Consider the following 110,756-nt stretch of genomic DNA (forward strand, 5'->3'; position numbering starts at 1 on the left):
GCCCCTCCTTCCGAGGTCACCGTGCCCCTGCCTCCCCGGCCCGCCGACGCCGCGGTGCTGCTGCGCGAGCAGCGGGAGGTCGGCGTGCTCTGCGCTCGGCGGGCCGGCGGGGTGCTCACCGCCGCCTCAGCCCTGCACCTGCTCGCCCTGACTCCGGCCCAGCTGCTGACGGTGGTGCCGAGCGCCGCGCTGCTCGTCGTCTCGGCGCTCGTGCAGCTCGCGCCCAGCCGGTCCGTCGCGACGGGGGCGAGGGCGGTCGCCCTCGGGCTCGCGCTGGACGTCGCGGCGCTCGTCGCGTTCCTCTCGCCGGACGTCGACGCCTCCCTCCGAGCCGTCCTGAGCGGGATCACGATGCTCACCTCGATGGCGCTGCCGTGCGCGATGCTCGCCGTCGGCGCCTGGCGGGGCCTGCCCTGGGCCGCGGTCCTGGCGCTGCTCCCGGTCCTGGTCCTCGGGGCGGCGACGACGGGGGCGTCCGGGCGCGCGCCGTTCGTCCTCCTCTCGATCGTCGTCTGCTGGGCCCTGCTGCTGACGGCCGCCCGCTGGCTCGCGGGCAGCGTCGCGCGGGCCCACGTCGGCACGGCCCGTCTCCGGAGGGCCCACGACGCCGAGCGCCGCTCCAGCGAGACCGAGTCGCGGCACCGCGCCGACGCGCGGCTCATGCACGACACCATCCTGGCGACCCTGACGCTCGTGGCCCATCGGGGCGAGGGAGTGCCGGCTCCGGTGCTGCGCGACCGTGCGGCGGCCGACCTCGCGCTCCTGCGCGGTGTGGAGGCGGTGGACGAGCCGGAGCCGGCCTCCGGCGTCCGGCTGCCCGAGCCGCTCGCCGCGCTCGGTCGGCGGTCGGCGGAGGTCGGCGTCGAGGTGCGCTGGCACGGCGGTGCCCAGCCGCGGATCCGTGCGGAGGTGCTCGACGCCCTGGTGCGCGCGACCGGGGAGTGCCTCGAGAACGTGCGCCGTCACTCCGGGGCAGCGCTGGCGCACGTGAGCGTCGCGGAGGAGGCGGGCTCGCTCCGCGTCGTCGTCACGGACGAGGGGCGCGGCTTCGATCCGGCCGCGGTGCCGCCGGGGCGCCTGGGCCTCGCAGAGTCCGTCGTCGGCCGCGTCGAGGCGGTGGGCGGCACGGTCCGGGTCTTCTCGGCGCCGGGATCCGGCGCGACCGTGCTGCTGAGCGTGCCGCTGCTGAGCGTGCCGCTGTGAGCGGGACGCGGCAGGAGGAGGGGCCGGAGGACGGGACGCTCCTCGAGCTGGTCCGCGCGGCGGATCGGAGCCCCGGAGCGCTGTGGAGCATCCGCGAGCGCCTCACCCGGCCGAACCGCCTGAGCGGGAGCTACCTCGGGCTGGGCTTCCTCACCATGGCGGTGATGCTCGACATCCGCGGACTGATCTCGTACCTCTGGTCCCTCGACGCCCGGTCCGCGACCTGGGTGAGCGGTCTCTCCTGGCTGCTCGTGATCGCCGCGAGCGCGGCGGGGGCCGCGATCGCCCTGCGCCGCCACGGCGAGCTGCCGCGCTGGGCCTTCGCGGGCGTCCTCGGCGTCGACGTGATCGCGCTGCTGCTCGAGTTCGCCGACCACGCGCTGCCCACTCCGGCACCGATGTACTACCCGTCGGTCTGCGTGGGAGTGGGCGCGGGCGTGATCGCGCTGATCACCTTCCAGCCGCTCTCGCGCTCGTTCCTCGCCCTCGTGGTCCTGGTCGCGCTCGCGGCGCTCGGACTCGTCGGCCAGGCGCTGCTCGGCGACGGAGGCGCCGCCCTCGCGGTGGGCAACGTCCTCCTCGCCACCGCGCCGGCGGCCGTGTGCGTCGTCGTGCTGACCGCGCTCGACCAGTACGTGCGGCGCACGCTCGACCGGAGCCTGGCCGACAGCACCGTCCACGCGGCCGACGGCGACGAGTTCACCCAGGTGGACGCGCGCATCGAGGAGCTCCTCGAACGGGTCCGGACGCCCGGGCTCCTGGACGAGGAGCTGGGCGAGCGGGCGCGCGTGCTGGGAGACGAGCTCCGGGTGGCGCTCGCCCGCAGCCACGACCGCACCTGGCTGCGCATCGCCGTGGAGGAGTCGGCGCTGCTGTCCTCCGCGGTCGCGGTGGACGATCCCGGAGGTGCCGCCGCGCTGCTGCCCCCGCTCGACCGCTCGCGCCTGCTCTCGGTGCTCTGGCTGCTCACCGTCCCGGCGGCCCGGCCCTCGCTGGCCGTCCGCCTGGAGGCCGGCGCCGGCGGCGAGGTCGAGCTCACTCTCGTCGCCGCGGGGATCCGCGCCCGCGACCTGGACCGCTCGGTCTGGGGCATCCTGAGCGAGATCGGCGAGCACCGCACGACGACCGATCACGGCGCGACGAGGATCCGCGTCGCGCACCGCCCCCGGAGGAGGACGACGACATGACCATCGAGCCCGCGATCACGCTGGCCATCCTCGACGACCACCCGATCCTGCTGGCGGCGCTGGCGGAGTGGATCCGCCGCTCGGGCACGGACATCCGCGTGGCGGCGACGGCCGGCACCTGGACGGACCTGCTCGCGCATCCGGCCTTCCCGACCGACGTGGTGCTGCTCGACATCGACCTCGGGGACGAGCTCGACGTGGCGATGCGGATCCGGACCATCGCGGCCGCCGGCGCCGCCACGATCATCATCAGCACCCACTCCGAGCCGGCCACGATCAGCCGGGCGCTCCAGGCCGGAGCCCACGGCTACGTGGTCAAGAGCGAGAGGACCGAGACGATCCTCGAGGCGGTCCGCGCGGCGGCGCGCGACGAGCGCTTCCTGACGGCGCAGACCAGGGAGCTGCTCGGGGCCGATCGCCCGGGCACCCTGACGCAGCGCGAGCGGGAGATCGTGCGCCTCTTCGTCGACGGGATGCCGCTGAAGCAGGTCGCGACGCTCCTCGGCATCACCCAGGACGCCGCGCGGAGCTCGCTGCGCAGCGCCCGAGGCAAGTACCGGGCGGAGGGGCTGGCCGTCGGCACGAAGATCTCGCTCCGCCGGCAGGCTCTGCGCGACGGGATCGTCGAGCGCTAGGCGCGCGCTCGACGATCCCGGGGGCCTAGACCGTCTCGGCGCGCTTCTGCCGCGCGGGCTCGGCGGGGTCGGAGGGTCCGTTCCAGATCGAGACGATGCCCCAGACGACGGCCGCGATCGGCACGGCCAGCACGGCGCCGACGATGCCGGCGAGGACGGTGCCCACGGTCAGGGCGATGAGGACGATCAGCGGGTGCAGCTTCAGCGAGCGCGCCATCACGACCGGCTGGAGGAAGTTGCCCTCGAGCTGGTTGACCCCGATGACGACCAGGATCACGATCAGCGCGGCGACCGGGCCGTTGGCGACCAGGGCGACGAGAGCGGCGAGGATGCCGGCGGCCGTGGCTCCGACGATCGGGATGAACGCGGTGAGGAAGACGATGACGGCCAGCGGGATCGCCAGCGGCACCTGGATGATCGCCAGCGCGACGCCGATGCCGATCGCGTCGACCGCCGCGACGGTCGCCGTTCCGCGGACGTAGCCGCCCAGCACGTCGACCGTCTTGTGCCCGACGCGCTTGGCACGCTCGTAGCCCGAGCCGGTGAAGGGGCGCAGGAGGAACTCCCAGATCTTCGGGCCGTCCTTCATGAAGAAGAAGAGCACCACGATCATCAGCACGAGGCCGGTGATGAAGTTCGCCGCTGCGGAGACGCCCGCGAGCGCGCCGTTGCCGAACGAGCTGGAGGTGAGGAAGTCGACGACCGACTGGCGGGCGGACTCGATCTGCTCGTCGGTGATCTGGAACGGCAGGTGCTGCACGTAGTCCTGCAGCGAGGTGATGCCGTCGGAGGCGCTGCTGACCAGCTCGTCCCACTGGTTGCGGACCGCGACCGTGATCAGCCAGCCGACCGCGCCGAGGACCGCGAGCAGCCCGATCAGCGCCAGCCAGGTCGCGAGGATCGACGGCACGCCCTTGCGCCGCATCCACGCCAGCACCGGGTGGATCGCCGCGGCGAGGATGAGCGCGATCATCACGGGGATGAGCACCAGCGTGAGCTGCGTCATAGCGAAGACGAGCACCGAGGCCAGCAGGAGGACGATGACCACCTGGAGGCAGCGGGTGGCGAACCGGCCGAGGCCGTCGCTCCAGACCCGCCGCTGCGGATCGGGTGCGCTCGGCTGCGGCGCGGCGGCGCTGGTCGAGGAGTCGTTGCGGTCGAAGAAGCCCATGGAGGGACGGTATCGGCTCGGGCCGACCTGCCGTCCCTCCTTGACACCCCGCCCGCGCCGCGGCGATCCGGCCTGCCGACAGCGGTGTGCTTCTTCTACCGCCCTGGTACGGGAATGGGCAGCTGACCTATTCGGCGCGGCCGGTAACGCTCACGTCGCTCCCCGAGGCGACGACGGACGGGAGCTCCACTGTGGCACCGAAGATCGTCGTGTAGGACTGAACCCCCGCGGAGAGAGCCGTGAACGCGATGATGTCGTCTTCGAGCAGACGCTGCGGAGTCGAGCCGGCGATGGTCACGAGGATGGTGTCCTCCCAGAAATCTCGACTGTATCCAGGCTCGCGTGTGATGTTCACGCGGTACGTTCCGCCTGCGTCCTGAATGATCTTCCCTTCGAACTTGTAGTAGGAGCCGGCCGCGGCGTTCCCGGCTCGGAAGAGGTCCTCGTAGCCGATCGCCACAGCTGCCGCCTTCGCGGCAGCTGCCTCAGCGGCCTGCTTCTCTGCAGCCAGCCGCTCTTCCTTCGCTGTCTTATCGCTCTCGACCGCCTCGACGGCAAGGTCGACTCTGTCGCTACCCCGGTCGAGAGCTTTCTCGCGCTCATCGAGTTCTGCGGTCGCAGCTTCCACTTCTTCGCGGCTGACGGCGCTCGTGTCGAGCTGGGCGGCGGCGAGGTCCGCCTCCTCTTTCTCCGCGCGCTCGAGAGACTCCTTCAGCAGAGTGAGCAGGGCGGCATTGTCGAGGTCATCGGCTCCGACCGAGAGAGATTCGGCTCTGGCGTCCGAGGTCGATTCCTGGTGGGCTCGGAATGTCGAATCGTGCCGCTCGAGTGCGGTCTGGTAATCCTCGACTGCTTCGGCCTTGGCCTTCTCGGCCTTGGCTATCGCGTTCGTCACACCGATTCCGGTGACGACTAGGGCAGTGGCGAGAACAAGTCCGCCGGCCGCGAAGAGGACAGAGCGCCGAGGGCGGCGAAAGCGAGTGCGGGGTCGGGGAGCCTCTGTGTCCTCAGAACCCGTTGAGCCCTCCTGCCCGGCGTCTCCGGTTGTCTCGTGAGCCGAATGCGATTCGTCGCCTATTTCCTGATGCCCGCTCATAGCGTGTCCCCTGTTCTCGCTTTCGATGAAGCGAGCCTGACAGTACCGGGACATGGCGTCCCGATCGACATCGATCCGCCTCGTGCGCGCGCGGAGACACCGGCCTTGCTGACTCGTGATGGGCCGCCGACACGAATCCTCGCGCCCGTCCGAGCAAGGCCGTGCGGACAGTCATGTGCGGAATCCGTCGCGGCCGCAGAGCATCGCACGGTGGAATTACCCATTCGAGCCGCCGGAGCCCCGCGGATCGTTGCGGCGGCGACGGATTCCGCACTACAGTCGCGGTGTTCATGCAGGTGCATGGGGTGCGGTACCCGAAGCCGCACTGCACCGCCCTGCTCGGAGCAGACGCCTCCGCCGGGAGGGATGACGATCCTCTCTCCCGGCGGGAGGCGGACCGGGCGGATCCGCCCGGCCGCCGCCGGCGCTACGCCGGGACGCGCACCGTCAGCCCGCCGGGCTCGATCCAGGTGCGGAACGCCGAGGTCGAGCCGAACGGATCGCCGTCGAGCTCGATCTCCTGCGCGTGCTCGAGGCGGACCGTGAGGTCGCGGCCCTTCACGTACCGCAGGGCCGACACCTCCTTGGTCAGGCCCATCAGCTTCTTGCCGACGACGCCGCTGCGGCGGAGCACGCCGTTCTCCCACACCACCTTGAAGATGATCTGCACCCAGCCGAAGAAGCCCTCGGGGCGCAGCAGGACGATGTCGAACTCGCCGTCGTCGACGGCCGCGTCCGGCAGCAGGAGGATGTTCGCCGGCAGGGCGCCGCAGTTGCCCACGATGATCGTGTGCGCGCGCACCTTGCGGGTCCTCGAGCCGTCGAGGCGGTAGCGGAACTCGAGCTGGTTCTTGTCGAGCAGGGCCTTCCGCAGCGCGTCCACGTAGGCGAGCCAGCCGGCGCGCTTCTTGAGGTCGTCGTCGGTGTTGGCGAGCATCTTCGCGTCGATCCCGAGGCCCGCCATCACGACGTAGGCGTGGCGGTCGCGGCCCGTGGAGGTCTCGATGTCGATCATCCCGACGTCGATCGCCCGGTCCTGTCCGGAGAACGCGACGGTCAGGGAGTTGTCGATGTCGTCGAGCGTGAGGTTCAGGTTGCGGGCGAGCAGGTTGCCGGTGCCGGAGGGCAGCAGCGCGAGCGAGGCGTCGGAGCCGCGGAGGGCCTCCGCCACGACGCGGACCGTCCCGTCGCCGCCGGCCGCGATCACGACATCGGCGCCCGCGGCGAGGGCCTCCTTCGTCTGACCGGCCCCGGGGTCCTCGACGGAGGTCTCGTACCAGAGCGTCTCCTCCCAGCCGGCGGCCTCCTCGGCGCGCTTCACGGCGGCCTTCACGGACTCCAGGTCGACTTTGACGGGGTTGTAGACGAGGGCGGCACGGCGGCGCTCAGACATCGTCGCGGCTCTCGTCGAGCTCGTCGCCGTTCTCGTCGACACGGCCCGGACGCACGGCGGCGTCCTCGCGGATGTCGATGCGGGTGTCGCCGGCCTCGGTGGTGGAGACCTCGATGCGCGGGGCCGCGTCGGCCTCCGTCGCCTTCGGGGCGCTGGTCAGCTGGTCGTGGCGGTCGTCCGCGCTCTGGTCGGTCATGCCTGGACGGTAGCAGCGGGCGATCCGCGCCCGCGCGGGCTTGCGTCAGCGGCTGCGTGCCGCCTGAAGACCCCAGAGCACGAGCGGGATCTGGAGCGGGAGGCGCAGCAGCGTGATCACCCGGGTCCGAGGCCGACGGGCGTCCCGCGCCATCTGCACGTTGCCGGGGAGGACGGCGGCCATCAGGGCGGCGGACGCGAGACCGCCGGCCGCGCGGGTCCGCGGGTGCAGCGTCGCGGCCGCGCAGACCAGCTCCGCCGCTCCCGAGACGAGGACCCATCCGCGCGCCGAGCCGGGCATCCCTCGCGGGACCACCGCGTCGAAGGTCCGCGGGTGCACCAGGTGGACGACTCCCGAGACCGCCATCGCCGACACGAGCACGAGCGGTCCCGCGCCCAGCCGGCTCATCGGCCCTCCGCCCCGCGCTCGAGCGGAGCGACGTGGTCGAGGATCCGGCGCCACTCGCGCACGAGCGCCAGCCGGCCGGCTCCGTCGACCGTCACGGTGCGCGCCCGCGCGAGGCGGCCGCGGTACCAGCGGCCGTCCTCGGCGCTCGCCACCGGGTCCGCGTCGCCGTGGACCAGGAGCGTCTCGGCGGTCACCCGGTCGAGGTCGTCGGCCCAGGAGCCGTGGCGGAGCGCCGCGAGGTCGGTCGCGGCGCCGCTCGGGCCCTGCCGCCAGCCCTCGGAGAGCATCCGCTCCAGCCGGTTGCGCAGTCCGCCGTGGGTGGCGAGCACCGGGTCGTCGGAGTCGATCCCGAGCGCGTCCAGGCCCGGCTGCGTCTGCGGGAGGGCGGCGGCGATCGCGTCGGCGTCCTCCCCGCGGAGGGTCTCGCGCCGCTCCCACGCGCTGGTGGGGTGCACGATCACGCCGGCCTGCGGGGGCGCGGGGGTGCCGACCAGCGCGAGGCGGTCCACGAGGTCGGGGTGCCGGGCCGCGAGCGAGAGCGCGAACGCGCCGCCGGAGCCCCAGCCGACCACGCCGACGCTGCCGAAGCGGGCGCCCTCGACCATGCGGGCGGTGCGCTCGGAGCGGCGCAGGTACTCGGCGAGGTCGTCCGCGCGGTCCTCGACGCGGCCGTGAGCGGCGTCGACCGGGTCCGAGGCGCCGTAGCCGGGGCGGTCGAGGATCAGCAGGTGCAGGCCCCAGGGGCCGGTGACAGTGGGGTCGGGGTCGAAGCCGCCGGCTCCGGGAGTGGGGTGGCAGAACACCACCAGCCGGTCGGCGACGGGATCGCCCGCCGCCGAGACGCCCATCCCGCGGCCGGACCGCAGCTCGAAACGGTGGTTCGCCATGTCGCCTCCCGGGTGCGCCGAGGGTCGGCGCGTCGCCCCCAGTCAAGCGGAGACGGCGGCCCGCGCGCTGGGCCTTGTGCCGGAGCGGGAGCAGTCGGACGCGTCCGGAGCGGGCGTGCTCGCGGTCGCCTTCGTCGCGGAGCGCGGCGACCTCCCGCCTCTCGTCGTCGAGTCGATGGACGGGCTCCTCGCGCTCGTCTCGGGACTGCGCCCGTGACCCCTGCCCCCAGCGGAGGTCGACCCCCGTGGCAGGCGGCCGGCCGCCGCCCAGCGTGCTGGGAGCGGGCCGGCACCGGCTCCGCTCCGTGCTGCCGCGGATGATCGAGCAGGGGCGGGGCACCGTGATCACCACCTCCTCCGTCGCCGGTCTCGACGGCGCCCCGGGCCTCAGCCCCTCCGTCGCCTCGAAGCACGGGGTCGCCGGGCTCACCAGGAGCGCGGCCCTCGAGGTCGCGGGCACCGGCGTCCGGGTCGACTCGATCCACCCGTCGCCCGTGAACACGCGGATGATGCGCTCGATCGAGGCGGGAGCCGTCGACGCCGGCGCACCGTTCGTTCGCCCGATGTCCACGTGACGCCGCGGAGGAGGGGAGCGAGGATGGGGGCGTGTCCCGTCGCCTCCTCCTCCCCGTCGCCGGCGTCCTCGCCACGGCCCTCGCCGCCGGCGGGCTGACGCTCCTCGTCTGGACGATCGACGAGACGCCGTTCGCACGGCCCGACGCCGGCTTCGACCGTCTGACCAGCGAGGTCGCCGCGGTGCCCGGAGTCTCCCTCGACGGCGCCGAGCGCTGGGTCGAGGCGCCGGCGTTCGGCCCGCCGACCTCGTGGGTCGGGGTCGCGGTCGAGGAGCCGGCGCTCGCCGAGGCCCTCGCGACGGCCTGCGCGACCGAGTACGCGGATCCGGTGCTGTGGTCGTTCCGGGCGACGTCCGCCGGCGGGAACGCCCTCTCCTTCGCGGGCGCGGAGGAGCCGACCGCCGCGTGCCCCGCTCCCGCTGTCGACGCGTCGGCCCTGCTCGAGCGGATCGACGGGCTCGGCCGCGACCTGGAGCTGCACGCGTCGCTCCGCGAGGGGTCCTTCGCCCTCGACTCCTTCGAGGACGTCTCCGGCGGGCTGCCCGCGCTGCTCCCGATCGTCCGGGCGGCGGAGGACCTGCGGGACGCTGCGGGCGCGGAGCGGGGCGCCCCGGTCGAGATCTCCGGCCCGTGGGCCGCGATCACCGTCGGTCCCGGCGAGCAGGAGCGGATTGCCGCGCTGCTCACGACCCTCGTCGGGGAGCACGGCGTCACCGCCTACTGGGCGACTGAGGACGGCCTGCGGATCGTCGCGCCCGACGGCGGGCACGCCGCGATCGAGGCCGCCGTGCGCGGCTCCGGGCTGCCGGTGGCCGACCGGCCCCTGCGCTTCGAGGCCGACGAGCCCTGACGCCGGGCGGCCGTCATGCGCGCCAGGCCGCCAGCTCCTCCGGGGTCGCCAGAACGCGGTGGGTCGGCGAGAGCTCGTGGACGCTCCCGGCCGAGTAGTCGATCCCGAGCGCGACCGGGTCGTACGGCTCGGAGGGGGCGCGGCGGCGCATCGCGCGCGGGTCCGCCGAGAGCACGGCGCGCAGCAGCGAGCGGGTGTAGGGGTGCACGGGGCCGGAGAAGATCTCGGCGGTCGTGCCCGTCTCGACCAGGTGGCCCTTGTGCATGACGCCGATCCGGTCGGAGATGTACTTCACCATCGCGAGGTCGTGGGCGATGAAGAGGTACGCGGTGCCGAGCTCCTCCTGGAGCGCGCGCATCAGGTTCACGACCTGCGCCTGGATCGAGACGTCGAGCGCCGAGACGCACTCGTCCGCGATCACGAGGTCGGGCTGCATCACGAGCGCGCGGGCGATGCCGATGCGCTGCCGCTGGCCGCCCGAGAACTGATGCGGGTAGCGGTCGGCGTGGGAGCGGTCGAGGCCGACCTTCTCGAGGATCGCGTAGACCTTCTCGTCGCGCTCGGCCGCCGAGGAGTACCGGCGCTGAGTGGTGAGTCCCTGCGCGACGATGTCGAAGACGGTCTTGCGCGGATTGAGGCTCGACATCGGGTTCTGGAAGATCATCTGGATGCTGGAGCGCAGGTGATCGCGCTGGGCGGCGTCGAGCCGGCCGCTGATCGTGCGGCCCGCGAGCACGACCTGGCCGTCGGTCGGGTCGATCAACCGGATGATCGAGCGGCCGATCGTGGACTTGCCGCTGCCGGACTCGCCGACCAGCCCGAAGGTCTCGCCGCGCCGGATCTCGAAGTCGACGCCGCCGATCGCGGTCACGTGGTGCCGCCGGCCCAGCCGGAACACCTGAGTGAGGCCGCGCACCGAGAGCAGGGCGGGCGCGGAGTCGGGTGTCGGAGCGAGTGCGGTCACGGGGTCGGTCCTTCACTGGGGGCGAGCATGGCGTCGATCTTGGCGCGCAGCGGCGCCGGCATCTCGACCGGGGGAGCGGAGGGGTGGCAGAGCCACGAGGCGACCCGGTGCCCGCCGCCGACGTCGAAGAGGGGCGGCTCCTCGACGAAGTCGATCTCGAGCGCGAACGGGTTCCTCGGAGCGAAGGGGTCGCCCGGCGCGCGGTTCACCAGGCTCGCCGGGCTGCCGGGGATGGCGAACAGCTCGGGGGAGTCGGTGGTCAGGTCCGGCATCGCGGAGAGCAGGCCCCAGGTGTAGGGGTGCCGCGGGTCGTAGAAGACCTGCTCGGCGGTGCCCTGCTCGATGATCCGTCCGGCGTACATCACGCTGACGTGGTCGGCGACGGTCGCGACGACGCCGAGGTCGTGGGTGATGAAGATCACCGAGAGCCCGCGGTCCGCCTGCAGGCGCTTCAGCAGCTCGAGGATCCGCAGCTGGATCGTCACGTCGAGCGCGGTCGTCGGCTCGTCGCAGATCAGCACGTCCGGGTTGCACGACAGCGCGATGGCGATGTTGACCCGCTGGCACATGCCTCCGGAGAGCTGGTGGGGGTACTGCTTGAACCGCCGCTCCGGATCGTCGATGCCGACCTCGCCGAGCAGCTCCACGGCACGGGCGCGCGCCTCGCGACGGCCGAGCCCGAAGTGCTCCTGGATGCCCTCCATCACCTGCTTGCCGACCGACATCGTCGGGTCGAGGCAGGTCAGGGCGTCCTGGAACACCATCGCGATCCGGCGCCCGCAGATCTCGCGGCGGATCGCCGACTCGGGCATCGCCGCGATGTCCTTCGTGGTCACCGTGCCGTCGTCGCTCCGGTGCGAGAACTCGATGCTGCCCGCGGTGATCCGCTGGTTGCGGGCCATCAGGCCGAGGATCGCGCGCGCCGTGACCGACTTGCCGCTGCCGGACTCGCCGACGATCGCGACCACCTCGCCCTCGTGCAGGTCGAAGCCCAGTCCGCGGATCGCCTCGACGCTGCCGCCCTCGTTGTCGAACGAGATCGCCAGATCGCGCACCGACAGGAGGACCCTGCCGCGCTCCGGTCCGGCCGTGTCCTGACGGGTCGTGCCCGTGCTGCTCTCGGTCATGTCAGTGGCCTCTCGAGTGGGACAGTCGCGGATCGGTGGCCTCTTTCAACCCGTCGGCGACGAGCGTGAACGCCACCATGAGCAGGCCCAGCACGACCACGGGGACGATCACGAGGAACGGATAGGAGAGGAACGACTTGTAGCCGACGCTGACGAGCGAGCCGAGCGAGGCCATCGGCGCCTGGACGCCCAGGCCCACGAACGACAGGTACGACTCGGTGAAGATCGCCGACGGGATCGAGAACATGCTCATCGTCACGATCGGGCCGATGATGTTCGGGAGGATCTCGACGAACACGATCCGGCTGTCCCGCGCTCCGAGGGTGCGCGAGGCGAGCACGTACTCCTCCGTCTTCTGGCGCAGCGCCTGCGCGCGGCTGACGCGGCTCATCGCGAGCCAGTTGCTCAGCAGGAGGCCGAAGACGATGGCGCCGATGCCCGGCCCGACGGCGACCACGAAGAGCGTCACGATCACCAGCTGCGGGATGCCGGAGAGCACCTCGACCACGCGCTGCATCGCCGAGTCGGTGCGACCGCCGAAGTAGCCCGAGACCAGGCCGTAGGTCATGCCGATGACCACGTCGATCGCGAAGGCGATCACGGCGATCAGGAGCGAGACGCGGGTGCCGCTCCAGACCCGCGACCACACGTCGCGGCCCAGCTCGTCGGTGCCGAAGAGGAAGTAGGTGCCGGGCGGCAGGCCCGCCGCGGCGTACGCGTCCTGGCCGTCGCGGGTGCCGTCGAGGATCCCGAGGCCCTCGAGCAGCGGCACGCGCGGCGGGAGGAAGCGCGAGCCGACGTCCGCTCCTCCTCCGGCTGCGGGGAAGAAGGGGACCACCAGGCTCAGCACGACGATGACCACCAGCAGCACCAGGCCGACCATCGCCGGCCAGTTGCCGCGGAAGCGCCGGGCGATGTCGCGGCCGCCGCCGCGGATGATGCGGGTGGAGGTGGTCGGCGGCCCGGCGGGCCGGTCGCCCGGCGAGACGAGGCGCAGGCCCTCGGGCGGGACGCCGGCGTCGAGGCCGGCCGTGGGGGAGACGCGGTCGCTCATGCTGCCTGTCCTGCCAGTCGGATGCGGGGGTCGATCAGTCCGTAGAGCACGTCGACGAGCAGCATCACGAGGATGTAGATGATGCTGTAGACGAGGCTGATCGCGATGACGATGTTGTAGTCGACGTTCTGGATCGCCGTGAGCAGCAGCTGGCCCAGGCCCGGCGCTCCGAAGATCTGCTCGATGACGACGGAGCCGGTGATCAGGCCGATCAGCAGCGGCGAGAGCACCGTGATGATCGAGACCAGGGTGTTGCGCAGCGCGTGCCGGCCGATCACCTTGGAGGGGCCGATGCCCTTCGCCTTCGCCAGGAGGATGTAGTCGCTCTCGAGGCAGTCGAGCATCTCGGAGCGGGCGTAGCGGGCGGTCACCGCCATCACGTAGGCGGCGAGCGAGATCGTCGGCAGCACGCTCGAGGTGAAGGGGTCCGACTCGGAGTACCGGATCGGCAGCAGCTTCCACTCGAAGCCGACGAAGTAGACCAGCAGCAGCGCGATGACGAACGACGGGACGCTGAAGGCGATCACCGAGACGAACGTCGAGAGGTTGTCGAACCAGCCGCGCGGGCGGATCGCCGAGACGATGCCGATCAGCAGGCCCAGCACCACGCCGAGGACGAGGGCCTGCAGGCCGATGCGGATCGTGACGGGCAGGCGGCTGCCGAGCATCTCCGAGACGGGGAAGTCCGGGATGAGGTTGTACGAGATGCCGAAGTCGCCGCGGGCGAGGTTCACCAGGTAGGTGCCCAGCCGCAGCAGCACCGGCTCGTCGAGCCCGTACTTCTGCGTGAGGAGCGCCTTCTGCACCGCGTCGAGCTTCTCGCTGTTGAAGGGCGAGCCCGGGAGCAGCTGCAGCAGCGCGAACATCACGATCGCGATCGCGATGATCGTGAAGACCGAGGTGAGCAGCCGGGTGGCGACGTACTTCGTCACCGGCTCGACCCCTCGGCGAGCACGGCGCGCTCGCCGTCCTCGGGGATGCCGGCCCAGGAGCGGGCGTGGAACTGGGTCAGCCCCACGCGCACCAGGGCGCGGCGGGCGAGGGAGTCGATGATCTCCTCCACCGAGGCGGGCCGCGTGTAGAAGGCGGGGACCGGCGGCGCGATGATGCCGCCCGAGCGGGCCACCGCGTCCATCGCGGCGAGGTGGCCGCGGTGCAGCGGCGACTCCCGCACCATCAGGAGCGTCGGCACGCCCTCCTTGAGGCAGACGTCGGCCGCCCGCGTGATCAGGTTGTCGGCGAGGCCGTAGGCGATGCCGCTCAGGGTCTTGATCGTGCAGGGCGCGATCACCATCGCCGTGGCGGGCGTGGACCCCGACGCGATGGAGGCGCCGATGTGCGCGGGCCGGTGGGCCGTGTCGGCGAGCGCCTCCACCTGCTTCTGGGTGAGGCCGCACTCCTGGCCGAGCGTCATCGCGCCCGCCTTCGAGACGATGACGTCGCTGCGCAGCCCCGGATCCATCCGCAGCAGCTCGAGGATGCGGACCCCGATCCCGACTCCGGAGGCGCCGGTGATGGCGACGATCACGCGGCCGGGGGGCTCCTGGCGGGTGCGGTTCATGCGAGGCCTTCCTTGTCGAGGGTGAGCACGGACTGCGCGAGCGCGTGCACGCCCACCGCGATGTCCGTGATCCCGGTGTACTCCTCCGGGCAGTGGCTGCGGCCGTCCTGCGAGGGGATGAAGATCATGCCGATGGGTCCCAGTCTCGCCATCTGCACCCCGTCGTGCCCGGCTCCGCTGTAGAGGCGGGCGGCGGGGTGGCCGAGGCGCTCGATGGAGCGGCCGATGCCGTCCGCGAGGCGGGGGTCGATGGCCGTCGGGCGCTCCCAGGGCAGCCACGTCACCTCGTGGCCGAGGCCGCGCGCCGCCGCCTCGAAGGCCGCGGCCTCCGCGATCTGCTCGCGGGCGAGGGTGAACCAGCCGGGGTCGGGGCTGCGGAACTCCGCGGTGACCAGGGCGCTCTCGGTGACGACGCTGGTCGCCTCCGGGGTGAAGGAGACGGAGCCGACGGTGCCGACCGCCTCCGCGGCCCGGGAGGCGATGCGCTCGACCGCGAGGACCACGCCGGCCGCGGCGCAGCCGGCGTCGTGCCGCAGCGCCATCGGCATGGTGCCCGCGTGGTCGCGGCGGCCCGAGAAGAGGGTGCGGAACCGCGAGATGCCCGCGATCGAGGTGACGACTCCGAGCGGCAGCCCCTCGCGCTCGAGGACCGGGCCCTGCTCGATGTGCAGCTCGAGGAAGCCGAGCACTTCGTCGGGGCTCCAGCGGGTGCCCGAGAGCGGGTCGGACCAGCCGGCGGCTTCGAGGGCGGCGCCGAGGGTGCGCCCGGTGTCGTCGGTCGCCGAGAGGTGCTCGCCCGTGAGGGAGCCGGCCAGCGCGCGGCTGCCCAGGCAGGAGAGCTCGAAGCGGTTGGCCTCCTCGTTGTAGAAGTCGACGACGCGCAGGTCGTGGTGGAGCCGGATCCCCGACTCCTGCAGCAGGCGCGCCACCTCGATCGCGCCCAGCACGCCGACGACGCCGTCGTAGCGCCCGCCGCCGTCCACCGTGTCCGTGTGCGAGCCGATCACGATCGCGCGGCGGGCGGCTCCCGTGCCGGCGAGGGTGCCGATCACGTTGCCGATCCCGTCGATCCGGACCTCCAGGCCCGCGGAGCGCATCCGCTCGGCGACCCAGTGCCGGGAGTCGGTGTCGACCTCGGTCATCGCCACGCGGCTCCAGCCGGGGCGCGAGGAGTCGACGAGGCCGGCGATCTCGTCGAGGTCGAGGGCCAGCCGCCCGGTGTCGGGGAAGCGCACGTCGGGGGTCATCGCGGGTCCTCCCCGTCGTCGGCCAGGGAGCCGTGCACGACGACGGCGGGGCGGAGGGCGACTCCGTCGGCGACGAGGGCGTCGCGCACGCGGCGGAGGACGTCCCCGGGCGGGACGGCCAGCTCGGCGCCGAGGGCGCGGTCGCCCTCCTTGCGGGTCGCGTCCATCCCGACCTTCGTCACGGTGCCTCCGACCTGCATCGGCACGTTGCGGTCGGTGGCGACCCCGTCGACCAGCATCAGGTCGCGGTCCCACCGCATCCGGCTCGTCCGGGCCCAGTGCACGTGCTCCATGTCCCAGGCGTCAACGTCGGAGTCGACGACGGTGACCTGCTTGACCATGCTGACGGCCGCGAACGCGCCGAACATCACGCGCTTGGCGGTGCCCGGACGGCCGTTCGCGATCGCGACCACCACGTCGACCCGGCCGCCGCCGGAGTGCGTGACCGCCACGTCGACGATGTCGCAGCCGACGTTCCGCAGCGCGTGCCGGATGCCGGCGGCGATGGGCAGCGCCGCGATGTAGCTGTGCTCCGAGGAGAGGCCGGGCAGGATCACCTGGACCTCGGGGGACTCGCGGCGGGTCACGGCGGTGACCTCGAGGGTGATCCCGTCGCCGTAGTCCTCGTACATGCCGTGGTACTCGTTCACGAGGCCCTCGTGCACCGGCCGGTCGGCGTGCAGGATCCCCTCGATCACGATCTCCGCGTCGGCGGGGACGAGCACGTCGCTCGTCGTTGCCCGCGCGACCCGCACCTCCTCGCCGAGCAGGTGCGCGGCGTGCTCCAGCTCGTCGTCGCCCAGGGCGAGGTAGCAGCAGGCGGCGAGCTGCACGGCCGGGTGCGCGCCGAGGACCACGGCGACGGGGAGCCCGCCGACGGCCGCGGCCGAGCGCGAGAGCGCGGTGAGGTGGTGGTTGGGCGCGATCCCGACGAAGCCGGTGGTCGCGTCGAGCGGCTTGATCCGCGCGTAGGAGGCGTTGCGGTGCCCGGTCACCGGGTCGAACGCCACGATGAGCCCGGCGGTGAGGTAGCCGCCGGAGTCCTTCTCGAACCAGACCGGAGCGACGACCTCCTCCCACACGGACGCGGCGGGCAGGCGCACGGCCTGCACCGGAGCGTCCACGACCACGCGCACCGGGGTGCGGTCGGCGACCGCGGCGGTGAGCCGGTCGAGCAGCTCGTCGACGCGGCAGCCGACGGCGCGGGCGATCCGCTCGCGGCTGGAGAGCACGTTGCCGACGACCGGGTGGGCCGAGCCGGCGACCGAGGTCAGGCGCACGGCCGGGCCGCGGTCCAGCAGCGCGAGCACGCTCGCCAGCTCGAAGCGGGCGTCGACGGTGCGCTCGACGGTGACGAGCTCGTCGGCGGGCAGCGCGTCGACGAAGGCGCGGAGGGACTGCTCGCCCATCAGGCGGCCCTCGCGACGAAGCGTCCGTCGCCCGGCTCCGCGAGCAGGCCCCCGGCCCGGCTGAAGACGGGGGTGCCGCGGACGACGGTGGTCTCGAGGCGGCCGGGGAAGGACATCCCGGCGTAGGGGCTCCAGGTGGCGGTCGAGAGCATCGGGGTGTCGTCGATCACGGTCGTGCCGGAGGGGTCGACGACGGCGAAGTCCGCGTCCAGGCCCATCTCGATCGCGCCCTTGCGGTGCCCGAGGCCGAACGCGCGGGCGGGGTTCGTCGCGAGGACCTCGGCGGCGCGCAGCAGCGAGAGGCGGCCGCCGAGGTAGCCGGCGCCGATCACGATCGGCAGCAGGGTCTGCACGCCGGGCGCTCCGGAGGCGTTGTCGAAGATCACGTCGGCGCTCTTCTTCGCCAGCGGCCACGGCGCGTGGTCGGAGGTCACCAGGCCGATCCGGCCGTCGGCGAGCGCCTCCCACATCCCGCGGGCGTGCTCGGCGGTGCGCAGCGGCGGGTTGATCTTGCCGAGGGCGCCGAGCCGCTCCATGTCGTCCTCGGTGAGGACGAGGTAGTGCGGGCAGGTCTCCAGCGTCGCGTCGAGCCCGCGGGCGGCGCTCGCCGTCACGAGCTCGACGGTGCCGGGGAGGCTCGCGTGGAAGATGTGGAAGGGCACACCGGCCGCCGAGGCGAGCTCGAGCCCGAGCGCCACCGAGGAGGTCTCGGACACGGGCGGGCGGCTGCGGACGTGGTCGAGGGGGGCGGTGCGGCCCGCGGCTTTTGCCGCCGCGACGAGCGCGCCGATGATCTCGCCGTCCTCCGCGTGCACGCCGACGCGGACGCCGCGCTCGGCCATGATCGCGAAGGCCTCGAGCAGCTGGTCGGAGGGGATGCGGGGGAAGCGGATCGGGTCGGTCTCGAACAGCGAGACCTTGAATCCGCAGACGCCCTCGTCGATCATCCCGGCCACGTCCCGCGCGCCGTCCCCGGGGCGGACCGTGCCGTGCAGGGCGACGTCGACGACGGCCTCGCGCTCGAGGCGCTCGCGCTTGGCGACGACGGCGGCGGCCGTGTTCACCGGGCTGCCCGCGTCGTAGGGCATGTCGAGGATCGTGGTCACCCCGCCCGCGGCGGCGGCCGAGGTCGCGCCGGTGAACGTCTCGGCCGGCTCCGAGAAGGCGTGGACGTGCGCGTCGACCGCGCCGGGCAGGACGAGCATCCCCGCGCCGCCGATCACGACCGAGGCCTCCGTGAGGGCGCGCGCCGCTTCGCGTCCGCCGAGCACGGCGGCGATGCGGCCGTCCTCGACGACCACCGCCCCGTCCTCGATCACGGCGCCCGGCGTGACGACGCGGCCGTGGACGACCGTCCCGCCCGCGGTCACCGCACGGCTCCGATGCGCGCCTCGACGGCGGTGAGGACGGTGCCGAGCACGACCATCGCCTGCGCGTTGATCATCTGCTCCGACTGGTAGATGTCCTCGCGGGTCATCGGCACGATCGAGCGGACCGCCTCGTAGGCGGCCGTGCTGCCCTCGCCGAGCGCCCGGTCCTCCAGGTGCGGCGACGCGAGGTCGATGCCCTGGGTGGCGAGGATGAACTCCACTCCGAGGATCACCTGCGTGTTGTGGATGATGCTGCGCGCCTTCCGCGAGGAGAAGGTGCACATCGAGACGTGGTCCTCCTGGTTCGCCTTCGTCGGGATCGAGTCGACGACGGAGGGGAAGCACAGCACCTTGTTCTCGGAGGCGATGGCGGCCGCCGCGCAGTGCACGATCGAGAAGCCCGTGTTGAGGCCGAGCTGGCCGCCGACGAGGTTGAGCGGCAGGCCGTAGCTGAGGTTGGGGTCGGTGAGGCGGAACGAGCGGCGCTCCGAGATGGCGCCGATCTCGGCGACCGCGATCGCGATGAGGTCGGCCGCGACGCCGATCGGCTCGCCGTGGAAGTTGCCGCCGGAGAGGACGTCGTAGCCGCCCTCGCCGTCCGGGAGCACCAGCGGGTTGTCGGTCGCGGCGTTGGCCTCGCGCACCAGCAGCGTCTGCGCGAACAGGAGCGACTCGCGGGTCGTGCCGTGCACCTGCGGCGCGCAGCGCAGCGAGTAGGCGTCCTGCACGCGCGGCTTGTAGACGCCGCCGACGCGCTGCTCGTCCGGGAGGCGGAGGCGGCGCGCCTCCTCGACGGTGCGCTCACTGCCCGCGGTGAGGGCGCGGACGTTCGCGGCCACGTCGACCTGGCCGGGGGCGTTGCGGGCGAGGTGGATGCGCTCGTCGAACGCGTCGAGCTCGCCGCGGATCGCCTCGAGCGAGAGCGAGAGGGCCACGTCCGCCTGGCGGGTGAGGCTCCACGCGTCGTGCAGGGCGAGGCAGGCGGTGGCGAGCGAGATGGTGGAGCCGTTGATCAGGGCGAGGACGTCCTTGGGCTTGAGCTCGAACTCGGTGGCGAGTCCGGCCGCAGTGAGTGCCTCGACGGCGGGCATCCGCACGCCGCGGTGGTAGGCCTCGGCCTTCTCGTGGCCGACCATCACGCTGACCATGTGCGCGAGGGGGGCGAGGTCGCCCGAGGCGCCGACCGAGCCCTGGCCCGGGATGACCGGGAGGACGTCGGCGTTGAGCATCGCGATCAGGCGGTCGATGCACTCGATCCGCACGCCCGACATGCCCTTGGCGATCGCGTTGGTGCGCAGCAGCAGCAGCGCGCGGGTCTCGTCGAGGGGGAGCGGCTCGCCGACTCCGGCGGAGTGGGAGTTGATGACCAGGCGCTGGAAGCGGGCCTGGTCCTCGGCGGGGACGCGGACGTCCATCAGCCGGCCGAGCCCGGTGTTGATGCCGTAGATGGCGGGGGCGTCGGGGGCGAGGAAGTGCTCGTCGACGTAGGCGCGGGCCTCGTTCGTGACCCGGCGGGCCTCGTCGCTGAGGACGACCTCGGGGAACGTGCCGTCCGAGAGCCCGCGGGCGACGAGCGCGATGTCCTCGATCGTGAGCGTGAAGCCGTCGATCTCGACGAAGTCGGGCTGAGAGGAGCCGATCGTGGCGGTTCCGCTCGTCTGTGCCAGTTCAGTCATGGGAGTGAGTCTCTTTCGTTGATCCGGCTTCGGAGCCTCGGTCGTTCGGTGGTAGTGGCTTAAGTCTGCATAGAACGCGGGCGAGCGGCAAGTCAGCCGAACAGAAGCGCCGATGCGACGCTGCTGCCGAAGCGGATTCGGCTGCGTGCGGCAGTGAGGGCTCTCGGCCGAACGATGTTCGGCGCCGCGCCCCTCGCGCCCCGCGTACGACGAAGGGCCGCCCGCCGCGCTCGAGGCGCGGGCGGACGGCCCTGCAGAGGTGCGGTCGCGCTCAGCCGGCCGGGGCCGCGTGCACGGTCCGAGGGTCGTTGAACGACTGGGTGCGGCCCGAGAACTCCGACTCGAGGTCGAGCAGCTCCTGCGCGGCGAAGAACGCCATGCCGCTGTGGCCCGGGTACTCCTCCGGCATCAGCTCGTTCGAGTAGGTGTTGCCCATCTCGGCGAGGTTCGCCCGGCCGGCCTCGATCATCCCGGCCATGGACGCCTTCATCGTGAAGTGCATCGTGACCAGCTGGAAGCCCAGCTCCGCCAGCTGCGCGAACGACATCTGCTCGAGGCCGCGCTTGGCGTTGATGTCGGCGAACATCTTCAGCCCCGGCACCCGGCGGGCCACCTCGGCGGCGTCCGCGAGGGTCGTGACGTTGACCACGACCGTCGCGTGCGCTCCGAGGGCGACGCAGTCGATCATCCGCTGGATGCCCTCCTCCAGGTTCGCGCTGCCGTAGTTGCTGCGCGCGATCACCATGCAGTCGGTGCCCTCGACGGCGCGGACGGCGGCCCGCACCTTCGCGTAGTACTCCTCGCGGGGGATCATGTTGTCGGCCGAGACGTCCCGGGCGTAGCCGGGCTCGAACTCGTCCTCCATCAGCACCGCCATCGCGCCGGCCTTGGCCACCCGCCTGCAGGTCTCGTACACCTGCAGGGGACTCGCGCCGAAGCCGTCCTCGATGTCGACCGCGAGCGGCAGCGGCGACATGTCGACGATCCGCTCCACCGCCCAGAGGAGCTCCTCCAGCGAGAGCAGTCCCAGGTCGGGGATGCCCTTCATCGACATCGACACCTCCGATCCGCTCAGCAGCATCGCCTCGAAGCCGGCCAGCTCGACCGCTCGGGCGGAGGAGCAGTCGAAGACGCAGGGGGCCAGGACGCTCCCGGACTCCATCAGCTCGCGCAGGGTCCTCGTCGCGGTCATCGTGCCGTCTCCTCTCGGGGGGTGGTCCGCATCAGTCGTCCTTCGTGACGAGGCGGTAGTTCCAGGTCAGGCTCACGTTGCGGACCTCCATGCCCTGCACGGCGGGGTTGATCAGCATCGCGATGCCGTTCTGCACGGTCGGGATCACCGCCACGTCGCCCATCAGGATGTCCTCCGCGTCGTGCAGGCTCTGCCAGCGCGCCTCCGGCTGGGAGAGCATGTCGGCGGTGCGGGCCGCGGCGATGATCGAGTCGTACTCCGGGTTCGCATAGCCGCCGAAGTCGCGGGCGGAGGTGGAGGACAGCAGCTCCAGGAACGCCATCGGATCCTTGTAGTCGGGGCCCCAGCGGAAGAGGTAGAGGTCGAAGTCGCCGGCCGTGGCCTGCTCGTTCGCCGTCGCCTTGGGCTGGCTGGTGAGCTCGATGCTCAGACCGGGCAGGTTCGCCTCCCACTGCGAGGCGACGTACTCGGCCTGCGCGATCGAGGCCTCGTCGTCCCAGTACGAGAGCGTGAGGCTCACGGAGTCGGTGCCCAGGGCGGCGAGGCCCTTCGTCCAGGCGGCCTGCGCCGCGTCGAGGTCGTAGGCGAGGTAGCTGCCGCCCGTGTCGCGGAACTGCTTCCCGTCGGGTCCGACCGCCAGGTTCTGACCGACGAAGTAGTCGGCCGGCTGGGCGCCGTTCTTCAGCACCTCGTCGGCGAGCGCCTCCTTGTCGAAGGAGGTGGCCAGCGCGGTGCGGATGTCCTCGTTCGCGAGCGCCGGGTTCTGGAGGTTGGGGTAGAAGTACCACATGTGCACCTCGAGCGCCGTGGTCAGCTCGGGGGAGTCGGTGTAGCGGTCGATCAGGCTTCCGGAGATCTCGGTGAAGTCGAGGTCGCCGCTCTCCTGGAGGAGCGCCGCGGTCTGCGAGTCCTTCACGACCTGCCACTTGATCGCGTCCAGGTCGATGCCGGAGGCGTTCCAGTAGTCGGCGTTCCTGGCGACCGAGAAGTTGTTCGCGAAGTCCCACGAGTCCCAGACGAAGGGCCCGTTGTAGATCGTCGTCTCGGGGGTCTGGCCGTAGGTGTCGCCCACGCTCTCCAGGTAGGCCTGGTTCACCGGCAGGAACGCCGGCCGCACCAGCAGTGCCTGGAAGTAGGGCACGTCCGCGGCGAGCTGCACCTGCAGGGTCTTGTCGTCCAGCGCCGTGACGCCGAGCTGGGTGTAGTCCATCCCCTCGTTGACGATCTCGTTCGCGTTCTTGATGCCGGCGGCGACCGCCTCGTTGCTGTTCGGGGCCGCGGTGGCCGGGTTCACCAGGCGCTTCCACGAGTACTCGAAGTCCTGCGCGGTGACCGGCGTCCCGTTGCTCCACGACGCGTCGCGGATCGTGAAGGTGTAGGTCAGGCCGTCGTCGGACTTCTCGACGCTCTCGGCCATCAGCGGGTCGATCTGGCCGTCGGCGTCGAGCGTGTAGAGGCCGTCGAAGACGGCGGTGAGCACCTCGTTCGACATGCCGTCGTTCACCTTGTGCGGATCGACGGCCTGCAGGGGGAGCAGCTTGCCGACGGTGAGGACGTGGGAGGACGTGCCGGCCTGGCTCGACGACGTCGAGTCGGTGCCGCAGGCGGACAGCAGGCCGACGGCCGCGGTCATCGCGACCGCCGCCATCAGGAGCTTCGGGAGCCGTTTCATGGGAGGAGGTACCCCTTCGTGTGTGGTGCATCGGGAGACTCGGGGGAGTCGGGAGGGTGCGGCGTCATCGAGGGGACTGGCGCATGCGTTCGGTGATCTCGCAGAAAGTCTGCACGTCGATGCCCGTTGAGGCAAACGGTCTGTATCCTGTACAGCGATTCCCACTCTGGCCGCACAGAAGCGGCTCACGCCCGCGAAAGGTGTCTCCCTTGCCGAACATAATTAGGCCGGTCCGGCTCGACGAGGTCGACCGCGCGATCATCAACGTCCTGGTGCAGGACGGGCGCATCCCGAACAAGGAGCTGGCCGACCGGATCGGCCTCGCGCCCTCCTCCTCGCTGGCCCGGGTGCGGGCGCTGATCGAGAGCGGAGTCATCTCGGGCTTCCACGCCGAGGTCGACGCGCGCCTGCTCGGCAAGGGCATCCGCGCGATCCTCCGCGTACAGCTGCGCGAGCACTCGCGGGCCGAGAACGCCCGCTTCGCCGAGGCGATGTCGAAGCTGCCCCAGGTGGTGAACCTGTGGCTGGTCGCGGGCGAGGACGACTACCTGATCGAGGTGGTCGCCGCGAGCCCCGACGAGCTGAGCGACTTCGTCCTCGACTGCGTCACCTCCGATCCGGTGGTCGCCGACACCTACACGACCCTGGTGTTCTCCCGCTGGCGCGGCGTCGGGCCGATCCCCACCGACGACGACGCGTGAGCGCCGAGCGCCTCCGCCGGCTCCTCGAGGGCGAGGTGCTGCTCGACACGCACAACGACCTGCTCTGCGGGCTGCGGCGCTACGAGGGGTACCGAGTCGAGGGCTTCGACCGGCCCCGCCCGGAGTTCCACACCGACCTGCCGCGGCTGCGCGCGGGAGGCGTCTCGGCGCAGGTCTGGTCGGTCTTCGTCTCGGCGCTGCAGAGCGAGGGCGACGCGGTGGCCGCGACGCTGGAGCAGATCGACGCCGCGTACCGGTTCGCCGCCGCCCACCCGCGCGACCTGCGCATCGTGACCACGGTGCGGGAGGCGGAGCAGGCGGTCGCCTCCGGCCGGATCGCCTCCTTCCTCGGGATCGAGGGCGGCCACTCCGTCGCCTCCTCCCTCGGCGTGCTCCGGATGCTCGCCCGGCTGGGCGTGCGGACGATGACGCTCACGCACAACAGCTCCCTCGACTGGGCGGAGGCCGCCACCGGCACCCCGGTCGAGGGCGGGCTCACGGCGGACGGGGTGGCCGTCGTCCACGAGCTGAACCGGCTCGGCGTCGTCGTCGACCTCTCGCACACCTCCGAGCGCACCCAGCTCGCCGCGCTCGCCGCCACCTCCGCTCCCGTCCTCTACTCCCACTCCGGAGTCGCGGACGTCGCCGCGCATCCGCGCAACGTCTCCGCCCGGGCCCTCGCGGCGCTCGCCGCGAACGGAGGAGTGCTGCAGATCGCCTTCGTCGCGCAGTTCGTCTCGCGCGCCTTCGCCGACTGGTCGGCCGAGGCCGACGCCGCCCGCGCCGCGCTCGGGCTCACCACGTCGATGCCCTGGCCCCGCGCCCCCCGCCCCGCCGAGGCGCCCGAGGAGGCCGCGCGGGCGAACCGGGCCGCGTTCCCGGTGGCCGAGCCCGCCGCGCTCGCCGCCTTCGAGCAGTGGCGCCGCGCGCATCCGGCGCCGCTCGTCACCGTCGCGCAGGTCGCCGACCACGTCGACGCCGCCCGCGAGGCCGTCGGGTCCCGGCACGTGGGCCTCGGCAGCGACTTCGACGGCGTCGCCGACCTGCCCGAGGGGCTCGGCGACGTCTCGGGCTACCCGCGCCTGCTGGCCGAGCTGGCCGACCGCGGCTGGAGCGACGCGGAGCTGCTCGACCTCGCCGGACGCAACACCCTGCGCGTGCTCCGCGCGGCGGAGGAGGCCGCCGAGACCCCGGAGGACGCGCGCGCCTGAGCGCCTGCGAGGCCCGGATCCCGCCTCCTGGACCCGCGACCCAGGGAACGCTGGCAGGATGTACGGGACGGTCGGTGCGCGAGAGCGCCCCGCACGGACGGCACCGCCCGCTGAGAGCGGCCCCGCCGGCCCCGTCCCGCACACCTCCACCCGCTCCCGACAGCGCTCACAGCGCCGGAGCGACACATCACCGCGGCCCGACCGGGCGCGCGGTCGGACCCTGCGCCGCGCGCCCGCGTCCAGCCACTCCCTCCCGGAAGAACCGCATGAGAAACGCCAGAACCGCCAAGCCCGCTCGCCACCACCTCGAGCTCCCCAAGCCCAAGCCCCTCGAGAAGGGCGCCATGCGGATCACCCCGCTCGGCGGCCTCGGCGAGATCGGCCGCAACATGACCGTCTTCGAGCACAAGGGCAAGCTGCTCATCGTCGACTGCGGCGTCCTCTTCCCCGAGGAGAACCAGCCCGGCATCGACGTGATCCTCCCCGACTTCGCCGCGATCCGCTCGCGCCTGAAGGACATCGAGGCCATCGTCCTCACCCACGGCCACGAGGACCACATCGGCGGCGTGCCGTACCTCCTCAAGGAGCGCGGCGACATCCCGATCATCGCCTCGACCTTCACCCTCGCGCTGATCAGCGCGAAGCTGCAGGAGCACCGCATCACGCCGCGCACGCGCCCGGTGAAGGAGGGCGACCGGATCGACGCCGGCGTCTTCGACCTCGAGTTCCTCGCCGTGAACCACTCCATCCCGGACGGGCTCGCCGTCGCGATCCGCACCGAGGCCGGCCTCGTGCTGCACACGGGCGACTTCAAGATGGACCAGTTCCCGCTCGACGGGCGCACCACCGACCTCCCCGGCTTCGCGCGCCTCGGCGACGAGGGAGTCGACCTGTTCCTGGTCGACTCCACGAACGCCGACGTCCCCGGCTTCGCGATCTCGGAGGGCGACCTCGCCCCCGCGATCGACCAGGTGTTCCGCACCGCGCCGCGCCGCATCGTCGTGTCCAGCTTCGCGAGCCACGTGCACCGCATCCAGCAGGTCCTCGACGCCGCGCAGCGCCACGGCCGCAAGGTCGCCTTCGTCGGCCGCTCCATGGTCCGCAACATGGGCATCGCCGCCGACCTGGGCTACCTCAAGATCCCGGCCGGCCTCGTCGTCGACATGAAGGTGCTCGAGAAGCTCCCCGCGACCGAGATCGTGATGATCTGCACCGGTTCGCAGGGCGAGCCGATGGCGGCGCTCTCGCGCATGGCCAACAAGGACCACATCATCGACATCGGCCCCGGCGACACCGTGCTGCTGGCCAGCTCGCTGATCCCCGGCAACGAGAACGCGATCTACCGGATCATCAACGCCTTCACCCGCTGGGGCGCCACCGTCGTGCACAAGGGCAACGCCAAGGTGCACGTCTCGGGTCACGCCAGCGCGGGCGAGCTCGCCTACTGCTACAACATCCTGCGCCCCACCGCGGTGCTCCCCGTGCACGGCGAGTGGCGCCACCTCACCGCGAACGCGGCGATCGCGACCCGCACCGGGATCGACGAGAAGGACGTCTTCGTCATCGAGGACGGCGTCTCGATCGACCTGGTGAAGGGCCGCTCGCGCATCAGCGGGCGCATCCCGGCCGACCAGATCCTGGTCGACGGCACCACGATGGGCGTCGCCACCGAGGACGCGATGAACGACCGCATCGTCCTCGCCGAGGAGGGGGCCATCACGGTCCTCGCCATCGCGGACCTCGACCGCGGCACGCTCGGCGAGCCGGTCGAGTTCTTCACCCGCGGCTTCGTCGAGGAGCCGGGCTGGAAGGCCAACGCGAGCAAGGCGATCGACGACGCCGTCCTGCAGGCCGCGGGCAAGCCGGTCGAGCTCGAGGCCATGGAGGCGCTGATCACGCGCACCCTCGGCCGCTGGCTGACCCGCCGCCACCGCCGGAACCCGGTCATCACCACCATCGTCGTCGAGGAGTAGGCGCCTTCCACGCCGCCCTCCGCCTCCGCTACCCCCTGCCCCGCGAGGCGCGGGCGGAGCAGAGTGGGAGGGTCGGCAGGTCGCCGACGCGAAGGGAGAGCGCCATGAGCACCGACCGCACCACGGGTGAGGACACCGAGAAGACCGAGGACCTCCCCGACGGCACCGGGACGGACACCTCCTCCGGTGGCGGCGACACCGACACCGTCTCCGGCGGCGAGCCGGACGAGCCCGCCGAGTAGGGCCGTGAACGACGAAGGGCGGGACCGCGAGGTCCCGCCCTTCGTCGTTCCGCCGATCAGATCAGCGGGCCGTCGCTCTCACTCGAGCGGCGGGTGACCTGCTCGCCGCTGGCCGGGTCGACGGCCGAGCGCGTGGTCGAGACGGCCTGGCGGCGGCGCGTCAGCAGAACCAGCCCGAGGATCAGGCCGACCGCTCCGGCCGCCATGAGGATGTAGCCGACCAGCCTCAGGTCGATCCCGGACACCTGCACGTCCACCGCGAAGGCGAGGACCGCGCCGACGACGAGGAGGAAGATCCCTGCTCCGATGCTCATTGCGTGCTCCTTCTGACTGCCGCCGGAGCGCGCGCAGGAAGCGCGCAGGGGCACCGGCGATCGCCCCACGGTAGACCCCGGGACCGGCGGCCCCCAGGCCTTCCGGCGGGAGCCTCCGGGGGTGTAGGGCGGTGCCGGGTCAGCGGTCGGAGACGCGGAGCATCACGCGGGTGCGGTCGGCGCGGGTGACCAGGCCCTCGATCAGGAGGAACACGCGGTACTCGAGCCGGTACTTCGCCAGGAACACGCGGCCCAGGCGATCGACCTCGCCGGGGTCGGCGTCGATCTCCGCGGCGGCCTCGACCGGCACCGCGTAGTCGGAGACGCGGCCGCGGCGGTCGCAGGGGACGAGGGTCACCCGCGCGTCGTTGCGGAGGCGCTTCACCTTGCCGCTGCGGCGGGGAGTGGTGACGATCAGCTCGTCGCCGTCGCGGGCGATCCAGACCGGGGTCGAGACGGCGTCCCCGGACTTCCGGAACGTGGTGAGCGAGACGAAGCGCTCGTCGGCGAGAGCGGTGAGGTCCTGGGAGAGGGGCATGTCCGAAGTAGAGCGGCCGGGAGCGGTCACCGCAAGCCTCCGTGGCACCTCGATCCGCCCCCGTAGGGTGGAGTGATGACCGACGCGACGCCTCTGATCGGCCCGACCGAGGCGCCCGATCTGCACGTGATGACCTACAACATCCGCCGCCGGATGCCGCGCCTCACCTCCCGCGCCGTCGACCAGTGGGACCGGCGCCGCCCGCTCGTCCAGCGGGTGCTGGAGCAGGAGCGCCCCTCGATCCTCGCCGTGCAGGAGGCGCTGCCGGACCAGTCGGCCGCCGTGCACGAGGCGCTGGGCTCCTCCTTCGAGGCGATGGGCTTCGGCCGGGACGCGGACCGCGGCGGCGAGCGCGTGATGCTCTTCGTCGACCGCAGCCGCTACGCCGTCCGGCACTGGACCCAGATCGCCCTCTCGGACACCCCGGACGTCGCCGGCTCGCGCAGCTGGGGCAACCGCATCCCGCGCACCGCCGTGATCGCGGAGCTGACCGATCACGCGACCAGCCGCGAGCTCACCGTGGTCTCGACCCACTTCGACCACATCTCGCGGCGCTCGCGCCAGCGCTCCGCCGAGCTGATCGCCCGCCGCGTCCTCGAGCTCGGACGCCCCGCGATCGTGATGGGCGACACCAACACCGACGTCGACACCGTCCCCTACCGGACGATCCTCGACGAGGGCCGCCTCGCGGACGCGTGGGAGACGGCGGAGAAGCACCTCACCCACTCGTGGAGCACCTTCTCGAACTACCGCGCGCCGGCGCCGGGCAAGCGGATCGACTGGCTGCTCGTCAGCGAGGGCGCGTTCGAGGTGGTCTCCGCCGGGATCAACGCCGTCCGCTACGGGGGAGCGGCGCCCTCCGACCACGAGCCGGTCCAGGCCGTGCTGCGCTTCACGAAGCCGTGAGCGGCTCCGCCCTCGTCGAGACCTTCCTCGAGCCCCCGCGCACCCGCGGGGAGTGGACGGCCGACGGCATCCGCGCGATCGGGGCGGCGAGCATCGTGGCGGCCGCCATCGGGTGGGACCTGGTCGACGTGGCGGTGCTCGCGCTCGCGGCGATCGGGCTGGTGCTGCCGCGCTTCCTCGGCATCCGTCCGGCGCTCGACGCCCTCTTCGGGCTCGCGCTGCTCGTGGCGTCCTGGAGCAGCGTCCTCGGCCTCTACGAGGCCTGGCCGCAGTGGGACCTGGTCGTGCACTGCGTGCTCAACGGGCTGATCGCCGCGGTGGCCTACATCGTCGCCGCGCGGGCCGGAGTCGTGCCGGCCGTCGCGGGCGATCGCGGGCCGCTGCTCCCGGCGGTCGTGCTCTGCGCCTGCTTCGGGACGACGGCGGGCGTCCTGTGGGAGTGGGGCGAGTGGGCGGGGCACCGCTTCATCGACTCCTCGATCTTCGTCGGCTACGAGGACACGCTCGGCGACCTCGCCGCCGGCGCGCTGGGCTCGATCTTCGCCGGCGCGCTGATGCGCTTCTGGTCCGCGAAGTCCCGGGTGGTCGGACCGGACGCCTCGCGCGGCGTCGGAGGTGCGGCGTAGCCTGTCCCGCATGTGCGGCCGCTTCGCGATGGACTCCGAGACCGATGAGCTGATCCGCGAGTTCGTCGCCGCGGGCGGGCGCGCCGAGGACTGGGCGCCCGACTACAGCGTCGCTCCCACCGACGTCGCGCCGATCGTGCGCGAGCGGCTCCACGACGGCGAGCGGGAGCGCGAGCTCGAGCTCGCGTCCTGGGGCTTCACCCCGTCCTGGTCGAAGGGCAGGGGGCCCTCGCCGATCAACGCGCGCCTCGAGTCGGTCGCGACGAACGGCCTGTTCCGCGGGGCGTTCGCCAAGCAGCGCGCGATCGTGCCGATGCGCGGGTACTACGAGTGGGAGACCCGCGCCGACGGCAAGCAGCCCTGGTTCCTGCAGGGCGAGGAGCCGATCCTCGCCGCGGCCGGCCTCTACACGGCCCGCAAGGAGGGCGACGACTGGCGCGTCTCCTTCACGATCATCACCCGCGAGGCGCGCGACGCCTCCGGCGAGGTGCACGACCGGATGCCCGTGTTCCTCACGCCCGACGTGCGCGACGCCTGGCTCGACCCGGCTCCGCTCGCCTCCGCCGAGGAGATGCTCGCCACCCTCGACCGGGCGTCCGTCGCGATGGCCTCGACCGTCACGGCCCACCCGGTCGACCGCCGCGTGAACAACTCCCGCACCGTCGACCGCCGCGACCCGAACCTGCTGACGCCGGTCGCCTGACGCCGTTCGCTCGGTAGGCGCGGGACGATCCGCGCGATCTGCGGAACCCCCGGGCGAGGGCGGACGACGGGTGGTGGGTGAACCGGAGAGCACGGGAGGGGCGGAGCCGCGGCCCCGCCCCTCCCGGGCGTCCTACTTCGTGCCGGCGTGACCCGGGAACGGCTTGCCGTTCAGCGAGACCTCGTCGGGGTCGACCTCGACGTCGCCCACGTCGTCCGGGCCGCCCGTGCCGGGCACGGCCTTCACCTCGGCCGAGCCGGAGACCTCGGTGCGGCTCTCCGCCGGGTCCGAGTCCTGCTTGGCCTCGGTCTCGCGCTCGCTGCCGGGCGACTCCGAGATGTCCTTCTCGATGGTCTCGCTCTCGGAGGAGGTGGCGGGCGCCGCCCCGCCCGGCTTGCCGATGGTCGAGCCCTGGTCGTCCTGCTCCGTGCGGTCCTGGTCCATGTCGTCGCCTTTCGTCGGGACCTCCGACGCTACGTCGGGGCGCGCGCGGGGGCACCCGCTTGACAGCCCGGCCGGGGGAGGGCGGCGTGCAGGGTCGACGTACTACCCTGGGTCGACGGTCGCACCGGGGGGCGCGGCACACCCGCCGCCGACCGCGAGGAGGACCCGTGGCATCCCACCGGACAGGCGACACCCGCATCGTCGGGACGACGGTCGACGGCCGGTACACGATCGAGGAGCTCATCGGCCGCGGCGGCATGGCCACGGTCTACCGGGCGAGAGACGGCGTCCTCGGCCGCTCCGTCGCGCTGAAGATGTTCGCCCCCGGCATCGACGACGCCCAGGACCTGCAGCGCAAGGCGTCCGAGATCCGGCTGCTCGCGGCTCTCAACCACCCCGCCCTCGTCACCCTCTACGACGCGCACGACGGCGGCGACGACACCAACGGCCAGGCCTACATGGTGATGGAGCTCGCCGAGGGCCCGAGCCTGTCCGAGCGGCTCGCCGAGGGCCCGGTCGCGCCGAACGACGTCGCCTCGATGGCGGGCGACCTCGGCGAGGCCCTGCACACGGTCCACGCGGCCGGAGTCGTGCACCGAGACGTGAAGCCGTCGAACGTGCTGCTCGTCCCGAGCCCGCTGACCAGCCGCGAGTTCCGCCCGAAGCTGGCCGACTTCGGCATCGCCTCCCTCATCGACGCGACGCGGATCACCGCGCCAGGCACCCTCATCGGCACCGCCGCCTACCTCAGCCCCGAGCAGGCGCACGGCGACCCGGTCACCTCGGCGAGCGACATCTACTCCCTCGGCCTGGTGCTCCTGGAGTCGCTGACCGGGCGCCGGCCATTCACGGGCTCGGCGATCGAGGTCACGCTCGCCCGCCTGCTCCGCGACCCCGAGGTCTCCGAGTCGCTCGGCAGCGGCTGGACCTCGCTCCTGACCTCGATGACGCGGCGCGAGCCCGGCGAGCGTCCCGCCGCGCTGCAGGTGGCGGAGTCGGCACGCCGCCTGATCGATCCGCGGCGCGACTCCCCGCCGGCGGCCATCGTCGTCCCCGACGTCCCCGCCACCCGGGTGATGTCGACGGAGCCGCTCGCCGAGACCGAGCCGATCACGCGGACGGAGGCGCTCGACCCGACCCGCCGGCTCGCGGCCGACGCGTACCCGGCCACGGAGGCGATCGCTCCGACGCAGCGCTTCACCGCGACCGAGCGGATCGCGCCGGCACCGCAGACCGCTCCGGCGCCGCGCACGGCTCCGCTCCGCTCCGCGGCCGCCCCTCCGCAGCGCCGCGGCCCGAGCCCGTGGCTGATCGTGCTGGTGCTCGCGCTGGTCGCGGTCGCCGTCGGGCTCGCGATCATCCTGATCGACGGTCCCCAGTCGCCTCTGCCGCAGGTGGACGGCGAGCTGGGCGACCACCTCCGTCAGCTGCGCGAGAGCATCCGCTCGTGAGGGGCCTCCGACTGCGCGCCGCCGGCGCCGTGCTCGCCTCGGTCCTGCTGCTGAGCGGATGCTCCTCCGCGCCGCAGGGCATCGACGAGGGGACCGCCCAGACCCTCGACGACGCGGTGGTGGCCGTCGCCGAGAAGGCCTCGGCCGACGACTACCAGGGCGCTCTCACCGAGCTCGCCTCGCTGCAGTCGGCGCTCGACGCCGCGCTCGCCGAGGGCTCCGTCAGCTCCGACCGCGCAGCGACGGTGCAGGCGCAGGTCGACGTCGTCCGCGGCGACCTCGAGGCCCTGATCGCGGGAGCCCCGGAGCCGGCACCGGCCGAGACGACCGAACCGGCTCCCGAGGAGACGACCCCGGTCGAGGAGGAGCCGGAGGACACGCCGGCTCCGGTCGAGACCGAGGACGACCCCGCCCCCTCGCCCGAGGAGTCGGAGCCGGAGGAGACGCCGACCGAGCCGGAGGAGCCCGCGGAGGAGACCCCGGCCGCTCCCGGCGACGATGCTCCGGGGAACAGCGGCGACGCACCCGGGAACAGCGGCGGCGCACCCGGGAACAGCGGGAACGCTCCCGGCAACGGCAACGGCAACGGCAACGGCAACGGCATCGGCAACGCGGGCGGCAACGGCAGCGGTCCCGGCGCTCGCGGTGCGGCGACCGGCGTCGGCGCCCCCGCGGGCAGCGGTGCCGCACCCGGGGCCGCGAAGGGCCCCGGCGGCCGCTAGAGCGCTATTCCTGGGTCGAGAGCACGGCGAACGCGGCGTCGAGCTCGACGTCCACGTCCGTGCCGTCCTCGCGGGTGACCTCCACCTCGAAGGCGTGGTCGGCGTCGTCGCTGCGCTCGGCCTCGGTGACGGTCCCGGAGCCGACGGCGCCCAGCGCCGCCTCGCTCGCGCGGGCGAGGTCGTCGCCGGTGAGGTCGTCCGGGTCCACGGCGGCGGCGGTCGGGTCGCCGGCAGGCACGCCGTCGTCGTCGGAGCCGGCCTGGAGGGCGCGGTCGTCGGGGTCGACGGACAGGACGGCGAAGGAGTCGTCGAGGCGCACCTCGTACTCGAGGCCGGCGCGGTCGGTCAGGTCCAGCTCGTAGCCGGTGGCGCCGTCGTCGTCGCGCTCGGCCGAGGTGACGGTCCCGCCGCCGATCTCGGCGAGCGCGGCCTCGCTCGCGCGGTCCAGGTCGCTGCCGGTGAGGGAGTCGGATCCCTCGAAGCCGTCGGTCGCGGCGTAGGCGATGCCCGTCCCGGCTCCGATCAGCACGACCGCTCCGGCGATCCCGGCGATGATCTTCGTCTTCTTCTGCACGATGGCTCCGTCCCGGCGCCGCTCGTCGACGCCTCCAGCACTCTCGCGGTCGGGCGCTGAAGGAGGCCTGAAGCGCCCGCTCAGCGGACGAGCGGCACCCGCACCTCGACCCGGGCGCCGCCCAGCGCCGAGTCGCCGACGACGACCCGTCCGCCGTGGGCCCGCGCGATCCCGGCGACGATCGCCAGGCCGAGGCCCGACCCTCCGGCGTCGCGCGCCCGGCCCTCGTCGAGGCGGACGAAGCGCTCGAGCACCCGCTCGCGCTCCGCCGCCGGGATCCCCGGCCCGTCGTCGTCCACCGCGAGCACCGCCTCCGCTCCGTCGATCCGGGTCGAGAGCGCCAGCTGCGAGGAGCGGTGCCGCACCGCGTTGTCGACCAGGTTCCGCAGCGCCCGCGAGAGCAGGGCCTCGTCGGCCACCGCCTGCACGGGCGAGATCCCGCTCGCGTCGACCCGGGCTCCGGAGTCGCGCAGGCGCCGCACCTCGCCGAGGGCGAGATCGTCGAGGTCCACGGGAGCCGCCGCCACGGCCAGGCGCGCCTCGTCCGCCCGGGCGAGCAGCAGCAGGCCCTCGATCAGCCCGCCGAGCCGCACCGACTCCTCCGCGACCGTCCTCGCCAGCCGGGCGGAGTCGAGCCGGTCCGGGTGCGCGAGCGCCACCTCCGCGGTCTGGCGCAGCGCCGCGACGGGGGAGCGCAGCTCGTGCGAGGCGTCCGAGACGAAGCGCCGCTGCCGCTCCTGCCCGCTCTGCAGCCGATCGAGCATCCGGTTGAGGGTGTGCGCCAGCCGGTCGACCTCGTCGCCGGAGCCGGGAGCGGCGATCCGGCGGTCCAGGGCGGAGGAGGTGACCGCCTCGGCCTCCGCGCGCATCCGCTCCACGGGGCGCAGCGCCCGGCCGACGACGCCGGCGCACACCACCGCCACCAGCGCGATCAGCAGCGGGACGGCGACCGCGAGCAGCCCGATCGTCGTGGACACCGCCTCCTCGCGGCCCTCGTCGGGCACGCCGACCACGACGAGGGAGTCGTCGTCGAGCTCGCGGGCGGCGACCACCACCGGCCCCTCGTCGTCCACGTCGACCGTGACCGGGTCGTCGCTCTCGGCCAGCGCGAGCGGAGGGAGGTCCTCCGCGTCCTCGCCCGCGGCGGTCACCCGCCCGTCGACCACGAGCTGGACCAGTCCCTCCGAGCCGCGGACGGCCTCCGGGCCGCCCTGCTCGACCAGCGCCGCGACCCGCTCCGCCTCGGCGTCGGCGGCGGAGGCGGCGCTCGAGGCGAGCACGGAGGAGAGGACCAGGACGAAGAGCACGCTCCCGATGAGCGCGGCGGCGGCCACCACGGCGGTCGCGGCCGCGGTGATGCGGGTCCGCAGGCTCCGGCGGCTCACCCGGCCACCAGCGTGTAGCCCGCCCCGCGCCGGGTGCGGAGGGTGTCGCGGCCGAAGGGCCGGTCGATCTTGTTGCGCAGGGTGCGGACGTAGACCTCGACGATGTTCGGGTCGCCGTCGTAGTCGAAGTCCCAGACGGCTCCGAGGACGTCGCGTTTGGAGACGACCTCGCCCGCCCGCGAGACGAAGTACTCGAGGACGCTGAACTCGCGCGCGGTCAGCGGCACGGCGACTCCGCCCCGCTCGACGGTCCGGGACGCCGGATCCAGCACGAGATCGCCGACGACGCGCACCGTGGGCCGCTCGGCGGCTCCGCGGCGGATGAGGGCGCGCAGCCGCGCGACGAGCACCGGGAACGAGAACGGCTTGGTGAGGTAGTCGTCGGCGCCGGTGTCGAGGGCCTCGACCTGGTCGAGGTCGCCGTCCTTCGCGGTGAGCATCAGGATCGGAGTCCAGTCCTCGGCGGCGCGCAGCCGCTCGCAGACGCGGAAGCCGCTGACGTCCGGGAGCATCAGGTCGAGGACGATGGCGGCGTAGTCGGCCTCCTGCGCGTGCCAGAGGGCGTCGGTGCCGGTGGTCGCGGTGTCCACGGCGAAGCCCTCGGCCTCCAGGCCCGTCTCGAGGGCGCGGAGCAGGTTGATCTCGTCGTCGACGACCAGGATGCGGATGGCGGCCTCCCCGGGCTCGGCGCGCGGGGCCCCGCGCGAGCCCAGGCTAGCCGCGGCCCCGCTGAAGCCCGCCTGAAGCGCCGACGGACCACCGCGTCCCGCCGAGGCGCCGGCTCCCCGCCGGGACACCGGCCGGAGCGCGGTGTCCCGGCGGGACGCGCGGCGCCCGGGCGCGAGCGCGGGTCACTCGTCGCGGTCGGTGTACTCGCCCTCGCCCTCGGCGGAGGTGCCCGCGGCGCTGGTGTCGACGTAGCTGCCCTTGTCGGCGGTGCTCTGCTCGTTCACCGAGGTGTCGACGTAGCTGCCCTCGGCCTCGCCGGCGGTGTGCGAGACGCCCTCCGTCGAGGTGTACTCGCCGCCCTCGGTGTCCTCGGTGCTCGTGCCCTCGGCGACGTGACGGCCGTGGCCGGCGGCGTGCTCGTCGTGACCCTCGTGGTGGTCGTGGTGCTCGTGACCCTCGTGGTGCTCGTTGTCGTGGTCGTGGTGGGCCATGGCGGCCTCCTCGCTTCGTCGCGTCGGTGCGCGGTCGGATCGGCCGCGCTCGCTCCGAGACTTCTGCATCGGGGGCGGGGGTGCAAGACGTGGCGGCTGCACATCCGTGCCGCGCAACTCCTACCGGCGCCGGATCCGTCCGCCTAGCCTCCGAGGATGAGCAGACCCCCTCGCACCCGCTGGAGCGTCATCGGCCAGCTCGGCCCTGCCTTCGACGACGGCGGTCCGATGCTGCTGGTCGAGGCCCGATCGGCGTTCGGGCGCCGCCCGATGCACCGCGCCAAGGCGCAGCTGCTGCTGTCGGCGCTCCGCCACCGCGCCCGCGAGCTCGGGGACCGCGCCGAGTACGTCCGCTCCGAGACCTTCGGCGAGGCCCTCGCCGGGCGCGACGACCTCGAGGTGATCGACCCGCCCACCCGCGGCGGCCGCCGCCTCGCCCGCAGGCTCGGCATGAGCGTCCTGCCCAGCCGCGGCTTCATCACGGCCGAGGAGGACTTCCGCGAGTGGGCGCTCTCCCGCTCGGGCAAGCGCCTGCTGCTGGAGGACTTCTACCGGTGGAGCCGCGAGCGCACCGGCGTGCTGATGCGCGGCGACCAGCCCGAGGGCGGCCGCTGGAACTACGACCACGACAACCGCCAGCCTCCGCCCAAGGGCGCCTCCCGGCTCGGCCTGCCCGACCCGTGGTGGCCGGAGGAGGACGACATCGACGAGGAGGTGCGCGCCGACCTCGCGCGCTGGGAGGCCGAGGGGGCGGTCCGCCTGGTCGGCGCCGACGGTCCGCGCCGATTCGCCGCGACGCCCGCCGAGGCCGAGGCGGCGCTCGCCGACTTCGTGTCGTCGCGCCTGGGCGACTTCGGGACCTACGAGGACGCGATGCTCTCGGGCGACTGGACGATGGCGCACTCGCTGCTCAGCGCCCCGATGAACCTCGGCGTGCTCGATCCGCGGACGGTCGTCGAGGCGGCCGAGGCGGAGTACGCCGCCGGGGGCGCGCCGATCGCGGCGACGGAGGGGTTCATCCGCCAGATCCTCGGCTGGCGCGACTACGTCTGGAACCTGTTCTGGCACCTCGGGCCGGAGTACCGGAACCGCAGCCGCGCGCTCGGCGCCTCCACGCCGCTGCCCGCCGAGCTGCTCGCGCTCGACCCGAGCGGCATCGAGGCGAACTGCCTGCACGAGACGCTCGACGACGTGCACCGGCACGGCTGGGCGCACCACATCCAGCGCCTGATGGTGCTCGGCAACTGGGGACTGCAGCGGGGGTGGGATCCGGCGGAGCTCAACGACTGGTTCGTGGACGTCTTCGTCGACGGCACGGAGTGGGTGATGCCCGCGAACGTGATCGGGATGTCCCAGCACGCCGACGGCGGCGTCGTCGCGACGAAGCCGTACGCCTCGGGCGGCGCCTACATCAACCGGATGTCCGACTACTGCGGCGGCTGCCGCTTCGACCCGAAGGTGCGCCTGGGCGAGAACGCCTGCCCGGTGACCGCCGGGTACTGGGCCTTCCTCGACCGGGCCGAGCCGGTCCTCCGCGGCAACCACCGGATGGCCCAGCCCCTCGCGGGCCTGCGCCGCCTCGCGGACCGCGAAGCGGTGGTCGACCAGGAGCGCCTGCGCGAGACGTACTGACGCGGGGTCGGCGGCACGCCCGCCGCTACTCCGCGCGCACGAAGCGCGACACGGTGACCGCGACCGTCACCGCGGTCGTCCCCTCCACCGCCGCGAGCCGGGCGTCCAGCGCCTCGGGATCCACGTGGTGGGCACTCGGCCCCATCAGCACCTCGGCGCGCAGCTCGTCGACGCTCATCAGCACCGTCGTGTCGAGCTCGATGCGCTCCTCGAGCGCGAACCCCGCCAGCTGCTCGTCGAGCCGCTCCGCCTTGCCGGCGTCGATGCCGAGCATCCCGAACCGCTCGCGGATCTCGTGCAGGTGCCTCTCGCGCGGAGTGACGACGACGGCGACGCCGCCCGGACGGAGCACCCGCCGCATCTCCGGGGCGTTCCGCGGCGCGAAGACGGTGAGCAGCGCGTCGGCGGAGGCGTCGGCCAGCGGGAGGGGCTGCCAGAGGTCCGCGGTCGCGATCGCCGCCCGGGGGTGCGCGCGGGCGGCGCGGCGGGCGGCCGGGGCCGAGAGGTCCAGGCCCAGCCCGTCCGCCGCCGGATGCGCCTCGAGCACGGCCGAGAGGTACGCCCCGGTGCCGCAGCCCAGGTCGACCACGAGCCGTGCGCCGGCGGGGACGGCCGCGGCGACCGCGTCCTGGATCACCCGGTAGTGGCCGGAGCCGAGCAGGTCGGCGCGGGCCTGCACCATCGCCGTGGTGTCGCCCGAGGTCGCGTGCCTCCCGCGCAGGAGCGAGGCGTAGCCCTGGCGCGCGAGGTCGGCGCTGTGCCCGAGGGGGCAGCGGAGCGAGGAGGGGCGGGGCAGCACATCGGGGGCGAGCGCGCCGCCGCAGACCGGGCAGGCGAGGGCGGGCAGCACCGTCGATCCGGGTCGGGCGGCCGGATCGAACGCGCTCACTCCGCACCGGGCGCGCGCGCCCGCATGGCGGTGACCGCCGCGTTCAGCGTCGCGATGGTCGGCACCGCGAACAGCGCCCCGGCGAGCCCGGCCACCTCGAGCCCGGTCGCGACTCCGAGCACCACGGCGAGCGGATGCACCTTCACGGCGGTCCCGAGGATGAGCGGCTGCAGCACGTGCCCCTCGAGCAGGTGCACCAGGATCACGACGCCGACCATCACCAGCGCGGCGACGGGCCCGCTGAACAGCAGAGCGACCAGTGCGGCGAGCGCACCGGTCACGATCGCGCCGAGGATCGGGACGAACGAGCCGAGGAACACCACGATCGCGATCGGCACGACGAGCGGCAGCTGCAGCGCGAGCGCGCCGATGCCGATGCCGACCGCATTGATCCCGGCGACGCCGAGCTGCGCGATCACGAACTGGCTGAGGGTCCGCCAGCCGGCGGCGCCGCCGCGCCCGCCCGGCGATGGAGCGCGGCGGGGGAGGAGGCGGAGGAACCAGTGCCAGATCCGGCGGCCGTCGAGGAGCAGGAAGATCAGCGAGAACAGGGTGAGGAGGGTTCCGGCGAAGACCTCGGCCAGCTGGGAGCCGACGGCGAGGGCCCCGGACGCGATCGTCGACGCCTGCGCGTCGGCCCAGTCGACCGCGCGCTGCGCCCAGTCCGAGAGCTGGACGTCCGAGAACGACAGCGGCGGGCTCCGCAGCCACGCCTCGACGCCGTCGACCGCGTCGAGAGCGCGCTGCCCCACTCCGCTGAAGCCGGAGCGCGACTGCACGATCACCAGCCCGACGAGGCCGGTCAGCAGGAGGAGCATCAGGACGATCGAGACCAGGACCGCGAGCGGGCGGGGGAGCCGCAGGCGCTCGAGCCGGTTCCGCAGCGGGGTGAGGAGCGCGGTGAGCAGCAGCGCGATCAGCACCGGCACGACGATCACGGGCAGCAGCGAGACGAGGCGCACGAGGAGGTAGAGGAGCCCGGCGACGGCGAGGAAGCGCCACGACCAGGCGGCGGCGATCCGCATCCCGGTCGAGACGTCGCCCGAGGCGTCGTCCGGCGAGTCCGAGGGGGCCGGAGCCGTGACCGCAGCCGGGGGAGCGGCGGCCGCAGGCGGACTCGCCGCCGTGCCGTGCCGCTCGTCGCGCGCTCGCCGTCCCCGCATGACCCCTCCGATCCTCTCGCAGTGTACGGCGGAGCGGCCGTCCGGGACCGGGAGGGAGCCCGGGGGCGCCCCGCCTGGAGGGATCCGGGCGCCGGATGCGCCGGCAGCGGCTCGTCCGGAGGGCGGAACGCGCCGGATCGCGCCGTCTCCGCCCCGTTCCCCGCCTCGGCCGCGGGAGGCCGGTCCGCGCCGGTAGCGTCGCGCGGGTCGATGCCGAGCGAGGAGGGCGACGGATGCTGGAGGCGGTTCTCGCGATCGCCGCGTGGTGCGCGGGCGCGGTGCTCGTCGTCAGCGGCGCCCTGAAGCTCGGCCTCACGGAGCGGTTCCGGGCGAGCCTCGAGGCGCTCGGGGTCCCCCTCCTCCTCCGGCGCCGCGGCTGGTTCGCGGCCGCCTTCCCCGTCGTCGAGATCGCGCTGGGCGCCGCGGTGGTGCTGGCGCCCGCTCCGGCGCACCGTGCCGCCCTCGTGCCGGTGGCGCTCCTCGACGCCGTGTTCCTCGTCGTCGCCGTCCGCGCGGTCCGCGCGACGGAGGACGTCGACTGCGAGTGCTTCGGCGGGCTGGGCTCGGCGCGGATGACCGGACGCACCGTCGCGAGGAACGCGGTGCTGCTCGCGCTCGCGGTCGCCGGGGCCCTCGGCGGGCTCGCTCCGGCCGCGCTGCTCGGCGGCGGCGGTGCCTCGGCGGCGGCGTCCGGGCTCGCCGCCGCTCTCGCCGCGGTCTCGCTCGTGCTGGTGCGCGACCGCCGTTCGGCGTCGACGGCCGCTCGCGTCCGGGCGGCCGCCCGCCTGTCCGCAGCCGACAGGGAGTCCGCGCCGGGGCGCGCGCCCGAGGGCGACCTCTCGGCCGCCGACCTCGCGTTCGTCACGGTGGCCGGCGAGCTCCTGACGCTCGAGGAGCTGTCCCGCCCGGCGACGCACCTCGTCTTCTTCTCGCCCTCGTGCGCCGCCTGCCACGAGCTCGTCGAGCGCTTCCGCTGGTGGCCCCACGGCCTGCGCCCGGGCGAGGAGCTGCTGCCCGTCCTCCTCGGCCGCCGCGAGGACTTCGCGGTGCACGCCGTCTACAGGCCGCTCGTCGACCACGCCCTCTACGATCCGGAGGGCCGCGTCGCCGCCGTCCTCGGCCGAGCAGGGACGCCGGGCCACGTGCTGCTCACTCCCGAGCGTCCGCTCGGCGACGGCTGGACCTCGGGAGCCGCGTCGATCGAGGCGCGCGTGCTCCGGCCCGGATTCCTCGCCGAGCTGCAGGCGGGCGGCCCGGACCCGGCGCCGGCGGCGGGTGGCGCGGTACCGGCGGGGTGACGACGGCCGGCGGGCCGAGCAGTGCCGCCGGGCAGACGACGACCGACCGACGGCGGCCGGGCTCAGCGGCGCTCGAACTCGCCGGACATCGAGCCGTGCACGGGGTGGGCGGGATCGTCACCCACGGCGCGGGCGGGATCGTCGATCTCCACGGCGCGGGACGGGGCCTCCTCGTCACTCGCCTCGAGGCCGAAGCCGTCCTCGAGCAGCTCCTGGGCGATGCGGCTCGACAGGCCGCTCCTCTCGCCCGGTCCGGGGTCGCTCTCCGGGTCGACGGGGGCGGCGAACGCCTGCTCGAGTCCGGATGCCGGCATCCCGGCGTCGTCGATCGAGTCGGCTCGTCCGTCGGAGGGTCCTCGTGCAGGTCTCGGCATGCGCCCGAGCGTAGAGGACGGGCCCCTGAAGGTCGACGCTCCGTCGCGCACTGCCGGGCCGCCTGCGCGCCGGGTCAGTCGTGCAGCGACCAGGAGTGGGGAGCGACCTGGACGCCGCCGACGGTCGCCGTCTGGTCGCCGATGTTCAGCGCGAGCCGCGCGGTGCGTCCCTCCGGGCCCTCCGCCACGAGCATCACGGCGGTGTTGGAGAGGTCGACCGTGCGGGTGCTCGCGCCGACCAGCCACGGGTTCCGTCGGCGGAACGCGACGACCTCCTGGTGGGCCCGGTAGGCCTCCCCGCCCGGCCACTCGGCGGGATCGGCCGGGAACTCCGGGCGGATCGCGTCGTCGCCGCCGATCCGCTCCTCCTTGACGCCGCGCAGGCCCCGCTCGTCGCCGGAGTAGATGCTCGGCACGCCGGCGACGAAGCCGAGGATCGCCGTGGCGTGGCCGTGGTGGCGCTCGTCGCTGACGGCGCTGGCGATCCGGGTCACGTCGTGGTTGCCGACGAAGGTCAGGGGCAGGAACTCGCGGACGAAGTCGTCGTGGCGCTTCAGGGACCAGGCCAGCTCGAAGAGGTTCGCCTCCTCGAGGGAGTTGCGGACGGCCTTCCAGAGCTCGTACTGCGTGACCGAGTCGAGCCCCGACTCCCGCACGTAGCCGGTGTAGTCGCCGTGGATGACCTCGCCGACGAACCACGCGTCGGGGAAGCGCTGCCGCACCGGGTCGATCGCCGCGTGCCAGGCCGCCGGCGCGACCGCGTACGCCGCGTCGAGCCGCCAGCCGTCGATGCCCCGCTCGAGCCAGTGCGCGAGCACGGAGGACACGTGCTCCGCGACCTCGGGGTTCCCGTTGTCGAGCTCGACCAGGGCGTCGTGCCCCTCGAACACGTCGACGCGGAGGCCGTCGACCTCCTGCGACCGCTCGCTGCGGGAGAAGCGCGCCGCCTCGGGGGAGCCCTCGCCGGCCGCGACCGCGGCACGCCACCAGGGGTGCTCCCGTCCCACATGGTTGAAGACCCCGTCGAGCAGCACCCGGATCCCGCGCTCGCGGCACGCGGCGATCAGCGCGTCGAGGTCGGCCTCGTCGCCGAGGCGGGGATCGATCCGGAAGTGGTCGACCGTGTCGTAGCCGTGGGTGGAGGAGGCGAAGACCGGCCCGAGCAGCAGCCCGTTGCAGCCCAGCGCCAGCAGGTCGTCGAGCCAGGGCAGCAGGGCGCGGAGGCGGTGCTGCGGCTCGTCGTCCGGACCCGGACCCTCCGAGGCGCTCGCCTCGGCGCCCGTGAAGCCGAGCGGGTAGACGTGCCACCAGATCGCCGTCGAGATCCAACCGTCCGTCTGAGCCATCGTGGCCGTCCTCCCGGCCCGCTCGGGCGCGGGCCGCCGTCACTGTAGCGAGGCGGGCTGGACCGGAGCCGCGCCCGCTCACGAGCCGGGCCGCAGGGCGGTGATCCAGGCCAGCACGGCGAGGCCCGCCCGCACGGAGGCGGGTGCCGTGACGGTGCAGACGAGCAGCGCGAGAGCCGCGCAGGCGAGCCCGGCCACCGCGCTCCTCCGCTCGCCCGCCCACCGCAGCCCCCGCACGGACGCGATCACCGCGGCGACCGCCACGGCGACGGCGGGGAGGGCCCAGAGCGGATGCACGGAGGACGCGAGCGCGAGCAGGCCCAGCGCGAGCGCGGCGAGGCCGGGCTCGTACGGCCGGCGAGCGGGAGGGTGCCGCCGGGGCGGCCGGGGGAGGGCCGCGTCGGCCGGAGCGGATGGAGGGAGGAGTGCCGTCGTCGTCATGAGCCGATCCTCGTCAGGCGGCGGACTCTGCGGAGAGGCGATCGGCGGATCGGTGGACGAGAGGCGCCGAGCGCCTCCTGTGGAGGGACCGACCGGCGCGATCGGCGTCGTTCCGGGCGTCTCGGGGCCGGAATCGCCGGAGATCCGGGGCGGGGCTGGTAGGTTACCGACGGTCCGACCGGTTGAGGACGTCCGTCCCCGGCCGAGGACGATCCATCGAAACCAGCTGTTCCGACAGCGAGAACGTCCTGGGAGGACACTCCATGGCTGACAAGTCGCTCAACCGCACCGAGCTCGTCGCGAAGATCGCCGCCGACTCCGGCCAGAGCCAGGCCGCCGTCAACGGCGTCCTCGACTCGCTCTTCACCACCCTCGCCGACTCCGTGTCGAACGACGTGAAGGTCACCATCCCCGGCTGGATCGCCGTCGAGCGCACCTCCCGCGCCGCGCGCACCGGCCGCAACCCGCAGACCGGCGAGACCATCCAGATCGCCGCCGGCCACTCGGTCAAGGTCTCCGCTGGCACCAAGCTCAAGGCCGCCGCGAAGTAGTCGCGCCCTCCGACACGGCCCCGGCACTGCGCCGGGGCCGTAGTCGTCCGCGGACGCGGCTGCCGATCAGCCGCGGAACGTAGGCTGGACCGGTGAATCGAACCGTCCGGATCGTCGGCCCTGCGCTCGTGCTCGTCGCCGCAGCGCTCGTCGCCCTCCTCGCGGCCCTGGCCTTCGGAGGGGGAGCCGCGGCTCCGCTGCTGAACGATCCCGGCCCCGTGGTCCGCTACGGCCTCCCGATCGCCAAGCTGGCCGTCAATCTGGGCGCCGCGGGCATGATCGGCTCGCTCGTGCTGACGCTGTTCGCGCTGAGCCCCCGCGCCGCCGCCGCCCGCGATGCCCGGTCCTCGTCCCGATCTTCGACCGCTCACGCCTCCTCGCGCGGCGGCCAGTCCTCGCGCGGCGGCCAGTCCTCCTCCCGCGCCGGATCGACGCGCACCGCGGTCGCCCCCGCGCGCCCCGCGCCCGCCGAGGCCGCGCCCGAGCCGCGCACCGAGTTCTCGATCGCCCTCGACGTCGCCGCCGCCAGCGCCGCCTTCTTCGCGGCGGCCAGCGCGGTGACCGGGTTCCTCACCTTCCTCAACGTCACGCAGACGCCCCTGAGCCTCGACCGCGACTTCGGCACCAAGCTCAGCTACTTCATCGGCAGCATCGAGGTCGGCCAGGCCTGGCTCATCACGACGCTGCTCGCGGCCGTCGTCACCGTCCTCTGCTTCGCCGTCCGCAACCAGACCGCGCTCGTCTTCGTCACGGGCCTGGCCCTGCTCACGCTGCTGCCGATGGCGCAGCAGGGGCACGCGGCGGGAGCGAGCGGGCACGACGCCGCCGTCACGGCGCTGGGCCTGCACCTCGTCTTCGCGGCGATCTGGCTGGGCGGCCTCATCACCGTCATCGCCCTGCGGCCCCTGCTCGGCGGCTCCCGCCTGCTGCCCGTGATCGAGCGCTACTCCAGCCTCGCGCTCGTGAGCTTCGTCGTGGTCGCGGCGTCCGGGTACGTCAGCGCCGAGCTCCGGCTCGCCACTCTCGACAACCTGCTGACCGGCTACGGGATCCTCGTGCTGGTCAAGGTCGCGGCGCTGGTCGCGCTGGGCCTGTTCGGCGTGCTGCAGCGCCGCTACCTCATCGAGCGGATGCGGAAGGCCGGCGGTGTCGGCGGCCGCAGCTTCTGGTGGCTCGTCGGCGCCGAGATCGCCTTCATGGGGATCGCGTCCGGAGTCGCCGCGGCTCTCGCGCGCACCGCGACCCCGGTCGACCAGATCGCCGCGAGCCAGCTCACGGATCCGACCCCGGCCCAGCTGCTGACGGGCGAGCCCCTGCCGCCGCCCGCGAGCGCGATGAACTTCCTCACGCTCTGGAACATCGACCTGGTCTGGCTCCTGGTCTGCTCCTTCGCCATCGCGTTCTACGTCGCCGGAGTGGTGCGCCTGCACCGCCGGGGTGACCGCTGGCCCCTGCACCGCACGATCCTCTGGATCGCGGGCATGCTCCTCCTGGCCTACATCACGAACGGCGGGGTGAACGCGTACGAGAAGTACCTGTTCAGCGCCCACATGCTCTCGCACATGGTCCTCACCATGGCGGTGCCGCTGCTGCTCGTCCCGGCGGCACCGGTCACGCTCATCGCCCGCGCCGCCGCCCGCCGCACCGACGGCTCCCGCGGTGCCCGCGAGTGGGTGCTGCTCGCCGTGCACTCGCGCTTCGCCACCGCGATCTCGCACCCGATCGTCGCCGCGCTGCTGTTCGTCGGGTCGCTCTGGGGCTTCTACTACTCCCCGCTGTTCCGCTGGGCGACCACGGACCACATCGGCCACGAGTGGATGATCGTCCACTTCCTGATCACCGGCTACCTCTTCGTCAGCGTCCTGATCGGAGTGGACCCGAGCGTGCACCGCGTGCCCTACGCGATGCGCCTCCTGCTGCTGCTGGGCACCATGGCGTTCCACGCCTTCTTCGGCCTCGCACTGATGACGGGGGAGGGGCTGCTCCTCGCCGACTGGTACGGAGCGATGGGCTGGGGCACCTCCGCGCTCGCCGATCAGCAGGCGGCCGGCGGCATCGCGTGGAGCATCGGCGAGATCCCCACCCTCGCGCTCGCGATCGTCGTCGCGATGATGTGGAGCCGCTCCGACGCCCGCGAGACCAAGCGCCGCGACCGCCAGGCCGACCGCACCGGAGAGGCCGAGCTCACGGCCTACAACGACCGCCTGGCCGCCCTCCAGAAGCGCGGCTGATCCGCGCCCGGGCCCCGGGGTCCCGGCGGCCCGCGGGTACAGTGGAGCGGTGACTCAGCCGACCCTCTCCGACGAGCAGCAGCGGGTCTTCGACCTCATCGAGAACACGCGCGAGCACCTGTTCGTCACGGGTCGCGCGGGCACGGGCAAGTCCACCCTGCTCAACCACCTGAGCTGGAACACCGACAAGCAGATCGTCATCTGCGCCCCCACCGGCGTCGCGGCGCTGAACGTCGGCGGCCAGACCATCCACTCGCTCTTCCGGCTGCCGATCGGCGTCATCGCCGACTCCGACCTCGAGCAGCCGCCCGAGCTGCGCAAGCTCCTCAACACCATCGACACGCTCGTCATCGACGAGATCTCGATGGTCAACGCCGACCTGCTCGACGGGATCGACCGCAGCCTCCGGCAGGCGCGGCAGCGGCGCTCCGAGCCGTTCGGGGGCGTGCAGGTCGTCCTCTTCGGCGACCCGTTCCAGCTCGCACCCGTGCCCGGGGATCCGGAGGAGCGCGCCTACTTCGCCGACCGCTACCGCTCGCTGTGGTTCTTCGACGCCCTCGTCTGGCAGGAGGCGCCGCTGCGGATCGTCGAGCTCGGCCGGATCCACCGGCAGAGCGACGAGCGCTTCAAGTGGATGCTCAACGCGGTCCGCTTCGGCATGGTGACGAAGGAGATCGCCGACGTGCTGAACGCCGCGGGCGCGCGGACGCCTCCGGCGGACGACGCGATCACGCTCGCGACCCGCAACGACACGGTCAACCGCATCAACCAGGCGGCGCTCGCGCGGCTGAAGGGCCCGCTGAAGACCGCGTCGGCCGAGATCAGCGGCGACTTCGGCGGGCGCGCCTATCCGGCGGACCAGAACCTCGAGCTCAAGATCGGCGCGCACGTGATGTTCCTGCGCAACGACTCCGAGCAGCGCTGGGTGAACGGCACGATCGGCCGCGTGACGAAGGTCGCGGGGACGGTGTGGGTCGAGGTGGACGGCGAGGTCCACGAGGTCGAGCCCGCGACCTGGGAGCGCTACCGCTACTCCTACTCCGCCGCGACGAAGAAGCTGACCCGCGAGATCGTCGCCGAGTTCGCGCAGTTCCCGCTCCGCCTGGCGTGGGCGGTCACGATCCACAAGTCGCAGGGCAAGACCTACGACTCCGCGGTGGTCGACCTCGGGCAGCGCGCCTTCGCCCCCGGGCAGACCTACGTGGCGCTCAGCCGCATCACGAGCCTCGAGGGGCTCTACCTGACGCGGCCGCTCCGGCCGAGCGACATCATCGTCGACAAGGACGTGCTGCGCTTCATGTCCGAGCGGCGAGCCGAGCCGGCCGCCGTCGCGGAGGCGTCCGCGGACTGACGCCCCGCGGAGGACGTCGGAGCAGGGGCCTCAGGCCGCCGCGCAGGTCCGGGCGAGATCGCGGAACAGCTCCGTCGTCAGCCGGTACGCCTCCGCGACCTCCGCGATGACCCGCTCGCGCTCCTCCTCGTCCCAGCCCGCGGCGTCGAGCTGCTCGCGGTAGGTGGCGCGGAAGGCCGACGGTGCGGCGATCTCGCCGAAGAGGAAGAAGCCGACGCCGTTGGTCTCGAAGCCGAACCGCCGCTGCAGCAGCCCGCGGACGATCGCGCAGCCGGAGAGGTCGCCGAGGTAGCGCGTGTAGTGGTGGGCGACGAAGCCGCCGCTCCAGCCCGCGGCCACGGTGCGGATCCGGTCGACGTAGGCGCTGGTCGAGGGCAGCGGGCGGATGCGCTCCCGCCAGTCCTCGCCGACGAGGAAGCGCAGGTCCTCCGCGATCGCGGGGAGCCGGGTGAGCTTGGCCGAGAGGAAGGGCTCCGCGACCGGATCGCCGGCCATGTCCTCCGCCACGGCCTCGAGGGCCTCGTAGACGAAGTAGTGCTGCGAGATGAGCGCGATGTAGTCGTGGCGGCTGCCGGAGCCGGTCATCAGCGAGGTCATGAAGGCGGCGCCCTCGTCGTCCGCGCCGGACTGCCCGATGCGCAGGCGCAGGGCCTCGGAGAACGGGATGACGTTCGACACGGTGGCCTCCCTCGGCGACTTAGGTCTGCCTTACCTTAGCCGAGCGGGGCCGCCGGGACCAGAGGGCATCAGTGCCCGTGTCCGCGGTCGACGACGGGATGCATCATCCCGCCCATGTCGCCCGAGCCGCCCGAGGTGGCGGCCATGGCGGGGGTGGCGAGGGCGGAGACGGCGAGCGCGCCGGCCAGGAGTCCGACGAGAGCTCGCGACGGCGAGACGGCCTTCTCCTCGACGCGCGGAGAGCGGAGCGAGACGGCCACCACGGCGACCGCGATCAGCTGGAGGACCGCGGCGGCCAGCGCGGGGAGGGGCTCGGCGAGTGCGCCGAGGGCCAGACCGAGGGCGAACGCCGCCAGGGAGGCGACCGCGACGGCCAGCGCGGAGCGCGGCACGACGATCCGGCCGCGCGCCAGGACGAGGACCGCCCAGAGGATCTCGACGGCACCGAGCACCCCGATCACCGGGGCCTGCACGCCCTCGCCGCCGGCGGCGAGCGAGAGGTGGACGAGCCCGGCGCCGAGTCCGGCGAAAGCGGCGTTGCAGCGGGCCACGGTGGTCATGGCGGCTCCTTCGCTGGATCGGGGAAGAAGAGGAGGCCCCGGATCGACACACCGCATCGTGTCGTCCGGGGCCGTTCAGTCCGTCCGCCGCGGAAAACGGCGGGCCCACGGCGGACGGAGTAGAGGGGGGCGGCGGCTGCCGCCCGGGTCAGGCGGTCGCGGCGGTGCGCGTCCTCGCCGTCTTCTCGGTGCCGAGTCCGACTCCCAGGAGCACCAGCGCGCTGGCCAGGTGCAGGAAGTGGTCGGCGGTGTTCAGCGCCAGCACGTTCAGGGCGGTGTCGACCAGGAAGAAGCCGACGATGCCGAGCAGCAGGTACACCGCTCCGACGGTCACGTTGACGGTCTTCGCCGCGGCGACGGTCGACAGGCCCGCGATCAGCAGCGCGCCTCCGATGAGCAGGTGGGCGATGTTGTGCAGCGGGTTCACCTCGAAGACGCCGAGCAGGAGCCCGCCTTCGGTCGAGAGGAACTGCACGCCTCCGGTCACGACGAAGCCGAGGAGCCCGACGACGACGTAGACGGCTCCGAAGAGAGTCGCCAGCAGTCGATTGGGGGATCTGCGCATGGTCTCTTACCTCCTTCGAGCAGCGCCTCTGCGCTGTACTCCCTCTCTTCGTAACCCGGCGCCTGCCGGTTTGGGAACGGGGTGGACTCCGCCCGTCACGGTCAGGACACGAATCGCGATCGGGCGCTCAGCGGCCCTCTCCGGCCCGACGGAGCACCCGTACAGTGGTGCCGTTCGCAGACGACGGGGGAGTCGCACGGCATGGGATCTCGCAGACGGACGCGGACGGGGCTGCTCGTCGTCCCGGTCCTCGTGCTCGCACTGGCCGGCTGCACGCCCGCCGCCGCCTCGCGCGTGGCGGAGGCGCCCGCGCAGGCGGCGTCGGAGGAGCTCGCCTCCGCCCTGTCGGGGTTCCTCGACGAGACGGTCGGCGTCGCCGGCGCGACCGGAGCGGTCGCCGGGGTCTGGTCGCCGTGGGGCGGCAGCTGGGAGGGCGCGGTCGGCTGGGAGTCGGACGAGCGCACCACCGCCCTCACCACCGACGCGCACCTGCGGCTCGGCACCGGCGGCACCGAGGCGATGACCTGCGACGTGGTCCTCGCCCTCGCCGACTCCGGCAGGGTCGACCTCGACGCCGACGTCGGCGAGACGCTGCGCTCCCTGCCCGGCATCGACGGCCTCACGCTGCGCGAGCTCTGCGCGCACACCTCCGGCCTGGCCGACTTCCGCTCGGCCCTCTGGCCGACCGTGCTCCAGAACCCCCCGCGGCAGTGGCCGACGCTCGAGCTGCTCGCCGCGGCCCAGGTGCGCGGCGCCTCGGCCGAGCCCGGAGCGGCGTGGTCCGACTCCGCCACCGGTCCGCTGCTCGCCGGCATCGTCGCCGCGCAGGTGACCGGTCGGAGCATCGGGGAGCTCTACGACCAGTACGTGGTGCCGCGGTACGGGCTGCGCAGCACGGAGCTGCCCGGCGCCTCCGAGGTCGACCTGCCCGCTCCGTCCCCCCGCGGCTATGCGGTCGCGCTGGACCCGGCGACCGGGGAGAAGCGCTGCGACGTGCGCCTCGACGTCACCGCCGCGTCCCCGTCCGCCCTCGGCGCCGCCGGCGGAGCGCTGACCGATCTGGAGGACCTCCGGCGGCTGGCGACGGGGCTCGCGGCCGATCCCGCGGGCGACGCCATGTGGCAGGACCCGGTCGTCCAGGGCCAGGGCCGCGCCGACTACCTCCGCGCCGGGCTCGGCGGGCACGAGGCGGGACCCCTCCGCGGCTTCTCGGGTCTCGCGCCCGGCTTCGTCACCGCGGCCTACTCCGACCCGGTCTCGGGCCTGACCGTGGCCGTCTCGATCAACAGCTCGACGCCCGGCGGGGACTTCGCCGCGACGGTCGCCCGCACCCTGGCCGCCATCGCGGTCGAGCAGGGAGCCGCGGCGGGAGCCGAGGGCCTGCCCCGGCTCCCGTGGACGGCCGACGGCGAGCGCGGCGCCGTGCAGGGGACCCCGACCCGCTGCTGATCCGGCGGCGCCCTACTCTGGTGCCATGCCGATCACTCCCGACACCAAGGACTGGACCTGGGTCCTCGAGCGCCCGTGCCTCGAGTGCGGTTTCGACGCCTCGCTCGTCGACGCCGACGAGGTCGCCGAGCTCATCCGCGAGAACGCCGCCGCCTGGCCCTACGTGCTCGACCGCGACGACGCGGCGGGCCGGCCCGACGACGAGACCTGGTCGCCGCTCGAGTACGCCGCGCACGTGCGCGACGTGCACCGCATCTACCGCACCCGTGTGCAGCTGATGCTCGCCGGCGACGACCCGCTCTACCCCAACTGGGACCAGGACGTCACCGCCGTGGAGGAGCGCTACGACCAGCAGGACCCCGCGACGGTCGGCCGCGAGCTGGTCGAGGCGGCCGAGCGCATCGCCGAGGTGTTCGACTCCGTCGCCGGCGCCCAGTGGCATCGCCGAGGCCGCCGCAGCGACGGCGCGGCGTTCACGGTCGACACGATCGCCCGCTACTACCTGCACGACGTCCAGCACCACCTGCACGATGTGCAGGGCTGAGCTCAGGTGTCGATGAGCTGCGGATTGAGGAACGAGAGCGTCCGCGCGTAGGCGAGCGCCGCGGAGGCGGGGCTGACCGCGTCGCGCAGGTTGCCGTTCGCGAAGTGCCGCTGCGTGTCCGGGTAGGTGTGCGCCGTGACCGGCGTCCCCGACTCCTTCAGCCGCCCGACGAACGACTCCGGGTCGTCGCCCGCGGGCCACTCGTCGCTCTGCGCGTAGTGCAGGAGGGTGGGGCACGGGAGCAGCACGTGCTCCTCCGCACCGAGGGTGGCGTAGTACGCGACCACCGCGTCCACGAGCCCGGTGCCCGCGGCGAGCAGCCCGAGGCGGCCGCCGAAGCCGAAGCCGATGACGGCGCTGCGCGGCGCCCCGGCCGCGACTCCGGTGCCGACCGCCTCGGCGACGGCGGCGAGGGTGCGGTCCTGCGCGGCCATCGCGGCGAGGTCGCGCGCGTCCTCCGGGGCGAGCGTGGCCCAGCCGTCGTAGAGGTCGGGCACGAGCACGTGGTAGCCGTGCTTCGCCACGGCCTCGGCGAACGGCTCCAGCCACGGCAGGCGCCCGAAGACGTCGTGCAGCACGACCACCACGGGCCGGCCGGGGTGCCCGTACTCGAGGGCGACGCCCGGCGACGGGATCTGGACGAGCTCTGTCACCCCTCCACCCTGCCCTCTGCGTCCCGCGATCCCGCGCGCTGCCACTGATCCGCCCGGCGTGTCGCGTCGGAACGCCGCTCGGCCGCCTCACCGCTCCGCGCGGCCGTGCGGCTCCAGCGGCAGGACGACCTGCTCGCGCAGGTGCTCGTAGACGACCGAGGTGCGCACGTCGGCGACCTCGCGGCGCTGCGTCAGCTCGTCGATGACGAAGGCGTAGAGGTCCTGGTTGTCGCGGACGGCGACATGGATGATGCAGTCCTCCGAGCCGGAGGTGACGAACACGCCGACCGTCTCGTCGAGGCCGGCGACCCAGTCGCGGAAGGCCTCGATGATCTCGCGCGACGGCAGACGGATGCGGACCGCGATCAGCGCCTGCACGCCGCGCCCGAGGGCCGCGAAGTCGAGGGTGAGCGTCGCGCCGGTGATCACGCCGCGGCGCCGGAGGCTCCTCGTGCGGTCGAGGGCGGTGGTCGGCGAGACGTGCACGGCGGCTGCGAGGTCACGGTTCGTGATCCGTGCATCCGACTGCAGGACCTGCAGGATCCGGACGTCGAGTTCGTCGAGTGCCGCTCCTGGGCCGTTCTGCTGGTCGTTCATACGGAGATCCTGCCGCAGGGGACCCCTCCTGCCTACTCTTCGTGACGTCACTTCGCACGAATCGAGGAGCAGCATGACCATCCCCGCCCCCGACGCCGTCGGCTTCCACCCCGACGAGATCGACACCGCCGCGCCCACCCGCTCGGCCCGCCTCAAGTGGGTGGTCGTCGTCGACGAGTCCCTCCCCGCCGGTCGCGCCGTGAACGCCGCGATCTGCGTGGGCGCCGCGACGGCCGCGCACGTCGCGGGACTGCTCGGACCGAGCCCCGCCGACGCGTCCGGATCGCTGCATCCCGGTCTGCCGTGGGCCGGACGCACGGTCCTCGCCGCCGACGCGGCCACCCTGCTCGCGATCCGCGCGAAGGCCGAGGCGCACGAGGGGACGTTCGTCGCCGACATGCCCGCGTCGGCGCAGGCCACCCGGGTGTACGACGAGTACCGGGAGGCGGTGGCGGCGAGCGGCTCCGACGAGCTGCAGTACCTCGCGGTCAGCCTGGTGGGGCCGAGGAACCGGATCGACAGGATCGTCGGGCGGCTGCCGCTGCTGGGCTGACGGACACCGCGGGGCTGCCGGACGCCGCTGCGCTGCCGGACGCCGCTGCAGCGCCGGAGGAGGAGCCGCTCGCATAGGGCCGGAGGACCGGCCGCAGACGAGGGGAGAGGAGAGCGAGTGACGGGAATCGAACCCGCGCCATCTGCTTGGGAAGCAGAAGTTCTACCATTGAACTACACTCGCGCGGCGCCGCTCGGGCGCACCAGGACATCGTAGCAAGGCCCGGAGCCGGCCCACGCCCCGGGGTCGCGCCACGCCCTAGGATCGCAGCGTGCTCCTCTCCGACCGCGACATCTCGCTCGAACTCGCCTCCGGCCGCGTGGGGCTCGCCCCGCACGATCCGTCGATGCTGCAGCCGTCGTCCGTCGATGTGCGCCTCGACCGCTTCTTCCGGCTGTTCGACAACCACCGCTACCCGTACATCGATCCGGCCGAGGACCAGCCCGAGCTGACCCGCCTGGTCGAGACGCCGCAGGGCGAGCCGTTCATCCTCCACCCGGGAGAGTTCGTGCTCGGCTCGACCTACGAGGAGGTGTCCCTGCCGGACGACATCGCGGCGCGCCTCGAGGGCAAGAGCTCGCTCGGACGGCTCGGGCTGCTGACCCACTCGACCGCCGGGTTCATCGATCCGGGCTTCACCGGCCACGTCACCCTCGAGCTCAGCAACGTCGCGACGCTCCCCATCACGCTCTGGCCGGGGATGAAGATCGGCCAGATGTGCTTCTTCCGCCTCAGCTCTCCCGCCGAGAAGCCCTACGGCTCGGCGGAGTACAGCTCGCGGTACCAGGGCCAGCGCGGTCCGACCGCGTCGCGCTCGGCGCTCGGCTTCCACCGCACGGACGTCTACACCGACTGACTCCGGCGCAGGGATCAGGGCGCGGGGGTCAGCCCAGCAGGCGGGGGAGCTGCAGCACGAGCCAGGGGGAGAACGCCCAGGGGGTCGAGCGGACGGCGGCGAGCGTCGCCTCGGCGTCGACCCACTCGTAGTCCATGACCTCGTCGAGGCGCGGATCGAGGGCGTCGCGGCTCGACAGCGTCGCCGTGTAGACGGGGCAGATCTCGTTCTCGACGACGCCGGACGCGTCGACCGCGCGGTAGCGGAAGTCCGGCAGGGCGACCTCCAGAGTGGCCAGTCGGGCGCCGAGCTCGCGCTCGGCCCGGCGGACGACGGCGTCCTCGATCCGCTCGCCCGGGGCGGGGTGCCCGCAGAAGGAGTTGGTCCAGACGCCCGGCCAGGTGCGCTTCTCGAGCGCGCGGCGGGTCACCAGCAGCGCGCCGTCCGGGGAGAAGACGTGGCAGGAGAACGCGAGGTGCAGGGGGGTGGCCGTGTCGTGCACGGTCGCCTTGTCGGCGACCCCCACGGCGTTCCCGGCCTCGTCGAGGAGGACCACCTGCTCGATCCGGTCCGTCTGCACAGTGGCGGCTGGCGAAGTCATACCCGCAAGTCAAGCACGCCGCAACACATCAGCCGGCTTATCGTCCTGGTTCTCCCCTTTGTTAGCCTTCCCCCGTGGATACGCGCGACCCCGTGGTTCTGTCCCGGTTGAGGCAGGAGCACGTCGATGCCGTCCTGGACAGGTTCTTCTCGTTGGCGAGGTCCCGGGCGGTGCGTCTCGGACCCCGCTACCTGACCCTCTGGCAGACGCTGGAGGCCAACACCCGCGGCGGCAAGCGCTTCCGCCCGCTGATGGTGATCTCGGCGTATGAGGCCCACGGCGGCCAGGATCCGGAGGCCGCCGCCCATCTCGGCGCGGCGTTCGAGCTGCTGCACACCGCGCTGATCGTGCACGACGACGTGATCGACCGCGACTTCGTGCGCCGCGGCGGCCCGAACGTCTCGGGCAGCTACCGCGACGAGGCGACGACCGCTGGCCTCTCCATCCCGATCGCCGAGCACCGCGGGACCTCGGTGGCCGTGATCGCCGGGGACCTCGCCCTCACCGGCGCCCACCGCCTCGTCGAGGGCGTCGGCGCCTCCGACGGCGTGCGGGCCCGCCTGCTCACCCTGCTCGACGAGGCCGTCTTCGCCTCAGCCGCGGGCGAGCTGGCCGACGTGGACTTCTCCCTCATGCCGGGCATGCCCTCGGTCGACGAGGTGCTCGAGATGGAGCGCCTCAAGACGGCCGTCTACTCCTTCGAGGCGCCGCTGCAGGCCGGAGCGATCCTCGCCGGGGCCTCGGACGCCGCGGTGGACGCGCTCGGCGAGTTCGGCCGCTGGATCGGCATCGCCTACCAGATCGTCGACGACCTGCTCGGCGTCTTCGGCTCGGAGGGACAGACCGGCAAGACCACGCTGGGCGACCTCCGCGAGGGCAAGCGCACCGTCCTCATCGCCCACGCGGCCGGCACGGACTGCTGGCCCGACATCGAGGCGCTGATCGGCGACGAGCACCTCGCGCCCGAGACCGCGGAGAAGGTGCGCGGCATCCTCGAGGAGTGCGGCGCCCGCAGCTACGCCGAGGGGCTCGCGAACCAGTTCGCCGACCGCGCCTGGGCGGCGCTGGAGACCCCCGCGGTGTCGGAGGCCTTCCGCAACGAGGTCCGCCCGCTCGTGGCCAGCGTGGTCGGGCGCACCCGATGAGCGCTGTCCGCCACGCGCGGATGCGCGCGACGATGCGCTCCGCCCGGCCGTGCCCCCGTACGGTGGCACGATGAGCCGCCAGAGCGAACTGTACGACCGCGTCGCGCACGAGTCGTCCGCGCAGGTGATCCGCCGCTACTCCACCTCCTTCGGGCTGGCCACTCGCCTGCTCGCCCCGGGCGTCCGCGAGCGGGTGGAGGACGTCTACGCCCTCGTGCGCGTCGCCGACGAGATCGTCGACGGCGTCGCCGAGGAGGCCCGTCTCGACCGGGCCGCGGTGGAGGAGTCCCTCGACGCCTTCGAGGCCGAGACCGAGCGCGCGCTCGCCTCCGGCTACAGCTCCAACCTCGTGATCCACGCCTTCGCGCGGACCGCGCGGGCGACCGGATTCGGCACCGAGCTCACCCGGCCGTTCTTCGCGTCGATGCGCGCCGACCTCCGCGAGACCGAGCACACCCCCGAGTCCTTCGAGGCCTACGTCTACGGCTCCGCCGAGGTCGTCGGGCTGATGTGCCTGCACGTGTTCCTCGCGGCGCCGGACGCGGGGCTCGTCTCCGAGGCCGCCCGCGCGCGGCTCGTGGCCGGAGCGCGCCGCCTGGGGGCCGCGTTCCAGAAGGTCAACTTCCTCCGCGATCTCGCCGCCGACGTCGACGGCCTCGGCCGCAGCTACTTCCCCGGAGTCGACCCGCGGGCGTTCTCCGAGCGCGACAAGGCCTCGCTGCTCGCCGACCTCGACGACGACCTCGCCGAGGCTGCCGCCATCGTGCCCGAGCTCCCGCGCTCGAGCCGGCGCGCGGTCCTGCTCGCCCACTCCCTCTTCGCCGCCCTGGCCGACCGGATCCGCGCGACGCCCGCCGAGGAGCTCCTCCGCGCCCGCGTCAGCGTGCCCACGGCCGCCAAGGCGGCGCTCGCGGCGAAGGCGGCCGTGTCGACGCTGGGCCCGCGCCTGGGCCCCGGCCCCGTCCGCGCGACCCGCTCGAGGACCGGCCCGCACCGCGCCGTCGTCATCGGCGGCGGGATCGGCGGGCTCGCCTCCGCCGCGCTGCTCGCGCGCGACGGCTACGACGTGACCCTCCTGGAGGCGCGCGAGGCCGTCGGCGGCCGCGCCGGCTCGTGGAAGCACGAGGGCTTCCGCTTCGACACCGGTCCCTCCTGGTACCTGATGCCCGAGGTGTTCGACCACTTCTTCCGCCTCATGGGCACCAGCGCCGAGGAGCGCCTCGACCTCGTCACGCTCGACCCCGGCTACCGGGTCTACAGCGAGGGCGTCGACGAGCCGATCGACGTGCTCGCCGACCTCGAGTCGAACCTCGCGCTCTTCGAGAGCATCGAGTCCGGAGCGGGCGAGCGGATGCGCGCGTACCTCGACTCCGCGCGCGACACCTACGAGATGGCCAAGCGCCGCTTCCTCTACACGAGCTTCTCCTCCTTCCTCCCGCTGCTGCGCCGCGACGTGCTCAGCCGGACCGGGAGGCTCGGCCGCCTGCTGCTCACGCCGCTCGACACGTTCGCGGCGACGGCGGTCACCGACAACCGGCTGCGCCAGATCCTCGGCTACCCGGCCGTCTTCCTCGGCTCCTCGCCGTTCGCCGCGCCGAGCATGTACCACCTGATGAGCCATCTCGACCTCGCCGACGGCGTGCTCTACCCGATGGGCGGATTCACGAAGCTGATCGAGGCGGTCGCCGACGTCGCCGAGGAGGCCGGCGTCACCGTCCGCACGTCCTCGCCCGCCACACGGATCCTCACCGCGCGCTCGCCCCGCGGCGGACGCCGCGGCGCCGAGGTCGTCGGAGTCGAGTTCACGGGCCCCGACGGCACGGAGCGGATCCCGGCCGACCTGATCGTCAACGCCTCCGACCTCTTCACCACCGAGCAGTCGCTCCTCCCCGAGGAGCTGCGGACCTACCCGCCCGCCTACTGGGAGAAGCGCGAGCCCGGCCCGAGCGCCGTCCTCGTCCTCCTGGGCGTGCGCGGGGAGCTGCCCGAGCTCGAGCACCACACCCTGCTCTTCACGAAGGACTGGCGCGACAACTTCGACAAGATCTTCGGCGAGCACCCGACCGTCCCCGATCCCGCGTCGATCTACGTCTGCCGCCCGAGCGCGACCGACGCGAGCACGGCTCCGGAGGGGCACGAGAACCTGTTCGTGCTCGTGCCGATCCCCGCCGACACCTCGATCGGCCACGGCGGAGTCGACGGCGCGGGCGACACGCGCGTCGAGGCCATCGCCGACCAGGCCATCGCGCAGATCGCGTCCTGGACCGGCGCGACCGACCTGGCCGAGCGGATCGTCGTCCGCCGCACTATCGGCCCGGCCGACTTCGAGAGCGACCTCGGCGCCTGGCGCGGCTCGATGCTCGGACCGGCCCACGTCCTCTCGCAGAGCGCCTTCTTCCGCGCCGGGAACGTCAGCCGGCACGTCGACGGCCTGCTCTTCGCCGGCAGCTCCACGATCCCCGGCATCGGCCTGCCGATGTGCATCATCAGCGCCGAGGTCATGCTCAAGCGCGTGCGCGGCGACGTGTCGACCGAGCCGCTGCCCGTGCGGGAGGCGCCGTCGGCTCCGGTCGCGCCCGTCGCCGTGGGGGAGTAGGCGTGGGGATCCTCTACCTGCTCGCGCTCCTCGTCTCGATCACCGGGATGATCGTGCTCGACCGCCGCTTCCGGCTGTTCTTCTGGGCGGACGCGCGACGCGCGGCGATCGTGCTGCCCGTGGGAGTCGCGTTCTTCCTGGTCTGGGACCTCGTGGGGATCGGCCTGGGCGTCTTCTTCCGCGGCGAGACCTCCTACATGACCGGCCTGCAGATCGCGCCGGAGCTCCCGGTCGAGGAGGTCCTCTTCCTCACCCTGCTCTGCTACCTGACGATGGATGTGCACGGCTTCCTCTCGCATCGCGTCTCCCGGCGAGCGGAGGCGCGCGCGTGACCTACCTCCTCCTCAACGCCGTGTTCCTCGCGGTGGTGCTGGTGCTGCTGCTGCTCGCGCTGCGCCGACGCGTCCTGCGCCTGCCCGCCGTCCTCGGCACCCTCGCCGTGCTGCTGGTGATGACCGCCGTGTTCGACAACATCATGATCGGAGTGGGCCTGCTGGTCGCCTACGACGACGACCTGATCTCGGGCATCCGGATCGGTGTCGCTCCGATCGAGGACTTCGCCTACGCGATCGCCGCGGCCCTCGCCCTCCCGGCGCTCTGGGTGCTCCTGCCCTCGCGTCGTCGGAGCGAGCCGTGAACCGGCTGCGCGCGCTGTTCGTCTCGAGCCGCCCGCTGAGCTGGGTCAACACCGCCTACCCGTTCGCGGCGGCGTACCTGCTGACCACCCGCGAGATCGACCTCGCCTTCGTGCTCGGCACGATCTACTTCCTCATCCCCTACAACCTCGCGATGTACGGGATCAACGACGTCTTCGACTACGAGTCCGACCTGCGGAACCCCCGCAAGGGCGGCGTCGAGGGCGCCGTGCTCGACCGGAGCGAGCACCGAGCGACGCTCATCGCGGCGGTGGCCACGAACGTGCCGTTCCTGGTGGCGCTCGTGCTGCTCGGGTCCCCGGTCTCGTGGCTGGTCCTCGCGATCAGCGTCTTCGCCGTGATCGCCTACAGTGCGCCGGGGCTCCGCTTCAAGGAGCGCCCGTTCGTCGACTCGCTGACCTCGGCGACCCACTTCGTCAGCCCGGCCGTCTACGGGATCGCCCTCGCGGGCACCGTGGTCACCGGACCTCTCGTGGCGCTGCTCGTGGCGTTCTTCCTCTGGGGGATCGCGAGCCACGCCTTCGGCGCGGTGCAGGACATCCTGGCCGACCGCGCGGGCGGCATCGGCTCGATCGCGACCGTGATCGGAGCGAAGGCGACCACGCGCTTCGCCATCGCCGCCTACGTCGCGAGCGGCCTGCTCCTGCTCCTGCTGCCCTGGCCGGGGACCCTCGCGGCGATCCTCGCGGTGCCGTACGCGGTGAGCATCTGGCCGTACCGGTCGCTCGAGGACGCCGAGGCGGAGCGGGCGAACGCGGGCTGGAAGCGCTTCCTCGCGCTGAACTTCCTGACCGGCTTCCTCGTCACGCTCCTGCTGATCGTGTTCTGGATCGCCACGGTCTGATCCGCGGCCGGCGGCGCGCGGGGAGGGGCCTCGCCCGCGTCTCCCGCGGGCCGGGCCTCGTCAGTCCCGGCGGGCGGGCGGAGCGAGCCGCGGCTCCGGCACGACGGGGGCGGTGGCCGGCGGGCGGCGCACCGGCAGGAGCAGCACCAGCCCCACGGCGAGGACGAGGACGAGCCCGAGGATGCCCCAGTACTGCACGTTCGCCTCGCCGCTGCCCGAGACGGCCGCGGCGATCGAGACGGCGGCTGCGAAGGCGGCGGGCGCGAGGAACGAGGCCGCCCGCCCGGTGGTCGCGTAGAGGCCGAAGATCTCGCCCTCGCGTCCCTCCGGGATGAGGCGGGCCAGGTAGCTGCGGCTCGCCGACTGCGCCGGGCCGACGAACAGGCACAGCAGCAGGCCGAAGATCCAGAACACCGTGCTCCCCCCGTCGTGCAGGACGAAGACGGCGGTGCCGCAGACGACCAGGCCGATGAGCGAGGCGACGATCACGGCCTTGGGGCCGATGCGGTCGTCGAGCGCGCCGACCGAGATGGTCGCCACTCCGGCCACGACGTTCGCCGCGATGGCGAACAGGATCACCTCGCCGGCGTCGAAGCCGAAGGTGCCCTGCGCCAGCACGCCGCCGAAGGTGAAGACCCCGGTGAGCCCGTCGCGGAACACCGCGCTGGCGATGAGGAAGGCCACGGTGCTGCGGCTCTCGCGCCAGAGGCCGGCGACCTGCGCGAAGAGCGCGCGGTAGGAGGCGATCACCCCGACGCGCTCCGCCCGGCTCGCGCGCGCCGGCGTCTCCGGCACCGCGACCAGTACCGGCAGGGCGAAGACGGCGAACCACACGCCGGCGACCAGGATCGAGACGCGCACGTCGAGGCCGTCGTCCCCCGTCACTCCGAAGAGCCCGACCTCGGGCGAGATGAAGCCGAAGTACACGATCAGCAGCAGGACGATCCCGCCGACGTAGCCCATGCCCCACCCGAAGCCGGAGACGCGGCCGATGGTCGCCCGGGTCGAGACCTGGAGGAGCATCGCGTTGTAGTTGACGCTCGCGAACTCGAAGAAGACCGTGCCGACCGCGAGCAGTCCGAGTCCCAGCCAGAGGAGGGCCGGGTCGGGGCGCACGAGGAACATCAGCAGGATGCAGAGGACGACGACGGCGGAGTGGATCCCCAGCCAGAGCCGGCGGCGCCCGCCGAGGTCGGCCCGGCGGCCGGTGATCGGCGCGATGACGGCGACGACCACGCCGGCGGCGGCGAGGGACCAGCCGAGCGCGGCCGAGACTCCGCTCGAGGTGCCGAAGAGCCCGTCGGTGGTCAGGTAGACGGTGAAGACGAAGGTGGTCACCACCGCGTTGAAGGCCGATCCGCCCCAGTCCCACAGGCCCCAGGCGAGGACGGGCCAGCGGCCGGTGCGCGTCGTCATGGGCCCACCGTAGGGGGAGGAGGTGAACGGCCGGAAGCGGCGGGACCCGTGAGTCTGAGAGTTGAGCCGATGCGACTCAACTTCTCGCGTCCGGACTTGACGCGAGACGACGGATGCGTAAACTTGAGCGTGCGGGACTCAACTCCCGCAGAGGATTCCGCACCACCCGTCAACTGACCGGCAGCCGCCCGCGCGACGCCGATCGCGAAGGAGAACAACGCATATGTCCCGTGCCGTAGGCATCGACCTGGGAACCACCAACTCTGTCGTGGCCGTCCTCGAGGGAGGCGAGCCCACCGTCATCGCCAACGCCGAGGGCTTCCGCACCACGCCGTCCGTCGTGGCGTTCACCAAGGACGGGGAGGTGCTCGTCGGCGAGACCGCGAAGCGTCAGGCCGTCACCAACGTCGACCGCACCATCGCGTCGGTCAAGCGCCACATGGGCACCGACTGGACCTTCGGCGTCGAGGACAAGAAGTACACCCCGCAGGAGATCTCGGCCCGCATCCTGGGCAAGCTCAAGCGCGACGCGGAGCAGTACCTGGGCGACAAGGTGACCGACGCGGTCATCACCGTCCCGGCCTACTTCAACGACGCCGAGCGCCAGGCGACCAAGGACGCCGGCGAGATCGCCGGCCTCAACGTCCTGCGCATCATCAACGAGCCCACCGCGGCCGCGCTGGCCTACGGCCTCGACAAGGGCAAGGAGGACGAGCTCATCCTCGTCTTCGACCTCGGCGGCGGAACGTTCGACGTCTCCCTCCTCGAGGTGGGCAAGGACGACGACTTCTCGACCATCCAGGTCCGTGCGACCTCGGGCGACAACCGCCTCGGCGGCGACGACTGGGACCAGCGCGTCGTCGACCACCTGGTCAAGCGCTTCAAGGACTCGACCGGCGTCGACGTCTCGAAGGACAAGATCGCTCGCCAGCGCCTCAAGGAGGCCGCGGAGCAGGCGAAGAAGGAGCTCTCCTCGAGCACCTCGACCAGCATCCAGCTGCCCTACCTCTCGCTCACCGAGAACGGTCCGGCGAACCTCGACGAGACGCTCACCCGCGCCAAGTTCGAGGAGCTCACCAGCGACCTGATCGAGCGCACCCGCAAGCCCTTCACCGACGTCATCGCCGAGGCGGGCGTCAAGGTCGAGGACATCGCTCACGTGGTCCTCGTCGGCGGCTCGACCCGCATGCCGGCCGTCGCCGAGCTCGTCAAGAAGCTCACCGGCGGCAAGGAGCCCAACAAGGGCGTCAACCCGGACGAGGTCGTCGCCGTCGGCGCCGCGCTGCAGGCCGGCGTCCTCAAGGGCGAGCGCAAGGACGTCCTCCTGATCGACGTGACCCCGCTCTCGCTGGGCATCGAGACCAAGGGCGGGATCATGACCAAGCTCATCGAGCGCAACACCGCGATCCCGACCAAGAGGTCCGAGACCTTCACCACGGCCGACGACAACCAGCCGTCCGTCGCGATCCAGGTCTTCCAGGGCGAGCGCGAGTTCACCCGCGACAACAAGAACCTGGGCACGTTCGAGCTGACCGGCATCGCGCCGGCCCCGCGCGGCATCCCGCAGGTCGAGGTCACCTTCGACATCGACGCCAACGGCATCGTCCACGTGTCCGCGAAGGACAAGGGCACCGGCAAGGAGCAGTCGATGACGATCACGGGCGGCTCGTCGCTGCCCAAGGACGACATCGACCGCATGGTCCGCGAGGCCGAGGAGCACGCCGCCGAGGACAAGGCCCGCCGCGAGGCCGCCGAGATCCGCAACAACGCCGAGACCCTGGCGTACTCGATCGACAAGCTGATCAAGGACAACGAGGACAAGCTGCCCGAGGACGTCAAGTCCGAGGTGCAGGGAGACGTCGACGCGCTGAAGACCGCGCTCGCCGGCGACGACGACGCGGCCGTCAAGACCGCGTTCGACGCCCTCAACGCCTCGCAGACCAAGATCGGCCAGGCGATCTACTCCCAGGACCAGGCCGCGCAGAGCGCCCCCGCGGACGCTCCGGCCGACGGTGACAAGAAGGACGACGAGGACATCGTCGACGCCGAGGTCATCGACGAGGACGAGCCGAAGGACACGAAGTAGCCATGGCAGCCGAGAACGAGCCCCAGGACCTCCCCGAGGAGCAGCCGGCCACCGGCGGCGAGGCGGGAGCCGAGGCGGCGCAGGACGCCCAGGACCAGGAGGGCCTCATCGAGGCCGAGGGGCCCGACGTCGAGACCAGCCTCTCGGACGCCGACCTCTCGTTCCTCTCGGGACAGTCCAGCGCCGAGACGCTCGCGGCCGAGCACCTCGCCGACCTCCAGCGGGTGACCGCCGAGTACGCGAACTACCGCAAGCGCACCGAGGCGAACCGCCAGGTCGACAAGGAGCGGGCGATCGGCGACGCGGTGAAGGTCATCCTCCCCGTGCTCGACGACCTCGACCGCGCCGAGAAGCACGGCGACCTCGCCGAGGGCGGGCCCTTCACGGCCATCGCGCAGAAGCTGCGCGGCGGAGTGGAGAAGCTCGGCCTGGTGAAGACCGGCGCCGTGGGCGACCTGTTCGACCCGAACATCCACGAGGCGATCTTCCAGCAGCCCACCCCCGGCGCCGAGACCTCCACGGTCGCGGACGTCGTCGAGGCGGGCTACTACCTCGGAGGCTCGCTGCTGCGGGCCGCCAGGGTGGTCGTGGCAGTCCCCGCCGACTGACCCCGCCACCGGCACCACCACCGCGGAGGACCCCGCCCCGCTCGGCAGCCCGCTGCCGGACCGGGGCGGGGTCCCTCGCCGCATTCGACACAGGAAGAGGCACATGGCCAGCCAGGATTGGTTCGATAAGGACTTCTACAAGGTCCTCGGCGTGTCCAAGGACGTCTCCGCCGCGGACCTGAAGAAGACCTACCGCAAGCTCGCCCGCCAGTTCCACCCCGACTCCAACCCGGGGGACGCGAAGGCCGAGGCGCGCTTCAAGGAGATCAGCGAGGCGTACACCGTGCTCTCGGACGCCGAGCAGCGCAAGGAGTACGACCAGATCCGCGCCATGGGCGGCGGAGCGCGCTTCACCGCGGGAGGCCAGCCCGGAGGGTTCGACGACGTCTTCGGCGGCATGTTCGGCCAGGGCGGGCGCACCTCCTACAGCACCCAGCAGGGCCCGCCGCCCGGCTTCGAGGACATCCTCGGCGGCATGTTCGGCGGCGGAGGCAGCCGCTTCGGCCAGCCCAGCGGCGGCTACCGCGGCTTCGGCGGCCCGCAGAAGGGCGCCGACGTCACCGCCAGCACCACCATCGACTTCCGCACCGCGACCCGGGGCGACACCGTCCAGCTGCAGACCGGCGACGGGCGCACCCTCTCGGTGCGCATCCCCGCCGGCGTGGCCGACGACCAGAAGATCCGCGTCCGCGGCAAGGGCCGCCCCAGCCCGGACGGCGGCGATCCCGGCGACCTGGTGCTCACCGTCTCGGTGCGCAAGCATCCGGTGTTCGAGCGCGACGGGCTGAACCTGCGCGTGACGGTTCCCGTGACCTTCGTCGAGGCCGTCTTCGGCGCGACGATCGAGGTGCCGACCCTCGGCGGCGAGCCCGTCAAGCTCCGGGTCGCCGCAGGCACCCCGAGCGGCCGCGTCCTGCGCGTCAAGGGCCGCGGCGTCACGACCCCCAAGGGCACGGGCGACCTGCTCGCCGTCCTGCAGGTCGCCGTCCCGAGCCACCTGTCCGCCGCCGCCCGTGAGGCCCTCGAGGCCTACGCCGCCGCCGAGCCGGACGAGGACCCGCGCGAGGACATCCTGGAGAAGGCCCGCTACTAGCACCGGATCGGCGCGACCGGTCGGAGGAGGAGACATGGACGAGAACACGCCCGTCTTCGCGATCGCCGTCGCCGCCGAGCTGGCGGGGATGCACCCGCAGACCCTGCGGCAGTACGACCGGCTCGGGCTCGTGAGCCCGACCCGAACCGCGGGCAAGTCGCGCCGCTACTCGATGCGCGACGTGGTGCAGCTGCGCGAGGTCGCCCGGCTCTCCTCCGAGGGCGTCTCGCTCGAGGGCATCGCGCGCATCCTGCAGCTCGAGAACCAGGTGCAGTCGCTCTCGCAGCGGGTGCGCGAGCTGGAGTCGGCCCTCGCCGACGAGCTCCTGAACCGGCCGGGCCGCCGCGTGTTCGCCGCCGGACTCGAGGGGGACGTGGTCACTCTGCGCCACGGCACGCGCGCGCAGCGCCGGACCGAGCTGGTCGTCTGGCGCCCCGCGCCACGATCAGAGGCCGACGACGACGCCACGCCCTGAACGAGGGGTAGCCTGACCGGGCGCCGTCCCGTCATCGCGGCGCCCGTCCCTCCGCTCGGGGCGGAGAGCAGGAGGACCGCCGTGGACCACGACAGCAGCACCCCGCGCGACGAGCGCGACGCCCGCCGGGAGCAGGCCGCCCAGGAGCAGTCCGCCCAGGAGCAGGTGTCGAACGCTGCACGACAGGAGCAGGCCCCGGACGCCACGCGCGCGTCCCGCAGGACGCCCGTCGTCCCCGACAACGGGTTCTCCCGCGAGTCCTACGCGATCCACGCCGCCCGCAGCGACCTCCCCCTCTTCTCGGACGCGCTGAACGTTGGCCGCGACGACTCCGGCTGGCTGTCGTCGCTCTCGAGCACCCTCGCCGGACCCACCGGGCCGGTCGGCTCCCCGGACTCGGCCGCCGAGACAGCGCAGGCCGCGCTCGACCGCCGCACACGCCGTCGGAGCGACGAGTCCGACTCCTGAGCCGCGGCTCCGGCTAGTCGCGCAGGCGCGTCGCGGCCATCCGGGCGTCGACCAGGCGGCCGCCGCTGAGGCGGGCGAGGATCACGGAGCCGAACGGCAGCGCGCGCACGAGGGGCAGGCCCTCGACCCGCTCCTCGTCCGTGTAGCCGAGGAGGACGTACATCCCGACCACGGCGATCGCGGCGATCGTCGCGACCCGCGCCGGGATCTGGTCCATCGTGCCGCCTCCGCCGTCGATCGGCTCGGCGAGCGTGACGCACATGAGGAAGATCGACGCGTAGACCGCCAGGTGCACGTGGGAGCGGCTCCACGGGCGCGCGAGCGCGGCGATCGGCAGGATCCAGAGGGCGTACCAGGGGTGGATGGCGGTCGACGCCGTCACGAACGCGAGCAGCGCGCCGGACAGGCGGGCGAGCGGATCGATGGAGCGCCGCGACAGCATGAGGCGCGCAGCGATCAGGCCGGCGAGCCCGAGCGCGAGGATCTTGACCACGGCGATCGCCGCGGCGGGGTCGTGACCGGTGAACTCGACGGCGCGGGAGACCGAGACCGTGACGAACGACATCGGCGCGTACCAGTGCAGGATCGAGCCGGGCACGACCATCGCCGCGACCCAGCCGACCCCGACGCCCGCGAGCAGCCCGACGGCGACCACGAGGCCGAGCGCTCCGGCGCCCGTCCAGAGCCAGCCGCGGGCGCGCTCGCGCCACGTCGCGTCGTGGCGCAGCCACAGGAGCGCGAGCACGGGGAGCGCGATCACGGCGATCGGCTTGATCGCGATCGCTCCGGCCATCAGCACGACGGCGGCGATGCGCCGGTCGGTCTGGGCGTAGTAGAGCGACGCGAGGATGAGCGCCAGCATCACGGAGTCGTTGTGGCCGGCGACGACGAAGAGCACGAGGGTCAGCGGGTTGGCGACGATCGTCCAGGCGGTGAGCGGGACCGAGAGGCCGCGCAGGCGCGCCAGGCGGAGCGCGTAGACGGCCATGACGGCCACGCCCGCGACCGACACGGCGCGGAGCATCGCGATCGAGAGCTCGGGTGCGCCGTAGCCCGCGAACTGCACGGCGGTGCGCTCGATCAGGAGGTAGAGGGGCCCGTAGGGCGTGGGCGTGTCGGCCCAGAGCGGGTCGACGCCGAGGTCGAACCAGCCCGGGAGCGTCGCGACGCCGTGGGTGTAGGGGTCGATGCCCTGGGTCATCAGACGACCCTGCGCCACGTAGGAGAACATGTCGTGGCTGAACAGCGGCACCGTCACGAGGAGCGGAGCGGTCCAGGCGAGGGCCGCCACCACGATGGTGCGGACGGAGCCGGGGCCCGCCGCGAGCGCGACCGTGCGCAGGCGGAGCCACGCGATCAGCAGCAGCATCCCGCCGCCCACGACGAGGGCGCCGCTGGACTCGGTGAGCCAGCCCGTGGCGCGGATCGAGGCGACGAGAGGCCAGTCGCGGATGGGCGAGCCGGCGGGCAGGTAGCCCACGCCGAGCGAGCCGAGGAGGATCGCGATCGAGCCCAGCATGCCCGTCGCCAGCGGTGCAGCCTCCATGAAGCGGAGCCGCGGCCGGCGCTGCCGTCCCGTTGCCCGGGCCGTGACCGGCCGCTCGATCGTCCCCCGTGAAGCCATCGGAGCCACGCTAAAGGATGGGACTCCGAAGTGCATGGACGGCCGGTGAACGGTTGATCAGTCGGCGCTCAGGTTGTACAAGCACCCGGACGCGCTCCGATCAGGGCAGGCGCGGCACCGGGGCCGGCTCCGCGAAGCGCAGCTGGTTGCCGAACGGGTCGATCACGTCGAGCGCGAAGCCGAACGGCGTGCGGGTGATCCGCGGGTTGAGGTAGGGGTAGGCCTTCGCGTCGAGCTCGGCGTGCAGCTCGCGGACACCGCGGAGGGCGACGTGCACGGCGGCGCCAGGACTGCCGTCGCGGTGGTGCTCGCTGAGGTGCAGGCGGAGCCCCGAGCGCGACACCTGCAGGTAGAGGGGGGCGTCGAGCGCGGCGCGGTGCTCCCAGTCCACCTCGAAGCCGAGGTAGTCGACGTAGAACTCGCCCGCCTTGGCGACCGAGAAGATCCGCAGGATCGGCACGGCCGCCTCCAGTCGCACCGGCTCGAGCCGGTCCGGCTCCTCCGCGCTCGACCGGTCCCGTGCACGCCGTCTCGTCTCCACGCCACGAGGCTAGCCGCCCTGCGGTCGGCCCGGAGCCGGAGGGTCAGTCGACGAGATCGAGACCGCGCAGCAGCCGGAGGGTCTCGACCCCGGCGGGCGGGCAGCGGCCCGCATCGGAGCCGTCGACCCAGTGCAGCGAGTCGATCTCGCCGCTCGGGCGCGCCTCCCGGTCGAGCTCGGCGGCGAAGACGCTCATGTGGACCTCCCGCCCCTCCGGCTCGCCGTGCGCCTGGGTGCGGACGGTGAACAGGGGCTCGAGGCCGAGCGCGACGGCACCGAGCTCCTCGCGGGCCTCGCGGGCCGCCGCCTCGATCCCGCTCTCGCCCTCGTCGACCTTGCCGCCGGGGAGGTAGAGGACGTCGCGGCCCCGCGCCGTGACCATCAGGACGCGCCGGTCGCGGAGGACGGCGACGGCGGACACGACGATCGGCGGGAGGGTGCTCATCCGCTCATCATGCCCGCCGCGGGAGGACCGTCGCGGCGCCCCCGCGGCTACCATGGGGGCACACCAGAAGGACGCGCGCAGCCGGCGCGCGCCGGGGCCCCGTGCGCCCGAACAGCTGAGGAGCAACCCGTGGCAGAACCCACCACCCTCGACAAAGTCATCACCCTCGCGCAGCACAGGGGATTCGTCTTCCCCTCGGGTGAGATCTACGGGGGCACCCGCTCCGCGTGGGACTACGGGCCGCTCGGCGTGGAGTTCAAGGAGAACATCAAGCGCCAGTGGTGGAAGACCTTCGTGCAGGGCCGGGGCGACGTCGTCGGCCTGGACTCCGCGGTCATCCTGCCCACGGCGATCTGGCACGCCTCGGGACACGTCGGCGTCTTCTCGGACCCGCTGACCGAGTCGCTGATCACCCACAAGCGCTACCGCGCCGACCACCTCTTCGAGAAGTACGAGGAGGTCAACGGCCACCCGCCCGTGAACGGCCTCGCCGACATCCCCGACCCGGAGCACCCCGACAAGGTCGGCCAGTGGACCGAGATCAAGCAGTTCTCGGGCCTGATGAAGACCTACCTCGGCGTCGTCGACGACGAGTCGGGGCTGCACTACCTGCGTCCCGAGACCGCCCAGGGCATCTTCACCAACTTCGCGAACGTGCTGCAGAGCGCCCGTCGCAAGCCGCCCTTCGGCATCGGCCAGATCGGCAAGGCGTTCCGCAACGAGATCACCCCCGGCAACTTCATCTTCCGCACCCGCGAGTTCGAGCAGATGGAGCTCGAGTTCTTCGTCGAGCCCGGCACGGACGAGGAGTGGCAGGAGACCTGGATGCAGCTCGCCTGGGACTGGTTCGTCGGGCTCGGGATGAACCCCGAGAACATCCGGCAGTACGAGCACCCGAAGGACAAGCTCTCCCACTACTCGAAGCGCACCGTCGACATCGAGTACCGCTTCAGCTTCGCCTCGGGCGAGTGGGGCGAGCTGATGGGAGTCGCGAACCGCACCGACTACGACCTCAAGACGCACATCGAGCACTCGGGCAAGGACCTCTCGTTCTTCGACCAGAACAAGAACGAGCGCTACGTGCCGTTCGTGATCGAGCCGTCGTTCGGCCTCACCCGCGCGCTCATGGCGTTCCTCGTCGACGCCTACGAGGAGCAGGAGCTGCCGCCGAACGCCAAGGGCAAGGTCGAGACGCGGACCGTGCTGCACCTCGACCCGCGCCTCGCGCCGGTGAAGGTGGCCGTGCTGCCGCTCTCGCGCAACGAGGCCCTCTCGCCGCTCGCGCGCCGCGTCGCCGACCAGCTGCGCCAGCTCTGGAACGTCGACTTCGACGACTCCGGAGCGATCGGCCGCCGCTACCGCCGCCAGGACGAGATCGGCACCCCGTACTGCGTGACCGTCGACTTCGACTCGCTCGAGGACGACGCCGTGACCGTCCGCGACCGCGACACGATGAAGCAGGAGCGCATCCCGCTCGAGCAGCTCGAGTCGTACCTCTTCACCGGGCTCCGCGGGGCCTGACGCTCCTCCGGGACGCCGCCGACCGGACGGGCCGGCGGCGTCCCGCCGAACGCGGTCCAGCCGGCCCTGCGGTCAGCGCTCGCGGGCGAGCAGGGCGAAGACGAGGGTCGAGGTCCACTCGCCCTTGCAGAACTCGTCCTCCCGGTGGTGCGCCTCGAGGCGCATCCCGAGGCGCTCGCAGAGGCGGGCGGAGGCGGTGTTCCGAGCGTCGAGCTGCGCGATCACGCGGTGGGCGCCGAGGGTGTCGAACGCGAGGTCGAGCAGCGCCCGGGCGGCCTCGGTCGCGTAGCCGCGCCCCTGCGCCTCCGGGTGCAGCACCCAGCCGATCTCGACCGCCTCCTGCTCGACGGACGTCGCGATGAGGGTGAGGTCGCCGATCATCCGCCCGGCGAGGACGCCCTTCCGGGGGACGATCGCCAGCACGGCCACGTCGCCGTCGGCGGCGAGCCGTGTCGAGGGGAGGCGGCGCTGCAGGTGCGCCCGCGACTCCTCGGGGGTGCGCACCGGCCAGCGGAGGAACCGGACGGCGTCGGCGTCGCCCTGGTAGCGCGCGTGGTCCTCGGCGTCCTCCGGTCCGAGGGGACGCAGGAGCAGGCGCTCGGTGAGCAGCGGCGCGGAGCGCAGCGGCTCCGCATCGAAGGGGAGCCGGAGGCTCACGCGGTGGCGGCGTCCGCGTCGGGGCGCGCGGCGGCGGCGGGCTCGGCCGGGACCTCGATGCCGAAGAGCGCCTCGAGCCCGGTGAGGTAGGCCTCCTGGGCTCCGGCGCGCGCGTAGTCGCGGGCGCGGACGCTCGGGGTGTGCAGCAGGACTCCGGCGAGGTGGCGGAGCGCCTGCTCGGTGCGGCCGTCCTCGTCGCCGCGCGAGCGGGCCCGCTCGATCTCGGCGTCGAGCGCGTCGAACACGTGGGCGCGCAGGGCGACGACGGCCGGAGTGAGGCTCTTCTCGTCGGCGACGTCCGAGAACTTCCGGGCCGCCTTGTCGACGAGCGCGCGCGCCTGCTGCGACGCGTCGAGCACGTCGAGAGGCGCGTGCAGGCTGATCGTCTCGAGGTCGAGGAGCTCGACGCCGGCGACCGAGGTGACGTCGGAGGCGACGTTGCGCGGCAGGCCCAGGTCGATCACGAGCTGGCGCTCGCGGGAGAAGCCCTGGAGGCGCCCGGCGGCGAGCAGAGCGGCGTCGAGCACCGGCTCCTGGGTCGTGGTGCAGGTGATGACGATGTCGGCCGAGACCGCCTCGAGCGCGAGATCGGCGGCGGCGATGGGCCGGAGCGAGCGGCGGGCGGCGAAGCCCTCGGCGCGGCCGGAGGGGGAGTGCACGGCGATGTCCACCACTCCGCGGTCGCGCAGGGCCGCGACGGTCGCCCGCGCGTAGCTGCCGGTGCCGACGAGGAGGACGCGGGCGGCCCGCCAGTCGGTGACGCGGCTCGCGGCCAGGTCGAGCGCGAGGCGCACGATCGAGCGGCCGGCGCTGCCGAGGCCGGTGCGGTTCTTGATGCCGCGCGAGGTCTGCGAGGCGCGCTGGAACAGCCGCTCGAGCTCGGAGGAGGTGGTGCCGAGGCGGCGCGCCTCCTCGAGGGAGCGGCGGACCTGGCCCGCGATCTCGCCCTCGCCGACCACGACGGACTCGAGCCCGCTGGAGACGGCGAAGAGGTGCTCGGCCACCCGGTCGCCCGAGACGACGTCGACGCTCCCACGCAGCTCGTCCTGCTCGACGCCGGTCGCGGCGCTGACGGCGGCGGTGGCGGCCTCGACGGCGACGGCCTGCGCGGCGGTCAGCGGCTCCTCGATGTCGAGGTAGGCCTCGAAGCGGTTGCAGGTCGCGACGACGACGGCTCCGGAGACGAAGTCGATCCCCTCGGAGAGGGCCGCGGTCACGGCGGAGGAGTCGACGGAGAGCTTCTCGAGGAGATCGAAGCTGGCGTTCTTGTGCGACGCCGTCAGACACAGAAGCACCACGTCAGTCTACCCGCGCTCTGCGGGGCGGGGTCCCCGGACTGGGGAGGAATGCACGGATGCGCCTGGAATAATGCCGCGGTGACCTCCCCCACCGACGGCCTGCTCGATCCGCTGCACCCCCTCTCCGCCGGCCGCACGGCCGACTCGCTGCTCCTGCGCGCCTACCGCTCCGAGCGGGGCGAGAGGACGCCCGTCTGGTTCATGCGCCAGGCCGGCCGCAGCCTCCCGGAGTACCGGGCCCTGCGCACCGACACGAAGATGCTCGACGCCTGCCTCGACCCGGCGCTGGCGAGCGAGATCACCCTGCAGCCGGTGCGGCGCCACGGAGTGGACGCGGCCATCTTCTTCAGCGACATCGTGATCCCGCTGCGGCTCGCGGGCGTCGGCGTCGACATCGTCCCCGGGCGCGGTCCGGTGCTCGAGAAGCCGGTGCGCACGGCCGCCGACGTCGCCGAGCTCGCCTCGATCGACCCGTCCGTGCTCGACGAGACGCTCGAGCCCATCCGCGAGGGCGTGCGCCGCACCGTCGCGGGCCTCGGCGACACTCCGCTCATCGGCTTCGCCGGCGCTCCCTTCACCCTGGCCGCCTACCTGGTGGAGGGCGGCCCGTCCAAGGACCACCTGCGCGCGCGGACGATGATGCACGCCGACCCCGCCGCCTGGGCCCAGCTGATGGAGTGGACCGCCGAGGTCACCGGCCGCTTCCTCCGCGCGCAGGTGCTCGCCGGGGCCAGCGCCGCGCAGCTCTTCGACTCCTGGGCCGGGGCGCTCTCGCTCTCGGACTACACGACCCACGTCGCTCCCGCCTCCGCGCGCGCCCTCGTCCACGTGCGCGACCTCGCGTTCGACCACGGGGAGACGCGCCGCAACGTCCCGATCGTGCACTTCGGCGTCGGCACCGGCGAGCTGCTCGGAGCGATGCACGGCATCGGCGCCGACGTGGTGGGCGTCGACTACCGGATCCCGCTCGACGAGGCCAACCACCGCCTCGGCGGCTTCGTGCCGGTGCAGGGCAACGTCGACCCGGCGCTGCTGACCGCGCCGTGGGAGGTCCTCGAGTCCCACGTCGACGACGTGCTCCGCCGGGGCCTGAGCGCCCCCGCGCACGTGCTCAACCTCGGCCACGGCGTGCCGCCCGAGACCGACCCCGACGTGCTCACGCGCCTCGTCGCGTTCGTGCACGCCTGGCGGCCGTGAGCGAGGAGCGCCCCCGCGACGCGGCGTCGTACGACGTCGCGGTCGTCGGCGGCGGAGTGGCGGGGCTCGCCGCCGCCGCGGAGTGCCTGCGCATCGGCCTGCGCGTCGTGGTGCTCGAGGCGGGGGAGCGGGTCGGCGGCTCCGTCTCTCCGCTCGCGCTGGCCGGAGCCGCGCTCGACGCGGGCGCCGAGAGCTTCGCCACCCGCGGCGGCCACGTCGAGCGGGCGCTCGCCGCGCTGACCCTCGACGGCGTCCCGCTCGCCGAGTCGATCGTCGAGCCGCGGACGCACGGCTCGTGGCTGCACCTCTCCAACGGCCGCTCCGTGCCGTCGCCCCGGGCCGGCATCCTCGGCATCCCCGGCACGCCGCTCGCCCCCGACGTCGTGCGGGCGATCGGCCGCCGCGGTGCCTGGCGCGCCTGGCTCGACACCCTGATGCCCGTGCTGCGCATCGGCCGCGCCCACTCCCTCGCCGAGCTGGTGCGCACCCGGATGGGCGAGCGCGTGCTCGAGGACCTGGTCGCGCCGGTCGTCTCGGGCGTGTACTCGAGCCGGCCGGACGACATCGACGTCGACCTGGCCGCACCCGGACTGAACGGCGCGCTCACCCGCGCGGGCTCCCTCGCCCGGGCCGTGGCAGCCCTCCGCGCGAACCTCCCGGCCGGAGTCGCGGTCCGCGGGCTCGAGGGCGGGATGCACCGCCTGGTCGCCGCGCTGGTCCAGCGGATCGACTACCTCTCCGGCGAGATCCGCACCGGCGCCTCCGTGCAGCGGCTCGAGGGCTCCGACGGGGACTTCGTCCTGACCCTCGCCGACGGCGCTCTGAGCGCCCGAGCGGTGATCGTCTCGACCCCGGAGCGCGACGCCCGGGCGCTGCTCGCCGGCCTCGCCCCCGCCGTCGCGGAGCGCGCCGACGAGGCGCCCCACGACTCCGTCGAGCTGGTGACCCTCGTCCTCGACGACGCCCGCCTGGACGCAGCCCCCCGCGGCTCCGGTGTGCTCGTGGCGCCCACCGCCACCGACGTCACGGCCAAGGCGATCACGCACGCGACCGCGAAGTGGGACTGGCTGGCCGCCTCCCTCCCTCCCGGGCGCCACGTGCTGCGCCTCTCCTACGGGCGCCCGGGCGAGCGCCCGCCGCTCGAGGGGCGCACCGATGCCGAGGCGGCCGCGATCGCCCTGCTCGACGCCTCGACGCTGCTCGGACTCGCCCTCGATCCGGCGTCGCTCGTCGACTCCGCCCGGGTGCGCTGGGCCAACGTCCGGCCCGCCGCGGCGCTCGGCCGCCGCGCGCACCTGGAGGCGTTCCGCGAGGCGCTCCTCCCGATCGAGGGAGTCGCCGTGACCGGCACCTGGATCGCGGGCACGGGCCTCGCCTCGGTGCTCCCGCACGCCGCCGAGACGGCCGCCCTTATCCGGCGCCGACTGGTGCGTCAAGGAGTCGGGCTGCCGAGCGACGCCCACGACGCCGACGGCTACTCTTAGGCCCAGGCATCCGCGCGAGCGCGCGGCGTGCCCCGGCGCGAGTGGTCACCGACCGCGTGGACGATCGCGAGAGCGACCCAGGACGAGGAGTAGGCGTGAAGGGCAAGATTCTTTTCGTGGCAGGAGCCGCAGCCGGGTACGTGCTGGGAGCACGCGCCGGCCGCAAGCGGTACGAGCAGATCGCCTCGGCGGCAGGCCGCTTCTGGCGGACCCAGCCGGTGCAGGACGTCGCGGGCGCCGTCGGCGGTGCCGCGAAGACCCAGCTGAGCAGCGTCTCGGACAAGGCGTACGAGGTCGTGCGCTCGGTGGTCGTCAAGGCCGTGTCCGGCGGCAGGAAGGCCCAGGGAGCGAGCGACGCGGAGGCGTCGGCGGCCGCCCGCAAGGCGGCCTCGAAGGTCGACGAGGCCGCGGCGTCGGCCGGCTCCGGCGGGTCGACGACGTCCACCTCCACCAGCAGGGCCTAGTGCTCATCCCTCCGGCCGTGCCAGGCGCGCGCCGGCCGGCACGTCCCACCCTCGAGGAGCTCCCGTGGTGAACGAACGCAATCCCAAGAACGCCCGATCACTGGGAGAGCTGGTCAGCGACCTGCCCGGCCTCGTGATCGAGCTCGTCAAGGCCGAGGTCGCCTCGCTGAAGAACGAGCTGGCGGGCAAGGCGAAGAGCGCGGGTCTGGCCGTCGGCCTGTTCGCGGTCGCGGCCTTCCTCCTCCTGACCGCGTGGGCGACGCTGGTCGCCTTCGCGATCATCGGCATCGCCTCCTGGCTGCCGGCTTGGCTGTCGGCGCTGATCGTGACGGTCTTCTTCCTCCTGGTGGCCGTGATCCTCGCCCTCGTCGGCGTGCGCACCATCAAGAAGGCCGTGCCGCCGGTGCCGCAGGACTCGATCGACAGCATCAAGAAGGACGTCCAGGCGTTCAAGGGAGTGGGCAGCTATGACAACTGAGCGATCCGTCAGCAGCACCACGCCCCGCTTCGTCGACCCGGCCGAGCTGAAGCCCGGCCAGCTGAAGGCCGACATCGAGCGCGCTCGCTCCGAGCTCGCCGCGACCCTCGACGCGATCGAGTACAAGGTCAACGTGCCGCGCAAGGTGCGTACCGCCCAGCGGACGATCGAGCGCAAGCTCCAGGTGGTGCGCCGCCAGAACCCCTCCGCGCTGATCGCCGGAGCGGTCGGCGCCGCCGCCGCCGTGGGCCTCGTCGTCTGGGGCGTCGCGAAGCAGATCATCGAGGACTGAGTGCCGGAGGGCCCGGGGCGCTAGCGTCCCGGGCCCTCCGGCGCCAGAGCCCCCGCCGCTTTTGTGCATCGGCACGAGCGGAGGGATGATGGATCAATGACCGATCAGACCGCCGGCACGGCGGGTCCCGTTCAGTCCGCCCCCGACACGAGCGCCGCCGCTCCGGCGCCGCAGCCCCCCGCCGATCAGGATCACTCCGATCAGGCCCTGGGATACACGCTCTGGGCGGTTCTCCGCAGGGATCCCGCACGTCCGTTCACCCTCTCCAGCGACGCCGTGGATCCCGCGGTGAAGCAGTACGAGCACCTCGTCGCCCAGCTCGAGGGCCAGGGCGTGACCGTTCGCGGCACCTACGACGTCTCGGCCCTGCGCGCCGACGCCGACATCATGCTGTGGCTCACGGGCCCGGCGCCCGAGGAGCTGCAGCGGGCCTACCGCGAGCTGCGGCGCACGGAGCTGCTGGTCGGCCTCCTGCCGACGTGGAACGCGATGGGCGTGCACCGCGACGCCGAGTTCAGCTCGAACCACCTCCCCGCCTACATGCGCGGGAAGGCGCCGGCCCGCTGGCTCACGGTCTACCCCTTCGTCCGCTCCTACGAGTGGTACATCCTCCCCGAGGAGGAGCGCCGCGCGATGCTCGCCCAGCACGGGCGCCAGGGCTCGCGGTTCCGCTCCGTCCTGACCAACACGGTCGCCTCGTTCTCGCTCGGCGACTACGAGTGGATCCTCGCCCTCGAGGACGAGGAGCTCGTCAACCTCGTCGACCTCATGCGCGACCTGCGCGCCACGGAGGCCCGCCGCCACGTGCGCGAGGAAGTCCCCTTCTACACAGGACGGCGCATCGACGCCGACCAGATCGCCGAGGTGCTCCGATGAGCGACACGACCAGCGAGCCGATCCTCGTCCGCGGGGCCACCCCCGCGGCGGCGTCCGGCCCCGAGCACGTCGAGGTCCCCGTGGCCTACGACGCGATCCTCCTCGCCGGCTTCGGTGGGCCCGAGGGCCAGGACGACGTCATCCCGTTCCTCCGCAACGTCACCCGCGGCCGCGGCATCCCGGAGGAGCGCCTCGAGGAGGTCGCCCACCACTACCGCCACTTCGGCGGCGTCAGCCCGATCAACGCGCAGAACCGCGCGTTGAAGAAGGCGCTCGAGGCCGAGCTCGCGAACCGCGGCATCGACCTCCCCGTGCTCTGGGGCAACCGCAACTGGGCGCCCTACATGAGCGAGGCCGTCGCCGAGGCGAAGGAGCGCGGGTTCACCAACCTGCTCGCCATCGCCACCAGCGCGTACTCCTCCTTCTCGTCCTGCAGGCAGTACCGCGAGGACTACGCGGCAGCGCTCGACGCGACCGGCCTCGAGGGCGAGCTGCGGATCGACAAGGTGCGGCAGTTCTTCGACCACCCCGGCTTCGTGATGCCGTTCATCAAGGCCGTCCACGACGGGCTCGACGAGCTGCGCGAGCGGATGCCCGACCTCGATGTCACGTCCGAGGTGGAGGTGCTGTTCTCGACGCACTCGATCCCCATGGCCGACGCCGAGCGCAGCGGACCCCACGAGCGCCACGACGACGGCACCGTCGTCGACGTGCACGAGTTCGGACCGGGCGGCGCCTACGAGGCGCAGCACCTCGCCGTCGCCGAGGTCGTCATGGCCGCCGCCACGGACGAGGACGTGCCCTGGCAGCTGGTCTACCAGTCGCGCTCCGGCCCGCCCACCCAGCCCTGGCTCGAGCCGGACATCAACGACGCCATCGCGGAGCTGCCGGCGCGCGGCCGCCGCGCGCTGCTGATCGTCCCGCTCGGCTTCGTGTCCGACCACATGGAGGTCATGTGGGACCTCGACAACGAGGCCCTCGAGACCTCGGAGGAGCACGGACTCGTCGCGCTCCGCGTCGCGACCCCCGGCACGGACCCGGTCTACGTCTCCGGCCTGGTCGACCTGGTCCTCGAGCGCGTCAACGGCGTGCCGACCGAGGACCGGGCCTCGATGACGGCGCTCGGCCCCTGGTACGACGTCTGCCGCCCCGGCTGCTGCGAGAACGTGCGAGCGGGGTTCAAGCCCGCCCTGGCGGGAATCGCACCGTGATGAGGAGTCGTCTGTCGTGAGCATCAGAGTCGGCACCCGCGCGAGCGCGCTCGCGGTGGCGCAGACCCGGATGACGGCCGATCTGATGTCGGCCGCCGCGGGGGTCCCCGTGGAGCTGGTGCGCATCGAGTCGGACGGCGACCGTATGCGCGGCTCGCTCGCCTCCCTCGGCGGCACCGGCGTGTTCGTCAGCGCCCTGCGCGACGCGCTGCTCGCCGGGCGCTGCGATGCGATCGTGCACTCGCTGAAGGACCTGCCCACCGCTCCGGTGGAGGGCCTGCTGCTCGGAGCGGTCCCCGAGCGGGAGGACCCGCGCGACGCGCTCTGCGCCCGCGACGGGCTCACCCTGGCGACCCTGCCGGTCGGAGCCCGCGTGGGCACGGGCTCGCCCCGTCGGCGCGCGGCGCTGCTGGCCGCCCGTCCCGACCTCGAGATCGTGGACATCCGCGGCAACATCGACACCCGGCTCCGAAGGGTGCTGCCCGGCAGCGACTCGCCGCTGGACGCGATCGTGCTCGCCCTGTCCGGCCTGCGCCGCCTCGGCCGGGTCGATGCGATCACCGAGGTGCTCGGCTTCGACGTCTCGCCGCACGCCCCCGGTCAGGGAGCGCTGGCCATCGAGGTGCGCGACGAGGAGCCGTCGGAGGAGCTGCGTGCCGCTCTCGCGGCGGTCGAGCACGTGCCGACCCGCGCGGCGATCACGGCCGAGCGGTCGCTCCTCGCCTCCCTCGAGGCCGGGTGCGCCGCTCCGATCGGAGCCTCCGCGGTCGTCGAGGAGGACCGCGTGGTCCTGCACGGCGTGGTCTTCGCCGTCGACGGCACGGCGTCCCTCGCACGGGAGGTCGCGGAGCCGGTCGGTAACGGTTCGGTCGGCGGTGGTCGACACCGGGCGGATCCGCAGTATGGTGGTCGCGAACAGCCCGTCGTCGAAGCCGCGTTCCGTTGCGGCTCTCTGCTCGCTGACGCGCTTCTCGGTGCGGGTGCCGCCGAACTCGCACCCCTGGGAGCCCCTTCGTGATCGTCCCCGCCGCCTACTCCCAGTGGGAGAAGCCGTTGCAGGGGTGGCGCATCCTCGTCCCCCGCGGAGGCCCGTGGGGGGACGGTGTCGCCGCCGCTCTCCGAGCCAAGGGAGCCTCGCCCGTCGTCGCTCCGATGATCAACTTCGCGCCGACCGACGACTTCCCCGCGCTCGAGCAGGCCCTCGCCGACCTGGAGGCCGGCGCCTTCGACTGGATGACCGTCACGAGCGCGACCACGGTCGACGTCCTCTCCCTCCTGCGCACCACCGTGCCCGCCAGCACCAGGGTGGCGGCGGTCGGCGAGACCACGGCGGCCGCGCTCGTCGCCGCCGGGTACTCCGTCGACCTCGTCCCCTCCGAGGACAACTCCGCCCGCGGCCTCCTGGCCGAGTGGGAGGAGGCGACCGGCGGCCGGCACCCCCTGCGCGTGCTCACGCTGCGGTCCGAGATCGCCAAGCCGCTGCTCACCGAGGGCCTCACCCGCATCGGGCACGACGTGCGCTCCGTGGTCGCCTACCGCACGGTCGGCGTCCCGGTGGAGGAGCGCGTCGTGGCGGATGTCGCCGGCGGAGCCGTGCACGCGATCCTCGTCACATCGGGCAGCGTCGCGGAGCAGGTCCAGAAGCAGCTCGGCCCGGTGCCCGAGTCGATCCTCGTCGCCGCGATCGGCCCGCAGACCGCGAAGGACGCCCGCGCCTTCGGCCTGCGCGTCGACGTCGTCGCCGACGAGCGCTCGGCCTCCTCCCTCATCGACGCGGTCGCCGCCGTCGCCACGGAGCGCGCTCCCCGCTGAGCCGCCTCCCCGGCGCGACGTCGGCCGGGAGGGGCGGGCCTCGCCCTACAGGCCAGGGATCCGCTTCTCGGCTGATGTCGTGCGTCCGGAGCACCTCCACGGGGTGGGGCGTCCGCGCTCCCGGGAGGTGCTCGGCAGGGCGGGATTACGCTGGAGGACATGACTGCCATCCGCCCGCGCCGCCTCCGCACGACCCCCGCGCTCCGCCGCCTCGTCCAGGAGACGCGCATCCACCCGGCGCAGCTGATCCTGCCCCTCTTCGTGGCCGAGGGGATCACCGAGGCCCGGCCGATCGGGTCGATGCCCGGCGTGATGCACCACTCGCTGGACAGCGTCCGCGGAGCGGTGACGGAGGCGGCCGAGGCGGGGATCGGCGGCGTGATGCTGTTCGGCGTGCCGACCACGCGCGACGCGGTCGGCTCCGGTGCGACCGACCCCGACGGCGTGCTCAACGCCGCGACGCGGGTCGTCGTGGAGGAGGTCGGCGACGCGCTGGTCGTGCAGACCGACCTGTGCCTGGACGAGTTCACCGACCACGGCCACTGCGGCGTGCTCGACGACCGTGGGCGCGTCGACAACGACGCCACGCTCCTCCGCTACGAGGAGATGGCGCTCGCCCAGGCCGAGGCCGGCTCCCACCTGCTCGGGCTCTCGGGGATGATGGACGGCCAGGTCGGAGCGATCCGCGCCGCTCTCGACGGCGCCGGGCACCTGGACACCGCGATCCTCGCGTACTCGGCGAAGTACGCCTCCAGCTTCTACGGTCCGTTCCGCGAGGCCGTGCAGTCCACGCTGGAGGGCGATCGCCGCACCTACCAGCAGGACCCGGCCAACCGCCGCGAGGGCCTGCGCGAGGCGACCCTCGACCTCGCCGAGGGAGCCGACGTGGTGATGGTGAAGCCGGCCATGAGCTACCTCGACGTGCTCTCGGACGTCGCCGCCGTCTCGGACGTGCCGGTCTGGGCGTACCAGGTGTCGGGGGAGTACGCGATGATCGAGGCCGCCGCCGCGAACGGCTGGATCTCGCGCGAGCCGGCGATCCTGGAGTCGGTCACGGGGATCCTCCGCGCGGGGGCCGACGCGGTTCTCACGTACTGGGCCGTCGAGATCGCCCGCGACCTGCTGAAGTAGCCGCTCCTCCTCCCGGGAGCGAGCCTCGGCGTCTCGTCCGAAAGCGCTCCTCCGGCGCGAGGGCGCCGGGCGGCGCGCGTAACCTGGAGGGGTGACCACCTCGGCGAACGACACCCTGTACGAGCGTGCCCGGCACGCGATCCCCGGAGGCGTCAACTCGCCCGTCAGAGCGTTCCGCTCGGTCGGCGGGACCCCGCGCTTCATGGTCTCGGCCGCCGGCCCATACATCACGGACGCGGACGGGCGCGAGTACGTCGACCTCGTCTGCTCCTGGGGCCCCGCGGTCCTCGGGCACGCGCACCCCGAGGTCGTCGCGGCGGTGCAGGAGGCGGCCGCCCGCGGTCTCTCGTTCGGCGCGTCCACTCCCGCCGAGACGGATCTCGCCGAGCTGGTCGAGGCGCGGATCACGGCCGGGGGAGTCTCGCCGATCGAGAAGCTCCGCCTGGTCTCCACCGGCACCGAGGCGACGATGACGGCGATCCGCCTCGCCCGCGGCGTCACCGGCCGCGACCTGCTGATCAAGTTCTCCGGCCACTACCACGGCCACTCCGACGGACTGCTCGCCGATGCCGGCTCCGGTCTCGCGACCCTCTCGCTGCCCGCCTCCGCCGGCGTCACGGCCGCGACCGCGGCCCAGACGATCGTGCTGCCGTACAACGACCTCGAGGCGGTGCGCGCGGTCCTGGCCGAGCGCGGCGCCGACATCGCGGCGGTCATCACCGAGGCCGCGGCCGCCAACATGGGCGTCGTCGCTCCGGATCCCGGCTTCAACGCGGCCCTCGCCGACCTCGTGCACGCGAACGGCTCGCTGCTGATCATGGACGAGGTGCTGACCGGCTTCCGCGTGAGCGCCGGCGGCTGGTGGGGGCTCGAGAACCGAGGCGCCGAAGCTCCGTACCGGGCCGACCTCTACACCTTCGGCAAGGTCATCGGCGGAGGGATGCCGGTCGCGGCCCTCGGCGGCCGTGCGGACGTCATGGACCACCTGGCGCCGCTCGGGCCGGTGTACCAGGCGGGCACCCTCTCCGGGAACCCGGTCGCGGTGGCCGCGGGCATCCGGACGCTGCAGCTGGCCGACGACGCGGTCTACGCCTCGCTGGACGCCACGGCGCTGACCCTCCAGCGCGAGGTGTCGGCGGCGCTGACGGCCGAGGGCGTCGCGCACACGGTGCAGACGGCCGGCAGCCTCTTCAGCTTCATGTTCACGGACCTGGGCCGGCCGGTGCGCGACTACGCCGAGGTCCAGGCGCAGGAGTCGTTCCGCTACCCGGCGTTCTTCCACGCGATGCTCGACGCGGGCGTCTCGCTGCCGCCGTCGGTGTACGAGGCCTGGTTCGTCTCGGCCGCGCACGACGACGCGGCGATCGGGCGCATCGTGGACGCGCTGCCGGCGGCGGCGAAGGCCGCGGCGGCCGCTCGGGCGTAGGCTCCTGGGCCACCCGCGGATCAGGCGGGAGGCGCCCGCCGCACCGGAGCGGCGGACGTCCCGCGCGCCCGGCCGCCGGCGTGCGGCGACCGGACAGGGGCCCTCAGCCCCGGCGCGAGACCGACTTCGGCAGCACGAACACCAGCGCGAAGGCGGCGACCGCCATCAGGGTGCTGAGGAGCATCGCGGGAGCCGCGGCGTCGAGGAAGCCCGAGGCGACCGTGTCCGGACCCGTGATGACGAGGCTCCCGAACAGCACGCTGCCGATGACCGCGATGCCCACGGCCGAGCCGATGCGCTGGATCGCCGAGATCACGCCGCTCGCCGCGCCCGCGTCCTGCGGGTCGACGGTCGAGACGATGAACTGCACGTTCGGGGCGATGAAGAAGCCGTTGCCGAGGCCCGCGATCAGCAGCGGCGGCAGGAGCTGCCAGTTGCTGATCGAGTCCGGGGTCGCGGTCAGCAGCACCAGCCAGACCCAGCCGAGCCCGATGGCGAGCAGTCCGCTGCCCATCACCAGGACGTTGCGCCCCAGGCGCGCGGTCATCCGGTTGCTCTGCGAGGAGCTGATGATGCTGCCGATCGCGAAGGGGATCGACACCAGGCCCGACTCGAGCGCGGTGTGGCCGAGGCCCGACTGCCAGAGCAGCGAGATGGTGAAGAAGATGCTCGTGAAGGCCGCGAAGTAGACCAGCGCGAGGATCACGCCTCCGGTGAAGGCCGGGTGGCGGAACAGCGACGGCGGCACCAGGGGAGCGCGGCCGCGGCGGACGTGGAGGACCTCCCAGGCGCCGAACGCGGCGAGGAGCAGGACTCCGCCGGCGATCGAGAGGAAGGTCCACAGCGGCCAGCCCTCGTCCTCGCCCTGGATGAGCGGGACGAGCAGGGCGACCAGGCCGCCGGAGACGAGCACGAGGCCGAGCCAGTCGACGCCTCCGCTCGGGGCGCGGTCTCCGGCCTCGAGGTCGCGGCGGGCGGGGAGGAGGACCGCGGCGGCGATCAGGGTCGCGACGCCGATGGGCAGGTTCACCCAGAAGACCAGGCGCCAGCCGTTCTCGTCGCCGAAGGCCTGGATGATCAGGCCGCCGATGATCGGGCCGAGCGCCGACGAGACGCCGAGGACCGCGCCCATCACCGCGAAGGCCTTGCCGCGCGAGGGACCGCGGAAGAGGAGCTGGATGTAGGCGTTGACCGCCGGGACGAAGACGCCGCCCGCCAGGCCCTGCACGATGCGGGCGACGACGAGCTGGGTGTCGTCCGCGGCCAGTCCGCACGCGAAGCTGGCGACGGTGAAGAGGGCGATGCCGCTGACGAAGACCCACTTGTGCCCGAAGCGGTCGCCGAGGCGGCCGGCGGGGATGAGGGCGAGGCCGAACGCGAGGGCGTAGCCGGAGATGATCCAGGAGAGCGTCGACTCGGAGGCGTCGAGCGTGGTGCGGATGGTGGGAAGCGCCACGTTCACGATGGTCGTGTCGAGCAGGGCGATGAACATGCCCGCGAGCAGGACGATCAGCGAGCGCCAGGCGCGCTTGTCGGGGGCGGGAGGGGCGCCGGTCGATCGGGCGGTCGACGTCTCGGTCATCGCAGGAGTGCCTTTCGAGCAGGGGGGGGGAGGGGTGGTCCGTCAGACCTGTTCGAGGGACGCGACCGGATGTGAATGCTCGCAGGAGAAACCGGGTTTCCGCACGCCGGGATCTGTGGGGGCCTTCAGGCGGAGGGCTCGCCGCAGGCTCGCCTCGCGGGGTGTCAGCGGGTGCGCGACTCCGCCAGACGGGCGCAGTCGATGCAGAGCTCGGCCGTGGGCCGGGCGGCGAGGCGGGCGGCTCCGATCGGGCGGCCGCACGAGGCGCAGTCCCCGTAGCCGCCGGTGCCGAGGCGGGTGCGAGCGGCGTCGAGCTCGCGCGCCGTGCGGCCGAGAGCGTCGCGGACTCCGGCCATCCGCGACCACTCGGCCGAGAGCGGCGTGCCCTCCGGGTCGTGCTCGTCATCGGCGGTGCCGTCGGCACGGTCGCGCAGGAGCTCGGCCAGCGAGGCCTCGAGCCGGGCCGCCTCGTCGCGCGTCTCGGCCTGCCGCTCGGCCAGCAGCGCGTCGAGGAGGCGCGCCTCGTCCGGATCCATCGGCATCCGACCATGCTGCCACTCACGCGAGCGGCGGGGCATCATTGTGCGATCCGGCGCTGACCCGGCGGCGGGCGGCGGGGCACACTAGAGGCATGCCCGTCGTGACCGTGCTCCCCGACCGCCTCGAACTCCGCCTCACCGCGGCCGAGCGACTGCTCGCGTTCCACCGCAGCGACGTCGTCGTCGACCGGTCGAGCATCCGCTCGGCGACGGTCACCGAGGACCCCTGGATCTGGGTGCGGGGCATCCGCGCGCCGGGCACCGCGGTGCCGCTCACGCTCGCGGCCGGCACGTGGAAGTTCCACGGCGGCAAGGACTTCCTGCTGATCAAGCGCACCGCCTCGGCCGTCGTGATCGACCTGGTCGACGAGGACTACTCCCGCCTGATCGTGAGCACCAAGCACGCTCCCGAGCTGATCGCGGCCCTCCAGCTGGGGACGACGACCGCGGCGATCCCCGTGATCGAGACCGACGACCTCGTGATCGTCCCCGAGGTCGCCGAGCAGGCGGAGCGGGCCCAGGCGGCCGCCGCGGAGAAGCGCGCGAAGAAGAAGGCGAAGGCGGCGGAGGCCGCGGCCGTGGCCGCGGAGGCGGGGGGTCCGGCGACGGTGGTCGAGGGCCGGGAGGCGGCGAGCGGCGGGAGCGCGGCGACCGCGGCGGCCGCGGCTCCGGAGGCGCACGGTGCCGCGGAGGACGTCGCGGCTCCGACGGAGTCAGCAGCGGGGGCCGCTCCGAAGAGCTCGAAGGCGACGCCGAAGGCCGCTCCGAAGACGAGTGCTCGGACCGCCGCGAGCACGCCGGCCGAGTCCGGGGCTTCCGCGCCCGTGGCCGTCATCGGCTCCGAGCCGATCGACTCCGCAGCCCCGGTGAAGCCCGCCGAGCCGAAGTCCGCGGAGCCGAAGCCCGCCGAGCCGAAGTCCGCGGGATCGAAGCCCGCCGAGCCGAAGCCCGCCGGATCCGAGTCCGCCGAGCCCGCCCCCGCGAAGCCGGCTCCGGCCGCGAAGCCCGCGCCGAAGCCCCGCACGCCGGCGAAGCCCCGCGCCGCGCGCCCCGACTCCTCCGTCGGTCACGCGTCGGCCGAGCCGAGCGGCGCCACCGAGGCTGCGGAGTAGCGCACCGCCGCACGAGCAGCCGCCCCGCAGCGCCGGCCGGGGCGCCCCCTCCTCCACGCTCGAGGCGGGCGGACGCCCTCCGCCGACGCCGTGCCCTCAGGCGCGGACGTCCACCAGCGTCCGACCGTGCGAGCGGCCGGCGAGCACGTCCTCGGCCGCGTCGACCGCCCCGCCGAGCGGCACCGTCGTCGTCAGCTCGTCGAGCAGCTCAAGGTCGAGGTCGTGAGCGAGGCGGCGCCAGGCCTCCTCGCGGAGCTTGCGCGGCGCCTCCACCGAGTTGATGCCGGCCAGCGTCACTCCGCGCAGGATGAACGGCATCACGCTCACCGGCAGGTCCGGCCCCTGCGCGAGACCGCATGCCGCCACGGTCCCGCCCCACCGCGTCTGCGCGAGGGCGTTCGCGAGCGTGTGCGAGCCGGCGGAGTCCACCGCTCCCGCCCAGCGCTCGGACTGCAGCGGCTTCCCGCCCTCCTGCAGCTCGGCGCGGTCGATGACGTCGGAGGCGCCCAAGCGCTGGAGCAGAGCGCCGTGCTCGCCGAGTCGGCCGGTCGAGGCGACGACCTCGTGGCCCAGGCGCGCCAGGAGCACGACGGCGAGCGACCCCACGCCTCCCGAGGCCCCCGTCACCAGGACGGGACCGCTGCCCGGCCGCACGCCGTGCCGCTCGAGCGCCAGCACGGCCAGCATCGCCGTGAAGCCCGCGGTGCCGATCGCTCCGGCCCGTGCCGCCGAGATCGCGCCGGGCAGCCGGAGCAGCGACGCGGAGTCGACACGCGCCCGCTCGGCGAGCCCGCCGTCGTGGCGCTCGCCGAGGCCGGCGCCGTTGAGCACCACCCGGTCGCCGGAGTCGAAGCGCTCGCCCGCCTCGCCGTCCGCGTACTCCACGGTGCCGACCAGGTCGATGCCGGCGACGAGCGGGGTGCGGCGCACGATCCCGGGCCGCCCCGCCAGCGCCAGGGCGTCCTTGTAGTTGACGCTCGAGTACTCGACGGCGATCGACACGTCGCCGTGCGAGCGGTCGGGGTCGTCGCGCTCGAGGAGGCGGGCTCGGTTGGGGGTGTCGGTGTCGGAGTCGGAGTGCCGCTCGACGACGATGGCTCGGTACATGGGCCCACGCTACGCCCGCGGGCCCGCGGCCGGGCGGTCAGTTCAGGGGCCGGGTGCCCTCGGGGAGCGATCCGCCGGAGTAGAGGGCGGCGGCCGCGTCCTGGAGCGCCGTCAGGGCGACGCGCTGCGTCCACGGACCGTAGGAGACGCGGGCCAGCCCGAGCTCCTCGAAGCGGGCGGGGGACTGGGATCCGGGGACGCCGATGACGCTGACGCGCTGCCGCCCGAGGGCGGCGACGAGGGACTCCAGCTCGGCGTCCTGGAGCAGCCCGGGGACGAAGAAGCAGGTGGCGCCGGCGTCGAGGTAGGCGCGGCCGCGCTCGACGGCGTCGGCCAGGACCTCGCCGCGGTCGCGGTCGCCGGCGCGGAGGAGCACGTCCGTGCGGGCGTTGAGCGCGAAGGGCACCGCCTCCTCTTCGGCCGCGGCGACGGCCTTCTCGACCGCCCGCAGCGCCTCCGGGAGCGGCTTCGCCTGGTCCTCCAGGTTCGCGCCCACGACGCCGATCCCGATCGCGCGGCGGACCGTCTCGCCCGCGTCGCCGTAGCCCGCCTCGAGGTCGGCCGAGACCGGGACCTCGACGGCGGCGACGATGCGCTCGATCATGCCGAGGTGCAGCTCCAGCGGGATCCGCTCGCCGTCCTCGTAGCCGAACGCCGCCGCGATGGAGTGGCTGGCGGTCGCGAGCGCCCGGGTCTCCGAAAGCGCGGCGATCGTGGTCGCGCTGATCACGTCCCAGACGTTCACCACCTGCAGCAGCTCGGGGGCGGTGTGGAGGTCGACGAGGGTGCGTCCGCGCGCTTCGATGCTCATGGCACGAGCGTAGGGCCCGCGTGCGCGGCGCAGGCCGCCGCATCGCAGTCGGCGCAGACCACGAGCTGGGCGCGGCAGGAGAGGTCGGTGCAGTTGCGCATCCGGCTGGTCGGCGCGGCGCACGAGGTGCAGCGGCCCAGCACCTCGGCGTCGGGGGAGAAGGAGACGGAGCCGCGGCCGTCGAAGACGTACAGGGCCCCCTTCCACAGACCGCGGTCGCGCCGCGCCTCGGCGTAGCGGACGACGCCTCCGTCGAGCTGGTACACCTCGCCGAAGCCGCGCGCCGTCATCAGGCTCGACAGCACCTCGCAGCGGATGCCGCCGGTGCAGTACGTGACCACGGGCCGGCCCTTGAGGTGGTCGTAGACGCCGGCGTCGAGCTGCTCGACGAACTCGCGGGTGCTGGAGACCCCCGGCACGATCGCCCCCTCGAACCTGCCGATCTCGGCTTCGAAGGCGTTGCGGCCGTCGAAGAGCACCACGTCGTCGCGCTCGGCGACGAGGGCGTCCAGCTGGTCCGGGTCGAGCCGCAGAGCCGTCCCGACGACCCCGTCGGCGTCGACCCGCAGCTCGTCGGGCGCGCCGAACGAGACGATCTCGTCGCGCACCTTCACCGAGAGACCGGGGAAGTCGATGCTGCGGCCGTCGTCGTCGAGGCCGGAGCCGTCGCTCCACTTCACCTCGAGCCCGCGGAAGGCCGAGTGCTCGCGGGTGCGGCGGACGTAGCGCTTCAGGGCGTCCATCCCGCCGCCCAGCGTGCCGTTCACCCCGTGCTCCGAGATCAGCAGGCGCCCGCGCAGGCCCAGCGACTCGCACAGCTCGCGCTGCCACAGCCGCACGGACTCGGGGTCGGCCAGCGGCACGAAGCGGTAGAACAGCAGGATCTTCGGCAGCACCGGCACATCCTACGAGGACGTCCGGACCGGGGCGCGGCGTGTGGCAGCATCGTCGGGTGCCCGACGCCTCCGCCCCCGTGCCGCACTCCCGCCTCGAGGACGTCTTCGGTCTCGTCACCGGTGCGTTCGTCGTGTCGCTCGGCCTCTACCTGCTGCGCGCGAGCCAGGCGGTCACGGGCGGCACCGCGGGTCTCGCGCTGCTGCTGGGGTACCCGCTCGACATCCCGTTCGGCGTGATCCTCGTCACGGTCAACATGCCGTTCCTCGCCCTCTCGCTGTGGAAGAAGGGCTGGCGGTTCACGCTGCGGACCATGTTCTCGATCGTGCTGGTCTCGGTCCTGGCGGGGCTGCACCCGCTGGCGTTCGGCGAGCTGCGGATCGAGCCCGTCTACGGCGTCCTCACGGGCGACGTGCTCGCGGGGATCGGCCTCCTGATCCTCTTCCGGCACGGGTCGAGCCTGGGCGGGTTCAGCATCGTCGCCCTGATCGCGCAGGAGCGGCTCGGCTGGCGGGCGGGCTACGTGATGATGGCGCTCGACGCGTGCGTGGTCGCGGCCGCGCTGCTGGTGGTGCCTCCGCTGAACGTGCTGATCTCGGCGGCGGGAGTGGTGGTGCTCAACCTGGTCCTGGCGTTCAACCACCGGCCCGGGCGCTATCTCGGGTCCTGACCCCCTCCGCAAGCCCTTCGGCGCGCACCGCCGGGTTCCTAGGCTGAGGGCGCGGGCCCCCGCCCGCCCTTCCCGAACGGAGAAACCGGATGTCCGACTGGACCTACGACCCCTACGCCCGCCTCGGCGAGGTGCCGACCTTCGCGCTCGAGAGCGACGACATCGCCGACGGTGCGCCCCTGTCCGCCCGCCACTACGGCGAGGGCTCCGGCGGGGAGGACGTCTCGCCGCACCTGCGCTGGTCGGGAGCCCCCGCCGAGACGAAGAGCTTCGCCGTGACGGTGTTCGACCCTGACGCGCCCACCGGCTCCGGCTTCTGGCACTGGGCCGTCTACAACCTCCCGGCCGACACCACGGAGCTCCCCACGGGAGCCGGAGCCGCCGGATTCGAGCTGCTCCCGGCGGGCGCGCAGACGCTGCCCAACGAGATGCGGCTGCGCCAGTTCGTCGGAGCGGCGCCGCCGGACCGCGAGCACCGCTACTTCTTCGTGGTGCACGCCCTCGACGTCGAGTCGCTCGACCTCGACCCGGAGTCGACGCCGGCGATCCTCGGCTTCAACGCGCACTTCCACACCCTCGCGCGGGCGCAGATCGTCGCCACGGCGACGCCGGACGGCGCGAAGGGCTGACCCGCTCCGCGGGGAGCGCGCGCTACCCGAAGAGGGTGCGCGCCTCCTCGTAGCGGGCGTCCGGGACCGTCTTGAGGGTGCCGAGCGCCTCGGCGAAGTCCACGTGGTAGATGTCGGTGCCGCGCAGGGCGACCATGCGGCCCCAGTGCTCGGCGACGACGGAGTCGATGGCGGCCATGCCCAGGCGGGTCGCGAGGACGCGGTCGAACGCGGTGGGCGTGCCTCCGCGCTGGATGTGGCCGAGCGTCGTGGCGCGGGTCTCGATGCCGGTGCGCTCCTCGATGAGCGGGGCCAGCAGCTCGCCGATGCCGCCGAGGCGGGGCCGGCCGAAGGCGTCGAGGCCGCGCTCGGAGTGGGCGTCGTCCATCGTGTCGAGCGAGAAGCCCTCGGCGACCACGACGAGCGGTGCGCGCCCGCGGTCCTGCGCGCTCTGCACCCACTCGACGATCTGGTCGAGGGAGGTGCGCTTCTCCGGGATGAGGATGACGTGGGCGCCCGCGGCCATGCCGGAGTGCAGGGCGATCCAGCCGACGTGGCGGCCCATGACCTCGGCGACCATGCAGCGGCCGTGCGAGTCGCCGGTGGTGCGGAGGCGGTCCATCGCGTCGGTCGCGATGCCGACGGCGGTGTCGAAGCCGAAGGTGTAGTCGGTGGCGCCGAGGTCGTTGTCGATGGTCTTGGGGACGCCGACGATCTTGAGGCCCGCGTCCGTGAGGCGCTTGGCCGCAGCCAGGGTGCCCTCGCCGCCGATCGCGATGATCGAGTCGATGCCGTTGCGGTCCATCATCTCGGCGATCTTCTCGGGACCGCCGTTCTCGCCCTCGAAGGGGTTCGTCCGGCTGGTGCCGATGATCGTGCCGCCCTGCTTGGCGATGCCCTGGATCTCGGGGCGGCCCAGGGGCAGGAGGTCGCCGTCGACCACTCCGCGCCAGCCGTTCCGGAAGCCCACGAACTCCTGGTCGTAGACCTTGATGCCCTTGTAGACGGCACCGCGGATGACGGCGTTGAGGCCGGGGCAGTCGCCACCGGAGGTCAGGATCCCGATCTTCACCCGCTCAGGTTAGAGGACCCGGTGAACGGATGTGCACGCGGACGACGACGGGCCCCTCCTCGCCGCCTCGAGGAAGGGCCCGTCGTCGTGCCCGGTGCTGGTGGGACTAGGTGGTGACGAGCTCGCCGTTGACGCCGCGGGGGAAGAATCCGCCGGTGCGCGTCCCGGCCGCGGGGTTCAGGTACACGATGTTGAGGACCTGGCCCGGGGTGCGGCTGAACGCGATCGAGCTGCCGTCGGTCGGGACGATGTTCGCCTGGCCGTCGACCTTGACGCCCTGGTCGAGGTCGGTCTTGCCGTCGAGGCTGTCGCGAGCGTCGGAGAGCTTGTTCGCCGAGTCGGACAGGTCGGCGGCGTAGATCGCCGAGCGGATCGCGCCAGCGTGGTACGCCTCCACCGCGAGGATGCCGGCGGCCGCGTCGAGGTAGGTCTTCGACTGGATGAGCGGGGCGGCGCCCTTGTAGGCGGTCACTCCCACGTCCTCGAAGACGAAGGCGCCGAGCAGGAAGTTCGATTCGCTCGCGAACGGGTCGAACGACTGACCGGCCTTGATCAGCCCCGCCGCAACGGCGGCGGAGTTGAAGCTGTCCTTCAGGTTGATCGCCGGGCGGGCCACCTTCGCGGTGCCCAGCGCGGCCCGCAGGAACTTCACGTGGGCCTTCTCGTCGTTCGCGACCTCGGTGGCGAAGCTCTTCAGCCACGGGGTCTTGAAGTCGACGGGGCGGCCGCCGATGACGCCGCCGGGCGTGCCCTTGCCGGTCACGTCCGAGCCGCCGAGGCCGGTGCCGTAGACGGCGCGGAGGTAGAACTCGGCCTCGAGGTACTCGAGGTTGAGGGCGAAGTTGAGGATCGAGGCGTCGCTGGGGCCGCTGGCAGCGACCTCCTCGGCGGAGGCGGTGGGCGCGGCGAGGGCCGCGGCTCCGATGCCGAGGCCGGCGACGCCGGTGGCCTCGAAGAAGCGGCGACGGTCGAGAGCGGTCTCAGAGCTCTTGACGATCGCGTTGCGGATGAAGGTCGTGTCGAACATGTGCGCATCTCCAGTGATAGGCGGGTGCCGGGCGGCTGGAGCGCCGCCGCGACAGCGCGAAGCTACGCCCGGGATCGACCTGCTGACCAGTGGAAACGGGCGATCGGATCCGCGCATGTGTTCACGCCGTCTGAACCAATCCGCCGGGCGTGTCGCTCCGAACACGTCGTGGATGGGGGTTCTGCGGAGGAGCGTCCGATCCGGTGTCGGAGCCGCCGGTTAGCATCACTGCGTGTCGATCCCCGTCTCCGCTCCCGAGCCCTCCTGGGCGACGGTCTACGCGCCGTCGGAGCCGGTGAGCCTCGCGCTCACCCTCCGCACGCTGCTGCGGGGCTCGGGCGACCCGACCATGCTCCTCGACGCGTCCGGCTTCTGGCGGGCGTTCCGCACGCCGCTCGGCCCGGGCACGCTGCATCTGCGGCAGGCGGCGGACGGCGCGGTCCACGCGCGCGCCTGGGGCGGGGGAGCGGAGTGGCTGATCGACGCGGTCCCCGAGCTCCTCGGCCACGGCGACGACTGGAGCGGGCTCGACCTGTCGGCCCACGCGCCGCTCGCCGAGGTGCTCCGCCGCTCGTCGGGCCTGCGCCTCACGCGCGCGAACCTGGTGTTCGAGATGCTCGCGCCGTCGGTCCTCGAGCAGAAGGTCACGAGCACGGAGGCGTGGCGCGCCTACCGGGTGCTGGTGCGCCTCCACGGGGAGCCCGCCCCGGGGCCGGTCGCTCTGCACGTGGCTCCGAGCGCGCAGCAGTGGCGGCGCGTGCCCTCGTGGGACTGGCATCGCGCGGGAGTGGATCCGCGGCGCTCGCGGACCGTCCTCACCGCCGCGCTCGTCGCCTCCGGCCTCGAGCGGACCCTCGCGCTCGGGCGGGGCGGCGACGAGGTCGCCCGCCGGCTGCAGTCGGTGCCGGGGATCGGGCCGTGGACGGCGTCCGAGGTGATGATGCGGGCCCACGGCGATCCGGACGCGGTCAGCGTGGGCGACTACCACCTGGCCGCGGCCGTCGGCTTCGCGCTCACGGGCCGGCTCGGGGTCGACGACGACGGCATGCTCGAGCTCCTCGAGCCGTGGCGCGGGCACCGGCAGCGGGTCATCCGGCTGATCGGCTGCAGCGGAGCGCGGAAGCCGCGGCACGGCCCGCGGATGACCATCCAGGACCACCGCCGGCACTGATCCGCTCCTCCACAGGGGCGGCTCGCGGGCGAGTCGTCGCGACCACCGCGTCACGCCGCGTCCGGGCGGCGGGTCGGGCTTAGCCTCGGAGGATGCAGCAGTCGACGACCCCAGGTGTGCCCGGCAGCGACCCGGAGCGCGAGCCCGACGACGCGGCCGTGCGGAGCGGGGTCGACGCGACGATCGGTGGTCGGACGCCGGAGGGCGGCACGGGGTCGGACGACGAGGTCGAGGCCGGTGAGGCGCGCGACTCCGTGAGCGGGGCCGAGGTCGTGCCGGCGCCGGAGTCCGCGTCCGAGGACGTGGCCGAGCCTCAGGACGAGCAGGAGTCCGACGCTGAGGACGAGGACCTGCGCGAGTCCGGTGTTCAGGACGAGGACGAGGTCGTGCGCGACGCTCAGGACGAGGCCGTGAGCGAGCCCGATGCCGACGACGAGGTCGTGCGCGATGCTGAGGACGAGGTCGTGCGCGGGCCCGACGCCGCGTCGGAGTCGGAGCACGCGGCGCCCGCTGCCGCCGAGCCCGAGGTCGACGACCGCCCGATGATCGAGCGCGTCGAGTCCCTGGTCCGCCGCTGGATCGCGCGCAGCGGCGAGTTCCCGGTCGAGCCCGCCGCCCAGCGGCTCGCGGGCGTGCTCCAGGACCCGAACGGACTCGACTTCACCGTCGGGTTCGTCGACGGCGTCGCCCGGCCCGAGGACCTCTCGGTCGCGGCCGAGAACCTCGCGGCGCTCACCGCGAAGACGCCCGCCTTCCTCCCCTCCTACCTGCGCGCCGCGATCAGCACCGGCGGCGCCGTCGGCCCCGTGTTGCCCTGGGTGGTCGTGCCCGCGGCCCGCCGGGTCCTCCGCCGCCTCGTCGGGCACCTCGTGGTCGACGCCTCGGAGGCCCGTCTCGGCGCGGCCGTCGCCACGCTGCGCGAGGGCGGCGACCGGCTCAACCTCAACCTCCTCGGCGAGGCCGTGCTCGGCGAGCGCGAGGCCCGCCGCCGCCTCGAGGGGACCCTCCGCCTGCTCGAGCGGCCGGACGTCGACTACGTCAGCGTCAAGGTCTCGAGCGTCGTCAGCCAGCTGTCGATGTGGGCCTTCGAGGAGGAGGTCGACCGCGTCGTGGAGCGTCTCACCCCGCTCTACCAGGCCGCCGCGTCCGGAGCCGACCCCACCTTCATCAACCTCGACATGGAGGAGTACCGCGACCTCGACCTGACGGTCGCCGTGTTCCGACGCCTCCTCGAGCAGCCGGGCATGCTCGACCTCGAGGCGGGCATCGTCCTGCAGGCCTACCTGCCCGACTCCGTCCGCGTGCTCGACGAGCTGACCGAGTGGGCGCAGGAGCGCCGGGCCCGCGGCGGAGCCCCGATCAAGGTGCGCGTCGTGAAGGGCGCGAACCTCGCGATGGAGAGGGTCGACGCGGCCCTGCACGACTGGCCGCTCGCGACGGTCGGCAGCAAGGTGGAGGCCGACACGAACTACAAGCGCCTGCTCGACCGGGCACTGCGGCCGGAGCGCGTCGACGCGGTGCGCGTGGGCGTCGCCGGGCACAACCTCTTCGACCTCGCCTGGGCGTGGCTCACGGCGACCGAGCGCGGGGTGACCGGCGCGGTCGACATCGAGATGCTGCTCGGCATGGCGACCGGGCAGGCGCGCGCCGTCCGCGAGGACGTGGGACGCCTCCTCCTCTACACGCCCGTCGTGCACCCGCACGAGTTCGACGTGGCGATCTCGTACCTCATCCGACGGCTCGAGGAGAACAGCAGCCCCGAGAACTTCCTGTCGGCCGCGTTCCGCCTCGACGACGAGGAGGTGCTGCAGCGGGAGCTCGGCCGCTTCCGCGCCTCGCTCGAGGCCCTCGACGACTCCGTCCCGCCGCCGAACCGCACGCAGGACCGCCTGCGGGAGTGGTCCTCCGGCTCCGGCCGCCGCCTCGTGCAGGAGCACGCCCGCGCCGGCGAGCGGGCGCAGGACCCGGCCGCCGCGGGCCTGACGCAGGCCGTCCTCGGCCTCAGCCGCGGCTCCGGCGCCGCCGCCGCGACCGCGGGCTTCCACAACGAGCCCGACACCGACCCCGCCCTCCCCGGCAACCGCCGCTGGGCGCGCCTGATCACCGAGCGCATCGCCGGCTCGACCATCGGAGCGGGCACGGCCGACGCCGCGCGCGTGAGCACCGAGGCGGAGCTCCAGGAGGTGCTGCGCACGGTGTCCCGCCGCGCGGAGCGCTGGGGCGAGCGCCTGGGCTACGACCGAGCGGCCGTGCTCGACCGCGCCGGCCTCGTCCTCGCCGCGAACCGCGACCGCCTGATCGAGGTGATGGCCTCCGAGACCGGCAAGACGATCGCCGAGGCCGACCCCGAGGTCTCCGAGGCCATCGACTTCGCCCACTACTACGCCACCCGCGCCCGCGAGCTCGACGCCGTCACCGGGGCCACCTTCGTCCCCGCGCGGGTCACCGTCGTCGCTCCGCCGTGGAACTTCCCGGTCGCCATCCCGGCCGGATCGATCCTCGCGGCGCTCGCCGCCGGCTCCGGAGTCGTGGTGAAGCCGGCGCCCCAGGCCCGCCGCTCGGCCGCTGTGCTCGTCGAGGCGCTCTGGGACGCGGGCATCCCGCAGGAGCTCCTCGCCCTGGTCGACCTCGACGAGGAGGAGCTGGGACGGGCGCTGATCACCGACCCCCTCGTGGACCGCGTGCTGCTCACCGGCTCTTACGAGACCGCCCGACTCTTCCGCTCCTGGCGGCCCGGCCTCGCACTGCAGGCCGAGACCAGCGGCAAGAACGCGATCATCGTCACTCCCCACGCCGACTACGACCTCGCCGTCGCCGACATCGTCCGCAGCGCCTTCGGGCACGCCGGCCAGAAGTGCTCCGCCGCCTCCCTGGTGATCCTGGTCGGCTCGGTCGCCCGCTCCAAGCGCTTCCGCGCCCAGCTGGTCGACGCCGTCACGTCGCTCCGCGTCGGCCGACCCGACGACCCGTCGGCGGTGATGGGGCCGCTCATCGAGGAGCCCACCGGCAAGCTCCTGCACGCGCTCACCACGCTGGGCGGAGGCGAGTCGTGGCTCGTCGAGCCGCAGCGCCTCGACGAGAGCGGCACGCTCTGGTCGCCCGGGATCCGCGAGGGCGTCACCGAGGACAGCTACGTCCACCTCACCGAGTTCTTCGGCCCCGTGCTCGGGATCATGCACGCGGCGACCCTCGAGGACGCCGTCCGGATGCAGAACGGCACCGAGTACGGGCTCACGGCCGGGCTCCACTCCCTCCACGCCGACGAGCTCGCCCTCTGGATCGACTCGGTCGAGGCGGGCAACCTCTACGTCAACCGGGGCATCACCGGAGCCATCGTCCGGCGCCAGCCCTTCGGCGGATGGAAGCGCTCGTCCGTCGGCGGCGGCGCGAAGGCGGGCGGACCCAACCACCTCATCGGCCTCGGCTCCTGGAAGCCCTCGCCCGCGCGCTCCTCCTCGACGCTGCACCTGCGCGGCCTCGACGACCGCGCGCGCCAGTTCATCGAGGCGGCTCAGTCCTCGCTCCGGTTCGAGCAGTTCGACCTGCTCCGCCGCTCCGCACTCTCCGACCAGCTCGCCTGGGCGACCGAGTTCGGCGTCGTCACCGACATCTCGAAGGTCGGCGTCGAGCGCAACCTGTTCCGCTACCTCCGCGTGCCGATCGCGCTGCGCCTGGCCGACGGCGGCGACCTCGGAGAGCTCCTCCGCGTCATCGCCGCCGGCCTGCTGACCCGCTCCCGGATGGACATCTCCACGTCCCTCCCGCTCCCGCCGCGGGTTCAGGAGATGCTCGGCGGCGACGAGCTCGCCGAGATGGCGGGCCTCGTCCCGCGCATCGTCGTCGAGACCGACGCCCAGTGGCTCGAGCGCGCCGCGGCCGCCCGCATCACGGCCCCGCGCATCCGCATCATCGGCGACATCGTCTCCGACCGCGTCGACGGCTACGCGGGCCCGCAGGCCCCCGGCAGCCCGACGCACGGACAGCAGGCCGTCGTCCGCCGATCGTCCGACTCGACCGGCTCCTTCACCGACGTCGTCGCCGGCATGACCCGCGGCAGCACGGGCACGCCGGTCCCGCTCACCCGCGCCGACGGATCCCGCGTCCCCCTCGCGACCGCCCTCGCCGAAGCCCTCGGCGGCGCCCTCGACACCGCCGTCTACGCCGACCCGGTCACCCCCGCCGGCCGCGTCGAACTGCTGCCCTTCCTCCGCGAGCAGGCGATCTCGATCACGAACCACCGCTTCGGCAACCCGATCGATCTGAGCGACGACGTGCTGTAGTCGATTCCACGCCCGTCCCTGACGGGCGTGGCGCGGTCGGCTTCTCGACGGGGTGCGTTCTGTGGAGCGGGGGACGTTCGGCTACAGCGATCCGCTCGCACGCGGATCGCTGGTTCGCCTCGGGGGGCGGTGCTTGCGGGGATGGTGTGGATCGAGTGTGGCGCGGTCGGCTTCGCGACGGGGTGCGGTCTGAGGAGCGGGTGCGTACGGCTGCAGCGATCCGCTCGCATGCGGATCGCTGGTTCTCCTCGGGGGCGGTGCTCGCGGGGATGGTGAGATCAGGCTGGCGCGGGTCGGCCTCCCGACGGAGGCTCGGGACGCGGCTCGACGAGGGGCGACGGGGGACTTACTTGTCGCGGCAAGTAGTGGGTAGGGTGGAGGGATGAGTGCGCCCGAGACACGTTGGCTGACGCCCGATCAGCTCGACGCCTGGCTGCGCTTCATCGCGGTCGTGGAACTGCTGCCGGGCGCCCTCGACACGCAGCTGCAGCGCGACGCAGGGCTCACGCACTTCGAGTACCTGACGCTGGCGATGCTGTCCGAGGCGCCCGACCGCGCCCTCCGGATGACCACGCTCGCCGCCCGCACCAACGCGACCCTGCCCCGCCTCTCGCACGTGGTGACCCGCCTCGTCGCCCGCGGCTACCTCGAGCGCCGCCCCTGCGCCTCCGACGGCCGCGCCACGAACGCGGTGCTCACCGACGCCGGCCTCCAGAAGATCGTCGACACGGCGCCCGGTCACGTCGCGACCGTGCTGGCCGACGTCATCGATCCGCTCGACGCCGAGCAGATCCCGCAGCTGGCCGACATCATGTCGCGCATGCTCGCCCGGCTCGACCCCGAGGGCAGGATGACGGTCGACGCCGTGCGCTCCTCGCTCGGAGACCCCGACACCCGCTCCTGCTGAGCGCACCGACCCCTCACTCCCGGGGCGGACCGGCGTCGGCCGCGGCCGGATCCGTGCACAGGAACTCCCGGACAGGCCCGTCAGGGTCCTCGAGGCCGCGCGCCCACAGGGAGCCGAGGTCCTGCACCGCGACCGGCTCGGCGCCGCCGGAGGCCGGCCCGATCCCGAGCACCTCGCCGACCTCCTCCCGGCTGCCGACGCTCACCGCGAAGAGGCCCTGCACCCGGGAGCGCGCGTCGACGATCTCCTTCGACCTGGAGGTCGAGAAGGAGGGGTGCGGGACGACCATCGCGGACACGTGCTCGGAGGCGACGGAGCAGGCGGCGTCGTTGCTGAACAGCGGACTCAGGGCTGAACAGAGGATCCAGGGTCCGGCCGAGCGCCGGGGAGAACGCCCTCGAGCGCTCCGGATCCGTGAACGGGAGGTCGACGAGGATCGAGTCGACGGCCCTCCGCGTCAGTCCGGCGATCGGCCGCGCGACACGCGGGAGTCCGTGCCATCATCGCCTCGTGCAGTTCACCACGACGCTCTTCCAGATCGGCAACAACACCGGCATCGAGGTGCCGCCCGAGGTCCTCGAGGCACTCGGCGGCGGCAAGCGTCCCGCCGTCGCGGTGACGGTGAACGGCTACCGCTTCACCAGCACGGTCGGAGCGATGGGAGGACGCGCGCTCATCCCGTTCTCGGCCGACAAGCGCCGCGAGACGCAGCTCGCCGGCGGTGACGCGATCGACGTCGTGATCGAGCTCGACACCGCGCCGCGCGAGGTCGTCGTGCCGGAGGACCTGGCGTCCGCGCTGGCCTCGGCGGGCGCTGCGGAGCGCTTCGCCGCGCTCTCGCCCAGCGCGCGGAAGGCCCACGTCACGTCGGTCGAGGGCGCGAAGGCCGCCGAGACGAGGGCGCGCCGCGTCGCCTCGATCGTCGCGGCGCTCGCCGGCTGACGGGCGCGCCACGGTCCGTGACGCGACCTCCCCGCCGGATAGGCTGCCTCCGGCGCCCCACGGCGGAGCGCCCTGGAAGCGGAGTCGGGGGACTTGATGGGTGCGGTTCGGCGTTGGGTGTTCCCGATCGTGTGGATGGTCATCATCGGAGCGGCGAGCATCGCCCTGGTGAAGATCGCGTTCTTCCCGGACGGCGCGGCCGAGGCCGATCCGACGCAGCCGACCGGTGAGATCACCGAGCCGACCGTCACGGTCGCCCGCGGCACGGTCACCAACGACCTCACCCTCCAGGGCACCGTCGCCGCCGACCCCGCCGTGCCGCTCAAGGCGACGGCGGCCGGAACGGTCGACGACGTCTACGTGCAGCAGGGCGCGGCCGTCGCGTCGGGCGATCTCATCTACGACATCCGCGTCGAGACTCCGCGCGACCCGGTCGAGACGACCGGCCCGGACGGCGCCGTCACCCTCACCCAGCAGGAGCCCTCCGTGCGCTTCGAGCGGGTCTACGCCGCGACCGGCGGCACCCTCAGCGCCCTCGGCGTCATCCACGACCAGGCCGTCACGGTCGGCGAGGTGACCGGACAGGTCGCGCCGCCGAGCTACGCCGTCACCGGCACGATCGACGCGCAGCAGCTCTACCGCATCCAGAACCGGCCGACGGAGGCGCAGGTCGCGATCACCGGCGGGCCCGCGGGCTTCACCTGCACCGACCTCACCATCAGCACCCCTCTCGCCGGGGCCGGCGAGGGCGGCACGACCGGCGGAGCGACGGACGGCGGCGGCGGTGGAACCTCCACCGGCGGCTCCGGCACGAGCTTCACCTGTCAGGTGCCGACGGAGGTCACCGTGTTCCCCGGGCTCGCCGCCTCGGTGACGCTCGCGGGAGGCAAGGCGGAGGACGTCCTCGTCGTGCCGACCACCGCGGTCGAGGGCACCGCCCAGTCCGGCGTCGTGTTCCGCCGGGCGGACGACGGCAGCACCGAGGAGGTCCCGGTGACGCTGGGACTCACCGACGGCAGCTCCGTCGAGATCACCGGCGGAGTGGAGGAGGGCGCCGAGCTCCTGCAGTTCGTGCCGGGCGCGGAGGAGGCTGCTCCCGACGTCCAGCTGGGCGGCGACTGCATCGCGCAGCCCGACGGCTCGGTCTTCTGCTCGTGACGATCCTCCGGCTCGAGGGGATCCGCAAGGTCGTCCCGCTGCCCGACGCACCGCCGCTGACGATCCTCGACGGCGTCGATCTCGAGGTGGGCGAGGGCGACCACGTCTCGGTCGTGGGGCGCAGCGGTTCCGGCAAGTCGACGCTGCTCAACATCCTCGGACTGATCGACGAGCCGACCGAGGGTCGGATGCTGCTCGAGGGTGCTCCCACCGAGACCCTGTCCTCGCGGGCCCGCGCGCGCATCCGCGGCGGCAGCATCGGCTTCATCTTCCAGCAGTTCAACCTGCTGGAGGGGCGGACCGCCCGCGAGAACGTGATGACGCCGCTGCTCTACGCGACCGGATCGGAGTTCTGGCGCCGCCGCGACCTCGCGGCCGAGATGCTGGAGCGGGTCGGCCTCGGGCACCGCGTGGACTCGATGCCCGGGCGCATGTCCGGCGGCGAGCAGCAGCGGATCGCGATCGCCCGCGCCCTGGTGCGCCGACCGCGGCTGATCCTCGCCGACGAGCCGACGGGCGCCCTCGACACCGACACCGGCGAGAGCGTGATGGGCCTGCTCGACGAGATCGCCCGCGAGTCCGGCTCCGCGCTGGTCACCATCACCCACGACCCGGCCATCGCGGCGCGGGCCGAGCGCCACTACCGGCTCGACCACGGCCGACTGGGCTCGACCGCGGATGCGGGCCCCGTCGCCGAGGCGGTGGTCCTCTGATGCGCGTGCTCGTCGGGATCGCCGGCGCGATCGTCGAGGCGTGGACCGAGCTGCGGATCCACCGCGGCCGCGTGCTGCTCTCGCTGATCGGAGTCGCGGTGGCCGTCGCCGCCCTGACTGCGGTCGTCGCCGCCGGCGGCATCGCCCGCCAGGCCAGCATCGAGCAGGCCGAGCGCTCCAGCGGGCGCCCGGCGAGCCTCTTCCTCTCCGCCTACCCCTCCGGCACCGGCACCGCCGAGGTGGATGCCGACGCACTCCAGGCCGCGTGGACCGGTGCGCTCGAGCGGTACTCCATCACCTACGCGAGCCGCTCGACCTACGGCAGCGCCCGCGTCCAGTTCGCCGACGGCGCCGTCGACGTCGCGGTGCAGGCGGTCGACCAGCCCTTCGCCGAGATGCACCGGCTGAAGATCGTGGACGGCTCCTGGTTCACCGCCCGCGACTCCCAGCGCCTCGCTCCCGCACTCGTCGTCAACGAGCGCTTCTGGGAGCGGATCGGGAGCCCGGATCTGCGCACCCACCCGGTGGTCACCCTGCTCGGCTCCGAGCGCGACGTCACGGGCGTGGTGGTCGGCGTGACTCCCTCCTCGCAGTTCGAGACGGATCCGTCGATGATGATGCTCGCGGACGCCTACCCGGCGGTCGCCCGCGACGCCGACCCGCAGTACGGCGGGCAGGGCGTGCCGAACTACGAGATGTGGGTGCCGCTCGACCTGGCCGAGCCCCTCGCCGCGGCGGTGGAGCGCGACGTGGCCGGCGCCCTGGGATCCGACTTCGAGGTGTCGGTCGACCGGCAGGACTACCTGGTCTACGACTCCGACCCCTTCGGCGTGCTGACCTGGGTGATCGGCGGCGTGGCGGGCCTGGTGCTGGCGCTCGGCGCGCTCGGACTGCTCAACATCGCCCTGGTCACCGTCCGGCAGCGGATCCGCGAGATCGGCATCCGACGCAGCTTCGGCGCCTCCTCCGGCCGCATCTTCTTCTCGATCATGATGGAGAGCGTCGTGGCGACCGTCGTCGCGGGAGTGGTCGGCGTGACGGTCGCGGTCATCCTCGTCACCAACCCGTGGACGGTGGCCTTCGTGCAGGACAACGGGATCGCCGACATCCCGCCTTTCCCGGCCGAGGCGGCGCTGCTCGGGCTCGGGGCGGCGACCCTCGTCGGCGCGCTCGCGGGCCTGGTGCCGGCGATCGTCGCCGTGCGGGTGAAGGTGATCGACGCGATCCGCTACTGAGGCCCGCCGAGGGTGACGACGAGCTCGTCGCCCTCGAGCACGGCGCGTGCGTCGGAGTAGTGCGCGATCCGGGGCAGCCCCCGGGTGCTCGCGCTCTCATGGCTCCCGACGACGATCACGCGCATGCCGGCGTCCAGACCCGCCCGGATGCCGGCCTCGGCGTCCTCGAACACCAGCGCGTCCTCGGGGGAGACGCCGAGCAGGGCTGCGGCGGCGAGGTAGCCGTCGGGAGCAGGCTTGCCGTTCGCGACGTCGTGCGCGGTGACGACGGTGTCGGGGGAGGGGACGCCCGCCGCAGCCAGACGTGCGGCCGCCAGCGCCGGGCTCGCGGACGTGACCAGGGCGACGCGCTCGCGGGGGAGTGAGGCGAGGAACGCCGTCGCGCCGGGGATCTCGACGGTGCCCTCGGTGTGCTCGAGCTCGTACGCGTCGAGCTCCGCGACGATCGCGTCGACGTCGCTGCCGGCCGGAGCGAAGCGGCGGACGCTGTCGGCGGCGCGGACACCGTGAACGGCGCCGAGCACCGCGTCGTGGTCGAGAGCGAAGCGCTCGGCGAAGGCACCCCAGATGGTCTCCACGACGGCCGTCGAGTCGACGAGCGTCCCGTCCATGTCGAAGAGGGCGGCGCGGGCTCGGAGGAGGTGGGGCATGCGTCCATCCTGGCGGTCGGCGGCCTCCGGCGCCTGCCGGTGCGGACAGCGCTCGGACAGCGCGCGATCAGCCCGCCCTCAGGCCACGCATCGTGTCGCGGCGCTACGGTGGTCCGAGATCGCGGGCAGACGCCCGGAGGGGAGTGGAGGACGCCATGACGGACGACAACGGAACCGGCACGGACCAGGGCGCGAGCACGGGCGGCGAGGCCTCCGGACCCCGCGCCGGGTGGTACCCGGACCCGGCGGGCTCGTCCCGTCAGCGCTGGTGGGACGGGACCGGCTGGACGGAGTCGCTCCGCGACGCGCCGGCGGCCACTCCCACCGCCCCGGCCGGGAGCGGGTCGGCGCAGGCCGCCGCGACTCCCGTTCCGCCGACCGCACCGACTCCGCCCGCGCCGCCCGCCGAGCGTCCCGCCTACGGGGAGACGTCGAGCGGAGCGGCGACGAGCTACGGACAGTCGGCCTCGGGTCGGTATCCGCAGCAGCCGCCGTCCGCCGACCCGCAGCAGGGCTACGGGCAGGGCTACGGGCAGGGCTACGGGCAGGGCTACGGCCAGCAGGGCGCCGGCCAGCAGCAGCCGCAGCAGCCGCAGCAGCCCTCCGGCCAGCAGGCTCCCCAGCAGTACGGCCAGCAGCCGCAGCAGCCCTACGGCCAGCAGCAGCCGCAGTACCCGGCCTACGCCGCGGCTCCCGGAGCACCCGTGCAGCAGCGCGACACGAGCATCGTCACGTCCACCCCGTGGATCTGGGTGGTGGTCCTCCTGCCGCTGCTCTCGGCGCTGTCGATCTTCCTCCTCCCGCCGAGCGCGATCGTCGACTCGTCGATGGCCTCGACCTACGGGCCGAGCTCCTCGATGGGGATGTCGACCGCCTACCTCGTCGGCCTCGGCGTGCTCCAGGTCGTCGGCTTCCTGATCTACGCGGCGGAGGTCGTCTTCGCCTTCCTCGACTGGCGCCAGCTGAAGCGAGCCGGCCTGCAGCGTCCGTTCCACTGGGCGTGGGCCTTCCTCGCCGCTCCCTACGTCTACGTGATCGGCCGCAGCGTGGTCGTGAAGCGCGTGACCGGAGGCGGCCTCCTCCCGCTCTGGGTCTTCCTCGGCGTCGTGGTCGTGTCGTTCCTCATCGCGATCGGCTGGACGGTGTCGCTGTTCTCCCTGATGACGCAGGCCTTCGCTCCCGCGGGCTTCTGAACCCGTGAGCGCCGCCGATCTCGTCCTGACCGGCGGCGCCGTCTTCACCGCCGACGCCGTGCGCTCCCGAGCGCACGGCGTCGCTGTCGTCGGAGGGCGGATCGTCGCGGTCGGCGCCGACGCCTCCGACCTGATCGGGCCGCGCACCGAGGTGATCGACCTCGAGGGCCGGATGCTCGTCCCCGGCTTCCAGGACGCCCACGTGCACCCGGTCTGGGGCGGCGCCGCGCTGCTGCGCTGCTGGCTCGGAGCGGGAGGGTCGCCCGCCGAGCACCTGGCGACGGTCGCCGGGTACGCGGCTCGGGAGAGCGGAGCGGAGTGGATCCTCGGCGGCGGCTGGAACCTGCCCGACTTCCCCGGAGGCACCCCGACCGCCCGCGAGCTCGACACGGTCGTCCCTGACCGGCCCGCCTTCCTCACCAACGCCGACGGGCACGGCGCCTGGGTCAACTCCGCCGCACTGCGCCTCGCGGGGATCGACCGCACCACGCCGGACCCCGCCGACGGCCGCATCGAGCGCCTGGCCGACGGGACCCCCTCCGGCACCCTGCACGAGGGGGCGATGGACGCGGTCCGCCGCCACCTCCCGCCCGCGAGCGCGGACGAGCTCCACCGGGCGCTGCTCCTCGGTCAGGAGACCCTGCACTCGTTCGGAGTGACGGCGTGGCAGGACGCGATCATCGGCTCCTACGGCGATGTCGGCGACCCCGGTCCGGTATACAGCCGCGCGGCGCTGAGCGGCGAGCTGACCGGGCGCGTCCGCGGTGCGCTGTGGTGGGACCGGGGCCGCGGCGTCGAGCAGATCCCGGAGCTCGTCGAGCGGCGCGCGGCGCTCGCCGCCGACGGCTTCGCGCCGACGACCGTCAAGATCATGCAGGACGGGGTCGCCGAGAACTTCACGGCGGCGATGCTCGAGCCCTACCTCGACGGGCACGGCGGCCACGGTCACGGCGACGGCCTCTCGATGGTCGACCCGCGCCTCCTGAACGAGGCCGTGCCGCTCCTGGACGCGGCCGGGTTCCAGGTGCACTTCCACGCGATCGGCGATCGCGCCGTGCGCGAGTGCCTGGACGCGGTCGAGCGGGCGATCCAGGCGAACGGGCGCCGCGGCAACCGCCACCACCTCGCCCACCTGCAGGTCGTGCATCCGGACGACCTGCCGCGCTTCCGTGCGCTCGACGTCGCGGCCAACCTGCAGATGCTGTGGGCCTCGCTGGAGCCGCAGATGGTGGAGCTGACGCTGCCGTTCCTCGGTGAGCGGCGCGGTTCGTGGCAGTACCCCTTCGGCGACCTGCTCCGCTCGGGCGCGGTGCTCGCCGCGGGGAGCGACTGGCCGGTGTCGACGCCCGACCCGCTCGCCGCGATCCACGTCGCGGTGAACCGGCTCTCGGCGCCGTCCGAGCGCGAGCCGGGGTGGAGCGAGGAGGTGTTCCTCCCGGAGCAGCGCCTCGACCTCGCCACCGCCCTCTCCGCCTCCACGGCCGGCTCGGCGTGGGTGAACGGCCTGGACGGCGAGTCGGGCTCGATCGCCGTGGGACTCGCGGCGGACTTCGCCCTGCTGGACCGGGACCCCTTCGCCGGCGACCCCCGCACGATCGGGGACACCCGGGTGCTGGGCACCTGGATCGGCGGCGAGCGCGTCCACACCGCAGCGGACGCGCCCGCCTGATCCGGGTCGTTCAGGAGGCGGCGCTCAGCAGGTGATCGCTCCGCCGATGATCCCCGCGAGCAGCCCGCCGGTCGCGGAGGCGATCGCGCCGGGACCGGAGATCGCGCCGATCACCCCGCCGGTCGCGGCACCGCTGACGCCGCTCCCGGCGACGCAGTGGCCCCACTCGGGCGAGCTCCAGTCGCTGTTCAGGTGCAGGCCGCCCGCCGCCGAGCGGGACGCCGAGTCCGGGGCGAAGTGGAAGGTGAGCGTGTCGGAGTCGTCGATCGACCAGTGGCCCGACACGGTGCGGCCGCGTCCGACGTCGATCCTCTCCGGGAGTGCGTCGGACGTCTCGGCGCCGTCCGTGAAGCCGACCCCGCCGCCCGCCAGCTCGACGATCCGCGTGTCGTCGGTGACGTCGAAGGTCACCGTCGACGCCGATCCGCCCCGTGCCTCGAGGTGCACCCGGCTGCTCGTCTCCTGCCTCGCCGGCTCGGCGTGCGCGGCCTGCGCTGTGAACAGCGGCACCGCCAGCAGAGCGGCCGCCGCCGCGACCAGTGCCGTGCTCGTCCTCTGTCGTTCCATCGTCGTTCCCTCCCTCGGATTCCGATCCAGGAGGGAGGGCTCAGCGCCGCCGGTCGACGAGGGCGAGGACGACGGACGCCACCGCTGCCGCGACGGCGGCGGTGACCACGACGTCCCACGGATCCTCGGCGCCCACCGCGGTCGCGACGAGGTGCCCGGCCAGGACGCCGACGAACAGTGCCGGCAGCATCAGCCAGATGCGCCGTCTCCGTCGTGCCGCCGTACCGGCCTGTTCCCTGTCGCTCATGCTCGCCCTCCTGGATTCACCATACAGGTATGGAGTACCAGGCGGTCGCGACGCGCGTCGAGGAGGTGGCGCGATCCGTCAGGCCTCGCTGCGCTGGATGAGGCGGGAGAGGACGATCGCGGAGCGCGTGTGGTCGACGTTGGGCGCGATGCGGACCTTCTCGAGGGCGAGCTCGAGGCTAGGGATGTCGCGCGAGCGGATGTGGACGATCGCGTCGGCGGAGCCGGTGACCGTGCCCGCGTCGACGACCTCGGGGACCGCGGAGAGGATGCGGCGGAGCTCGTCCGGAGCGACGGTGCCGCGGCAGAAGAGCTCGACGTAGGCCTCGGTGGCCATGCCGTCGACCGCGGGGTCGACCTTGATCGTGAAGCCGCGGATCACGCCGTCGGCCACGAGGCGGTCGACGCGGCGCTTCACCGCGGAGGCGGAGAGCCCGACCACGCCGCCGATGTCGCCGTAGCCCGCGCGGGAGTTCTGGCGCAGCAGATCGAGGATCTTCCGATCGATGTTGTCCATGCTCCGAGGATAGGCGCGGCCGGAGCGGCGCCTGGACGGCAGCAGAGTGCCACTGGAGATTCGTGACGCCCGGCTATATAGTTGCTCTCGGTCAATAGTTGATCGCGGTCAACTAGAACCGCCGCCGTGCTGAAGAGGAGCCCATGTCACACCCCGAACACCGCGCCGCATCGCGCGGAACCACCGCGCCGCACGCCCCCGCCGGGCCGGACGGCGCCATGTCGCACCGCCAGGTGCTCGAATCGCTCAGCGGCCTGCTGCTGGGCATGTTCGTCTCGATCCTCGCGGGCACGGTCGTGTCGACCTCGCTGCCCCGGATCATCTCCGACCTCAAGGGCGACCAGAACGCCTACACCTGGGTCGTCACCGCGACCCTGCTCGCGACCACGGTCTCCACCCCGCTCTGGGGCAAGTTCGCCGACCTGTTCAACCGCAAGCTGCTGATCCAGCTCGCCCTCGGGCTGTTCGTCATCGGCTCCGCCCTGGCCGGCTTCTCGCAGGACACGAACATGCTGATCGTCTTCCGCGTGTTCCAGGGCCTGGGCGCCGGCGGACTCGCCGCGCTGAGCCAGATCATCATGGCCGACATCATCAGCCCCCGTGAGCGCGGCAAGTACGCCGGCCTCTTCGGCGGCGTGATGGCGATCGGCACCGTCGGCGGCCCGCTCCTGGGCGGCGTCGTGACCGACGCGTTCGGCTGGCGCTGGAACTTCTTCATCGCGATGCCCGTCGCGATCGTCGCGATCGTCCTCCTCCAGATGACCCTCCGCCTCCCCGCGCACCCGAAGCGCAAGGTGCGGATCGACTACCTCGGCGCCGTGCTCATCGCGGGCGGAGTCTCGCTCCTGCTGATCTGGGTCTCCCTCGCCGGCAAGAACTTCGACTGGGCCTCGTGGGAGACCGCGGTCATGGTCGGCGGTGCCGTCGTGCTGCTGATCGCCGCCGTGATCACCGAGCTCACCGTGGCCGAGCCGATCATCCCGATGGGGATGTTCAAGAACCGCACCTTCAGCCTCGCCGTCGTGGCGAGCGTCTCGGTCGGCGTCTCGATGTTCGGCGTCGCCGTCTTCCTCGCGCAGTACATGCAGCTGGCCCGCGGAGCCACGCCGACCCAGTCGGGCCTGCTCACCATCCCGATGATGGCCGGCCTGCTGATCGCGTCGACGATCTTCGGCGGGATCATCTCCCGCACCGGCAAGTGGAAGGCGATCATGATCAGCGGCGGCGTGCTCGCCGTGATCGGAACCTCCCTCCTCAGCACCCTCCGCTACGACACGGACCTGGTCCTCGTCGGGATCTACATGGCCGTCCTCGGCGCCGGCCTGGGCATGCTGATGCAGAACCTCGTCCTGGTGGTGCAGAACTCGATCGAGGTGAAGAACCTCGGCGTCGCGACCAGCGCGGTCACGTTCTTCCGCAGCCTCGGCGGCACCGTCGGAGTCTCGGTCCTGGGCTCGATGCTCGGCACCGTGATCGCCGACCGCATCAAGACCGGCATCGCGGGTCTCGCTCCCGCCGACCAGGCTCTCGCCGCGCAGGCGCTGGGCAGCGGCACGATCCCGCAGCCGGCGACCCTGCCCGACGCCGTGCGCGTCGTGGTCGAGAGCGCCTACGGGATCGGCGTGGGCGACGTGTTCCTCTACAGCATCCCGCTCGCCGTGGTCACGCTGATCGCCGTCGTCCTCCTGCCCAACGTGAGCCTCGGCTCGAAGAACGCGGTGCAGCTCAAGGCGGAGCCGACCACTCCGCTGCAGGCCGCGGAGGACGCCCTCATCGCCGCCTCGGACGGCCAGGCAGCGCTCCGCCCCGTCGGCCAGGCCCGGCGGACGGACGACGCGACGCACGCCCGGGAGGGTCGCGAGGCCACTCCCGCCGGACACGGCCGCCACGCCGACGACGAGCGGCAGGAGGAGCCGGTCGGGCACGCACGCCACGCCGCTCCCACCGGCTCCGTCGACGTGATCGAGCGCTCCTGATGCCCGCCGCCGCGCCCTCGGCCGAGGCGCTGCACGAGGTCGAGGAGCAGATCACCGTGCTCGCCGTCCAGGTGCGCCTCGCCGTCCGGGACGCGGCGGCGTCGATCGACCCGGCGCTGCCGCCCTTCGGACTGCGGCTGCTGCGGATCCTCGAGCGCTGCGGTCCGGTCCACTCCGGCGCCGCGGCGGAGCGGCTCGGGGTCGACCGCAGCGCGATCAGCCGCCAGGCCCGCCAGCTCGCCGAGCTGGGCCTGGTCGAGATGACCTCCGATCCCGCCGACGGCCGAGCGCGGTTCCTCTCGCTCAGCGCGGCCGGATGCGAGCGGATGCGCGACCTCGGCGGCCGTCAGCGGCAGCGGATGCAGGAGGCGCTGAGCGCCTGGCCCGAGGAGGACCTGCGTGCGTTCGCGGGATACCTGGAGCGGCTGACCGCGGCGGAGTGACCCGCGTGATCTGGACGAGTGGCGCGGACCGACGGGGTCCGCGCCACTTCTGCGTGCGGGCCGCCGGACGCGGCGCGGGCGCGCTGACCGCGTGCCGTCTCGCGCCACCCGGTGCCGACGGCGTCGTGGCCGTTCTACATTTCCTGAGATGTTCTCACTCAGGAGGCGATGACCCTGTTCTCTTTCGACCACGCAGCAGCGGCGGAGCTGGTCCGCGCCTCGGACGAGGCGGCGGAGGCGCTCGCCTCCCAGGGGCTGCTGAGGTCCGTCGCTGCCGAGTACGCGCTGGGCGAGTTCCGCGGCGCGTACGCCGAGCTGTTCCGCCGGGTCCGCCTCTGCGACAGGGAGAACCGCGGTCGGCTGAGCGCCGAGCTGCACGAGCTCGCCGTCACGGTGCGGCTCGTGGCACGGAAGGCCGAGGAGGAGCGTCGGCGCCGGGAGGAGTACGCGGCCTGGGAGCGGCGGGCGGACGAGCGCGAGCAGCAGTGCCGCCTCGATCCGGTCGCGGCCCTCGCGGCGGGAGTCGAGGAGGTCGTCGACCGGCCGCCGTCCGATCGGCCGGTCGTGCCTCCGCCGATCCGTGCGCTGTTCTCCCCCCGGTCGGTGCCCCGCACGTCCCGGGGCGGCCCCGCCGCGGGAGGCACGACCTCCGCCGACCCCGAGCGCCTCGACGTCTTCGTCTCGCAGACCCGGCAGGCGGACGAGGCGATGCGCTCCCGGCTCCAGGATCTGATGGCCGCCTGGGGAGCCTTCGGCAACCGCTGCTCGTGGGCGCCGGTCGAGTCCTTCTCGGTGCTCCGGGGCTTCCGCGAGCTGCTGTCGATCGGTGCGGCCGACGCGACCTGGGTCGAGCAGATCTCCCTGGCCTTCACCGCCGCGGGGGGAGCGGCGCTCTCCGTTCCGGTCCTCGACGCCGTCGGCACCCTGGCGCGGCCCCGGGGCGGCCGGAGCCTGCTCGACTCCCTCGCGGCGCTCTCGTCCGACGATCTCGCGACACTCCTGGCGGCGTCGCCCGACCTCGCGGCGCGCCTCGGGCGACTGGCTCCGACCCTCGTGAACGACTGGTGGCGGAGCCTCGACTCCACGGACGGCGCGCGCTTCTCGCCGCAGCAGGAGGCGCTGGTCGCCGGTCTGCCCGGGGTGATCGGGAATCTGGAGGGTGTTCCCTACCGCGCCCGGGTGAGGGCGAACGAGAGGGCGCTGAGGGCGCGGATCGTGGCGCTGAGGAGCGAGGCGGCGGGCCTGCGCGGGAAGGCGGGCGACGGGGAGCGACTCGCGGCGGTGGAGTCGCAGCTGGTGGCGCTGAGGGACGTGCGGGCATCGCTCCGGCGCGGTCTCGGTCAGGACCCGCGCTTCCTCATCTCCTTGACCGCCGACGAGCCTCCGCTCGCCGCCGTCTCGATCGGCGATCCCGACACCGCCACGAACGTCACCTACGCCGTCCCCGGGATGGGACAGACGACGGAGAGCATGACCCGATGGACGAAGGCGTCGCAGAATCTGCAGTCGCTCCTCCCGCCCGGCAGCGCCGTCGTCTCCTGGATCGGCTACGAGACCCCGCCGATGGCGCGGCTCGGCGGGAACGGCATGGACGTCCTCACCTCGAACCAGGCGGTCGCCGGCGGCGCCGCACTCGCCTCGGCTGTCCAGGGGCTCTCCGCGGTCCGGGGCGACGACCTGCCGAAGCCG

Annotated in this window: 114 protein-coding genes and 1 tRNA gene (1 of these 115 running past the window's edge); 61 read left to right on the forward strand and 54 right to left on the reverse strand. The window is 73.2% G+C overall.

All coding sequences use genetic code 11. The features are described 5' to 3' along the window. The 3 genes from C5C10_RS05980 to C5C10_RS05990 form a co-directional block, all read left to right on the forward strand. Positions 1-1,203, forward strand: a 1,203-nt coding sequence (locus C5C10_RS05980) for a sensor histidine kinase (protein WP_104328787.1), incomplete at its 5' end; no start/stop codon positions are given. Then, positions 1,200-2,390, forward strand: a complete 1,191-nt coding sequence (locus C5C10_RS05985; protein WP_104239690.1) for a hypothetical protein — start codon at positions 1,200-1,202, stop codon at positions 2,388-2,390. The genes C5C10_RS05980 and C5C10_RS05985, both read left to right, overlap by 4 nt. Beyond that, a complete protein-coding gene (locus tag C5C10_RS05990) occupies positions 2,387-3,025 on the forward strand; it encodes a response regulator transcription factor (protein ID WP_104328788.1) in 639 nt (212 codons plus the stop codon). The genes C5C10_RS05985 and C5C10_RS05990 overlap by 4 nt, the downstream gene beginning before the upstream one ends. A 25-nt stretch (positions 3,026-3,050) precedes the next feature. Here the strand turns inward: C5C10_RS05990 and C5C10_RS05995 are convergent, their stop codons facing one another. From C5C10_RS05995 to C5C10_RS06020, 6 genes are all read right to left on the reverse strand, one after another. Continuing rightward, positions 3,051-4,196: an AI-2E family transporter gene (locus C5C10_RS05995; protein ID WP_104233055.1), complete on the reverse strand. Its 1,146-nt coding sequence runs from the start codon at positions 4,194-4,196 to the stop codon at positions 3,051-3,053. 127 nt (positions 4,197-4,323) lie between these two features. Then, on the reverse strand, positions 4,324-5,091 hold the full coding sequence (locus C5C10_RS06000) for a hypothetical protein (protein ID WP_104328789.1): 768 nt from the start codon (positions 5,089-5,091) through the stop codon (positions 4,324-4,326). Positions 5,092-5,719: 628 nt separating this feature from the next. Continuing rightward, on the reverse strand, positions 5,720-6,685 hold the full coding sequence (locus C5C10_RS06005; RefSeq protein WP_104328790.1) for a diacylglycerol kinase family protein: 966 nt from the start codon (positions 6,683-6,685) through the stop codon (positions 5,720-5,722). Beyond that, on the reverse strand, positions 6,678-6,881 hold the full coding sequence (locus C5C10_RS06010; RefSeq protein ID WP_104328791.1) for a multidrug transporter: 204 nt from the start codon (positions 6,879-6,881) through the stop codon (positions 6,678-6,680). The genes C5C10_RS06005 and C5C10_RS06010 overlap by 8 nt, the downstream gene beginning before the upstream one ends. Before the next feature lie 45 nt (positions 6,882-6,926). Further along, complete coding sequence (locus C5C10_RS06015; protein ID WP_104222929.1) at positions 6,927-7,289, reverse strand: hypothetical protein; 363 nt, start codon at positions 7,287-7,289, stop codon at positions 6,927-6,929. Next, positions 7,286-8,176, reverse strand: coding sequence for an alpha/beta fold hydrolase (locus C5C10_RS06020; RefSeq protein WP_104328792.1), 891 nt, complete (start codon positions 8,174-8,176; stop codon positions 7,286-7,288). Before C5C10_RS06020 ends, C5C10_RS06015 begins: the two co-directional genes overlap by 4 nt. Between C5C10_RS06020 and C5C10_RS17540 the strand changes: the two genes are divergently transcribed. The 3 genes from C5C10_RS17540 to C5C10_RS06030 are packed head-to-tail and all read left to right on the forward strand — an operon-like array spanning position 8,175 to position 9,601. Then, positions 8,175-8,393 (forward strand): hypothetical protein, encoded by a 219-nt coding sequence (locus C5C10_RS17540; protein WP_146082112.1) that lies wholly within the window; start codon positions 8,175-8,177, stop codon positions 8,391-8,393. The genes C5C10_RS06020 and C5C10_RS17540 overlap by 2 nt on opposite strands. 28 nt (positions 8,394-8,421) lie before the next feature. Continuing rightward, a complete protein-coding gene (locus tag C5C10_RS06025) occupies positions 8,422-8,751 on the forward strand; it encodes an SDR family NAD(P)-dependent oxidoreductase (protein ID WP_219813238.1) in 330 nt (109 codons plus the stop codon). 31 nt (positions 8,752-8,782) lie between these two features. Then, positions 8,783-9,601, forward strand: coding sequence for a hypothetical protein (locus C5C10_RS06030; RefSeq protein WP_104328793.1), 819 nt, complete (start codon positions 8,783-8,785; stop codon positions 9,599-9,601). Between the two features lie 13 nt (positions 9,602-9,614). Here the strand turns inward: C5C10_RS06030 and C5C10_RS06035 are convergent, their stop codons facing one another. The 11 genes from C5C10_RS06035 to C5C10_RS06085 all read right to left on the reverse strand — a co-directional run bounded on the left by C5C10_RS06035 (position 9,615) and on the right by C5C10_RS06085 (position 22,873). Next, positions 9,615-10,565, reverse strand: a complete 951-nt coding sequence (locus C5C10_RS06035) for an ABC transporter ATP-binding protein (protein ID WP_104249941.1) — start codon at positions 10,563-10,565, stop codon at positions 9,615-9,617. Continuing rightward, positions 10,562-11,692 (reverse strand): ABC transporter ATP-binding protein, encoded by a 1,131-nt coding sequence (locus C5C10_RS06040; RefSeq protein WP_104328794.1) that lies wholly within the window; start codon positions 11,690-11,692, stop codon positions 10,562-10,564. The genes C5C10_RS06035 and C5C10_RS06040 overlap by 4 nt, the downstream gene beginning before the upstream one ends. A 1-nt stretch (position 11,693) precedes the next feature. Further along, on the reverse strand, positions 11,694-12,746 hold the full coding sequence (locus tag C5C10_RS06045) for an ABC transporter permease (RefSeq protein ID WP_104328795.1): 1,053 nt from the start codon (positions 12,744-12,746) through the stop codon (positions 11,694-11,696). Next, a complete protein-coding gene (locus tag C5C10_RS06050) occupies positions 12,743-13,678 on the reverse strand; it encodes an ABC transporter permease (protein WP_104249938.1) in 936 nt (311 codons plus the stop codon). The genes C5C10_RS06045 and C5C10_RS06050 overlap by 4 nt, the downstream gene beginning before the upstream one ends. Beyond that, on the reverse strand, positions 13,675-14,307 hold the full coding sequence (locus C5C10_RS06055) for a UbiX family flavin prenyltransferase (RefSeq protein WP_104328796.1): 633 nt from the start codon (positions 14,305-14,307) through the stop codon (positions 13,675-13,677). The genes C5C10_RS06050 and C5C10_RS06055 overlap by 4 nt, the downstream gene beginning before the upstream one ends. Continuing rightward, complete coding sequence (locus tag C5C10_RS06060; RefSeq protein WP_104328797.1) at positions 14,304-15,554, reverse strand: M20 family metallo-hydrolase; 1,251 nt, start codon at positions 15,552-15,554, stop codon at positions 14,304-14,306. The genes C5C10_RS06055 and C5C10_RS06060 overlap by 4 nt, the downstream gene beginning before the upstream one ends. Beyond that, the gene (locus C5C10_RS06065) at positions 15,551-16,963 is read right to left on the reverse strand and encodes a UbiD family decarboxylase (protein WP_104328798.1); all 1,413 of its coding nucleotides are present in this window, start codon (positions 16,961-16,963) and stop codon (positions 15,551-15,553) included. The genes C5C10_RS06060 and C5C10_RS06065 overlap by 4 nt, the downstream gene beginning before the upstream one ends. After that, positions 16,963-18,333, reverse strand: coding sequence for a dihydroorotase family protein (locus tag C5C10_RS06070; RefSeq protein WP_104328799.1), 1,371 nt, complete (start codon positions 18,331-18,333; stop codon positions 16,963-16,965). The genes C5C10_RS06065 and C5C10_RS06070 overlap by 1 nt, the downstream gene beginning before the upstream one ends. After that, positions 18,330-20,009, reverse strand: coding sequence for a histidine ammonia-lyase (gene hutH, locus C5C10_RS06075; RefSeq protein ID WP_104238813.1), 1,680 nt, complete (start codon positions 20,007-20,009; stop codon positions 18,330-18,332). Before hutH ends, C5C10_RS06070 begins: the two co-directional genes overlap by 4 nt. A gap of 271 nt (positions 20,010-20,280) precedes the next feature. Further along, the gene (locus tag C5C10_RS06080; protein ID WP_104328800.1) at positions 20,281-21,201 is read right to left on the reverse strand and encodes an oxaloacetate decarboxylase; all 921 of its coding nucleotides are present in this window, start codon (positions 21,199-21,201) and stop codon (positions 20,281-20,283) included. Positions 21,202-21,232: 31 nt separating this feature from the next. Then, positions 21,233-22,873 carry a peptide ABC transporter substrate-binding protein gene (locus tag C5C10_RS06085; protein ID WP_104328801.1) on the reverse strand — a complete coding sequence of 547 codons (1,641 nt, stop codon included), beginning with the start codon at positions 22,871-22,873 and terminating at the stop codon, positions 21,233-21,235. Between the two features lie 209 nt (positions 22,874-23,082). On the opposite strand from C5C10_RS06085, the gene C5C10_RS06090 reads away from it, so the two are divergent. The 4 genes from C5C10_RS06090 to C5C10_RS17760 all read left to right on the forward strand — a co-directional run bounded on the left by C5C10_RS06090 (position 23,083) and on the right by C5C10_RS17760 (position 27,000). Continuing rightward, entirely contained in the window at positions 23,083-23,574 is a 492-nt protein-coding gene (locus C5C10_RS06090) for an Lrp/AsnC family transcriptional regulator (protein ID WP_208543320.1), read from the forward strand. After that, positions 23,571-24,785 (forward strand): dipeptidase, encoded by a 1,215-nt coding sequence (locus C5C10_RS06095; protein ID WP_104328802.1) that lies wholly within the window; start codon positions 23,571-23,573, stop codon positions 24,783-24,785. Before C5C10_RS06090 ends, C5C10_RS06095 begins: the two co-directional genes overlap by 4 nt. Positions 24,786-25,051: 266 nt before the next feature. Further along, positions 25,052-26,758, forward strand: a complete 1,707-nt coding sequence (locus tag C5C10_RS06100) for a ribonuclease J (protein ID WP_104222925.1) — start codon at positions 25,052-25,054, stop codon at positions 26,756-26,758. Positions 26,759-26,862: 104 nt separating this feature from the next. Continuing rightward, entirely contained in the window at positions 26,863-27,000 is a 138-nt protein-coding gene (locus C5C10_RS17760; protein ID WP_159940924.1) for a hypothetical protein, read from the forward strand. 56 nt (positions 27,001-27,056) lie between these two features. Here C5C10_RS17760 and C5C10_RS06105 read toward each other — a convergent pair whose 3' ends face one another. Further along, the gene (locus tag C5C10_RS06105) at positions 27,057-27,314 is read right to left on the reverse strand and encodes a DUF6458 family protein (RefSeq protein WP_104262774.1); all 258 of its coding nucleotides are present in this window, start codon (positions 27,312-27,314) and stop codon (positions 27,057-27,059) included. Positions 27,315-27,453: 139 nt separating this feature from the next. Beyond that, a complete protein-coding gene (locus tag C5C10_RS06110; RefSeq protein WP_104222923.1) occupies positions 27,454-27,852 on the reverse strand; it encodes a PPOX class F420-dependent oxidoreductase in 399 nt (132 codons plus the stop codon). 75 nt (positions 27,853-27,927) lie between these two features. Here C5C10_RS06110 and C5C10_RS06115 point away from each other — a divergent pair, with 75 nt between their 5' ends. The 3 genes from C5C10_RS06115 to C5C10_RS06125 are packed head-to-tail and all read left to right on the forward strand — an operon-like array spanning position 27,928 to position 30,087. Continuing rightward, positions 27,928-28,758: an endonuclease/exonuclease/phosphatase family protein gene (locus C5C10_RS06115; protein WP_104328803.1), complete on the forward strand. Its 831-nt coding sequence runs from the start codon at positions 27,928-27,930 to the stop codon at positions 28,756-28,758. Next, on the forward strand, positions 28,755-29,384 hold the full coding sequence (locus tag C5C10_RS06120; RefSeq protein ID WP_104328804.1) for a hypothetical protein: 630 nt from the start codon (positions 28,755-28,757) through the stop codon (positions 29,382-29,384). The genes C5C10_RS06115 and C5C10_RS06120 overlap by 4 nt, the downstream gene beginning before the upstream one ends. Positions 29,385-29,394: 10 nt before the next feature. Then, complete coding sequence (locus tag C5C10_RS06125) at positions 29,395-30,087, forward strand: SOS response-associated peptidase (protein WP_104328805.1); 693 nt, start codon at positions 29,395-29,397, stop codon at positions 30,085-30,087. 132 nt (positions 30,088-30,219) lie between these two features. On the opposite strand, the gene C5C10_RS06130 is transcribed toward C5C10_RS06125, so the two are convergent. Continuing rightward, complete coding sequence (locus tag C5C10_RS06130) at positions 30,220-30,531, reverse strand: hypothetical protein (protein WP_104328806.1); 312 nt, start codon at positions 30,529-30,531, stop codon at positions 30,220-30,222. Positions 30,532-30,698: 167 nt separating this feature from the next. Between C5C10_RS06130 and C5C10_RS06135 the strand changes: the two genes are divergently transcribed. Both C5C10_RS06135 and C5C10_RS06140 read left to right on the forward strand, forming a co-directional pair. Then, positions 30,699-31,982: a serine/threonine-protein kinase gene (locus C5C10_RS06135; protein ID WP_104292687.1), complete on the forward strand. Its 1,284-nt coding sequence runs from the start codon at positions 30,699-30,701 to the stop codon at positions 31,980-31,982. Continuing rightward, complete coding sequence (locus C5C10_RS06140; protein ID WP_104328807.1) at positions 31,979-32,704, forward strand: hypothetical protein; 726 nt, start codon at positions 31,979-31,981, stop codon at positions 32,702-32,704. Before C5C10_RS06135 ends, C5C10_RS06140 begins: the two co-directional genes overlap by 4 nt. A gap of 4 nt (positions 32,705-32,708) precedes the next feature. Here the strand turns inward: C5C10_RS06140 and C5C10_RS06145 are convergent, their stop codons facing one another. The 4 genes from C5C10_RS06145 to C5C10_RS18050 all read right to left on the reverse strand — a co-directional run bounded on the left by C5C10_RS06145 (position 32,709) and on the right by C5C10_RS18050 (position 35,823). Beyond that, a complete protein-coding gene (locus tag C5C10_RS06145; protein WP_104323658.1) occupies positions 32,709-33,278 on the reverse strand; it encodes a PepSY domain-containing protein in 570 nt (189 codons plus the stop codon). A gap of 80 nt (positions 33,279-33,358) precedes the next feature. Next, on the reverse strand, positions 33,359-34,663 hold the full coding sequence (locus tag C5C10_RS06150; RefSeq protein WP_258060446.1) for an ATP-binding protein: 1,305 nt from the start codon (positions 34,661-34,663) through the stop codon (positions 33,359-33,361). Then, positions 34,660-35,331: a response regulator transcription factor gene (locus C5C10_RS06155; RefSeq protein ID WP_104328843.1), complete on the reverse strand. Its 672-nt coding sequence runs from the start codon at positions 35,329-35,331 to the stop codon at positions 34,660-34,662. The genes C5C10_RS06150 and C5C10_RS06155 overlap by 4 nt, the downstream gene beginning before the upstream one ends. 183 nt (positions 35,332-35,514) lie before the next feature. After that, complete coding sequence (locus tag C5C10_RS18050; protein ID WP_208543601.1) at positions 35,515-35,823, reverse strand: hypothetical protein; 309 nt, start codon at positions 35,821-35,823, stop codon at positions 35,515-35,517. A 156-nt stretch (positions 35,824-35,979) separates the two neighbouring features. Here C5C10_RS18050 and C5C10_RS06165 point away from each other — a divergent pair, with 156 nt between their 5' ends. Further along, on the forward strand, positions 35,980-37,455 hold the full coding sequence (locus C5C10_RS06165; protein WP_104246940.1) for a cryptochrome/photolyase family protein: 1,476 nt from the start codon (positions 35,980-35,982) through the stop codon (positions 37,453-37,455). A 25-nt stretch (positions 37,456-37,480) separates the two neighbouring features. Here C5C10_RS06165 and C5C10_RS06170 read toward each other — a convergent pair whose 3' ends face one another. After that, positions 37,481-38,344, reverse strand: coding sequence for a methyltransferase domain-containing protein (locus C5C10_RS06170; RefSeq protein WP_104328808.1), 864 nt, complete (start codon positions 38,342-38,344; stop codon positions 37,481-37,483). After that, positions 38,341-39,507, reverse strand: coding sequence for an AI-2E family transporter (locus C5C10_RS06175; protein WP_104328809.1), 1,167 nt, complete (start codon positions 39,505-39,507; stop codon positions 38,341-38,343). Before C5C10_RS06175 ends, C5C10_RS06170 begins: the two co-directional genes overlap by 4 nt. Before the next feature lie 233 nt (positions 39,508-39,740). On the opposite strand from C5C10_RS06175, the gene C5C10_RS06180 reads away from it, so the two are divergent. Beyond that, on the forward strand, positions 39,741-40,805 hold the full coding sequence (locus C5C10_RS06180; protein WP_104328810.1) for a MauE/DoxX family redox-associated membrane protein: 1,065 nt from the start codon (positions 39,741-39,743) through the stop codon (positions 40,803-40,805). A gap of 62 nt (positions 40,806-40,867) precedes the next feature. On the opposite strand, the gene C5C10_RS06185 is transcribed toward C5C10_RS06180, so the two are convergent. The 3 genes from C5C10_RS06185 to C5C10_RS06195 all read right to left on the reverse strand — a co-directional run bounded on the left by C5C10_RS06185 (position 40,868) and on the right by C5C10_RS06195 (position 42,966). Next, positions 40,868-41,179 (reverse strand): hypothetical protein, encoded by a 312-nt coding sequence (locus C5C10_RS06185; RefSeq protein ID WP_146082843.1) that lies wholly within the window; start codon positions 41,177-41,179, stop codon positions 40,868-40,870. A gap of 74 nt (positions 41,180-41,253) precedes the next feature. After that, positions 41,254-42,525: an alpha-amylase family glycosyl hydrolase gene (locus C5C10_RS06190; protein ID WP_104328811.1), complete on the reverse strand. Its 1,272-nt coding sequence runs from the start codon at positions 42,523-42,525 to the stop codon at positions 41,254-41,256. A 78-nt stretch (positions 42,526-42,603) separates the two neighbouring features. Next, complete coding sequence (locus tag C5C10_RS06195) at positions 42,604-42,966, reverse strand: hypothetical protein (RefSeq protein WP_104328812.1); 363 nt, start codon at positions 42,964-42,966, stop codon at positions 42,604-42,606. 263 nt (positions 42,967-43,229) lie between these two features. On the opposite strand from C5C10_RS06195, the gene C5C10_RS06200 reads away from it, so the two are divergent. The 3 genes from C5C10_RS06200 (at position 43,230) to C5C10_RS06210 (ending at position 47,099) form a co-directional block, all read left to right on the forward strand. After that, positions 43,230-43,517, forward strand: a complete 288-nt coding sequence (locus tag C5C10_RS06200; RefSeq protein WP_056037903.1) for an HU family DNA-binding protein — start codon at positions 43,230-43,232, stop codon at positions 43,515-43,517. Between the two features lie 92 nt (positions 43,518-43,609). Beyond that, the gene (locus C5C10_RS06205) at positions 43,610-45,748 is read left to right on the forward strand and encodes a bifunctional copper resistance protein CopD/cytochrome c oxidase assembly protein (protein ID WP_258060447.1); all 2,139 of its coding nucleotides are present in this window, start codon (positions 43,610-43,612) and stop codon (positions 45,746-45,748) included. Between the two features lie 49 nt (positions 45,749-45,797). Continuing rightward, on the forward strand, positions 45,798-47,099 hold the full coding sequence (locus tag C5C10_RS06210) for an ATP-dependent RecD-like DNA helicase (RefSeq protein WP_104328813.1): 1,302 nt from the start codon (positions 45,798-45,800) through the stop codon (positions 47,097-47,099). A 30-nt stretch (positions 47,100-47,129) separates the two neighbouring features. Here C5C10_RS06210 and C5C10_RS06215 read toward each other — a convergent pair whose 3' ends face one another. The 3 genes from C5C10_RS06215 to C5C10_RS06225 all read right to left on the reverse strand — a co-directional run bounded on the left by C5C10_RS06215 (position 47,130) and on the right by C5C10_RS06225 (position 48,902). Then, positions 47,130-47,777, reverse strand: a complete 648-nt coding sequence (locus C5C10_RS06215; RefSeq protein ID WP_104328814.1) for a heme oxygenase (biliverdin-producing) — start codon at positions 47,775-47,777, stop codon at positions 47,130-47,132. Between the two features lie 68 nt (positions 47,778-47,845). Further along, complete coding sequence (locus tag C5C10_RS06220; RefSeq protein ID WP_104328815.1) at positions 47,846-48,337, reverse strand: hypothetical protein; 492 nt, start codon at positions 48,335-48,337, stop codon at positions 47,846-47,848. A gap of 148 nt (positions 48,338-48,485) precedes the next feature. After that, on the reverse strand, positions 48,486-48,902 hold the full coding sequence (locus C5C10_RS06225; RefSeq protein WP_104222905.1) for a DUF4383 domain-containing protein: 417 nt from the start codon (positions 48,900-48,902) through the stop codon (positions 48,486-48,488). Positions 48,903-49,103: 201 nt separating this feature from the next. Between C5C10_RS06225 and C5C10_RS06230 the strand changes: the two genes are divergently transcribed. Then, entirely contained in the window at positions 49,104-50,351 is a 1,248-nt protein-coding gene (locus C5C10_RS06230; RefSeq protein WP_104249916.1) for a serine hydrolase, read from the forward strand. A gap of 25 nt (positions 50,352-50,376) precedes the next feature. Next, entirely contained in the window at positions 50,377-50,895 is a 519-nt protein-coding gene (locus tag C5C10_RS06235; protein WP_104328816.1) for a DinB family protein, read from the forward strand. A gap of 2 nt (positions 50,896-50,897) precedes the next feature. Here the strand turns inward: C5C10_RS06235 and C5C10_RS06240 are convergent, their stop codons facing one another. Both C5C10_RS06240 and C5C10_RS06245 read right to left on the reverse strand, forming a co-directional pair. Next, positions 50,898-51,548, reverse strand: coding sequence for a dienelactone hydrolase family protein (locus C5C10_RS06240; RefSeq protein WP_104295250.1), 651 nt, complete (start codon positions 51,546-51,548; stop codon positions 50,898-50,900). Positions 51,549-51,635: 87 nt separating this feature from the next. Beyond that, positions 51,636-52,145 carry an Lrp/AsnC family transcriptional regulator gene (locus tag C5C10_RS06245; RefSeq protein ID WP_104328817.1) on the reverse strand — a complete coding sequence of 170 codons (510 nt, stop codon included), beginning with the start codon at positions 52,143-52,145 and terminating at the stop codon, positions 51,636-51,638. Positions 52,146-52,218: 73 nt separating this feature from the next. Between C5C10_RS06245 and C5C10_RS06250 the strand changes: the two genes are divergently transcribed. After that, positions 52,219-52,698, forward strand: coding sequence for a DUF2000 domain-containing protein (locus C5C10_RS06250; protein ID WP_104328818.1), 480 nt, complete (start codon positions 52,219-52,221; stop codon positions 52,696-52,698). 112 nt (positions 52,699-52,810) lie between these two features. Here C5C10_RS06250 and C5C10_RS06255 read toward each other — a convergent pair. Next, positions 52,811-52,881 (reverse strand) — tRNA-Gly (locus tag C5C10_RS06255). A gap of 88 nt (positions 52,882-52,969) precedes the next feature. Here C5C10_RS06255 and dcd point away from each other — a divergent pair. Next, a complete protein-coding gene (gene dcd, locus C5C10_RS06260; RefSeq protein WP_104246931.1) occupies positions 52,970-53,554 on the forward strand; it encodes a dCTP deaminase in 585 nt (194 codons plus the stop codon). Between the two features lie 28 nt (positions 53,555-53,582). Here the strand turns inward: dcd and idi are convergent, their stop codons facing one another. Beyond that, complete coding sequence (gene idi, locus C5C10_RS06265) at positions 53,583-54,134, reverse strand: isopentenyl-diphosphate Delta-isomerase (protein ID WP_104222897.1); 552 nt, start codon at positions 54,132-54,134, stop codon at positions 53,583-53,585. A gap of 170 nt (positions 54,135-54,304) precedes the next feature. On the opposite strand from idi, the gene C5C10_RS06270 reads away from it, so the two are divergent. The 5 genes from C5C10_RS06270 (at position 54,305) to C5C10_RS06285 (ending at position 59,375) form a co-directional block, all read left to right on the forward strand. Beyond that, positions 54,305-55,279 (forward strand): polyprenyl synthetase family protein, encoded by a 975-nt coding sequence (locus C5C10_RS06270; protein WP_244229492.1) that lies wholly within the window; start codon positions 54,305-54,307, stop codon positions 55,277-55,279. Positions 55,280-55,349: 70 nt separating this feature from the next. Next, on the forward strand, positions 55,350-57,875 hold the full coding sequence (gene crtI / locus C5C10_RS06275) for a phytoene desaturase family protein (RefSeq protein WP_104328844.1): 2,526 nt from the start codon (positions 55,350-55,352) through the stop codon (positions 57,873-57,875). A 2-nt stretch (positions 57,876-57,877) separates the two neighbouring features. Then, on the forward strand, positions 57,878-58,207 hold the full coding sequence (locus C5C10_RS06280; RefSeq protein ID WP_104328819.1) for a lycopene cyclase domain-containing protein: 330 nt from the start codon (positions 57,878-57,880) through the stop codon (positions 58,205-58,207). Beyond that, positions 58,204-58,512, forward strand: coding sequence for a lycopene cyclase domain-containing protein (locus C5C10_RS17765; protein WP_104222893.1), 309 nt, complete (start codon positions 58,204-58,206; stop codon positions 58,510-58,512). The genes C5C10_RS06280 and C5C10_RS17765 overlap by 4 nt, the downstream gene beginning before the upstream one ends. After that, on the forward strand, positions 58,509-59,375 hold the full coding sequence (locus C5C10_RS06285; RefSeq protein WP_104222892.1) for a prenyltransferase: 867 nt from the start codon (positions 58,509-58,511) through the stop codon (positions 59,373-59,375). The genes C5C10_RS17765 and C5C10_RS06285 overlap by 4 nt, the downstream gene beginning before the upstream one ends. Positions 59,376-59,435: 60 nt before the next feature. Here C5C10_RS06285 and C5C10_RS06290 read toward each other — a convergent pair whose 3' ends face one another. Then, positions 59,436-60,791, reverse strand: coding sequence for an MFS transporter (locus C5C10_RS06290; RefSeq protein WP_104267174.1), 1,356 nt, complete (start codon positions 60,789-60,791; stop codon positions 59,436-59,438). 223 nt (positions 60,792-61,014) lie between these two features. Here C5C10_RS06290 and dnaK point away from each other — a divergent pair, with 223 nt between their 5' ends. From dnaK to C5C10_RS06315, 5 genes are all read left to right on the forward strand, one after another. Then, positions 61,015-62,877 carry a molecular chaperone DnaK gene (gene dnaK / locus C5C10_RS06295; RefSeq protein WP_104222890.1) on the forward strand — a complete coding sequence of 621 codons (1,863 nt, stop codon included), beginning with the start codon at positions 61,015-61,017 and terminating at the stop codon, positions 62,875-62,877. A gap of 2 nt (positions 62,878-62,879) precedes the next feature. After that, positions 62,880-63,485, forward strand: a complete 606-nt coding sequence (locus C5C10_RS06300; protein WP_104328821.1) for a nucleotide exchange factor GrpE — start codon at positions 62,880-62,882, stop codon at positions 63,483-63,485. A 103-nt stretch (positions 63,486-63,588) separates the two neighbouring features. After that, positions 63,589-64,578, forward strand: a complete 990-nt coding sequence (locus C5C10_RS06305; RefSeq protein WP_104222888.1) for a DnaJ C-terminal domain-containing protein — start codon at positions 63,589-63,591, stop codon at positions 64,576-64,578. Between the two features lie 34 nt (positions 64,579-64,612). Beyond that, positions 64,613-65,053, forward strand: coding sequence for a heat shock protein transcriptional repressor HspR (locus tag C5C10_RS06310; protein ID WP_104222887.1), 441 nt, complete (start codon positions 64,613-64,615; stop codon positions 65,051-65,053). Positions 65,054-65,134: 81 nt separating this feature from the next. After that, positions 65,135-65,521: a hypothetical protein gene (locus tag C5C10_RS06315; protein WP_104328822.1), complete on the forward strand. Its 387-nt coding sequence runs from the start codon at positions 65,135-65,137 to the stop codon at positions 65,519-65,521. Between the two features lie 13 nt (positions 65,522-65,534). Here the strand turns inward: C5C10_RS06315 and mptB are convergent, their stop codons facing one another. The 3 genes from mptB to C5C10_RS06330 form a co-directional block, all read right to left on the reverse strand. After that, positions 65,535-67,145: a polyprenol phosphomannose-dependent alpha 1,6 mannosyltransferase MptB gene (gene mptB / locus C5C10_RS06320; RefSeq protein ID WP_146082113.1), complete on the reverse strand. Its 1,611-nt coding sequence runs from the start codon at positions 67,143-67,145 to the stop codon at positions 65,535-65,537. 100 nt (positions 67,146-67,245) lie between these two features. Further along, entirely contained in the window at positions 67,246-67,686 is a 441-nt protein-coding gene (locus C5C10_RS06325; protein ID WP_208543318.1) for a glyoxalase superfamily protein, read from the reverse strand. Between the two features lie 43 nt (positions 67,687-67,729). Then, positions 67,730-68,131: an NUDIX domain-containing protein gene (locus tag C5C10_RS06330; RefSeq protein WP_104222884.1), complete on the reverse strand. Its 402-nt coding sequence runs from the start codon at positions 68,129-68,131 to the stop codon at positions 67,730-67,732. Positions 68,132-68,260: 129 nt separating this feature from the next. Here C5C10_RS06330 and C5C10_RS06335 point away from each other — a divergent pair, with 129 nt between their 5' ends. After that, complete coding sequence (locus C5C10_RS06335; protein ID WP_104226140.1) at positions 68,261-69,652, forward strand: glycine--tRNA ligase; 1,392 nt, start codon at positions 68,261-68,263, stop codon at positions 69,650-69,652. A gap of 72 nt (positions 69,653-69,724) precedes the next feature. Here the strand turns inward: C5C10_RS06335 and C5C10_RS06340 are convergent, their stop codons facing one another. Then, positions 69,725-70,309 (reverse strand): GNAT family N-acetyltransferase, encoded by a 585-nt coding sequence (locus C5C10_RS06340; RefSeq protein WP_258060448.1) that lies wholly within the window; start codon positions 70,307-70,309, stop codon positions 69,725-69,727. Continuing rightward, on the reverse strand, positions 70,306-71,604 hold the full coding sequence (locus C5C10_RS06345) for a glutamyl-tRNA reductase (RefSeq protein WP_104328846.1): 1,299 nt from the start codon (positions 71,602-71,604) through the stop codon (positions 70,306-70,308). Before C5C10_RS06345 ends, C5C10_RS06340 begins: the two co-directional genes overlap by 4 nt. A 51-nt stretch (positions 71,605-71,655) precedes the next feature. Here C5C10_RS06345 and hemE point away from each other — a divergent pair, with 51 nt between their 5' ends. From hemE to hemL, 11 genes are all read left to right on the forward strand, one after another. Further along, complete coding sequence (gene hemE, locus C5C10_RS06350) at positions 71,656-72,804, forward strand: uroporphyrinogen decarboxylase (RefSeq protein ID WP_104222882.1); 1,149 nt, start codon at positions 71,656-71,658, stop codon at positions 72,802-72,804. Beyond that, positions 72,801-74,288, forward strand: a complete 1,488-nt coding sequence (locus tag C5C10_RS06355) for an NAD(P)/FAD-dependent oxidoreductase (RefSeq protein WP_258060450.1) — start codon at positions 72,801-72,803, stop codon at positions 74,286-74,288. The genes hemE and C5C10_RS06355 overlap by 4 nt, the downstream gene beginning before the upstream one ends. Before the next feature lie 116 nt (positions 74,289-74,404). After that, entirely contained in the window at positions 74,405-74,752 is a 348-nt protein-coding gene (locus C5C10_RS06360; RefSeq protein ID WP_146076886.1) for a YtxH domain-containing protein, read from the forward strand. Between the two features lie 67 nt (positions 74,753-74,819). After that, positions 74,820-75,230 (forward strand): phage holin family protein, encoded by a 411-nt coding sequence (locus C5C10_RS06365; protein ID WP_244229489.1) that lies wholly within the window; start codon positions 74,820-74,822, stop codon positions 75,228-75,230. Further along, a complete protein-coding gene (locus C5C10_RS06370; protein WP_104222879.1) occupies positions 75,220-75,522 on the forward strand; it encodes a DUF3618 domain-containing protein in 303 nt (100 codons plus the stop codon). Before C5C10_RS06365 ends, C5C10_RS06370 begins: the two co-directional genes overlap by 11 nt. A gap of 96 nt (positions 75,523-75,618) precedes the next feature. Next, positions 75,619-76,398 (forward strand): hydrogen peroxide-dependent heme synthase, encoded by a 780-nt coding sequence (gene hemQ / locus C5C10_RS06375; protein ID WP_104226142.1) that lies wholly within the window; start codon positions 75,619-75,621, stop codon positions 76,396-76,398. Beyond that, positions 76,395-77,609: a ferrochelatase gene (locus C5C10_RS06380; protein ID WP_104328823.1), complete on the forward strand. Its 1,215-nt coding sequence runs from the start codon at positions 76,395-76,397 to the stop codon at positions 77,607-77,609. The genes hemQ and C5C10_RS06380 overlap by 4 nt, the downstream gene beginning before the upstream one ends. Positions 77,610-77,625: 16 nt before the next feature. Next, positions 77,626-78,627, forward strand: a complete 1,002-nt coding sequence (gene hemC, locus C5C10_RS06385; RefSeq protein ID WP_104328824.1) for a hydroxymethylbilane synthase — start codon at positions 77,626-77,628, stop codon at positions 78,625-78,627. Further along, positions 78,627-79,421 carry a uroporphyrinogen-III synthase gene (locus C5C10_RS06390; RefSeq protein ID WP_104328848.1) on the forward strand — a complete coding sequence of 265 codons (795 nt, stop codon included), beginning with the start codon at positions 78,627-78,629 and terminating at the stop codon, positions 79,419-79,421. The genes hemC and C5C10_RS06390 overlap by 1 nt, the downstream gene beginning before the upstream one ends. Positions 79,422-79,580: 159 nt before the next feature. Beyond that, entirely contained in the window at positions 79,581-80,552 is a 972-nt protein-coding gene (gene hemB / locus C5C10_RS06395) for a porphobilinogen synthase (protein ID WP_104328825.1), read from the forward strand. A 91-nt stretch (positions 80,553-80,643) separates the two neighbouring features. Continuing rightward, positions 80,644-81,978, forward strand: coding sequence for a glutamate-1-semialdehyde 2,1-aminomutase (gene hemL / locus C5C10_RS06400; protein ID WP_104222874.1), 1,335 nt, complete (start codon positions 80,644-80,646; stop codon positions 81,976-81,978). 103 nt (positions 81,979-82,081) lie between these two features. On the opposite strand, the gene C5C10_RS06405 is transcribed toward hemL, so the two are convergent. Then, the gene (locus C5C10_RS06405; protein ID WP_104222873.1) at positions 82,082-83,560 is read right to left on the reverse strand and encodes an MFS transporter; all 1,479 of its coding nucleotides are present in this window, start codon (positions 83,558-83,560) and stop codon (positions 82,082-82,084) included. 164 nt (positions 83,561-83,724) lie between these two features. Continuing rightward, positions 83,725-84,102, reverse strand: a complete 378-nt coding sequence (locus C5C10_RS06410) for a TraR/DksA family transcriptional regulator (RefSeq protein WP_258060451.1) — start codon at positions 84,100-84,102, stop codon at positions 83,725-83,727. An 89-nt stretch (positions 84,103-84,191) separates the two neighbouring features. On the opposite strand from C5C10_RS06410, the gene C5C10_RS18180 reads away from it, so the two are divergent. Then, a complete protein-coding gene (locus C5C10_RS18180) occupies positions 84,192-85,211 on the forward strand; it encodes a hypothetical protein (protein ID WP_258060452.1) in 1,020 nt (339 codons plus the stop codon). Between the two features lie 96 nt (positions 85,212-85,307). Here the strand turns inward: C5C10_RS18180 and C5C10_RS06420 are convergent, their stop codons facing one another. Genes C5C10_RS06420 through C5C10_RS06430 form a run of 3 tightly spaced genes read right to left on the reverse strand, consistent with a single transcriptional unit; the run spans position 85,308 to position 88,025 of the window. Further along, positions 85,308-86,318 carry an MDR family oxidoreductase gene (locus C5C10_RS06420; protein WP_104328827.1) on the reverse strand — a complete coding sequence of 337 codons (1,011 nt, stop codon included), beginning with the start codon at positions 86,316-86,318 and terminating at the stop codon, positions 85,308-85,310. Positions 86,319-86,355: 37 nt separating this feature from the next. Then, the gene (locus tag C5C10_RS06425) at positions 86,356-87,129 is read right to left on the reverse strand and encodes an isocitrate lyase/phosphoenolpyruvate mutase family protein (protein ID WP_104328828.1); all 774 of its coding nucleotides are present in this window, start codon (positions 87,127-87,129) and stop codon (positions 86,356-86,358) included. Beyond that, positions 87,126-88,025: a rhodanese-related sulfurtransferase gene (locus tag C5C10_RS06430; protein WP_104328829.1), complete on the reverse strand. Its 900-nt coding sequence runs from the start codon at positions 88,023-88,025 to the stop codon at positions 87,126-87,128. The genes C5C10_RS06425 and C5C10_RS06430 overlap by 4 nt, the downstream gene beginning before the upstream one ends. A gap of 56 nt (positions 88,026-88,081) precedes the next feature. Here C5C10_RS06430 and C5C10_RS06435 point away from each other — a divergent pair, with 56 nt between their 5' ends. Further along, complete coding sequence (locus C5C10_RS06435; protein WP_258060453.1) at positions 88,082-88,693, forward strand: YitT family protein; 612 nt, start codon at positions 88,082-88,084, stop codon at positions 88,691-88,693. Positions 88,694-88,782: 89 nt separating this feature from the next. Beyond that, positions 88,783-89,322 (forward strand): YbhB/YbcL family Raf kinase inhibitor-like protein, encoded by a 540-nt coding sequence (locus C5C10_RS06440; RefSeq protein ID WP_104222867.1) that lies wholly within the window; start codon positions 88,783-88,785, stop codon positions 89,320-89,322. A gap of 22 nt (positions 89,323-89,344) precedes the next feature. Here the strand turns inward: C5C10_RS06440 and C5C10_RS06445 are convergent, their stop codons facing one another. Further along, entirely contained in the window at positions 89,345-90,373 is a 1,029-nt protein-coding gene (locus tag C5C10_RS06445) for a 6-phosphofructokinase (protein ID WP_104237632.1), read from the reverse strand. Between the two features lie 106 nt (positions 90,374-90,479). Continuing rightward, a complete protein-coding gene (locus C5C10_RS06450; protein WP_104328831.1) occupies positions 90,480-91,400 on the reverse strand; it encodes a ferritin-like domain-containing protein in 921 nt (306 codons plus the stop codon). Positions 91,401-91,632: 232 nt separating this feature from the next. Here C5C10_RS06450 and C5C10_RS06455 point away from each other — a divergent pair, with 232 nt between their 5' ends. The 3 genes from C5C10_RS06455 (at position 91,633) to C5C10_RS06465 (ending at position 97,758) form a co-directional block, all read left to right on the forward strand. Next, entirely contained in the window at positions 91,633-92,571 is a 939-nt protein-coding gene (locus C5C10_RS06455) for a DNA-3-methyladenine glycosylase (protein WP_104328832.1), read from the forward strand. A 542-nt stretch (positions 92,572-93,113) separates the two neighbouring features. Beyond that, complete coding sequence (locus C5C10_RS06460; protein ID WP_104328849.1) at positions 93,114-96,851, forward strand: proline dehydrogenase family protein; 3,738 nt, start codon at positions 93,114-93,116, stop codon at positions 96,849-96,851. Between the two features lie 382 nt (positions 96,852-97,233). Continuing rightward, on the forward strand, positions 97,234-97,758 hold the full coding sequence (locus tag C5C10_RS06465; protein ID WP_104233099.1) for a MarR family winged helix-turn-helix transcriptional regulator: 525 nt from the start codon (positions 97,234-97,236) through the stop codon (positions 97,756-97,758). Positions 97,759-97,771: 13 nt separating this feature from the next. Here the strand turns inward: C5C10_RS06465 and C5C10_RS06470 are convergent, their stop codons facing one another. After that, the gene (locus tag C5C10_RS06470; RefSeq protein WP_104328833.1) at positions 97,772-98,056 is read right to left on the reverse strand and encodes a hypothetical protein; all 285 of its coding nucleotides are present in this window, start codon (positions 98,054-98,056) and stop codon (positions 97,772-97,774) included. Between the two features lie 212 nt (positions 98,057-98,268). Here C5C10_RS06470 and C5C10_RS06475 point away from each other — a divergent pair, with 212 nt between their 5' ends. The 4 genes from C5C10_RS06475 to C5C10_RS06490 all read left to right on the forward strand — a co-directional run bounded on the left by C5C10_RS06475 (position 98,269) and on the right by C5C10_RS06490 (position 101,806). Next, on the forward strand, positions 98,269-98,700 hold the full coding sequence (locus C5C10_RS06475) for a YdeI/OmpD-associated family protein (protein WP_104328834.1): 432 nt from the start codon (positions 98,269-98,271) through the stop codon (positions 98,698-98,700). 135 nt (positions 98,701-98,835) lie between these two features. Continuing rightward, on the forward strand, positions 98,836-99,858 hold the full coding sequence (locus tag C5C10_RS06480; RefSeq protein WP_104246912.1) for an efflux RND transporter periplasmic adaptor subunit: 1,023 nt from the start codon (positions 98,836-98,838) through the stop codon (positions 99,856-99,858). Then, entirely contained in the window at positions 99,855-100,571 is a 717-nt protein-coding gene (locus C5C10_RS06485; RefSeq protein WP_104283158.1) for an ABC transporter ATP-binding protein, read from the forward strand. Before C5C10_RS06480 ends, C5C10_RS06485 begins: the two co-directional genes overlap by 4 nt. Further along, on the forward strand, positions 100,571-101,806 hold the full coding sequence (locus tag C5C10_RS06490; protein ID WP_104328835.1) for an ABC transporter permease: 1,236 nt from the start codon (positions 100,571-100,573) through the stop codon (positions 101,804-101,806). Before C5C10_RS06485 ends, C5C10_RS06490 begins: the two co-directional genes overlap by 1 nt. Here C5C10_RS06490 and C5C10_RS06495 read toward each other — a convergent pair. Then, the gene (locus tag C5C10_RS06495) at positions 101,800-102,456 is read right to left on the reverse strand and encodes an HAD-IA family hydrolase (RefSeq protein WP_104237636.1); all 657 of its coding nucleotides are present in this window, start codon (positions 102,454-102,456) and stop codon (positions 101,800-101,802) included. The two genes, C5C10_RS06490 and C5C10_RS06495, sit on opposite strands and share 7 nt — an antisense overlap. 155 nt (positions 102,457-102,611) lie before the next feature. On the opposite strand from C5C10_RS06495, the gene C5C10_RS18185 reads away from it, so the two are divergent. Both C5C10_RS18185 and C5C10_RS06505 read left to right on the forward strand, forming a co-directional pair. Further along, positions 102,612-103,649: a DUF2510 domain-containing protein gene (locus C5C10_RS18185; protein ID WP_258060455.1), complete on the forward strand. Its 1,038-nt coding sequence runs from the start codon at positions 102,612-102,614 to the stop codon at positions 103,647-103,649. 4 nt (positions 103,650-103,653) lie between these two features. Next, complete coding sequence (locus C5C10_RS06505) at positions 103,654-105,318, forward strand: amidohydrolase (RefSeq protein WP_104328836.1); 1,665 nt, start codon at positions 103,654-103,656, stop codon at positions 105,316-105,318. 24 nt (positions 105,319-105,342) lie between these two features. Here the strand turns inward: C5C10_RS06505 and C5C10_RS06510 are convergent, their stop codons facing one another. The 3 genes from C5C10_RS06510 to C5C10_RS06515 all read right to left on the reverse strand — a co-directional run bounded on the left by C5C10_RS06510 (position 105,343) and on the right by C5C10_RS06515 (position 106,648). Continuing rightward, positions 105,343-105,885 carry a hypothetical protein gene (locus tag C5C10_RS06510; RefSeq protein WP_104233106.1) on the reverse strand — a complete coding sequence of 181 codons (543 nt, stop codon included), beginning with the start codon at positions 105,883-105,885 and terminating at the stop codon, positions 105,343-105,345. 40 nt (positions 105,886-105,925) lie between these two features. Further along, a complete protein-coding gene (locus tag C5C10_RS17545; RefSeq protein WP_146076614.1) occupies positions 105,926-106,132 on the reverse strand; it encodes a hypothetical protein in 207 nt (68 codons plus the stop codon). Between the two features lie 78 nt (positions 106,133-106,210). Then, positions 106,211-106,648, reverse strand: a complete 438-nt coding sequence (locus tag C5C10_RS06515) for an Lrp/AsnC family transcriptional regulator (protein WP_104222855.1) — start codon at positions 106,646-106,648, stop codon at positions 106,211-106,213. 218 nt (positions 106,649-106,866) lie between these two features. Here C5C10_RS06515 and C5C10_RS06520 point away from each other — a divergent pair, with 218 nt between their 5' ends. The 3 genes from C5C10_RS06520 to C5C10_RS06530 all read left to right on the forward strand — a co-directional run. Then, positions 106,867-108,624, forward strand: a complete 1,758-nt coding sequence (locus tag C5C10_RS06520; protein WP_104328837.1) for an MDR family MFS transporter — start codon at positions 106,867-106,869, stop codon at positions 108,622-108,624. Then, positions 108,624-109,067, forward strand: a complete 444-nt coding sequence (locus C5C10_RS06525; RefSeq protein WP_104222853.1) for a MarR family winged helix-turn-helix transcriptional regulator — start codon at positions 108,624-108,626, stop codon at positions 109,065-109,067. Before C5C10_RS06520 ends, C5C10_RS06525 begins: the two co-directional genes overlap by 1 nt. Before the next feature lie 168 nt (positions 109,068-109,235). Beyond that, on the forward strand, positions 109,236-110,756 hold the 5' portion of the coding sequence (locus tag C5C10_RS06530; RefSeq protein ID WP_104328838.1) for an alpha/beta hydrolase. Its footprint extends 498 nt past the window's final position; 1,521 of the gene's 2,019 nt are visible here — the first part of the coding sequence; the start codon lies at positions 109,236-109,238; its stop codon lies beyond the right edge, outside the window.

This window comes from Rathayibacter sp. AY1A3 (assembly GCF_002930975.1).
In the GTDB taxonomy this organism is placed as follows: domain Bacteria; phylum Actinomycetota; class Actinomycetes; order Actinomycetales; family Microbacteriaceae; genus Rathayibacter.

What these genes read in the sequence shown, in the direction of transcription:
- C5C10_RS18050 (WP_208543601.1), bottom strand. Translation starts at nt 35,823, where the DNA reads ATGGCCCACCACGACCACGACAACGAGCACCACGAGGGTCACGAGCAC.
- C5C10_RS06110 (WP_104222923.1), bottom strand. Translation starts at nt 27,852, where the DNA reads ATGCCCCTCTCCCAGGACCTCACCGCTCTCGCCGACGAGCGCTTCGTC.
- C5C10_RS06305 (WP_104222888.1), top strand. Translation starts at nt 63,589, where the DNA reads ATGGCCAGCCAGGATTGGTTCGATAAGGACTTCTACAAGGTCCTCGGC.
- C5C10_RS06405 (WP_104222873.1), bottom strand. Translation starts at nt 83,560, where the DNA reads ATGACCGAGACGTCGACCGCCCGATCGACCGGCGCCCCTCCCGCCCCC.
- C5C10_RS06045 (WP_104328795.1), bottom strand. Translation starts at nt 12,746, where the DNA reads ATGAGCGACCGCGTCTCCCCCACGGCCGGCCTCGACGCCGGCGTCCCG.
- C5C10_RS06100 (WP_104222925.1), top strand. Translation starts at nt 25,052, where the DNA reads ATGAGAAACGCCAGAACCGCCAAGCCCGCTCGCCACCACCTCGAGCTC.
- C5C10_RS06190 (WP_104328811.1), bottom strand. Translation starts at nt 42,525, where the DNA reads ATGGCTCAGACGGACGGTTGGATCTCGACGGCGATCTGGTGGCACGTC.
- idi (WP_104222897.1), bottom strand. Translation starts at nt 54,134, where the DNA reads ATGACTTCGCCAGCCGCCACTGTGCAGACGGACCGGATCGAGCAGGTG.
- C5C10_RS06520 (WP_104328837.1), top strand. Translation starts at nt 106,867, where the DNA reads ATGTCGCACCGCCAGGTGCTCGAATCGCTCAGCGGCCTGCTGCTGGGC.
- C5C10_RS06040 (WP_104328794.1), bottom strand. Translation starts at nt 11,692, where the DNA reads ATGACCGAGAGCAGCACGGGCACGACCCGTCAGGACACGGCCGGACCG.
- C5C10_RS06185 (WP_146082843.1), bottom strand. Translation starts at nt 41,179, where the DNA reads ATGCCGAGACCTGCACGAGGACCCTCCGACGGACGAGCCGACTCGATC.
- C5C10_RS06005 (WP_104328790.1), bottom strand. Translation starts at nt 6,685, where the DNA reads ATGTCTGAGCGCCGCCGTGCCGCCCTCGTCTACAACCCCGTCAAAGTC.
- C5C10_RS06330 (WP_104222884.1), bottom strand. Translation starts at nt 68,131, where the DNA reads ATGAGCACCCTCCCGCCGATCGTCGTGTCCGCCGTCGCCGTCCTCCGC.
- C5C10_RS06080 (WP_104328800.1), bottom strand. Translation starts at nt 21,201, where the DNA reads ATGACCGCGACGAGGACCCTGCGCGAGCTGATGGAGTCCGGGAGCGTC.
- C5C10_RS06370 (WP_104222879.1), top strand. Translation starts at nt 75,220, where the DNA reads ATGACAACTGAGCGATCCGTCAGCAGCACCACGCCCCGCTTCGTCGAC.
- C5C10_RS06020 (WP_104328792.1), bottom strand. Translation starts at nt 8,176, where the DNA reads ATGGCGAACCACCGTTTCGAGCTGCGGTCCGGCCGCGGGATGGGCGTC.
- C5C10_RS05990 (WP_104328788.1), top strand. Translation starts at nt 2,387, where the DNA reads ATGACCATCGAGCCCGCGATCACGCTGGCCATCCTCGACGACCACCCG.
- C5C10_RS06525 (WP_104222853.1), top strand. Translation starts at nt 108,624, where the DNA reads ATGCCCGCCGCCGCGCCCTCGGCCGAGGCGCTGCACGAGGTCGAGGAG.
- C5C10_RS18180 (WP_258060452.1), top strand. Translation starts at nt 84,192, where the DNA reads ATGCCCGTCGTGACCGTGCTCCCCGACCGCCTCGAACTCCGCCTCACC.
- C5C10_RS17545 (WP_146076614.1), bottom strand. Translation starts at nt 106,132, where the DNA reads ATGAGCGACAGGGAACAGGCCGGTACGGCGGCACGACGGAGACGGCGC.
- C5C10_RS05995 (WP_104233055.1), bottom strand. Translation starts at nt 4,196, where the DNA reads ATGGGCTTCTTCGACCGCAACGACTCCTCGACCAGCGCCGCCGCGCCG.
- C5C10_RS06230 (WP_104249916.1), top strand. Translation starts at nt 49,104, where the DNA reads ATGGGATCTCGCAGACGGACGCGGACGGGGCTGCTCGTCGTCCCGGTC.
- C5C10_RS06425 (WP_104328828.1), bottom strand. Translation starts at nt 87,129, where the DNA reads ATGAGCATCGAAGCGCGCGGACGCACCCTCGTCGACCTCCACACCGCC.
- C5C10_RS17760 (WP_159940924.1), top strand. Translation starts at nt 26,863, where the DNA reads ATGAGCACCGACCGCACCACGGGTGAGGACACCGAGAAGACCGAGGAC.
- C5C10_RS06290 (WP_104267174.1), bottom strand. Translation starts at nt 60,791, where the DNA reads ATGACGACGCGCACCGGCCGCTGGCCCGTCCTCGCCTGGGGCCTGTGG.
- C5C10_RS06515 (WP_104222855.1), bottom strand. Translation starts at nt 106,648, where the DNA reads ATGGACAACATCGATCGGAAGATCCTCGATCTGCTGCGCCAGAACTCC.
- C5C10_RS06220 (WP_104328815.1), bottom strand. Translation starts at nt 48,337, where the DNA reads ATGACCACCGTGGCCCGCTGCAACGCCGCTTTCGCCGGACTCGGCGCC.
- C5C10_RS06465 (WP_104233099.1), top strand. Translation starts at nt 97,234, where the DNA reads ATGAGTGCGCCCGAGACACGTTGGCTGACGCCCGATCAGCTCGACGCC.
- C5C10_RS06450 (WP_104328831.1), bottom strand. Translation starts at nt 91,400, where the DNA reads ATGTTCGACACGACCTTCATCCGCAACGCGATCGTCAAGAGCTCTGAG.
- C5C10_RS06195 (WP_104328812.1), bottom strand. Translation starts at nt 42,966, where the DNA reads ATGACGACGACGGCACTCCTCCCTCCATCCGCTCCGGCCGACGCGGCC.
- C5C10_RS06420 (WP_104328827.1), bottom strand. Translation starts at nt 86,318, where the DNA reads ATGTACCGAGCCATCGTCGTCGAGCGGCACTCCGACTCCGACACCGAC.
- C5C10_RS06010 (WP_104328791.1), bottom strand. Translation starts at nt 6,881, where the DNA reads ATGACCGACCAGAGCGCGGACGACCGCCACGACCAGCTGACCAGCGCC.
- C5C10_RS06495 (WP_104237636.1), bottom strand. Translation starts at nt 102,456, where the DNA reads ATGCCCCACCTCCTCCGAGCCCGCGCCGCCCTCTTCGACATGGACGGG.
- C5C10_RS06200 (WP_056037903.1), top strand. Translation starts at nt 43,230, where the DNA reads ATGGCTGACAAGTCGCTCAACCGCACCGAGCTCGTCGCGAAGATCGCC.
- C5C10_RS18185 (WP_258060455.1), top strand. Translation starts at nt 102,612, where the DNA reads ATGACGGACGACAACGGAACCGGCACGGACCAGGGCGCGAGCACGGGC.
- C5C10_RS06300 (WP_104328821.1), top strand. Translation starts at nt 62,880, where the DNA reads ATGGCAGCCGAGAACGAGCCCCAGGACCTCCCCGAGGAGCAGCCGGCC.
- C5C10_RS06480 (WP_104246912.1), top strand. Translation starts at nt 98,836, where the DNA reads ATGGTCATCATCGGAGCGGCGAGCATCGCCCTGGTGAAGATCGCGTTC.
- C5C10_RS06130 (WP_104328806.1), bottom strand. Translation starts at nt 30,531, where the DNA reads ATGGACCAGGACCGCACGGAGCAGGACGACCAGGGCTCGACCATCGGC.
- C5C10_RS06250 (WP_104328818.1), top strand. Translation starts at nt 52,219, where the DNA reads ATGACCATCCCCGCCCCCGACGCCGTCGGCTTCCACCCCGACGAGATC.
- C5C10_RS06310 (WP_104222887.1), top strand. Translation starts at nt 64,613, where the DNA reads ATGGACGAGAACACGCCCGTCTTCGCGATCGCCGTCGCCGCCGAGCTG.
- C5C10_RS06125 (WP_104328805.1), top strand. Translation starts at nt 29,395, where the DNA reads ATGTGCGGCCGCTTCGCGATGGACTCCGAGACCGATGAGCTGATCCGC.
- C5C10_RS06015 (WP_104222929.1), bottom strand. Translation starts at nt 7,289, where the DNA reads ATGAGCCGGCTGGGCGCGGGACCGCTCGTGCTCGTGTCGGCGATGGCG.
- C5C10_RS06490 (WP_104328835.1), top strand. Translation starts at nt 100,571, where the DNA reads ATGCGCGTGCTCGTCGGGATCGCCGGCGCGATCGTCGAGGCGTGGACC.
- C5C10_RS06460 (WP_104328849.1), top strand. Translation starts at nt 93,114, where the DNA reads ATGATCGAGCGCGTCGAGTCCCTGGTCCGCCGCTGGATCGCGCGCAGC.
- C5C10_RS06115 (WP_104328803.1), top strand. Translation starts at nt 27,928, where the DNA reads ATGACCGACGCGACGCCTCTGATCGGCCCGACCGAGGCGCCCGATCTG.
- C5C10_RS06055 (WP_104328796.1), bottom strand. Translation starts at nt 14,307, where the DNA reads ATGAACCGCACCCGCCAGGAGCCCCCCGGCCGCGTGATCGTCGCCATC.
- mptB (WP_146082113.1), bottom strand. Translation starts at nt 67,145, where the DNA reads ATGGCTTCACGGGGGACGATCGAGCGGCCGGTCACGGCCCGGGCAACG.
- hemQ (WP_104226142.1), top strand. Translation starts at nt 75,619, where the DNA reads ATGACCGATCAGACCGCCGGCACGGCGGGTCCCGTTCAGTCCGCCCCC.
- C5C10_RS06085 (WP_104328801.1), bottom strand. Translation starts at nt 22,873, where the DNA reads ATGAAACGGCTCCCGAAGCTCCTGATGGCGGCGGTCGCGATGACCGCG.
- hemE (WP_104222882.1), top strand. Translation starts at nt 71,656, where the DNA reads ATGCACGGATGCGCCTGGAATAATGCCGCGGTGACCTCCCCCACCGAC.
- crtI (WP_104328844.1), top strand. Translation starts at nt 55,350, where the DNA reads ATGAGCCGCCAGAGCGAACTGTACGACCGCGTCGCGCACGAGTCGTCC.
- C5C10_RS06060 (WP_104328797.1), bottom strand. Translation starts at nt 15,554, where the DNA reads ATGACCCCCGACGTGCGCTTCCCCGACACCGGGCGGCTGGCCCTCGAC.
- C5C10_RS06180 (WP_104328810.1), top strand. Translation starts at nt 39,741, where the DNA reads ATGCTGGAGGCGGTTCTCGCGATCGCCGCGTGGTGCGCGGGCGCGGTG.
- C5C10_RS06380 (WP_104328823.1), top strand. Translation starts at nt 76,395, where the DNA reads ATGAGCGACACGACCAGCGAGCCGATCCTCGTCCGCGGGGCCACCCCC.
- C5C10_RS06410 (WP_258060451.1), bottom strand. Translation starts at nt 84,102, where the DNA reads ATGCCGATGGATCCGGACGAGGCGCGCCTCCTCGACGCGCTGCTGGCC.
- C5C10_RS06235 (WP_104328816.1), top strand. Translation starts at nt 50,377, where the DNA reads ATGCCGATCACTCCCGACACCAAGGACTGGACCTGGGTCCTCGAGCGC.
- C5C10_RS06225 (WP_104222905.1), bottom strand. Translation starts at nt 48,902, where the DNA reads ATGCGCAGATCCCCCAATCGACTGCTGGCGACTCTCTTCGGAGCCGTC.
- hutH (WP_104238813.1), bottom strand. Translation starts at nt 20,009, where the DNA reads ATGACTGAACTGGCACAGACGAGCGGAACCGCCACGATCGGCTCCTCT.
- hemB (WP_104328825.1), top strand. Translation starts at nt 79,581, where the DNA reads ATGACTGCCATCCGCCCGCGCCGCCTCCGCACGACCCCCGCGCTCCGC.
- C5C10_RS06105 (WP_104262774.1), bottom strand. Translation starts at nt 27,314, where the DNA reads ATGAGCATCGGAGCAGGGATCTTCCTCCTCGTCGTCGGCGCGGTCCTC.
- C5C10_RS06510 (WP_104233106.1), bottom strand. Translation starts at nt 105,885, where the DNA reads ATGGAACGACAGAGGACGAGCACGGCACTGGTCGCGGCGGCGGCCGCT.
- C5C10_RS06245 (WP_104328817.1), bottom strand. Translation starts at nt 52,145, where the DNA reads ATGAACGACCAGCAGAACGGCCCAGGAGCGGCACTCGACGAACTCGAC.
- C5C10_RS06175 (WP_104328809.1), bottom strand. Translation starts at nt 39,507, where the DNA reads ATGCGGGGACGGCGAGCGCGCGACGAGCGGCACGGCACGGCGGCGAGT.
- C5C10_RS06065 (WP_104328798.1), bottom strand. Translation starts at nt 16,963, where the DNA reads ATGGGCGAGCAGTCCCTCCGCGCCTTCGTCGACGCGCTGCCCGCCGAC.
- C5C10_RS17540 (WP_146082112.1), top strand. Translation starts at nt 8,175, where the DNA reads ATGTCGCCTCCCGGGTGCGCCGAGGGTCGGCGCGTCGCCCCCAGTCAA.
- dnaK (WP_104222890.1), top strand. Translation starts at nt 61,015, where the DNA reads ATGTCCCGTGCCGTAGGCATCGACCTGGGAACCACCAACTCTGTCGTG.
- C5C10_RS06440 (WP_104222867.1), top strand. Translation starts at nt 88,783, where the DNA reads ATGTCCGACTGGACCTACGACCCCTACGCCCGCCTCGGCGAGGTGCCG.
- C5C10_RS06165 (WP_104246940.1), top strand. Translation starts at nt 35,980, where the DNA reads ATGAGCAGACCCCCTCGCACCCGCTGGAGCGTCATCGGCCAGCTCGGC.